The organism is Kitasatospora sp. NPDC057904, assembly GCF_042887925.1.
GTDB lineage: Bacteria > Actinomycetota > Actinomycetes > Streptomycetales > Streptomycetaceae > Kitasatospora.
On sequence record NZ_JBHVOL010000001.1, the window covers coordinates 1 to 110,998 of the forward strand.

Annotated in this window: 107 protein-coding genes and 1 pseudogene (1 of these 108 cut by a window edge); 51 read left to right on the top strand and 57 right to left on the bottom strand. The window is 73.7% G+C overall.

Annotated features, from left to right (window positions below):
- The first annotated feature begins 349 nt into the window (after nucleotides 1-349).
- A complete protein-coding gene (locus tag ACFVSN_RS00005) occupies nucleotides 350-1,177 on the top strand; it encodes an MFS transporter (RefSeq protein ID WP_387603597.1) in 828 nt (275 codons plus the stop codon).
- Here the strand turns inward: ACFVSN_RS00005 and ACFVSN_RS00010 are convergent.
- Nucleotides 1,174-2,424: an RNA-guided endonuclease InsQ/TnpB family protein gene (locus tag ACFVSN_RS00010; protein ID WP_387603600.1), complete on the bottom strand. Its 1,251-nt coding sequence runs from the start codon at nucleotides 2,422-2,424 to the stop codon at nucleotides 1,174-1,176. The genes ACFVSN_RS00005 and ACFVSN_RS00010 overlap by 4 nt on opposite strands.
- Nucleotides 2,425-2,562: 138 nt before the next feature.
- On the opposite strand from ACFVSN_RS00010, the gene ACFVSN_RS00015 reads away from it, so the two are divergent.
- Complete coding sequence (locus tag ACFVSN_RS00015; protein ID WP_387603635.1) at nucleotides 2,563-3,120, top strand: MFS transporter; 558 nt, start codon at nucleotides 2,563-2,565, stop codon at nucleotides 3,118-3,120.
- 7 nt (nucleotides 3,121-3,127) lie between these two features.
- Here ACFVSN_RS00015 and ACFVSN_RS00020 read toward each other — a convergent pair whose 3' ends face one another.
- Nucleotides 3,128-3,991 (bottom strand): NAD-dependent epimerase/dehydratase family protein, encoded by an 864-nt coding sequence (locus ACFVSN_RS00020; RefSeq protein WP_387603603.1) that lies wholly within the window; start codon nucleotides 3,989-3,991, stop codon nucleotides 3,128-3,130.
- Between the two features lie 142 nt (nucleotides 3,992-4,133).
- Here ACFVSN_RS00020 and ACFVSN_RS00025 point away from each other — a divergent pair, with 142 nt between their 5' ends.
- Nucleotides 4,134-5,057 (top strand): 5-dehydro-4-deoxyglucarate dehydratase, encoded by a 924-nt coding sequence (locus ACFVSN_RS00025; protein ID WP_387603606.1) that lies wholly within the window; start codon nucleotides 4,134-4,136, stop codon nucleotides 5,055-5,057.
- The gene (locus ACFVSN_RS00030) at nucleotides 5,054-6,232 is read left to right on the top strand and encodes a hypothetical protein (RefSeq protein WP_387603609.1); all 1,179 of its coding nucleotides are present in this window, start codon (nucleotides 5,054-5,056) and stop codon (nucleotides 6,230-6,232) included. Before ACFVSN_RS00025 ends, ACFVSN_RS00030 begins: the two co-directional genes overlap by 4 nt.
- A 20-nt stretch (nucleotides 6,233-6,252) precedes the next feature.
- Here the strand turns inward: ACFVSN_RS00030 and ACFVSN_RS00035 are convergent, their stop codons facing one another.
- The gene (locus ACFVSN_RS00035; RefSeq protein ID WP_387603612.1) at nucleotides 6,253-7,086 is read right to left on the bottom strand and encodes a hypothetical protein; all 834 of its coding nucleotides are present in this window, start codon (nucleotides 7,084-7,086) and stop codon (nucleotides 6,253-6,255) included.
- Between the two features lie 335 nt (nucleotides 7,087-7,421).
- Here ACFVSN_RS00035 and ACFVSN_RS00040 point away from each other — a divergent pair, with 335 nt between their 5' ends.
- A complete protein-coding gene (locus ACFVSN_RS00040) occupies nucleotides 7,422-7,781 on the top strand; it encodes a hypothetical protein (RefSeq protein WP_387603614.1) in 360 nt (119 codons plus the stop codon).
- A gap of 66 nt (nucleotides 7,782-7,847) precedes the next feature.
- Here the strand turns inward: ACFVSN_RS00040 and ACFVSN_RS00045 are convergent, their stop codons facing one another.
- On the bottom strand, nucleotides 7,848-8,699 hold the full coding sequence (locus ACFVSN_RS00045) for a LysR family transcriptional regulator (RefSeq protein ID WP_387603617.1): 852 nt from the start codon (nucleotides 8,697-8,699) through the stop codon (nucleotides 7,848-7,850).
- Between the two features lie 81 nt (nucleotides 8,700-8,780).
- Here ACFVSN_RS00045 and ACFVSN_RS00050 point away from each other — a divergent pair, with 81 nt between their 5' ends.
- Both ACFVSN_RS00050 and ACFVSN_RS00055 read left to right on the top strand, forming a co-directional pair.
- Nucleotides 8,781-9,263: a cupin domain-containing protein gene (locus ACFVSN_RS00050; RefSeq protein ID WP_387603620.1), complete on the top strand. Its 483-nt coding sequence runs from the start codon at nucleotides 8,781-8,783 to the stop codon at nucleotides 9,261-9,263.
- The gene (locus ACFVSN_RS00055) at nucleotides 9,260-9,643 is read left to right on the top strand and encodes a DoxX family protein (protein ID WP_387603623.1); all 384 of its coding nucleotides are present in this window, start codon (nucleotides 9,260-9,262) and stop codon (nucleotides 9,641-9,643) included. The genes ACFVSN_RS00050 and ACFVSN_RS00055 overlap by 4 nt, the downstream gene beginning before the upstream one ends.
- 167 nt (nucleotides 9,644-9,810) lie before the next feature.
- On the opposite strand, the gene ACFVSN_RS00060 is transcribed toward ACFVSN_RS00055, so the two are convergent.
- Both ACFVSN_RS00060 and ACFVSN_RS00065 read right to left on the bottom strand, forming a co-directional pair.
- Nucleotides 9,811-10,314, bottom strand: coding sequence for an NUDIX domain-containing protein (locus tag ACFVSN_RS00060; protein ID WP_387603626.1), 504 nt, complete (start codon nucleotides 10,312-10,314; stop codon nucleotides 9,811-9,813).
- A 104-nt stretch (nucleotides 10,315-10,418) separates the two neighbouring features.
- Nucleotides 10,419-10,682: a hypothetical protein gene (locus ACFVSN_RS00065; protein WP_380493148.1), complete on the bottom strand. Its 264-nt coding sequence runs from the start codon at nucleotides 10,680-10,682 to the stop codon at nucleotides 10,419-10,421.
- Between the two features lie 119 nt (nucleotides 10,683-10,801).
- On the opposite strand from ACFVSN_RS00065, the gene ACFVSN_RS00070 reads away from it, so the two are divergent.
- The 4 genes from ACFVSN_RS00070 (at nucleotide 10,802) to ACFVSN_RS00085 (ending at nucleotide 12,718) form a co-directional block, all read left to right on the top strand.
- Nucleotides 10,802-11,704: a helix-turn-helix domain-containing protein gene (locus ACFVSN_RS00070; RefSeq protein ID WP_387603629.1), complete on the top strand. Its 903-nt coding sequence runs from the start codon at nucleotides 10,802-10,804 to the stop codon at nucleotides 11,702-11,704.
- A complete protein-coding gene (locus tag ACFVSN_RS00075) occupies nucleotides 11,628-11,825 on the top strand; it encodes a DUF397 domain-containing protein (protein ID WP_387603632.1) in 198 nt (65 codons plus the stop codon). The genes ACFVSN_RS00070 and ACFVSN_RS00075 overlap by 77 nt, the downstream gene beginning before the upstream one ends.
- A 13-nt stretch (nucleotides 11,826-11,838) precedes the next feature.
- Nucleotides 11,839-12,048 (top strand): DUF397 domain-containing protein, encoded by a 210-nt coding sequence (locus tag ACFVSN_RS00080; protein WP_387603638.1) that lies wholly within the window; start codon nucleotides 11,839-11,841, stop codon nucleotides 12,046-12,048.
- Between the two features lie 112 nt (nucleotides 12,049-12,160).
- On the top strand, nucleotides 12,161-12,718 hold the full coding sequence (locus ACFVSN_RS00085) for a hypothetical protein (RefSeq protein WP_387601428.1): 558 nt from the start codon (nucleotides 12,161-12,163) through the stop codon (nucleotides 12,716-12,718).
- Here ACFVSN_RS00085 and ACFVSN_RS00090 read toward each other — a convergent pair.
- Nucleotides 12,702-13,481 carry an IclR family transcriptional regulator gene (locus ACFVSN_RS00090; protein WP_387601431.1) on the bottom strand — a complete coding sequence of 260 codons (780 nt, stop codon included), beginning with the start codon at nucleotides 13,479-13,481 and terminating at the stop codon, nucleotides 12,702-12,704. The genes ACFVSN_RS00085 and ACFVSN_RS00090 overlap by 17 nt on opposite strands.
- A gap of 200 nt (nucleotides 13,482-13,681) precedes the next feature.
- On the opposite strand from ACFVSN_RS00090, the gene ACFVSN_RS00095 reads away from it, so the two are divergent.
- From ACFVSN_RS00095 to ACFVSN_RS00110, 4 genes are all read left to right on the top strand, one after another.
- On the top strand, nucleotides 13,682-14,566 hold the full coding sequence (locus ACFVSN_RS00095; RefSeq protein ID WP_387601434.1) for a polysaccharide lyase: 885 nt from the start codon (nucleotides 13,682-13,684) through the stop codon (nucleotides 14,564-14,566).
- 290 nt (nucleotides 14,567-14,856) lie between these two features.
- Entirely contained in the window at nucleotides 14,857-16,071 is a 1,215-nt protein-coding gene (locus ACFVSN_RS00100) for a serine hydrolase domain-containing protein (protein WP_387601437.1), read from the top strand.
- A gap of 242 nt (nucleotides 16,072-16,313) precedes the next feature.
- The gene (locus ACFVSN_RS00105) at nucleotides 16,314-16,919 is read left to right on the top strand and encodes a DUF1326 domain-containing protein (protein WP_387601440.1); all 606 of its coding nucleotides are present in this window, start codon (nucleotides 16,314-16,316) and stop codon (nucleotides 16,917-16,919) included.
- Entirely contained in the window at nucleotides 16,920-17,693 is a 774-nt protein-coding gene (locus tag ACFVSN_RS00110; protein WP_387601442.1) for a DUF2182 domain-containing protein, read from the top strand.
- Between the two features lie 130 nt (nucleotides 17,694-17,823).
- Here ACFVSN_RS00110 and ACFVSN_RS00115 read toward each other — a convergent pair whose 3' ends face one another.
- Nucleotides 17,824-19,062 carry a styrene monooxygenase/indole monooxygenase family protein gene (locus ACFVSN_RS00115; RefSeq protein WP_387601445.1) on the bottom strand — a complete coding sequence of 413 codons (1,239 nt, stop codon included), beginning with the start codon at nucleotides 19,060-19,062 and terminating at the stop codon, nucleotides 17,824-17,826.
- A 286-nt stretch (nucleotides 19,063-19,348) separates the two neighbouring features.
- On the opposite strand from ACFVSN_RS00115, the gene ACFVSN_RS00120 reads away from it, so the two are divergent.
- Entirely contained in the window at nucleotides 19,349-21,655 is a 2,307-nt protein-coding gene (locus ACFVSN_RS00120; protein ID WP_387601448.1) for a hypothetical protein, read from the top strand.
- A 4-nt stretch (nucleotides 21,656-21,659) separates the two neighbouring features.
- On the opposite strand, the gene ACFVSN_RS00125 is transcribed toward ACFVSN_RS00120, so the two are convergent.
- The 3 genes from ACFVSN_RS00125 to ACFVSN_RS00135 form a co-directional block, all read right to left on the bottom strand.
- Nucleotides 21,660-22,940, bottom strand: coding sequence for an MFS transporter (locus ACFVSN_RS00125; protein WP_387601451.1), 1,281 nt, complete (start codon nucleotides 22,938-22,940; stop codon nucleotides 21,660-21,662).
- A gap of 96 nt (nucleotides 22,941-23,036) precedes the next feature.
- On the bottom strand, nucleotides 23,037-24,200 hold the full coding sequence (locus tag ACFVSN_RS00130) for an MFS transporter (protein ID WP_387601454.1): 1,164 nt from the start codon (nucleotides 24,198-24,200) through the stop codon (nucleotides 23,037-23,039).
- A gap of 32 nt (nucleotides 24,201-24,232) precedes the next feature.
- On the bottom strand, nucleotides 24,233-24,895 hold the full coding sequence (locus tag ACFVSN_RS00135; RefSeq protein WP_380438759.1) for a pyridoxamine 5'-phosphate oxidase family protein: 663 nt from the start codon (nucleotides 24,893-24,895) through the stop codon (nucleotides 24,233-24,235).
- Nucleotides 24,896-25,149: 254 nt separating this feature from the next.
- Between ACFVSN_RS00135 and ACFVSN_RS00140 the strand changes: the two genes are divergently transcribed.
- From ACFVSN_RS00140 to ACFVSN_RS00150, 3 genes are all read left to right on the top strand, one after another.
- Complete coding sequence (locus ACFVSN_RS00140; protein ID WP_387601457.1) at nucleotides 25,150-26,016, top strand: NAD(P)H-binding protein; 867 nt, start codon at nucleotides 25,150-25,152, stop codon at nucleotides 26,014-26,016.
- Between the two features lie 254 nt (nucleotides 26,017-26,270).
- The gene (gene pstS / locus ACFVSN_RS00145) at nucleotides 26,271-27,398 is read left to right on the top strand and encodes a phosphate ABC transporter substrate-binding protein PstS (RefSeq protein ID WP_387601460.1); all 1,128 of its coding nucleotides are present in this window, start codon (nucleotides 26,271-26,273) and stop codon (nucleotides 27,396-27,398) included.
- A gap of 115 nt (nucleotides 27,399-27,513) precedes the next feature.
- Complete coding sequence (locus ACFVSN_RS00150) at nucleotides 27,514-27,789, top strand: PASTA domain-containing protein (RefSeq protein ID WP_380438753.1); 276 nt, start codon at nucleotides 27,514-27,516, stop codon at nucleotides 27,787-27,789.
- 89 nt (nucleotides 27,790-27,878) lie between these two features.
- On the opposite strand, the gene ACFVSN_RS00155 is transcribed toward ACFVSN_RS00150, so the two are convergent.
- Nucleotides 27,879-28,853, bottom strand: coding sequence for an alpha/beta fold hydrolase (locus tag ACFVSN_RS00155; RefSeq protein ID WP_387601464.1), 975 nt, complete (start codon nucleotides 28,851-28,853; stop codon nucleotides 27,879-27,881).
- A 586-nt stretch (nucleotides 28,854-29,439) separates the two neighbouring features.
- On the opposite strand from ACFVSN_RS00155, the gene ACFVSN_RS00160 reads away from it, so the two are divergent.
- Nucleotides 29,440-30,228 carry an SPFH domain-containing protein gene (locus ACFVSN_RS00160; protein ID WP_387601466.1) on the top strand — a complete coding sequence of 263 codons (789 nt, stop codon included), beginning with the start codon at nucleotides 29,440-29,442 and terminating at the stop codon, nucleotides 30,226-30,228.
- Between the two features lie 19 nt (nucleotides 30,229-30,247).
- Here the strand turns inward: ACFVSN_RS00160 and ACFVSN_RS00165 are convergent, their stop codons facing one another.
- Complete coding sequence (locus tag ACFVSN_RS00165; RefSeq protein ID WP_387601469.1) at nucleotides 30,248-30,865, bottom strand: TetR-like C-terminal domain-containing protein; 618 nt, start codon at nucleotides 30,863-30,865, stop codon at nucleotides 30,248-30,250.
- Between the two features lie 164 nt (nucleotides 30,866-31,029).
- On the opposite strand from ACFVSN_RS00165, the gene ACFVSN_RS00170 reads away from it, so the two are divergent.
- On the top strand, nucleotides 31,030-31,938 hold the full coding sequence (locus ACFVSN_RS00170) for a carbohydrate kinase family protein (RefSeq protein WP_387953566.1): 909 nt from the start codon (nucleotides 31,030-31,032) through the stop codon (nucleotides 31,936-31,938).
- Between the two features lie 32 nt (nucleotides 31,939-31,970).
- The gene (locus ACFVSN_RS00175) at nucleotides 31,971-34,073 is read left to right on the top strand and encodes an HAD-IIB family hydrolase (RefSeq protein ID WP_387601474.1); all 2,103 of its coding nucleotides are present in this window, start codon (nucleotides 31,971-31,973) and stop codon (nucleotides 34,071-34,073) included.
- Here ACFVSN_RS00175 and ACFVSN_RS00180 read toward each other — a convergent pair.
- A complete protein-coding gene (locus tag ACFVSN_RS00180) occupies nucleotides 34,066-34,593 on the bottom strand; it encodes a hypothetical protein (protein WP_387601477.1) in 528 nt (175 codons plus the stop codon). The two genes, ACFVSN_RS00175 and ACFVSN_RS00180, sit on opposite strands and share 8 nt — an antisense overlap.
- Nucleotides 34,594-34,701: 108 nt before the next feature.
- Nucleotides 34,702-35,712, bottom strand: coding sequence for a substrate-binding domain-containing protein (locus ACFVSN_RS00185; RefSeq protein WP_387601479.1), 1,011 nt, complete (start codon nucleotides 35,710-35,712; stop codon nucleotides 34,702-34,704).
- A 323-nt stretch (nucleotides 35,713-36,035) separates the two neighbouring features.
- Here ACFVSN_RS00185 and ACFVSN_RS00190 point away from each other — a divergent pair, with 323 nt between their 5' ends.
- From ACFVSN_RS00190 to ACFVSN_RS00220, 7 genes are all read left to right on the top strand, one after another.
- Nucleotides 36,036-38,117 (top strand): glycoside hydrolase family 27 protein, encoded by a 2,082-nt coding sequence (locus ACFVSN_RS00190; RefSeq protein ID WP_387601482.1) that lies wholly within the window; start codon nucleotides 36,036-36,038, stop codon nucleotides 38,115-38,117.
- Nucleotides 38,118-38,369: 252 nt separating this feature from the next.
- Nucleotides 38,370-39,410 (top strand): substrate-binding domain-containing protein, encoded by a 1,041-nt coding sequence (locus ACFVSN_RS00195; protein ID WP_380438735.1) that lies wholly within the window; start codon nucleotides 38,370-38,372, stop codon nucleotides 39,408-39,410.
- A gap of 54 nt (nucleotides 39,411-39,464) precedes the next feature.
- Nucleotides 39,465-41,051 (top strand): sugar ABC transporter ATP-binding protein, encoded by a 1,587-nt coding sequence (locus tag ACFVSN_RS00200; RefSeq protein WP_380438733.1) that lies wholly within the window; start codon nucleotides 39,465-39,467, stop codon nucleotides 41,049-41,051.
- A complete protein-coding gene (locus tag ACFVSN_RS00205; protein ID WP_380438731.1) occupies nucleotides 41,048-42,088 on the top strand; it encodes an ABC transporter permease in 1,041 nt (346 codons plus the stop codon). The genes ACFVSN_RS00200 and ACFVSN_RS00205 overlap by 4 nt, the downstream gene beginning before the upstream one ends.
- 128 nt (nucleotides 42,089-42,216) lie before the next feature.
- The gene (galT, locus tag ACFVSN_RS00210) at nucleotides 42,217-43,293 is read left to right on the top strand and encodes a galactose-1-phosphate uridylyltransferase (protein WP_387601487.1); all 1,077 of its coding nucleotides are present in this window, start codon (nucleotides 42,217-42,219) and stop codon (nucleotides 43,291-43,293) included.
- A gap of 69 nt (nucleotides 43,294-43,362) precedes the next feature.
- The gene (locus ACFVSN_RS00215) at nucleotides 43,363-44,514 is read left to right on the top strand and encodes an FAD-dependent oxidoreductase (RefSeq protein WP_387601490.1); all 1,152 of its coding nucleotides are present in this window, start codon (nucleotides 43,363-43,365) and stop codon (nucleotides 44,512-44,514) included.
- A 42-nt stretch (nucleotides 44,515-44,556) separates the two neighbouring features.
- Nucleotides 44,557-45,177, top strand: coding sequence for an L-threonylcarbamoyladenylate synthase (locus tag ACFVSN_RS00220; protein ID WP_380493214.1), 621 nt, complete (start codon nucleotides 44,557-44,559; stop codon nucleotides 45,175-45,177).
- 88 nt (nucleotides 45,178-45,265) lie between these two features.
- Here ACFVSN_RS00220 and ACFVSN_RS00225 read toward each other — a convergent pair whose 3' ends face one another.
- Complete coding sequence (locus ACFVSN_RS00225) at nucleotides 45,266-46,378, bottom strand: peptidoglycan-binding protein (RefSeq protein ID WP_380509715.1); 1,113 nt, start codon at nucleotides 46,376-46,378, stop codon at nucleotides 45,266-45,268.
- A 382-nt stretch (nucleotides 46,379-46,760) separates the two neighbouring features.
- On the opposite strand from ACFVSN_RS00225, the gene ACFVSN_RS00230 reads away from it, so the two are divergent.
- From ACFVSN_RS00230 to ACFVSN_RS00240, 3 genes are all read left to right on the top strand, one after another.
- A complete protein-coding gene (locus ACFVSN_RS00230; protein ID WP_380509718.1) occupies nucleotides 46,761-48,230 on the top strand; it encodes a serine/threonine-protein kinase in 1,470 nt (489 codons plus the stop codon).
- A gap of 195 nt (nucleotides 48,231-48,425) precedes the next feature.
- Nucleotides 48,426-49,628, top strand: coding sequence for an MAB_1171c family putative transporter (locus tag ACFVSN_RS00235; RefSeq protein ID WP_387601497.1), 1,203 nt, complete (start codon nucleotides 48,426-48,428; stop codon nucleotides 49,626-49,628).
- A 132-nt stretch (nucleotides 49,629-49,760) separates the two neighbouring features.
- Nucleotides 49,761-49,943: a hypothetical protein gene (locus tag ACFVSN_RS00240; RefSeq protein WP_380438718.1), complete on the top strand. Its 183-nt coding sequence runs from the start codon at nucleotides 49,761-49,763 to the stop codon at nucleotides 49,941-49,943.
- An 81-nt stretch (nucleotides 49,944-50,024) separates the two neighbouring features.
- Here the strand turns inward: ACFVSN_RS00240 and ACFVSN_RS00245 are convergent, their stop codons facing one another.
- The 5 genes from ACFVSN_RS00245 to ACFVSN_RS00265 all read right to left on the bottom strand — a co-directional run bounded on the left by ACFVSN_RS00245 (nucleotide 50,025) and on the right by ACFVSN_RS00265 (nucleotide 54,538).
- Nucleotides 50,025-50,702: a hypothetical protein gene (locus tag ACFVSN_RS00245; protein WP_380438716.1), complete on the bottom strand. Its 678-nt coding sequence runs from the start codon at nucleotides 50,700-50,702 to the stop codon at nucleotides 50,025-50,027.
- Between the two features lie 170 nt (nucleotides 50,703-50,872).
- Entirely contained in the window at nucleotides 50,873-51,988 is a 1,116-nt protein-coding gene (locus ACFVSN_RS00250; RefSeq protein ID WP_387593801.1) for an aryl-sulfate sulfotransferase, read from the bottom strand.
- A 32-nt stretch (nucleotides 51,989-52,020) separates the two neighbouring features.
- Nucleotides 52,021-53,016: an ABC transporter substrate-binding protein gene (locus ACFVSN_RS00255; protein WP_387593803.1), complete on the bottom strand. Its 996-nt coding sequence runs from the start codon at nucleotides 53,014-53,016 to the stop codon at nucleotides 52,021-52,023.
- A gap of 23 nt (nucleotides 53,017-53,039) precedes the next feature.
- The gene (locus ACFVSN_RS00260; protein ID WP_387593805.1) at nucleotides 53,040-53,762 is read right to left on the bottom strand and encodes an ABC transporter ATP-binding protein; all 723 of its coding nucleotides are present in this window, start codon (nucleotides 53,760-53,762) and stop codon (nucleotides 53,040-53,042) included.
- Nucleotides 53,759-54,538: an ABC transporter permease gene (locus ACFVSN_RS00265; RefSeq protein WP_387593807.1), complete on the bottom strand. Its 780-nt coding sequence runs from the start codon at nucleotides 54,536-54,538 to the stop codon at nucleotides 53,759-53,761. Before ACFVSN_RS00265 ends, ACFVSN_RS00260 begins: the two co-directional genes overlap by 4 nt.
- Before the next feature lie 187 nt (nucleotides 54,539-54,725).
- On the opposite strand from ACFVSN_RS00265, the gene ACFVSN_RS00270 reads away from it, so the two are divergent.
- Both ACFVSN_RS00270 and ACFVSN_RS00275 read left to right on the top strand, forming a co-directional pair.
- Nucleotides 54,726-55,295, top strand: coding sequence for a helix-turn-helix domain-containing protein (locus tag ACFVSN_RS00270; RefSeq protein ID WP_387593809.1), 570 nt, complete (start codon nucleotides 54,726-54,728; stop codon nucleotides 55,293-55,295).
- A 186-nt stretch (nucleotides 55,296-55,481) separates the two neighbouring features.
- Nucleotides 55,482-55,640 carry a hypothetical protein gene (locus ACFVSN_RS00275; protein WP_387593811.1) on the top strand — a complete coding sequence of 53 codons (159 nt, stop codon included), beginning with the start codon at nucleotides 55,482-55,484 and terminating at the stop codon, nucleotides 55,638-55,640.
- Nucleotides 55,641-55,703: 63 nt separating this feature from the next.
- On the opposite strand, the gene ACFVSN_RS00280 is transcribed toward ACFVSN_RS00275, so the two are convergent.
- Entirely contained in the window at nucleotides 55,704-56,339 is a 636-nt protein-coding gene (locus tag ACFVSN_RS00280; protein ID WP_380438792.1) for a DUF4360 domain-containing protein, read from the bottom strand.
- Between the two features lie 401 nt (nucleotides 56,340-56,740).
- Here ACFVSN_RS00280 and ACFVSN_RS00285 point away from each other — a divergent pair, with 401 nt between their 5' ends.
- The 5 genes from ACFVSN_RS00285 (at nucleotide 56,741) to ACFVSN_RS00305 (ending at nucleotide 61,709) form a co-directional block, all read left to right on the top strand.
- On the top strand, nucleotides 56,741-57,715 hold the full coding sequence (locus tag ACFVSN_RS00285; protein WP_387593812.1) for an alpha/beta fold hydrolase: 975 nt from the start codon (nucleotides 56,741-56,743) through the stop codon (nucleotides 57,713-57,715).
- A 191-nt stretch (nucleotides 57,716-57,906) separates the two neighbouring features.
- Nucleotides 57,907-58,776, top strand: coding sequence for an NAD-dependent epimerase/dehydratase family protein (locus tag ACFVSN_RS00290; protein ID WP_387593814.1), 870 nt, complete (start codon nucleotides 57,907-57,909; stop codon nucleotides 58,774-58,776).
- A gap of 135 nt (nucleotides 58,777-58,911) precedes the next feature.
- Nucleotides 58,912-59,244, top strand: coding sequence for a putative quinol monooxygenase (locus ACFVSN_RS00295; protein ID WP_380493228.1), 333 nt, complete (start codon nucleotides 58,912-58,914; stop codon nucleotides 59,242-59,244).
- A gap of 133 nt (nucleotides 59,245-59,377) precedes the next feature.
- Nucleotides 59,378-60,139, top strand: coding sequence for an IclR family transcriptional regulator (locus tag ACFVSN_RS00300; RefSeq protein ID WP_387593816.1), 762 nt, complete (start codon nucleotides 59,378-59,380; stop codon nucleotides 60,137-60,139).
- A 250-nt stretch (nucleotides 60,140-60,389) separates the two neighbouring features.
- Nucleotides 60,390-61,709: a cation:proton antiporter gene (locus ACFVSN_RS00305; protein ID WP_387593818.1), complete on the top strand. Its 1,320-nt coding sequence runs from the start codon at nucleotides 60,390-60,392 to the stop codon at nucleotides 61,707-61,709.
- 156 nt (nucleotides 61,710-61,865) lie between these two features.
- Here the strand turns inward: ACFVSN_RS00305 and ACFVSN_RS00310 are convergent, their stop codons facing one another.
- Together ACFVSN_RS00310 and ACFVSN_RS00315 are read right to left on the bottom strand one after the other, a co-directional pair.
- Nucleotides 61,866-62,540 (bottom strand): hypothetical protein, encoded by a 675-nt coding sequence (locus tag ACFVSN_RS00310; protein ID WP_387593819.1) that lies wholly within the window; start codon nucleotides 62,538-62,540, stop codon nucleotides 61,866-61,868.
- Between the two features lie 64 nt (nucleotides 62,541-62,604).
- On the bottom strand, nucleotides 62,605-63,291 hold the full coding sequence (locus ACFVSN_RS00315; protein ID WP_387593821.1) for a TetR/AcrR family transcriptional regulator: 687 nt from the start codon (nucleotides 63,289-63,291) through the stop codon (nucleotides 62,605-62,607).
- Between the two features lie 130 nt (nucleotides 63,292-63,421).
- Here ACFVSN_RS00315 and ACFVSN_RS00320 point away from each other — a divergent pair, with 130 nt between their 5' ends.
- Nucleotides 63,422-64,306: an NAD(P)H-binding protein gene (locus ACFVSN_RS00320; RefSeq protein ID WP_387593823.1), complete on the top strand. Its 885-nt coding sequence runs from the start codon at nucleotides 63,422-63,424 to the stop codon at nucleotides 64,304-64,306.
- Nucleotides 64,307-64,330: 24 nt separating this feature from the next.
- Here ACFVSN_RS00320 and ACFVSN_RS00325 read toward each other — a convergent pair whose 3' ends face one another.
- The 3 genes and pseudogenes from ACFVSN_RS00325 to ACFVSN_RS00335 form a co-directional block, all read right to left on the bottom strand.
- Entirely contained in the window at nucleotides 64,331-64,882 is a 552-nt protein-coding gene (locus ACFVSN_RS00325; RefSeq protein WP_387593825.1) for a GNAT family N-acetyltransferase, read from the bottom strand.
- 75 nt (nucleotides 64,883-64,957) lie between these two features.
- A pseudogene (locus ACFVSN_RS00330) lies at nucleotides 64,958-65,077 on the bottom strand (transposase); the annotation flags it as partial.
- A 23-nt stretch (nucleotides 65,078-65,100) separates the two neighbouring features.
- Nucleotides 65,101-65,643, bottom strand: a complete 543-nt coding sequence (locus ACFVSN_RS00335; RefSeq protein ID WP_387593827.1) for a HEAT repeat domain-containing protein — start codon at nucleotides 65,641-65,643, stop codon at nucleotides 65,101-65,103.
- 121 nt (nucleotides 65,644-65,764) lie between these two features.
- Between ACFVSN_RS00335 and ACFVSN_RS00340 the strand changes: the two genes are divergently transcribed.
- Nucleotides 65,765-67,243: an NAD(P)/FAD-dependent oxidoreductase gene (locus ACFVSN_RS00340; protein WP_387593829.1), complete on the top strand. Its 1,479-nt coding sequence runs from the start codon at nucleotides 65,765-65,767 to the stop codon at nucleotides 67,241-67,243.
- Nucleotides 67,244-67,287: 44 nt separating this feature from the next.
- Nucleotides 67,288-68,154 carry an alpha/beta fold hydrolase gene (locus tag ACFVSN_RS00345; protein WP_387593831.1) on the top strand — a complete coding sequence of 289 codons (867 nt, stop codon included), beginning with the start codon at nucleotides 67,288-67,290 and terminating at the stop codon, nucleotides 68,152-68,154.
- 213 nt (nucleotides 68,155-68,367) lie between these two features.
- Here the strand turns inward: ACFVSN_RS00345 and ACFVSN_RS00350 are convergent, their stop codons facing one another.
- Nucleotides 68,368-68,526, bottom strand: a complete 159-nt coding sequence (locus ACFVSN_RS00350; RefSeq protein WP_387593833.1) for a hypothetical protein — start codon at nucleotides 68,524-68,526, stop codon at nucleotides 68,368-68,370.
- A 137-nt stretch (nucleotides 68,527-68,663) separates the two neighbouring features.
- Here ACFVSN_RS00350 and ACFVSN_RS00355 point away from each other — a divergent pair, with 137 nt between their 5' ends.
- The gene (locus ACFVSN_RS00355) at nucleotides 68,664-69,368 is read left to right on the top strand and encodes a TetR/AcrR family transcriptional regulator (RefSeq protein ID WP_387593835.1); all 705 of its coding nucleotides are present in this window, start codon (nucleotides 68,664-68,666) and stop codon (nucleotides 69,366-69,368) included.
- 458 nt (nucleotides 69,369-69,826) lie between these two features.
- Here the strand turns inward: ACFVSN_RS00355 and ACFVSN_RS00360 are convergent, their stop codons facing one another.
- The 4 genes from ACFVSN_RS00360 to ACFVSN_RS00375 all read right to left on the bottom strand — a co-directional run bounded on the left by ACFVSN_RS00360 (nucleotide 69,827) and on the right by ACFVSN_RS00375 (nucleotide 74,664).
- Nucleotides 69,827-71,464, bottom strand: a complete 1,638-nt coding sequence (locus tag ACFVSN_RS00360; RefSeq protein WP_387593837.1) for an amidohydrolase — start codon at nucleotides 71,462-71,464, stop codon at nucleotides 69,827-69,829.
- 82 nt (nucleotides 71,465-71,546) lie between these two features.
- Entirely contained in the window at nucleotides 71,547-72,965 is a 1,419-nt protein-coding gene (locus tag ACFVSN_RS00365; RefSeq protein ID WP_387593838.1) for an APC family permease, read from the bottom strand.
- Nucleotides 72,966-73,491: 526 nt separating this feature from the next.
- The gene (locus tag ACFVSN_RS00370; protein WP_387593840.1) at nucleotides 73,492-73,878 is read right to left on the bottom strand and encodes a nuclear transport factor 2 family protein; all 387 of its coding nucleotides are present in this window, start codon (nucleotides 73,876-73,878) and stop codon (nucleotides 73,492-73,494) included.
- A 93-nt stretch (nucleotides 73,879-73,971) separates the two neighbouring features.
- Nucleotides 73,972-74,664, bottom strand: coding sequence for a GntR family transcriptional regulator (locus tag ACFVSN_RS00375; RefSeq protein ID WP_387593842.1), 693 nt, complete (start codon nucleotides 74,662-74,664; stop codon nucleotides 73,972-73,974).
- A gap of 45 nt (nucleotides 74,665-74,709) precedes the next feature.
- On the opposite strand from ACFVSN_RS00375, the gene ACFVSN_RS00380 reads away from it, so the two are divergent.
- Together ACFVSN_RS00380 and ACFVSN_RS00385 are read left to right on the top strand one after the other, a co-directional pair.
- Nucleotides 74,710-75,132 (top strand): VOC family protein, encoded by a 423-nt coding sequence (locus tag ACFVSN_RS00380; protein WP_387593844.1) that lies wholly within the window; start codon nucleotides 74,710-74,712, stop codon nucleotides 75,130-75,132.
- Nucleotides 75,129-75,926: an SDR family NAD(P)-dependent oxidoreductase gene (locus ACFVSN_RS00385; RefSeq protein WP_387593846.1), complete on the top strand. Its 798-nt coding sequence runs from the start codon at nucleotides 75,129-75,131 to the stop codon at nucleotides 75,924-75,926. Before ACFVSN_RS00380 ends, ACFVSN_RS00385 begins: the two co-directional genes overlap by 4 nt.
- Before the next feature lie 15 nt (nucleotides 75,927-75,941).
- Here the strand turns inward: ACFVSN_RS00385 and ACFVSN_RS00390 are convergent, their stop codons facing one another.
- From ACFVSN_RS00390 to ACFVSN_RS00400, 3 genes are all read right to left on the bottom strand, one after another.
- Nucleotides 75,942-76,460 (bottom strand): ferredoxin, encoded by a 519-nt coding sequence (locus tag ACFVSN_RS00390; protein ID WP_387593847.1) that lies wholly within the window; start codon nucleotides 76,458-76,460, stop codon nucleotides 75,942-75,944.
- Nucleotides 76,457-77,746 (bottom strand): HEAT repeat domain-containing protein, encoded by a 1,290-nt coding sequence (locus ACFVSN_RS00395; protein ID WP_387593849.1) that lies wholly within the window; start codon nucleotides 77,744-77,746, stop codon nucleotides 76,457-76,459. The genes ACFVSN_RS00390 and ACFVSN_RS00395 overlap by 4 nt, the downstream gene beginning before the upstream one ends.
- A 124-nt stretch (nucleotides 77,747-77,870) precedes the next feature.
- Entirely contained in the window at nucleotides 77,871-78,548 is a 678-nt protein-coding gene (locus tag ACFVSN_RS00400) for a TOPRIM nucleotidyl transferase/hydrolase domain-containing protein (RefSeq protein WP_387593851.1), read from the bottom strand.
- A gap of 184 nt (nucleotides 78,549-78,732) precedes the next feature.
- On the opposite strand from ACFVSN_RS00400, the gene ACFVSN_RS00405 reads away from it, so the two are divergent.
- Nucleotides 78,733-79,527, top strand: coding sequence for a GNAT family N-acetyltransferase (locus tag ACFVSN_RS00405; RefSeq protein WP_380493275.1), 795 nt, complete (start codon nucleotides 78,733-78,735; stop codon nucleotides 79,525-79,527).
- A 14-nt stretch (nucleotides 79,528-79,541) separates the two neighbouring features.
- On the opposite strand, the gene ACFVSN_RS00410 is transcribed toward ACFVSN_RS00405, so the two are convergent.
- The 11 genes from ACFVSN_RS00410 to ACFVSN_RS00460 all read right to left on the bottom strand — a co-directional run bounded on the left by ACFVSN_RS00410 (nucleotide 79,542) and on the right by ACFVSN_RS00460 (nucleotide 90,933).
- A complete protein-coding gene (locus ACFVSN_RS00410; protein ID WP_387593853.1) occupies nucleotides 79,542-80,738 on the bottom strand; it encodes an NADase-type glycan-binding domain-containing protein in 1,197 nt (398 codons plus the stop codon).
- 3 nt (nucleotides 80,739-80,741) lie between these two features.
- The gene (locus ACFVSN_RS00415) at nucleotides 80,742-81,314 is read right to left on the bottom strand and encodes a phage tail protein I (protein WP_380438668.1); all 573 of its coding nucleotides are present in this window, start codon (nucleotides 81,312-81,314) and stop codon (nucleotides 80,742-80,744) included.
- 73 nt (nucleotides 81,315-81,387) lie between these two features.
- Entirely contained in the window at nucleotides 81,388-83,349 is a 1,962-nt protein-coding gene (locus ACFVSN_RS00420; RefSeq protein ID WP_380493278.1) for a putative baseplate assembly protein, read from the bottom strand.
- Entirely contained in the window at nucleotides 83,349-83,771 is a 423-nt protein-coding gene (locus ACFVSN_RS00425; protein ID WP_380493280.1) for a GPW/gp25 family protein, read from the bottom strand. The genes ACFVSN_RS00420 and ACFVSN_RS00425 overlap by 1 nt, the downstream gene beginning before the upstream one ends.
- Nucleotides 83,768-84,079, bottom strand: coding sequence for a PAAR domain-containing protein (locus tag ACFVSN_RS00430; protein WP_380438662.1), 312 nt, complete (start codon nucleotides 84,077-84,079; stop codon nucleotides 83,768-83,770). Before ACFVSN_RS00430 ends, ACFVSN_RS00425 begins: the two co-directional genes overlap by 4 nt.
- Before the next feature lie 67 nt (nucleotides 84,080-84,146).
- Nucleotides 84,147-85,925, bottom strand: a complete 1,779-nt coding sequence (locus tag ACFVSN_RS00435) for a VgrG-related protein (protein WP_387593856.1) — start codon at nucleotides 85,923-85,925, stop codon at nucleotides 84,147-84,149.
- Nucleotides 85,922-86,644, bottom strand: a complete 723-nt coding sequence (locus tag ACFVSN_RS00440; protein WP_380438658.1) for a LysM peptidoglycan-binding domain-containing protein — start codon at nucleotides 86,642-86,644, stop codon at nucleotides 85,922-85,924. Before ACFVSN_RS00440 ends, ACFVSN_RS00435 begins: the two co-directional genes overlap by 4 nt.
- 43 nt (nucleotides 86,645-86,687) lie before the next feature.
- Nucleotides 86,688-87,113, bottom strand: a complete 426-nt coding sequence (locus ACFVSN_RS00445) for a phage tail protein (RefSeq protein WP_380438656.1) — start codon at nucleotides 87,111-87,113, stop codon at nucleotides 86,688-86,690.
- Nucleotides 87,114-87,165: 52 nt separating this feature from the next.
- On the bottom strand, nucleotides 87,166-87,717 hold the full coding sequence (locus ACFVSN_RS00450) for a hypothetical protein (protein WP_387593858.1): 552 nt from the start codon (nucleotides 87,715-87,717) through the stop codon (nucleotides 87,166-87,168).
- 2,581 nt (nucleotides 87,718-90,298) lie between these two features.
- Entirely contained in the window at nucleotides 90,299-90,457 is a 159-nt protein-coding gene (locus ACFVSN_RS00455; protein WP_359971796.1) for a DUF6760 family protein, read from the bottom strand.
- Nucleotides 90,454-90,933: a hypothetical protein gene (locus ACFVSN_RS00460; protein ID WP_387593860.1), complete on the bottom strand. Its 480-nt coding sequence runs from the start codon at nucleotides 90,931-90,933 to the stop codon at nucleotides 90,454-90,456. The genes ACFVSN_RS00455 and ACFVSN_RS00460 overlap by 4 nt, the downstream gene beginning before the upstream one ends.
- A 175-nt stretch (nucleotides 90,934-91,108) precedes the next feature.
- On the opposite strand from ACFVSN_RS00460, the gene ACFVSN_RS00465 reads away from it, so the two are divergent.
- Entirely contained in the window at nucleotides 91,109-92,332 is a 1,224-nt protein-coding gene (locus ACFVSN_RS00465) for an RNA-guided endonuclease InsQ/TnpB family protein (RefSeq protein ID WP_387593861.1), read from the top strand.
- A gap of 39 nt (nucleotides 92,333-92,371) precedes the next feature.
- Here ACFVSN_RS00465 and ACFVSN_RS00470 read toward each other — a convergent pair whose 3' ends face one another.
- The 6 genes from ACFVSN_RS00470 to ACFVSN_RS00495 form a co-directional block, all read right to left on the bottom strand.
- On the bottom strand, nucleotides 92,372-92,812 hold the full coding sequence (locus tag ACFVSN_RS00470) for a phage tail protein (protein ID WP_387593863.1): 441 nt from the start codon (nucleotides 92,810-92,812) through the stop codon (nucleotides 92,372-92,374).
- 45 nt (nucleotides 92,813-92,857) lie between these two features.
- Entirely contained in the window at nucleotides 92,858-94,396 is a 1,539-nt protein-coding gene (locus ACFVSN_RS00475) for a phage tail sheath family protein (RefSeq protein WP_387593865.1), read from the bottom strand.
- Nucleotides 94,397-94,539: 143 nt separating this feature from the next.
- The gene (locus ACFVSN_RS00480; protein ID WP_387593867.1) at nucleotides 94,540-96,621 is read right to left on the bottom strand and encodes an ATP-binding protein; all 2,082 of its coding nucleotides are present in this window, start codon (nucleotides 96,619-96,621) and stop codon (nucleotides 94,540-94,542) included.
- Nucleotides 96,618-97,328 carry a DUF4255 domain-containing protein gene (locus ACFVSN_RS00485; protein WP_387593869.1) on the bottom strand — a complete coding sequence of 237 codons (711 nt, stop codon included), beginning with the start codon at nucleotides 97,326-97,328 and terminating at the stop codon, nucleotides 96,618-96,620. The genes ACFVSN_RS00480 and ACFVSN_RS00485 overlap by 4 nt, the downstream gene beginning before the upstream one ends.
- Nucleotides 97,329-97,422: 94 nt before the next feature.
- Nucleotides 97,423-100,686, bottom strand: coding sequence for a hypothetical protein (locus ACFVSN_RS00490; RefSeq protein ID WP_387593871.1), 3,264 nt, complete (start codon nucleotides 100,684-100,686; stop codon nucleotides 97,423-97,425).
- Between the two features lie 181 nt (nucleotides 100,687-100,867).
- Complete coding sequence (locus ACFVSN_RS00495; RefSeq protein WP_387593872.1) at nucleotides 100,868-101,665, bottom strand: response regulator transcription factor; 798 nt, start codon at nucleotides 101,663-101,665, stop codon at nucleotides 100,868-100,870.
- Between the two features lie 235 nt (nucleotides 101,666-101,900).
- Here ACFVSN_RS00495 and ACFVSN_RS00500 point away from each other — a divergent pair, with 235 nt between their 5' ends.
- Both ACFVSN_RS00500 and ACFVSN_RS00505 read left to right on the top strand, forming a co-directional pair.
- A complete protein-coding gene (locus ACFVSN_RS00500) occupies nucleotides 101,901-103,268 on the top strand; it encodes a hydrolytic protein (protein WP_387593874.1) in 1,368 nt (455 codons plus the stop codon).
- Between the two features lie 616 nt (nucleotides 103,269-103,884).
- Entirely contained in the window at nucleotides 103,885-104,520 is a 636-nt protein-coding gene (locus ACFVSN_RS00505) for a hypothetical protein (RefSeq protein ID WP_380438632.1), read from the top strand.
- A gap of 583 nt (nucleotides 104,521-105,103) precedes the next feature.
- Here the strand turns inward: ACFVSN_RS00505 and ACFVSN_RS00510 are convergent.
- From ACFVSN_RS00510 to tgmA, 3 genes are read right to left on the bottom strand one after another with little or no spacing between them, the layout of a single operon-like run.
- Nucleotides 105,104-106,207 carry a methyltransferase domain-containing protein gene (locus ACFVSN_RS00510; protein WP_387593876.1) on the bottom strand — a complete coding sequence of 368 codons (1,104 nt, stop codon included), beginning with the start codon at nucleotides 106,205-106,207 and terminating at the stop codon, nucleotides 105,104-105,106.
- The gene (locus tag ACFVSN_RS00515; protein ID WP_387593878.1) at nucleotides 106,204-107,217 is read right to left on the bottom strand and encodes an MvdC/MvdD family ATP grasp protein; all 1,014 of its coding nucleotides are present in this window, start codon (nucleotides 107,215-107,217) and stop codon (nucleotides 106,204-106,206) included. The genes ACFVSN_RS00510 and ACFVSN_RS00515 overlap by 4 nt, the downstream gene beginning before the upstream one ends.
- Before the next feature lie 2 nt (nucleotides 107,218-107,219).
- A complete protein-coding gene (gene tgmA, locus ACFVSN_RS00520; protein ID WP_387593880.1) occupies nucleotides 107,220-107,495 on the bottom strand; it encodes a putative ATP-grasp-modified RiPP in 276 nt (91 codons plus the stop codon).
- 271 nt (nucleotides 107,496-107,766) lie between these two features.
- On the opposite strand from tgmA, the gene ACFVSN_RS00525 reads away from it, so the two are divergent.
- Nucleotides 107,767-109,083 carry a helix-turn-helix transcriptional regulator gene (locus ACFVSN_RS00525; RefSeq protein WP_387593882.1) on the top strand — a complete coding sequence of 439 codons (1,317 nt, stop codon included), beginning with the start codon at nucleotides 107,767-107,769 and terminating at the stop codon, nucleotides 109,081-109,083.
- Nucleotides 109,084-109,202: 119 nt separating this feature from the next.
- On the opposite strand, the gene ACFVSN_RS00530 is transcribed toward ACFVSN_RS00525, so the two are convergent.
- Nucleotides 109,203-109,559 carry a hypothetical protein gene (locus ACFVSN_RS00530; RefSeq protein ID WP_380493320.1) on the bottom strand — a complete coding sequence of 119 codons (357 nt, stop codon included), beginning with the start codon at nucleotides 109,557-109,559 and terminating at the stop codon, nucleotides 109,203-109,205.
- Between the two features lie 314 nt (nucleotides 109,560-109,873).
- On the opposite strand from ACFVSN_RS00530, the gene ACFVSN_RS00535 reads away from it, so the two are divergent.
- Nucleotides 109,874-110,629: an SDR family oxidoreductase gene (locus ACFVSN_RS00535; RefSeq protein ID WP_387593884.1), complete on the top strand. Its 756-nt coding sequence runs from the start codon at nucleotides 109,874-109,876 to the stop codon at nucleotides 110,627-110,629.
- 52 nt (nucleotides 110,630-110,681) lie between these two features.
- Here ACFVSN_RS00535 and ACFVSN_RS00540 read toward each other — a convergent pair whose 3' ends face one another.
- On the bottom strand, nucleotides 110,682-110,998 hold the final stretch of the coding sequence (locus tag ACFVSN_RS00540) for a hypothetical protein (RefSeq protein ID WP_387593885.1). 331 nt of this gene lie beyond the right edge of the window; only the last 317 of its 648 coding nucleotides appear in the window; its start codon lies off the right edge, out of view; it ends in the stop codon at nucleotides 110,682-110,684.

Sequence of the window (110,998 nt, forward strand, 5' to 3'; positions counted from 1 at the left end):
AAAACGCTCGGCTGGAGAACCCCAGCCGAGCGCCTGCGTGATCTACTGACGACCACGTAAGCCATCAGGTGTTGCGAGGACCCCAAGAATCCGCCCACCGGGCAGGGGCCGTCGTCGTTCCCCGGTGTTCCGAATCCGGTTCATGGTTCAGGCTCTTGAACGCGCCAATCACCAAATACCCACCTACAAGGGAACATTCGACTTCTCACTCATTCGCGGATATGGACGGGAGGTCTTGACCACCACCCCGCCGACCGCTTCACTCCCCGTACCGCACCTCCCTCGCACGGCACCTCCCTCGCACGGCACCCATTACCCGCGCGCCACCCCCGAGACGAGGCGATCCCCCATGAGCCGGCCCAGCCCTACTCCCCGCAGGATCAAGCCCGTCCTCCTGTACTCCTTCGGCGCACTCGGCGGGGTCCTCTTCGGCTACGACCTCGGCGTGATCGCGGGCATCCTCGTCGTGGTCGCCAAGTCCTGGCAGCTGTCCGGCTTCCAACAGGGCGTCCTGACGGCCTCGCTGTCCGCGGGCGCGATGCTCGGCGCGGGCCTGGCCGCGCGGCTCAACGGGCGGATCGGCCGCCGCCGCACCATCATGGCGGCCGGCGGCGTGGTGATCGCCGGCACGCTCGCGTGCGCGCTCGCGCCGGACTTCGGTGCGCTGGTGGGCTTCCGGACGGTGCTCGGCCTCGGGGTCGGCCTCTCCTCGGCCACCGTGCCGACGTACCTGTCCGAGCTCGCGCCGGCGCCGATCCGGGGCGCGATGGGCTCGCTCAACCAGATCTTCATCGTCGGCGGCATCCTGATCGCGTTCCTCGTCGACTACTGGCTCCAGCCGCGTCACCTGTGGCGCTGGATGTTCGCGGGCGCGCTGGTGCCCGCCGTGATCCTCGTCGCCGGGCTCGCGTTCCTGCCGGAGACGCCGCGCTGGCTGGTCAACCTCGGCCGGGAGAACGAGGCCAGGGCCGTCCTCGCGGCCACCCACCCGGCCGGGGAGATCGAGGCCGAACTCGCCGCGATCCGCGCGGTGATCCGGCTCGACGCCGCGCAGACCGCCTACCGCGTACGGGAGTTGTGGGCCCCCTGGGTGCGGCCGATGCTGCTGATGGCCCTGCTGCTCGCGGTCGGGCAGCAGTTCGGCGGCGTCAACGCGTTGACTTCCTCCCTGTCCTAAGGGACGGGGATTCCGGCCGCGCGTGCCGCGCGGGGGCTTCGCCCCGTGCGTGTGCGCCTGGCCGGTGGTTGGCGCTTCACGGACCGGCCAGTGCCGAGGTCTCCACGCCCTGACACCGCATGCCCTGCGGCGTTGAGGATGTTCTTCGCCGCGTTCACGTCGGCGTGGTCCCGGTGCCCGCAGGCGGTGCACTCGAAGGCCGCTTGGCTCTCGCGGCTCTTCGGGTCCACGTGCCTGCAGGCGTTGCAGGTCTGCGACGTGTACGCGGGGTTCACCAGAACGATGACCGTGCCGGTGGTGCGCGCCGCGTTGCGCAGCGCGAGTTCGAGCAGGTGCCACCCCTTGTCCAGGATGGCCCTGTTCAGTCCGGCCTTGGCGCGGACGTTGCGGCCGGGCTGCTCGGCGGTTCCGGTCGCCGAGGCGGTCATGTTGCGCGTGCGGAGGTCTTCCAGCACCACCACCGCGTTGCCGGTGGCCAGGGCAGAAGCGGTCTGGGCGCAGAAGTCCGCGCGGCGGTCGCGGACACGGCCGGTGATGGCGTTGATCTTCGCCAACACCGACCCGCGGCGGTTGCTTCCCCGCTTGCACCGGGAGAGCTGCTGCTGCAATCGCCGCAGCCGCTTCGCCTCGCCCTGGGTGGCGTACGGGCGGTCGTGGAAGTCGCCGTTGCTGCTGGTCGCGGCTACCCTCACGCCTCGGTCCACACCGATGGCGGTATTCGGCATCGCGTGCCGCTCCGGTGTCTGCTTGCCGTCCTCCACCAGGAACGAGACATACCAGTGCCGGCCCTGACGGGCGACGGTCGCCGAACGCACCTCGCCGCCGAGCGGCCGGGACCAGCGGAACCGCACCCATCCGAGCTTCGGGAGTTTCGCCCGCCCCCATTTCCGGCCGATCCGCTCCACCGTGATCAGGTTCCCGGCCGGGAACCGGAACGACGGAGACCAGCGGACCTTCGACCGCCACCGCACCTTGAACGTCCCGTGCTCACGGCACGCCCGGCCCAGATCCCGAAGGGTCTGCTGCAACACGTGCGACGGCGCGTCCTTCAGCCACGGAAACTCACGCTTGGCCTCGGCCAGCTCGGCGGCCTGCGGCACGTAGTTCATCCACGCCCCGCGCCGCCGATACTCGCGGCGCTGCTCCAGGGCAGTATTCCACACCGACCGGCAGATATCGCCGAACATCTCACACAACTCGGCCTGCGCCGAATCGAGTTCAAGCCGGTACCTACGGCCTGACAGCATGGGAACACCCCCACTCGGTTGCTGTCTCCAACATAGGGCACGTCACTGACAACGCAGCGAACTCCGCCGCTTCACGGCTCCGGAGCAAGGATGAGCTAACCCCCCGCTGAAGCAGGGGGTCTGCGCTCAACAGTTCAGATCAACGCGTACTTCCCGACCATGCTCGTCTCGCTCGGGCTCACCACCGACACCGCACTCCTCTCGGCGATCATCCTCGGCATCACCAAACTCGCCTTCACCGCGTGGGTGGTGTTCGTCGTGGACCGCTGGGGCCGCAAGCCGCTGCTGCTGATCGGCAGCGCCGTGATGGTGGTGACGCTGGGCCTGACCGGCTGGGTCGTCACGCACGTCCACGACGAGGCCGCCCTCGGCACGCTGACCGTCGTGCTGCTCGTCCTCTACCTGGCCGGGTACGAGCCGGGCTGGGGCGCGGTGGTGTGGGTCATGATGGCGGAGGTGTTCCCCCTCAAGGCGCGCGGCGCCGGGACGGGCGTCGCGGCGGTGGTGCTGTGGGCGGCGACCGGCGTGGTCACCGCCGGCTACCCGGTCATGTCCGACCGCCACCACCTCGGGGTCGGCGGCTCGATGTACGTCTTCGCCGGCGTCAACGCGGTACTGCTGGTGCTGACCCTCCGTCTCGTGCCGGAGACGAAGGGCCGAACCCTGGAGCAGATCGAACTCGGCCTGCGCGCCTGAACCTTGCTCAATCCCGGGGCACCGGAGGTCCTTGCAGGCGGTCGGCGTCGAGGTCGGGGAAGGTGAAGGGCCCGCCCAAGTAGGCGAAGACGGGGTCGTCGTGGGCGGGCCGCCCGTGCGCGGCGTGGACGGCGTCGGCGTGGACCTCGGCGTCGTCGGCCGGGGCGTAGCCGAGCGCCCGGGCCTCGTCGAGGGAGACCCAGCCGCCGCGCGTGTTCGGCGAGACGCCGTAGACGATGCGGTAGCCGGGCTTCTCGACGGCCAGGCAGGCCTCCAGCAGGCGGGCGCAGTCGTCCGGGGAGAGCCAGGTGGAGAGGGCGCGGGGGTTCGGCGGTTCGGCGAAGCAGGTCATGATGCGGACGCAGATGACGTCGAGGCCGTAGCGGTGGTGGTAGAGCGCGCCGAGGGCCTCCCCGGTCGCCTTCGAGACGCCGTAGTAGGTGTCGGGCAGTGGCGGGGTGTCGGCGGTGAGCGGGTACTCGGCGGGGGTGCGGTAGCCGACGACGTGGTTGGAGGAGGCGAAGACGACGCGGGGCACGCCGGCGCGGCGGGCGGCCTCGAAGACGGTGTAGGTGCCGTGGATGTTGACGTCGAGGATCCGCTCCCAGGGCGCTTCGAGGGAGATCCCCCCGAGGTGGATCACGGCGTCGACGCCTTCGCAGGCGGCGCGCATCGCGTCGGCGTCGGTGACGGAGGCCTGGACGGCCTCCTCGCCCTCGCCGGGGTCGAGCGGCACAAGGTCGAGCAGCCGGAGGGTGCGGCCGGGGCGGGCGAGCCGGGGGCGGATGAGACTGCCGACGGCGCCTGCCGCGCCGGTGACGAGGATGCGGGGCACGGTGACTCCCTTGGACCGGGGACGGGTGCACCCCATGCTCACAAAGCCCGAAGGCAGTTCACAAGGATGACTGTCATTCAGATATGAGAACGCCGATCCCTTGACCTCCGCGCGCGGGCCCTCCTACGCTCCTCGGTGTTCCCACCGCTGGACGCTCTCCACGAAGGGACCCACCCCCGTGCCCGCACGCACCGGCCCGCCCGCGCTCGACGGGCTCCTCTTCTTCCCCGTCACCGCCTTCGCCCCGGACGGCTCCTTCGACCCCGGCGCCCACCGCGCCCACCTCGACGCGCGCCTCGACGACGGCCCCGCCGCCGTGTTCGCCGCCTGCGGCACCGGAGAGTTCCCCGCCCTCGCCCCCGCCGAGTACGAACGCTGCGTCTCCGTCGCCGTCGACGCGGCCGGCGGACGCGTGCCCGTCGTCGCCGGCACCGGCTACGGCACCGCACTCGCCCTCGCCTACGCCCGCGCGGCGCAGGACGCGGGCGCCGACGCCCTGCTCGTCCTGCCCCCGTACGGCCCCGAGGGCGGCCAGGACGGCCTCGTCCGCCACATCACCGCACTCGCCGACGCCACCCCGCTCGACCTGATCCTCTACCAGCGCGACCGGACGGCCTACGAGCCCGGCACCGTCGCCCGCCTCGCCGCGCTGCCCGGCGTGATCGGCTTCAAGGACGGCCTCGGCGACCTCGACCGGATGCTGCGCACCGTCAGCGCCGTCCGCGCCGCCGGACACCCGGACTTCCTGTTCTTCAACGGCATGCCGACCGCCGAGATGACCCAGCTCGCCTACCGCGCCATCGGCGTGCCGCTCTACTCGTCCGCCGTCTTCTGCTTCGCCCCGGACATCGCGCTCGCCTTCCACCGCGCCTTTGCCGAGGACGACCGGGGCACGCTGACGGTGCTGATCGAGCTCTTCCTGCGGCCCTACGTCGAACTGCGCACCCTGCGGCCCGGCTACGCGGTCTCCCTGGTCAAGGCGGCGACGCGGGCCGTGGGCCACCCGGTCGGGGGCGTGCGCGCGCCGCTGACCGAGCCGGCGCCGGAGCACGTGCGGGCGCTGCTGGACCTCGTCGACCGCACGCGGGAGGCGCTGGCGTGACGCCGGCCGTCGGCGCGTACCTCTACCCCTGGGACGTGGACGGCGACCCGGCCTGCGGCGCACGCCTCGCCGGGCTCGGCATCCGGCGGGCCGCCGTCGCCGCCGCCTACCACAGCGTGCGCGCGCTGACGCCCCGCCACCCGCGCCACAAGGTCGTCACCGCCGAGCACGCGGCCGTCTACTACCGGCCCGACCGGGACCGCTGGTCGGGCCCCGGACGGCTGCGCCCGGTCGAGGCGCCGTGGTCGCCGCGCTCGTTCGGCCGGGCCACGGAGTCGCTGGCCGAGGCCGGGGTGGAGGTGTACGCCTGGACGGTCCTCGCACACGGGCAGCGCCTCGGCGTGCGCCACCCCGACGCGGCCGTCCTCAACGCCTACGGCGACCGCTACCCGTGGGCGCTGTGCGTCGCCTCCCCCGCCGTGCGGCTCTACTGCGCCACGCTGGCCGCCGAGACCGCCGCCCAACCGGGCCTGTCCGGAGTGGAGTTGGAGTCCTGCGGCTGGTACGGCTTCGACCACCTGCACGCACACGACAAGGTCGCGGGGGTGTCCCTGGCGCCGGCGGCGCGGCTGCTGTTCTCGCTCTGCTTCTGCCCGCACTGCCGGGACGGCTACGCGGCGGAGGGCGCCGAGCCGTGGGCGCTACGCGCGAAGGTCCGGGACGCGCTCGACCCGGTCTTCGCCGGCACGACGCAGGACGCGGCGCTCGACCCCGAGTCGGCCGCGGCCGTCGCCCGGATGCGGGTGCGCACCGCCGCCGAGCTGCGGCGGTCCGTGCTGGCAGCGGTGGCGACGGAACGCCCGGACCTCCCCGTCCTCCTGCACGCCCAGCCGGACCCGCTCGGCTTCGGCCCGTCCCCGGGCCTGGCCCCAGCGGACGCCCGCGGCGCCGTACCCGTCGCGCTCGCCCCCACCCGCGCGGAGGCCGCCCTGGCCGCCGTCCGCGCGTACGCCGCTGTGGGCCGACGCCTCGCAGCCACCGTGAGCGCTGTCGCCGGCCTCGGCGGCGACGGCGCCGACCTCCCCGCCTGGTGCGCGGACCTGGCCTCGGCCGGCGCGACCGAGCTGCGCTTCTACCACCTCGGCCTGGCCTCCCACCAGGATCTCGCCGCCGTCCGCACGGCCGTCGAGAAGGTGAGCACGGGCCCGACACAACACCCTTTGCAGCGCCCGTGATTCGGCCTCGGCCGCGGTGTTCACGACGTCCGGGGCATGCGGACCTCGTCATACTTCCGGTTCGGCTCCGCCCGCACCGCCTCGACCGGCACGGGCGCACCGATCTCTCCCGGGCACCCTCCCGGCGGGTAGCCGGGAACGTTGCGGACGTTGTAGTAGACGCAGACCAACCGGTACTCACCCGGCGTCCAGGAGCCGCCGCCGTGCACCAGCATCCGCGCACCGCAGGCAGGACACGAGGCCTGCGGGTACACCAGCACCCGGGGCTCGGTGAAGGCGTGCGGAAGGCGCCGGTCGGTGATCGCCCGCCGCGGCAGGGTCAGCCCGTAGTGCTCGCCCACGACCCGGTACACGTCCGCCATCGTCACATCGGCCCCGTCGGCCCTGTGGACGCGGTCGCCGGCATCGACGAATCCTCCTTCCGCGACCAAGCGGCGGGTCAGCGGGTGGTCCCTGTCGTCGGTCGTGTACTCCCACATGTACCAGCCGGGGTCCCCGTCCATGCTGACGCCGATGACCGGCGGGTCCATGGTGCTGTCGACGATGCTCACGAACGCGTGCCGCCTGGCGAGGTCCCTCCCCGGCGCGTACCGGTCGGCGCGGCCGGGAGCCGTCGGCGGCTCGATCGCGAACGCCCAACCGTTACCGGTGTCCCCCACCATCGCGTATTCGGGCAGCTGCCACGGAGCGGGCGAGAGCTCCAGCATCTCGTGGGCGGTGTCCGCGTCCATGACGGCGCCCGGCTCGGCACCCAGGTGGACGGCCAGCTCCTCGTGACCGATGCCGTTGACCATCGTGAGGGCGAAGCCCTCACCGCCGAGTTCGGCGTCTATCCAGTCGATCCCGTCCCTCATGATTGGGAACCTACAGGACGGGTACGACAGGATCTCCGCCTCCGCCTCCGTCGGCCGCCTCCGTCGGCCGCCGAGCAGCTGGACACGGAGGAGGGCCACGTGCGGGCGCTGATCGCCCTGGTTGCCCTGGTCCTCTCCCTCGCGGCACCGCCCGCGGTCGCCCGGAAGTCCGGCCTTCCCCCAGCGAGTTCGCCTGCCGTTCCGGCGGAGGTGTTCACACAGGATCGATGCGGAGTGGGAAGTCGGCCGATCCGACTTCCCACTCCGCCATCGAGAAGGTGAGCACAGGCCTGCTCCCTACCGAACTCCCGGAACGGTGAGGTAGGTTCGGACCCATGCCGGTCTATACCTGTGCAGTGCAGCGCAAGCAGATCTGGCCCGACGACTCCGTCGTGTGGGCCACGAACGATGACCGTGTGAACGTGATCGCATGGCCTGGTGAGCCTTCCGACCTGGGCGAGATGCTCCTGGAGAAGTTCCTCGAAGAGAACCGGACAGGCATCGCACCGGACGGATTCCGCGCGGTCGTCTGGGCCGGCGACCGACGCGGCGAGAAGCTCGACGGAAGCGCCAATGCGCTGGCCGTCGTCGAGGTCACCGGTGGGGCCGCCCGCCCTGTACCCGAGCCTCCCAAAACCACTCCGCGCCGCCGTTGGGGCTGGCTCCGGGGCCATTCCGCGCCTGATGCGGAATAAGTAGCCGTCTTCGGAGCTCCTCCCCCTCCCTTGGGAGGAGCCCCTTCGCATTGCGGGCCGGACCGCTCAGTGGCGGTACGCGGCTGTCGCGATCTCGACGAACGACCGGACCAACGGGTTGGTGTCGCCCTCGTTCCACACCGCCACCACTCGGCTCGGCGCCATGTCGACCAGCGGGACGACGGCCAACTCCGCGGGCATGTCGTGTCCGAGCGGAGCCAGGCCGACCGTGGCGTTCCACAGCACAGCCTGTAGGCACTCCTGGACGGCGCGCACCACCGGGCCCTCGCGCGGCGTGCCGCCGTTCCAGTACGACTGCCACGCGGGGTCGGTGCCCGGCGGGAACTGGAACCAGCGGCGGTCGCTCAGCTCGGCCAGCCGCAGCCGGTCGCGGCGGGCCAGCGGATCGTCGGCGCGCAGCACCACGCCGACCGGATCGGCCCGCAGCGCACGCACCGTCAGGGCGGTCTCGTCGAAGGGCGCCCTGGTCAGCGCGACGTCGACGAGTCCGGCGCGCAGCCCGCAGGTCGGGTCGGTCAGGTCGGTGTCGCGGATGCGGATGTCGACGCCGGGATGGCTCCGGCGGTAGGCGGCGGCCAGCCTGGCCACGCCCGGATCGGTGCCGTCGCCCAGGATGCCGACGGTGATGGTCGCGTGGCCGGCCGCGGCGCTCACCCTCTCCTTAACGCGGTCGGCGTGGTCGAGCAGGGCCCGCGCCTCGTCGAGCAGCACCGCGCCCACCGGCGTGAGCGTGACGCCCGTGGGCGAGCGGGCGAACAGCAGGGCCCCGACCTCGGCCTCCAACCGCTTGATCGCCCGGCTCAGCGGCGGCTGGCTCATGTGCAGTCGGGTGGCGGCCCGGCCGAAGTGGAGTTCCTCGGCGACGGCCACGAAGTAGCGCAGGGTTCGTAGCTCCACGCTGCAACGATACCCACGAGGTATCGGCGCTGCGGGACAGGTCTTGGACGGCCGTGGGGTCCCGGCGGTGCACTGGTGAGCATGACCGAACAAGCGAAGACCAGCGAGCCCGCTGTGCACGTCGTGGGGCCCGGCCAGGGCGAAACGATCGTCCTCGGCACCACGCGCATGCGCGTCCTGGAGGACGGCAGCCACACCGGACACCGCCTCGCGATCGCCGAGTCCGTCCTCGCCCCGCACACCCAGGGGCCGCCCCAGCACCGCCACGGCCGGCACGACGAGGGCTTCTACGTCCTCTCCGGCACCGTGCGGTTCACCGTCGGGACGGACGACTACGAGGCCACCACGGGCACGCTCGTGATCGTCCCGCCCGGCACCCCGCACACCTTCGCCAACCTCACCGACCAACCCGCCGTCATGCTCAGCACGTTCACCCCCGACCTGTACGTGCAGTACTTCCGGGACCTCCGGGAGACGCTCGCCGACGGCCGGCCCCTGACGCCGCAAACCAACCTCGACGCGATGAGCCGCTACGCGACCGAGCCCGCCACCGACCACGCGTGATTCACCGAACGGGAACCATAAACCACATCGCCTACGGGATCGTCGCGGGACTGCTCGCGCTCTTCTACGTCTACTCGGGCACGCTGAAGGCCGTCCGTAGCCGGGACCAACTCCGGCCGATGATGGCCTGGGTCGATCGCATGCCCCTGCCCGCCGTCAGGGCGCTGGGGGCGGTGGAACTGCTCGGCGCGGCCGGTCTGATCCTGCCGCCGCTGACGGGTGTCGCCCCCGCACTGGCCGTTGTTGCCGCCGTCGGCCTCGTCCTCCTCCAGGCCGGCGCGATCGCCGTTCACCTGACGGGCGGGGACCGCCGGATCGCACTCAACGCCGGGCTCACCGTCGCCGCGGCCGTGACCGCCTGGCTGGCCACCCGCCTGTGATCGAGCGCAGCTCGACTCATCATAAGAAGTCGACGGGTCCGACTTTCTGTGCGGCTGGATTGGTTACGCACTTCGGGTTCCCGGGCGCCGCGTCGGCAGGGCCGAAGCGGCGCCGATGGTGGGTCCGTCCTCTGTGCGCAGGAAGTCGGCGTGGCCGACTTCCTGCGTCAGCGGATCGGGACGGGGGTGCCGTGCAGGAGGAGGGGGCGGCCGGCGCCATGTTCCCAGGCGTCCCAGGCGTCGTGGACGCGGCGGGATTGGTCGGGCGGCATCACGGTGTCGAGCAGGTAGCAGGGCACCCAGTGCAGGGCCCGGATGTTGGCCGGCGGGCGGTGCAGGGTCGTGGCTCTGGCTTGGCGCGGGGTCACGATGCCGCCCGCGTAGACGAGGTTGAGCGCCTCGGGGTGGTGGTGCCGGGAGACGTAGTCGACCGTGAGGACCGTTCGGAGCGGCAGGACGAGCCCGGTCTGGGACTCCAGGTGGCGGCGGGCGGCGAGGTGGGGCAGCTCGTCGGCCTCGGCGCTGCCGCCGGGGAGGGCGTAGCCGTCGCGGTGGATCGGGTCGACGAGGAGGACGCAGAGTTCGCCTCCGAGGTCGGAGTTCTCGTGGAGGACGAGGGCCTGCTGGCCCAGGCGGCGGCCGGGCGGCTTGCTGATGAGGTGGTCGTTCAACTCGACTCCTGATGGGCGGACTTGGGAGGCGTGTTCCACGGCAGCGAATCCCCCGGCAGCGAGGGAACTTACGTGGAGGGCAGCGAGGAGGAGATCGCGCGAATTCACGCCGGCTCGTCGTTGAGGAGCCGGCGGCGGGAGTGGGCACCCGAACCGGGCGCGATCTGCCGGGGATTGAGGACGCTGACCTGGTCGGCTCGGGTGGTCCACTCGATGCCGCCACCGATGGGCCGGAGGTACATGACGCCGGCGCACTGCTCCATGAAGACCCCCTCGCGGGGCCGGCCATCGTCGAGGTGACCACGGTCGATCACCACCTCGTGGAGGAGGGGGACTTCGGACAGCACGGATCTCTGGTCTTCGAACATGGGGGTCTCCGCAGTCGCACAGCGCTATCGGCGCATCACCTGGTGTAGCCATGGTGGCGCAATCCGCCCTACGATCGGAAGGGTTTCAAATCTCTAGTTGCCCCGACCTCAAAGGGTGGATGACCTTGGTTCGTCGATCACTTGATCCAACGTCATCTCCACTGGCTGCACTTGCAGTTCAGATCACCAGGTCACGGGAGGCCAAAGGGCTCACCCAGATTGCGCTTGGCAGGCAGGTTGGGTACTCCAACGTCTACATCTCAAATGTCGAGGGGGCCAAACAGGCCCCTTCTTTAAAGTTCGTAGAACGGGTGGATGTCGCCCTGGACGCCGGGGGCGCCCTGACTGGGCTGTGGTGGAGCTGGAAGAACGGCGCCCTGTTGCCCGGATTCTCTGAGTACCTACGTCGGGAACGAGAAGCCATTGCTGCCAGGTTGTTCGACACGGACATGGTGTCGGGCATACTTCAGCACCCGCATTACAGCGCGGCCTACGAAGCCGGCATCGTCCGGCGCGGGGAAGCAACTCGAGAGCAGGCCGACGGGCGACTCGGCCTGCTTGCTCAACGCCAACTCATGCTCGACCGGGTCACGTCGATCCATGCCATCCTGGACGAGGGTGCCCTGTATCGGCCCATCGGCGGCCGGGAGGTCATGGCTCTCCAGCTCGCACACTTGGAGACGCTGAGCGAGCGCCCGAACGTGATCATCCAGATTGCTCCGTACCGCCTCGCCGAGGATCGATCACTGTCCCACCCAGTCACGCTCCTGACCCTCCCGAACCGGGCCCTGGTCGGGTACACCGAGACGCTTCAGCGGGGGTATCTAGAACAGGATGCCGACACGGTGGCCCAATGGGTTGCTAGGTACGATCGACTCCAGGTCAACGCGCTTAGCCAGCCGGACAGTTTGGCCATGATCCGGGCAACACGGAAGGAACTGGACCATGCACGACCCAACGGGCGCCAAGTGGCGCAAGAGCACCTACAGCAACGGCGGCGGCGGCTGCATCGAGGTGGATGACGCACACCCCGGCAGGGTCCGTGACTCCAAGGACCCCCAGGGTCCCGCTCTGGTCTTCCCGGTGGAGGCCTGGCGATCGTTCGTCACCGCCGTCCGGACTGGCGAGTTCGGCGACGTCTGAGAGGAATGCCGTGATCCCCACTCCCGACCTGACCGGCGCCAGTTGGCAGAAGTCCAGCTACAGCAACAACGGGGGCAACTGCGTAGAGGTGGCCCTTGGCTTCCGTGCTGACACGCCTGTCCGTGACTCGAAGGACCCCCACGGTCCTGCCCTGATCTTCCCCTCCGACGCCTGGCGATCCTTCGTCTCCGCCATCCGGGCCGGCGAGTTCGGCGGCATCTGAACCAACCACGCGTTCGGCCGGGCGAAGCCCGGCCGAACGCGCCGTAATTCCCTCGCCACCAACGCCCCTTCACCGCTACCGTCCCCCCAAAGATCACGGAGGGGGTGCGCCGATGCGGCCGCTGCTGCTACTCGACGTCGACGGGCCGCTCAACCCCGCCGCCCGCAAGCCCCACCGCCGGCCGCCCGGCTACGAGACCCACCGAGTCCTCACTCCCCGCTGGGAGGCCTCCGAACGGCGGCGGCTCACCGAGTGGGGGCTGCCCAACAAGGCCCCCAAGCCCCTCCGGCTCTGGCTCAACCCGGACCACGGGCCCCACTTGACCGCCCTCCCCTTCGACCTCGTCTGGGCGACCACCTGGGAAGACGAAGCCAACGCCTTCATCGCCCCCGTCCTCGGGCTGCCCGAACTGCCCGTCATCACCTGGTCCGAACCCCGGCCCACCCCACCCCGCGGCGTCTTCTGGAAGACCCCCGAGATCGTCGCCTGGGCCGAGGGCCGCCCGTTCGCCTGGGTCGACGACCAGATCACCGACGCCGACCGCGACTGGACGGCCGCCCACCACGACGGCCCGGCCCTCCTCCACCGCGTCGACGACCGAACCGGCCTGACGACCGACGACTTCGCCACCCTCCGGCAGTGGGCGAATCAGCTCACAGGTGACGCGTAGCCAGCGCCAGTCGCTCCTGGGCCTCGAACAGCGCGTCGCGGATCATCTGTTCGCGCCCCGGCGTGAGCCGCGCGAGCGGGACGGAGCAGCTGACCGCGTCCCGGGCCGGCGTGCGGTCCGGGACGGCGACGGCGTAGCAGCCCAGGCCGAGCGTGTTCTCCTCCCGGTCCGTCGCGTAGCCGCGCTCACGGATCGCTCGGAGGTCGTCGAGCAGGGCCGCCCGGGTCGTGTGGGTGTGGTCGGTCAACGGCTCCAGGCGCTCGGGCAGCAGCCGCCCGATCTCCTCGTCCGACATCGTCGCCAGCAGCGCCTTGCCGAGGGCCGTCGCGTGGGCGGGCAGCCGGCGGCCGACGCGGGTGAACGGGCGGAGGTAGTGCTGGGAGGCCCGGGTGGCGAGGTAGACGACGTCGGTGCCATCGAGGCGGGCGAGGTGGATGGTCTCGGTGGTGTCGTCGGCGAGGCGGTCGAGGGCCGGGCGCGTGGCGGCGACGACCTCGTCGCCGTCGATGTAGGCGGTGCCGACGAGCAGCGCCCGCACCCCTATGCCGTACCGGGTGCCCGTCAGGTCGGTCTCCACCCAGCCGAGGTCGACCAGCGTGCGCAGCAGCATGTAGAGGCTGCTCTTCGGGTAGCCGAGGGCCTCCTGGACGTCGGCGAGGCTGTGCAGTCCGGGGCGCTCGGCGAAGAACTCCAGCACCTCGATCGTGCGGACGGCGGACTTCACGCCTGCTGCTGCGGCGGCGGCGGAACTCGGCTGCGCCATAGGGGTCCTCCCTGTTCGCGTGCGCGTGGACGGCGAGAGCAATATAGCCGCGCCGTCAGCGCCGAAACCGACGGAGCGTTCACATCCCTGAACCTCGTCCAGACTCTTGACTGGGACACGTCCACGGCCGTGTCATGGTGAGCGGCCCCCGCACGACGCAACACGATCTCCCCCGCCGCCGCCAGAGCCGAAGGACCGTCATGAAGCGCTTGCTCACCGCCCTGTCCGCCTCCCTCGCCCTCCTCGCCACCGCCCCCGTCCAAGCCACCGCCACCACCGTTACCACCGCCGCCATCTCCATAGAAGCGAAGACCACCGACGCAGCCTCCTGGACCGGCGACTTCACCGGCTACGGCAGCAGCACCTGGACCAGCGCCTGGGGCACCCTCACCAAGGGCAAGTGGGGCCAGCAGAACCTCAGCCTCGTCAACGACCCCGCCGCCCCCGGCGACGGCTCCGCGCTGCAGGTGTTCTACGGCGCCGGGTCCTCCGCCAACTCCTGTTCCGACTGCCCCTCCAGCGGCGGCGGCCAGTTCTACACCGACCTCCCCTCGCTCGGTCTCGGCGACCTCGCCAACTCCACCACCCTGGACCTGAAGTACGGCCTCAAGCTGCCCGCCGGCTTCGACTTCGGCAAGGCCGGCAAGCTCCCCGGCCTGTACGGCGGCTCCCCGGGCGAGGCGTCCGGCGGCAACCACGGCAACGCCTGGTCCACCCGCTACATGTGGCGCAATCCCGGCTCCGGCGCCGGCGACGGCGAGGTGTACCTCTACACCCCCACCAACTCCGGCCCCACCGGCTACGGCGTCGACCTCGGCCTCGGCTCCTGGCAGTGGCCCGCCGACGGCGCCTGGCACAGCGTCGAGCAGCTCGTCGACCGCGGCAGCGGCGACGTCACCGTCTGGCTCGACGGCGCCCAGGTCTTCACCCAGCCCGGCGCGGGCGCCCCGGACCTCGCGTCGATCCCGTTCAGCGGCGTGTTCTTCTCCACCTTCTACGGCGGCCACGACACCTCGTGGGGCCCGTCCACGGACCAGTACGCGTACTTCGCGCACTTCAGCCTCGCCACCGGCGTCCAGCACTGACGGCAGCCGGAGCCGGCCCCCGGCCACGAACGCCGGGCTGAGAACGCGCGGTCCGAGGCGCCCCGGCCGCGAGCGCGTGCGGGCCGGGAGGCGCCGCACCACCTCCGGGTCGGGGCTCGCGGCGCGAGGACGCGCTCGTCAGCCGCGAGCAGCCCCCGGGCCGTGGGCGGTCCCGGTGATCCGAACGAGTGGACTCGCCGGGGTGGGCGGCGGGGACGGGCGTCCCGGGCGGGCCGCCGTGGTGAATGGTGCCGTCCGAGCCCGTGACCCCCTGGAAGAGGCGCCCCGACGTGCGACGCACCCACTACCGCAGGCTGTTCGCCACGACGCTGTTCGTGGCCTCCGTACTCGCCCCCGTCGCGGCCGCTCCCGCCGCGACGATCGCCACCGCGACCGTGCCCGCCGCAGCCGTCGAGCGCTGCCACCACGGCGTGTGCCCCGGTTCCACCCTCGGTCCCGAGTTGACCGCTCAGCTGGACGCGAAGATCGAGGAGGTGCGCCGGCAGGCGGGCATCCCCGGGGTCGTCGTCGGGCTGTGGATGCCCGGCAAGGGCGACTACGTCCGTGCGACCGGCGTCGCCGACAAGACCACCGGCGCGCCGATGGCCCTGGACTCGCGGATCCGGATCGGCAGCGAGACCAAGACCTTCACGGTCACCGCGCTGCTGGAGCTCGTGGACGAGGGCAGGGTCGGGCTCGACGACAAGATCTCCGACTACGTCGACGGCGTGCCGTGCGGCGACCGGATCACGCTGCGCCAGCTCGCCGAGATGCGCAGCGGCCTGTTCCCGTACACCTCGGACGCGGGCTTCGCCCACGACCTGGAGAGCGATCCGACCCGTGCCTTCACGCCGCAGGAGGTGCTCGCGTACGGCTTCAAGCACGACAACACGTTCGGGCCGGGCGAGCAGTTCCAGTACTCCAACAGCAATCTCATCCTGCTCGGCCTCGTGGTGGAGAAGGTCACCCGGCGGCCGCTCGCCGACGTGATCCACGAGCGGGTGGTGCGGCCGTCGCACCTGCACCACACGTTCCTCCCCGGCGGGGCCGAGTTCCCGGAGCCGCACCCGCGCGGTTACACGGATCAGACGCCGACCGGCGCGACCGCGGACGCCACCGACTGGAACCCGAGCTGGGCCTGGGCGGCCGGCGCGATGATCTCGGACCTGCCGGACCTGCGCCACTGGGCCGAAGTCCTCGCCACCGGGCGCCTGCTGAGCCGCGAGACGCAGGCGCAGCGGCTCACGACGTTCCCGACCGGGTTCCCCGGGACGAGCTACGGCCTCGGCATCTTCGACACCAACGGCTGGATCGGCCACAACGGCTCGATCCCCGGCTATGAGACGGTGACCATCTACCTGCCGGCCCAGCGGGCCACCCTGGTCATCATGATCAACACCGATTCCAGGACCGGGGGCCAGGAGCCCTCCACCCTCCTCGGCCGCGCGATCACCGCCATCGTGACCCCGGACAACGTGTACGACGGCGCGGCCACCGCGGGCTGAGCGACCAGGGGGCGTGGAGCGGCCGTCGGCCGGTGCACGCCCCCGGCCAGGCGCCCTTCGTGCGGGGTGGCGTCGCAGTCGGTCACGCGCCCTCCGTGCGGGGTGCCGTCGCAACCGGTCACGGCCGCGGGACCGTTCGTCACGGCCGCTCCGGCCTGGCCGTCCGGGCGTTGCCCGGTGATCCTCAGGGGCGGAGAATGAAGCACGGGGTGTGTGCCTCAGCCTCAGGAAGGGAGCTTCCGATGGCCTGGCGTATCGAGGGCACGTATTTCGAGAACTGCAATTGCGACATGGTCTGCCCCTGTTCCACCTCCGGACTCTCGGCTCCGGCGGACTACGACCGCTGCCGGGTGTTCCTGGCCTTCCACGTCGGCTCCGGCCAGGTCGACGACGTCGACGTGAGCGGTCTGACGGTCGCCGTGGTGGCCGACACCCCGCCGCTCATGAGCGAGGGCGGCTGGCGGATGGGCGTGATCATGGACGCAGCCGCCTCGCCCCGGCAGGCCGAAGCGCTCGGGGCGGTCTTCTCCGGTCAGCGCGGCGGCCCGATGGAGGCCCTCGGGCCGCTGGTCGGGGAGATGCTCGGGCTGGAGGTCGCCCGGATCGACTACGCCGACGAGGGCCGGAGCCACCGCGTGCGGATCGGTGACGCGGTCGACATCGAGGTCGAGGACTTCGTCTCTCCGCTCGACGCGACCGGGAAGGGCGTGCGGGTCAGCGGCGTGGGATTCCCCGCGGACACCCTCGCGGCCGGAACCGCGACGAGGTCGCGCGTGAACGCCTTCGGCCTCGAGTTCGGAAACGAAGGGAAGAACGCCTTCTCGGCGCCGTTCTCCTGGGCGGCCTGAATGTCCGTCCAGACCGCTCGACGAGCCGTCGTCCCGGCGAGCCGGGCGGCGCTGCTCGCCGCGGCGGCGCTGGCCTGGGTCCTGACGGTCCGCAGCTCGTCGGGCATGATGCCCGGACCGGGCACGATGGGGCGCGACCTGTGGGGGTTCCTGGTCCTGTGGGGGCTGATGATGGCCGCGATGATGCTCCCCTCCGTCACGCCGGTCGTCTCGTTGTACCTGCGGACGCTGCGCGCCCACGCGACGGGCTGGACGCGCGCGGGCCGTAGCACCGGTCTGGTCGTCGGTTACCTCGCCGTGTGGGAGGCCTTCGGGCTGGCCGCGTTCGGCGCGGCCTGGGCGGGCGGTGAACTCGCCGCCAGGGCGCCGGGCGCCGCGCCCTGGGTCGGCGCCGTCCTGCTGGCGGCGGCCGGCCTGTACCAGGTGACCCCGCTCAAGGACCGCTGCCTGAGCCACTGTCGCTCCCCCATCGGGTTCCTCATGCATTTCGGCGGCTACTCCGGGCGGCTGCGCGACCTGCGCGTCGGCCTCTACCACGGCGGCTACTGCGTCGGCTGCTGCTGGGGCCTGATGGTCGTCCTGATCGCGGTCGGCGTGATGAACCTCGCCTGGATGGCCGGTCTGGCCGCGGCCGTGTTCCTGGAGAAGACCTGGCGCCACGGCAAGGCGTTCAGCCTCGTCCTGGGCGTCGCCCTGATCGGCTACGCCTGCTTCGTGCCCTGGAACCCGGGTCTGGTCCCGGGACTGCACATGTCGTCGGCCATGCCCATGTGAGCGGACCTCCGGCGGAGGAAGGGGCCGGCGGAGGAAGGGACCAGCAGAGGGAAGGGACCGGCGGAGGAAGGGACCGGAGGCGGGCGGGCACCGATGGGGGCCGAGGTGCACCGCCCGCCGTCCGTCCCGGTCAGTCCTGTGCGGAGACGCTCGCCAGGTAGGCCGCCGCCTTGTCCGGGTCGAGGAGCCAGCGCTCCCAGTCCCCGGGATCGTTGAAGCCGTTGGCGAACCGGTCGGCGACGGCGGGGAGCCGGCCGGCCACGGCGATGACGTTCGCGACGTACTCGGGCGCCGGGTCGAGCATCGCGTTGGTCCACTCGGTGACGGCGCGCGCGTCCTGCCAGAAGCGGTCGAAGGCGGCCTGCATGAACCCGCGGTCGAAGGGCCGGTCGCCGTGGGCGAGGATCGCGTCGAGGTAGACGGCGGCGCACTTGGCGGCGTTGTTGGAGCCCTGGCCGGTGATCGGGTCGTTGGTGACGACGACGTCGGCGACGCCCAGCACCGCGCCGCCACCGGGCAGTTCGCCGACCGGACGGCGGACGACCGGGGTGATGCGGCCGACCAGCGTGCTGCCCGCGTCGGTCACCTCGATGCCGTTCAGAGTCCGCTCGTACTCGCCGGGCACGAAGGTCCGCATCAGGTCGACGATCCCCCGCAGGACCTCGTCCGGCTCGGTGACCCCGCCGAAGACGTCCGCCGGTCCGCCCGGGAGCGCCTCCCAGAGCAGGACGTCGCACGGGCCGGCCGCGGTCAGTGCGGGCAGGACGAAGAACTCGCCGGCCTCGGGCACGAGGTTGAAGCCGACGACGGGGATGTCGTGCCCGGGGCGCGGGCCGAGCCCGTCCACGTACGCGGCGGCGAGGGCGCGCCGGGGCCGGTCGAACGGGGAGCGGTCGGCGTCGCGCTCGAAGAGCGAGGCCAGTTCGCCCTTGCCGACGGCGACGAGCACCAGGTCGTAGGCGGGGGCGAGCCGGTCGAGGTCGGCGACCGTGGCCTGCCGCACCTCCACCCGGCCGCCGCGCGCGGCGAAGGTCTCCAGCCAGGTGGACATCTTGAGCCGCTGGTCGACGGACTGCGCGCTGCCGTCCAGGCGGCCCACCCAGTCGATCGCCCGCGCACCGTCCGGGCCGAGGACGGTGACGCCGACGCCCTCGATCTGCGGTGCCTCGCCCGCCCAGAGGTCGAGTCCGAGGACGCGCTCGGTGCGCAGCGCCGCGTCGAACATGCACTGGGAGGACATCACCCGGCCGTCGCGGATCGCGTCCGCCGGGCGGTCGGTCATCACGGTCACGTCGTAGCCGTGGGACTGGAGGCCCAGGGCGAGCTGGAGGCCGGCCTGGCCGGCGCCGACGATGAGGATCGTGCGCATGCTCCCCGCTTTCCTGCCGTGCGGCGTGAGCCGCGCGTCATGACTGGCGTGTGACTTTCCGTGTCTGGATACCAGGCGACCCGCGCCGCGTCCACACCCCCGGCACGCTCCGTGCAACCCGGCTGACGCTCCGCCACGGGCCCGCGCCTCCGAACACCCGTGCACGAACCGGACGTTCACGACTCGTCATCCGCAATGGGAACCGTTTCCAAACAATCCCCCATCGGATGGTCAATCTCTCGTGTAACCGGAGGGTACGACGTCGCAGGTCAGGCAGGGTGATCACATGAGAAGCAAGAACTCCTCCGCCGCAGTGCGCATGCCAAGGAAGACGTCCCGCCGGACGCCCTTCCGCGCCCTGCCGCTGGTCGCGCTGGCCACCGCCGGCGTGGTGATATCCCTCGGCACCGTCGTGCCCGCCTCCGCCGCGACGTCCCGGGTGGACCTCAACGTCCTCGTCGTCACGGACGGCAACCCCTGGGTCGAGGGCATCCGCAAGCAGCTGGTCTCCGAGGGCGTCCCGACGACCGTGGTCGACCTCACCAGCGCCAACCGCGCGACCATCTCGGCGGCCTTCCTCGCCGACACCCTGGCCGACGGCACCCCGCACGGCCACTTCGAGGGCGTCGTCCTGCCCAGCGACTCCCCCGGTCAGCTCTCCGCCGGCGAGCTCTCCGCCCTCACCGGCTACGAGGCCTCGTACCACGTGCGGCAGGTCGACTCGTACGTCTGGCCCGGCGCCAACACCGGTCTGAGCGCCCCCGCGTGGACCGGCTCGATGGACGCCACCACCGCCACCGCGAGCGCCTCCGCCCGCGGCGACGCCTTCCGCTACCTCAACGGCCCCGTGTCGTTCGAGGGCACCGCCGGCGGCAGCGGCTCGTACGGCGCGCTGCCCACCGCGCTGCCCGACAACGCGGCCACCGGCTCGCACTTCGAGCCCTACATCACCGAGACCATCCCGGGCACGTCGACGCAGGGCGTGCTCGCGGGCGTCTACACGAGCGGCGGGCGCCAGCAGCTCGTGCTCACCTTCGCCTACAACTACTACCAGCAGCAGTTCCAGCTGCTCGCCCACGGCATCGTCGACTGGGTGACGCGGGGCGTGCACCTCGGCTACTGGCGCAACTACTTCTCCGCCCACATCGACGACCTCTTCAATGCCAATGCGCGCTGGAGCCAGAGCGGCAAGTGCACGCCGGGCGAGGGCGACTGCGCGGCCGGGGTGCCGAGCACCAACCCGCTCCGGATGACGGCCGCGGACGTCTCCACGGTGGTGAACTGGCAGCAGCAGAACAACTACCAGCTGGACTTCCTGTTCAACGCCGACCCCGGCCTCGAGTACGCGCAGGCGCAGGGCGGCACCGACCCGCTGAGCGTCGCGCTCCTCGCGAACAAGAACAGCTTCATGTGGCTCAACCACACCTACGACCACGACTTCCTGGGCTGCGTCCAGGACTTCTCGGTCATCCCGTGGCGCTGCCAGACCGACGCCTCCGGCGCCATCCAGTACGTCGACCAGGCCACCATCAACGGCCAGATCGCCCAGAACATCCAGTTCGGCCTGGCCAACGGGCTGCCGTTCCGGCCCAACGAGCTGGTGGGCGGCGAGCACTCCGGCACGTTCAGGCTGCCGCAGCAGCCGAGCGACAACCCCAACTTCCTGGCGTCGCTGGCCGCCAACAACGTCCAGTGGCTGGGCGTCGACGCCTCCCGCGAGACGGGCCAGCGCCAGATCTCCTCCGCGCTGGGCGTGCCGCGCCACCCGGTCAACGTGTTCTACAACGTCTCGACGCAGCAGGACGAGGTGAGCGAGTACAACTGGCTCTACACCTCGAAGGCGAACGGCGGCAGCGGCAACTGCGAGGCCAACCCCGCCACCACCACCTGCATCTCGCCGCTGGACCTCAACACGGCGTGGTCGAGCTACGTCCTGCCGCTGCAGACCGAGATCACCCTCGGGTACGTGCTGTCCAACGACCCGCGGCCGTTCTTCATGCACCAGTCCAACCTGACGGACGACCAGCTGGCGCTGCAGACGATGAGCGGCATCCTGTCGGCCTACCGCACGTGGTTCACCACGGACACCCCGGTGGTCAACCAGACGCTCACCGACGCCGGGACCGTCCTCAAGAACCAGAACGCCTGGCAGCAGACCCAGAACGCGGGCTCGGTCACCGGGTACGTCCAGGGCGGCGTCGTCACCGTCAACGGCCCGGCCGGCACCAACGTCCCGGTCACCGTCCCGGCCGGCACCACCGTCACCGGCGGCGGCGCGTTCGGCGCGGCGTACGGCGGCGAGCAGTCCGCCTACACCGCCCTCGGCACGACGGCCACCGGCCTGACCCTGCCCACCGCCGTGTTCGGCACGGTCGCCGACTCCACCCCGACCGGCCTCGGCGCGGAGCTCGCCTCCTACGCCAAGGGCTCGCCGCACGACGTCCGCCGCACCGGCGACGCGATCGTGATCACCGACCCGACCGGCAAGCACGTCCTGCCGAAGCTCGCCGGCAAGCCGGAGGAGCAGCTGCACATCGGCGACCACCACCACAACCCGTACAACGTGCTGCCGCCGAACCTGAAGAAGAAGTAACGCCTCAAGCAGGCTCCCTGCGGCCCGCGTTCGCGCGGGCCGCAGTGGTCGCTCCCGCCGTCCGCAACGCGGGCGAGGCCAGGCCCGCCGCTGCCGCCGCGCCTCCGAGGACGGCGCACAGCGCGAGCGCGCTCCTCGCCCCGGCCGCGTGGGCGAGGCCGCCCAGCACGTTGGTCGCCGGCACCAGCGCCGCGCTCTGCACGAGCGTCAGCGCGGACTGCACGCGCGACAGGTGCGACCCGGGCGCCGCGCCCAGGACCAACGGGCCGACGTGGCAGGCGAACAGGCTCGACCCGGCACCGACCACCACCGCCGCGAGCACGGCCACCGCGGGGACGGGAGCCGCGGCGAGCGCGCCGGTCCCCACGCCGGCGACGGCCAGGCCCAGGCTCGCCCCCACGCCGGTCCGCCGCAGGGGACCACGGCGAGCGGCCACCAGCGCGACCGCGAGTACGCCCGCGCTCTGCCCCGCCCCCACCAGACCTGCGGCCCCGGGGCCCCAGCCGGCCGACCGGGCCAGCAGCGGCCCGAGCAGCGAGACCACCGGCAGCAGTCCGGCCGCGGCGGCCGCCGTCAGCAGCAGCGCCGGGCGCAGCACCGGATCCCTGGCCACCAGCCGGACGCCATCGGCGATGCCCGCGGCCAGGCCCTCCCGCCGCGACGGCCGTTCCTCCTTCGCCATCGGACGCACCCGCACCATGACGGCGAGTACGGCCGCGAACGTGCCCGCGTCCACCAGGGCCGCCCCGCCCAGGCCCGCCGCCGCGACCAGCGCCGCGCCGATCGGGGCGCCGAGCAGCACCGCCACCTGGCTGCCGGCCTGCTGGAGGGCCATCGCCCGGGGCAGTTGCTCGGGGCCGACGAGGCGGCGCGGCATGGAGCCGGTCGCGGGGAGGTAGAACGCGTCGACCGTCCCGGTGACGGCGGCGAAGGCGATCAGCATCCAGACGGGCGCCGCCGACGCCCCGCTCGTCGCGGCGAGCCCGAGTGCGGCGGCGAGCATGACCGCGTCCCCGGCGATCATCACGCGGCGGGCGCCGGCGCGGTCCCCCACGGCCCCGCCGAGCAGGAGGAGGACGGTCCGGGGCAGGGTGATCGCGGTCAGGACGAGGGCCGCCGTCCGGCCGCCGTGGGCGCTCGCCGCCCACCCGAGGGCGAAGGTCAGGGCCGCGTCGCCGGCCAGTGAGGCCCGGGTGCCGGCGATCCAGAGCAGGTAGGGCCGGGGCAGGGCCGGTCGCCGTACGGGCGGGACGGGCGGGACGCGCGTGGTGCCGATGGTTCGCATGACGGGCGACCGTAGGGCCCTCCAGTTGGTCGAGGGCAAGCCGAGAACGAGCCGCCGGGGCCGCCGGGGCCGGCACCGCCACCTCCACCTCCACCGTCACCGGCGGCGGCGGCGGACGACGGCCAGGAGGACGAGCGACGCGGCCTGGATCGCGGCCACGACCGCGACGAGCGCGGGGATCGACGTCTCGTACAGGGCGCCCGTCAGGACGCCTCCGGCCAGGGTGGCCGCGCCCGTCACGGCCGCGAAGACGCCGTACGCGGTGGCGCGGTTGGGGGCCGGGACGAGGTCGGCGATGGTGGCGCGGAGCGTCGCCTCGCTGAGGCCGGTCGCCGCGCCCCAGAGCAGTGCGCCCGTGACCGCCGCCGCCAGGGTGTCCGTGAACGCCAGGGCCGGGACGGCGGCGGCCAGGGCCGGGAGCGCCAGCAGGACGCGCGGGCCGACGCGGTCGTACAGCCACCCGGCAACCAGGGCCGCCGCCGCGTCGGCGAGCATCGCGCCCGCGTACAGCACCGGGATCAGCGAGACGGAGAGCAGGTGGCGCTGGACGAGGTGGTAGGAGAGCAGGCCGAAGGTCGCGAAGCCCGTCATCGTGGTGGCCGTGAAGGCCGCGTAGACCCAGAACACCCGTGGCAGGCGGCGCGATCGGGACCGCTCCCGGCGGGCTTCGGGCACTGCGGCGGGCTCGTACACCGCCGGGTCGGGCACCCGGGTGCGCAGCCACCCGAGCAGCACCAGGACGGCCGAGCCCGGGATCGCGAGGACGCCCAGCGCCGGGCCGTACCCGCCGCCCGCCGCCAGGACCCCGGCGACGGTGAGCGGCCCGACCACCGCGCCGACCTGGTCGAGCGCCTCGTGGACGGCGAAGCCCCGGCCGCGGCCGGTCGCGGCGGTGGCGTGCGAGAGCAGCGTGTCCTTGGCCGGGGAGCGCACCGCCTTGCCGACCCGCTCCGCGACGACGAGCACGCAGGCCGGCCCGAGCGCCCCGACGACGCCGAGCGGCGGCACGGACAGCACGGTGAGCGCGTAGCCCGCGATCGTCAGCGCCCAGAAGCGCCCGGTGCGGTCGGCCAGCGGCCCCGACACCAGCCGCAGGCCCAGCGCCGCCGCCTCCCCGGCGCCCGTCACCGCGCCGACCACCACGGCGGAGGCCCCGAGCGAGGCGAGCAGCGGGCCGGTGACCGACCGGGCGCCCTCGTACACGAAGTCCGCCAGGAGGCTGATGATCCCCCACCAGACGACGAACCGCCACGGTCGCATCGGGGCGCTCCCTCCGGTCCCCCGGTCCCTGGTCACCCGCTGACGATCCGCCGTCCGGTGACGCCGTCCGGCCGGATCCGCACCCACAGCGGCCGGTCGCCGCCGGCCCACGGGGCCGAGCCGGGCAGGCCCGCGAGGTGCCGGAGCTCCTCCTCGTCCGTGACGTGGTGCGCGGTGCCGAGCACGAGGACGGTCCAGCCGCGGCCGAGGTACTCGTCGAGGTGGTCGACCTGGAAGGACGCCTCCACGCCGTCCTCCGGGTCGGTCACGCTGCCGGTGGCCGTCCGGTACGCGAACGAGCCCTTGTCCACGACGTAGTTGACCGGGAACACCACCGGGCCCGGCCGCACCGGCAGGCCGACCCGGCCCACCCCGTGGGTGCCGACCAGCGCCCAGCACTCGGTCTCGCCGAGGTCGAGCAGGCGCGGGCGCGGCCCCGGCGCCCCCTGCCCGGGCGGGGCGTCGGCGCGCCCCTCCACGAGGACCTCCCGGGTGGTTCCGAGCACGGCGGCGATGCGAACGAAGCCGCCCGGGTCGAAGGCGGGGCCGGCCGTCAGCAGGTGGCGCAGGTAGTTCGGCGCCATCGCCGCGCGCTGCGCCAACTCATCTTCGCTGATTCCGAGTTGCTCACGCCTTTCGGCGATTCGGCGGGCCGCTGCGGCGGCGTCGGGCTCGGCGGCGGGGGTGTCGGTCACGGTGGCGGCTCCTCGGCTGGGCTGGTCCGGACGGGCCCCGGCCCCCTCGGCTCCGGCGGGGCCCTCGGCACTGGCGCGGGCCCATCCAATCGCCCGGCCGCCGCCAAGTCGAGCACGGCCGGGCCACCGTGCGTGTCGTCGGCCCGGCCCGCCCCACCCACCGCCCGGTGGACGCGCCTTGATCCGATTCCCGTCGAACTGCGATCATCTGACCTGATGCGGAATCAGGTCCGGGTCGAGCACGGGGAGAAGAGATGTCCATGATCGTAGTGACGGGTGCCACCGGCACGGTCGGCTCGAAGATCGTCACGGGGCTGCGCGAGCGCGGCGAGAGCGTCCGCGCGCTGCTGCGCAATCCCGCCGAGGCTCCGGCGGAGTGGGACGGCGGGGTCGAGAAGGCCGCCGCCGACTTCTCCGACCCGGCCTCGCTGGACGCGGCGCTCGCCGGCGCCGACGTGGTCTACCTGCTGGTCGCCGTCCACCCGGACATGGCCGACCACGAGCGGAACGTGATCGACGCGGCAGTGCGCACCGGCCGGCGCCCGCGCGTCGTCCTGCACGCCGCCGCGGGCATGGAGCAGCGCCCGGCGGGCGTCCGGTTCGTGGCCTCGCACGTCGCGGGCCTGGAGCACCTGCGGGCGAGCGGCCTGCCGTGGACGGTGATCGCGCCGAACGGCTTCTACCAGAACTTCCTGGGCATGGCGCCGAGCGTGCGGGCGGGCCGGCTGGCCGTGCCGGGCGGCGAGGGCGCGGTGTCGTACGTCGATGCGCGGGACGTCGCCGCGGCGGCCGTCGAGGTGCTGGCTACGGAGGGCCACGAGGGCGCCGTCCACACCCTGACGGGCCCGGCGGCGCTCACCCACGACGCCCTCGCCGAGCAGCTGGGCGCGGTGGCCGGCCGCACGGTGCGGTACACCGCCGTCGCCCCCGACGCCGCCCTCGCCGGCATGCTCGACGCCGGCTGGGACCCGTGGCGCGCCGAGGGCATGGTCGAGCTCTACGGCCTGTACGCGGCCGGGCACGCCTCCGCCGTGAGCCCGGACGTCGAGAAGCTGACCGGCCGTCCGGCCCGCTCCTTCGCCGAGTTCGCCGCCGAGCACGCCGGGGCCTTTGCCGACTGACCTCGCGTCGGCTGACCCCACGTCGGCTGACCCCACGTCGGCGGGCCGCCGCCGTCGCCCTCACCCGGACGGCCGACGGCGGCTGCTCCGCCCGTGTGATCACCGCCACTCCGGACCGCCCCGGTTCACCGCCGGTTCAGCGCGGGCGGAAGATCTGTTCACCTCCCCCGTCTAAATTCTTCACCCCGGGGATCACCAGGCCCCCGGAACCCGCGTCCGAGCGCGGGCCGTGAAGAACGAGGGGAAACGAAGAGATGCTCCAGCGGAACCGCCGGTCCAGCAGCCTTGCCCTGAGTGCGGTGGCACTGGTGGGCGCCCTGTCGCTGACGGCGTGCGGCAGCGACGACAACAACCCCGCCCCCGCGGCGAGCGGTTCCTCAGCCGCCGGCGGCGCATCGATCAGCTGCGGCAAGAACGGCTCGCTCCTCGGCGCCGGTTCCACCGCGCAGGGCCCCGCGATCGACGTGTGGAAGAACCTCTACGCCGCGTCCTGCTCGGGCACCACCGTCAACTACAGCGGCGGCGGCTCCGGCGCGGGCGTCCAGCAGTTCAACCAGGGCAAGGTCCAGTTCGCGGGCTCCGACTTCGCGCTCAAGCCCGCCGACGTCGACGCCTCGAAGGCCGTCTGCACCGGCGGCAAGGCGATCGACCTGCCGATGGTGGCCGGCCTCGTCTCCCTGGTCTACAACGTCGACGGCGTCGACAACCTGATCCTGGACGGCCCCACCGCCGCCAAGATCTTCGACTCGCAGATCACCAAGTGGAACGACCAGGCGATCGCCGCCCTCAACCCGGGCGCCAAGCTGCCGGACGCCGACATCCAGTCCTTCCACCGCTCGGACGACTCCGGCACCACCTTCAACCTCACCTCCTACTTCGCCAAGACCTCCGGCGGCGCGTGGAGCGCCGCGCCGGACAAGGCGTGGAAGGGCAAGAACGGCCAGTCCGCCAACGGCAGCGCCGGCGTCGCGGCCCAGATCAAGCAGGTCAAGAACTCGATCGGCTACGCCGAGCTGTCCTACGCCCAGACCAACAACCTGAAGAGCGCCCAGATCAGCACCGGCGCCGCCAAGCCCGCCGCGGCGACGGCCGCCAACGCCGCGCTCACCCTCGCCTCCTCCACCGTCGTGGGCACCGACGGCGACCTCGCCCTGTCCCTCGACTACGCCACCAAGGCCGACAACGCCTACCCGATCGTCCTCGTCACCTACGAGATCGTCTGCGACAAGGGCAACAAGGCGGACACCCTCGACACCCTCAAGGGCTTCCTGACCTACACCGTCGGCGACGCCGCCCAGAAGGCCATCGGGGACAAGGGCTACGTCCCGCTGCCCGCCGCCATCGGCGACAAGGTCAAGGCCGCCGTCACCAGCCTCGGCTGACCCGCACCCGGCACACGTCCGACCGGCACCCGCCGGCCCCGCACCGAGGGGCCGGCGGGTGCCGCCGTCTTCCCTCCGGGAGGCATCGGCGGCAGGCTGGTCCCGGGAGGGTGACATGACGTGGATCGGACCCAGCACGGCCCCCGAAGTGACGGTGCCCGACGTGGTCGGGCTGCTCGTGCCCCAGGCGCGCAAGGTCGCGGGGGAGGCGGGCCTCGCCATCGCCAGCGGCGATCCGGACGGCCCGCCCGTCAGCGCGCTGACCTGGCCCGGTGTCTGGGTCGTCACCGGCCAGCACCCCGCCCCCGGTGCGAGGATGCGCCGCCACGGCTCGATGGTGGTCGAGTTCGCGGAAGTGCACGACGAGAACGGCCCGCGGCGCCCGCGCTAGTGCCGCGGCACTAGCGGCAGACCGTGCGAATCCCCTCCTCCCAGGAAGGGTGCCACCGGGAGGAAGGGCAGTCCTGGGTGCGCGGACGCTCAGGCGTGTCCGCGCGTGGCGCCCGGCGGGACCGGCACGGTGACGGCCCAGCCCGCGGCCAGCGAGTCGACGAACTCGCCCAGCAGCTGGCCGACGTGCTGCGCCACGGCCCAGTGGGTCACCAACTGCTCGCGCGGGGCGTCGAGTTCGCGGTGTACGGCGGTCGGCGCGGCCTCGCAGTACTCGCGCTGGAGGCGCAGCCGGTCGCGCAGGTCCCCGGAGCGCTTGCCGGTGATGACGATCGTGGGCACGTCGGCGCGGGGCAGCCGGCCCTCGTGCCGCAGGAAGCGGGCGCGGGCGCCGCGCCACTCGCGCCGGACGGCCGCGCAGGTGCGGGCGTCGGCGTCGAGGCGCAGGACGACGCCGTCCAGGGACGCGCCCGCGGGGCCGGTGTCGACCCGGCCCAGCGGTTCCCCCGGGTGGGAGGGGTCGACGAGCCCGAGGGCGAGCACGTGGCCGGGCAGGCGGCGGGCGGCGGTGGCGGCGAGGTAACCGCCGAGGGAGTGGCCGACGAGTACGACGGGCCGCTCGCCGGCGACGTGGCGGACGAGGTCGGCGAGGTCGGCGGCGGCCGCGTCGATGTCGAAGTGCCGGCCGCCGGTGTAGCTGCTGCGGCCGTAGCCGGCACGGTGGTACGTCACGACCGGTCCGGTGACGGCGAGTTCGCGCAGCAGCCACTCGGCGTGGCCGGCCCCGTCGCCGAGCGCGCCGTCGAAGACGACGAGCGGTGCGAACGGGTCGGCCGGGGCGTCGTCCGGCGGCCGGTGCACGCGGTACGCGAGCACGTTGCCCGCCGTGGTGGTCATCGTCCGCTCGTCGCCGTGGGCCGCCGGCACGGCGCGGCGCCGCCGCACGGCCTCGACGGCCCCGCCCACCACGACGCCGGCGAGGACGGCGGCGGCCAGGGCGGCGGAGCGGCCCAGCACGGGGGGCGAGGAGGCGGCAGGCCGGAAGCGGTGCGGCAGACGGGCCATGGCGGAGGTCCCTTTCCCGGTGCTGGCGGAGCGGAGGTGATACCGGCCCGGGGGCGCCCCGACCCCGCCGACGGGGGTACGACAGGACGGGGCGCACCCGGGGTCCGGTGGCGGCGACCGGTGCGCAACGAGGCGCGGGTGGCTCGGTCGCGTCCGGCGCCGGGCACCAGCATTCGCTAACCGCTGCCGCACTGTCAACTGGTATGGATCAACTATGTCCTGACGTTCATCCTGGCTGAATCCGCCAGGGCGGCGAAGTCGTCGCCGCAGGGGCGCACGGAGCTGTCGCTCGCGCCCGGCGTCGGCTTCCGGCACCACTCGCCCGCGCCCGCCGGGAGCCCCGGCCACCACTCGCCCGCACCCGGCCGGGTCCTCACCCGCCCCCGCCGGACTCAACGCCCGGGCAGGGCCCGGCCGTTCCCCGGTGCCGACGGCATCCGGAGCGTAACGATTCGTCAAGGCCCGTTCCGCTCCCTGTCGGACGTCACACCCCGGGCGCATACTGTGCTCCGCGGCTCGCACCCGTGCGACAGGGCCACTCCGGTCCCGGCGCGGGCTGCGCCGCGGCGGGGGAGGTCGCAGTACCGTGGCGATTGTCGTACTCATCCTGGTCCTGGCCCTGTTCTGGTTCGTCACCGGCGTCCGCGTGGTCCAGCAGTACGAGCGCGGGGTCGTCTTCCGGCTCGGCCGCGTGCGCAGCCGGGCCCGCCAGCCCGGGCTCACGCTCCTCATCCCGGTCGTCGACCGCATGCGCAAGGTCAACGTCCAGGTCGTCACCATGCCGGTGCCCGCGCAGGAGGGCATCACCAAGGACAACGTCTCCGTCAGCGTCGACGCCGTCCTGTACTTCCGGGTCATCGAGCCGATCAAGGCCACCGTCGACGTCCAGAACTACAGCTTCGCGATGCTCCAGGTCGCCCAGACCTCGCTGCGCTCGATCATCGGCAAGAGCGAGCTCGACGACCTTCTCTCCGGCCGCGAGCAGCTCCACCGCGGACTGGAGATCATGCTGGAGAGCCCGGCCACCGGGTGGGGCGTGCACATCGACCGGGTGGAGATCAAGGACGTCACCCTCCCCGAGACCATGAAGCGCTCGATGGCCCGCCAGGCCGAGGCCGACCGCGAGCGCCGCGCCCGCATCATCACCGCCGACGGCGAGTTCCAGGCCGCCTCCAAGCTCGCCGAGGCCGCGACGACGATGGCCGAGACCCCGGCGGCGATGCAGCTGCGCCTGCTCCAGACGGTGGTCGAGGTGGCCGCCGAGAAGAACTCCACGCTCGTCCTGCCGTTCCCGGTCGAGCTGCTGCGCTTCTTCGAGGCCGCCGCCGCCAAGGCCTACGCGGCCGTGCCCGACTCCCCCGCGGACGGCGCCTGAGGACCGGCGTCCGCCGCTCTCACGGGCGGACCATCGGCAGCAGGACCTCGTCCACAATGGCCTCCGGGTCCAGCCGGACGGGCGCGCCGCCGCACATCTTGAACCGGTAGAGCATCAGCGCCGGCACGACGTCGATGACCAGCGGCGTCACCGCCGCCGCACGGACCTCGCCGCGGGCGGCGCCCCGGGAGAGGACCTCGGCGATCAGCCGGGTGGTGGGTTCGACCACGCGCACCAGCACGATCTCCAGGAAGGCGTGCGCCCGCTCGTGGTCGAGCTCGCTCATGACGGCGCGCACGGCCGCGCCCGACTCGCTGAACATCGCCGCCCGCAGCCGGGTGACCACCTCGACGAGGTCCCCGCGCAGGCTGCCGGTGTCCGGGGCCGGCCCGGCCGGGGGCAGGCTGGCGCGCAGGGCGTCCATGACCAGCTCCTCCTTGGACGACCAGCGGCGGTAGAGCGCCGCCTTCCCGGTCTGCGCCGCCGCCGCGACGCCCTCCATGGTGAGCCGCGCGTAGCCGTCCGTGACGAGCTGCCGGAGCGTGGCCCCGAAGATCGCGCTCTCCAGCACCTCGCCGCGCCGGCGCAGCGGCACGGCGTCGGCCGCTCCGCGCGTGGCCTCGGGTTCGGCGGTCATGCCGGCACCACCTCTCCGCTGTCCCGGATCCACCTCCGAGTTTAGTGAACGAATGCGTTCTCTCCTACTGGGTGCTTTGACGCGTTCGCGCCTCGCGGTGCGCTGCGGACCCCTATGCTCGCCGGATGGAGTCGAACGGGACCTTACAGCCGTGCGAAGTACTGGTGGCCGGCGCGTACTTCGCGGACCTGGTGTTCCACGGGCTGCCCCGGCCGGTCGAGCCCGGCGGCGAGGTGTTCGCCGACGGCTTCGCGTGGGTGCCCGGGGGCGCGTACACGCCCGCGATGGCACTGCGGCGGCTCGGGCGCGACGTCGTCTGGAGCGCCGACTTCGGCACGGACGCCTTCAGCGCCCAGGTGCTGGCCAGTGCCCGCCGGGAAGGGCTGGACGCCTCCGCGTTCCGCCACCACCCCGTCCCCGTCCGGAGCGTGACCGTCGCGATGGCCTACCCCGGCGACCGCGCGATGGTCAGCTTCCAGGACCCGGTCGCCCCCGCGCCCCTCGTCCCGCTGCTACGCCGGTACCGTCCGCGCGTCCTGATGGTGCCCCAACTTCGCTGGGACGACGACATGGTGGCGGCCGCCGAGGCCGCCCGGCGGCTCGGCACGCAGGTGGTCATGGACTGCCACGACTCCCCCGCGACGCTCGACGACCCGGCGGTCCGCCGCATCCTCTCGCTGGTCGACGTCCTCACCCCGAACGCCGCCGAGGCGCTGCGGCTGACCGGCGCCGCCGGGCCGGAGGACGCGATCGCCGAACTCGCCGCCCTCGTGCCGACCCTGGTGGTCAAGCGCGGCGCGGACGGCGCCACCGCCGTGCGCGGCGGCGAGCGCCACGACGTCCCGGCCGTCCCGGTGCGGCCGGTCGACACCACGGGCGCCGGGGACTGCTTCAACGCGGGCCTCGTCCACGGCCTCCTGGACGGCCTGGGCCTGCCGGACTGCCTCGCGGCGGCGGTGGTCTGCGGAGCGGCGGCGACCACCGGCCCCGGCTCGGACGCGGCCCTGCGCGCCGACGAGCTCGCCGCCCGGCTGCCGTCCCGCACACCTGAGGTGAACACTTCACACCGCTGAGTGATCGTGCTAGCGTCCGGCGGATGTCACGGATGTCACCCGTCACAAGGGTTCTGGTCACCGATCTGGACGGCACCTTACTCGGCGGCACCCGGGAGGAACGCCGCCGCCTGCGCGACGCCCTGGCCCGCCACCCCGAGGTGACCCTCGTCTTCGCCACCGGCCGGGGCCTGTCCTCCGTCCGCGACGTGCTGCGCGACCCGCTCGTCCCGCGCCCGCGCTGGATCATCGCCGACGTCGGTGCCACCGTCGCCGACGGGGCGGACTTCTCCCCCGTCGACCCGCTCCTGGAGCAGCTGCGCGCCGGCTGGCCGGGACCGGCCCGCATCCGCGCCGCGCTGCGCCGCTTCCCCGCCCTCACCTACCAGTTCGGCGTCGTCCAGGAGGGCCGCTGCTCCTACCACGTGGCCCCGGAGCGGCTCACCCGCGAGGTCACCGACGCCGTCCGGGCGCTCGGCTGCGGCTGGGAGTACTCGGCGGGCCGCTACTTCGACGTCCTGCCCGCGGGGGCGTCCAAGGGCAACGCCCTGCGGGCCCTGGCCGGGAAGCTGGGCTGGACGCCGCAGCAGATCCTCGTCGCCGGCGACTCGCTCAACGACCTGTCGCTGTTCAGGACCGGCGCACACGGCGTGGTCGTCGGCGGCGCCGAGACGGCCCTGCTCGACGCCGTCGCGGGGGACCCGCTGGTCCGCCGCCCCCGGCAGACCGGCGCCGCCGGGATCCACGCGGTGCTCCAGGACCTCGGCTGGGTCGGCCCCGATCCGGACCGGCCCCACCGCCGGCACTCCGTGGTGGTCGCCTACCACCGGCCGCCGATGCACTGGACCGGCACCAGGTGGCAGCCGCCCAGCAGCCCCAACGGCATACTCCCGACCCTGACCAGCGCGTTCGCCGACGGCCTGCCGGGCGTGTGGGTCACCGCGCTGGCCAGCGGCGACCGCGAGGCCCCCCGCCCGCACCCCACCGGGCTGCCGCTCTCCCTCGTGCCGCTCAGCGCGGAGCAGTGGACCGGCTACTTCCACCGGGCGTGCAAGGAGACGCTGTGGCCGGTGCTGATGTCCGAGCCCGCGCGGTCCGTCCCCGACCGGCACGCCTGGGCGGCCTACCGGGCGGTGAACGCGCGCTTCGCCGAGCACATCACCGCCGAGGCCGCGCCCGGCGCCACCGTCTGGCTGCACGACTACAACCTGTGGCTCGTCCCGGGCCTGCTGCGCGGCACCCGGCCCGACCTCAGGACCGGGCTCTTCCACCACACCCCGTTCCCGGCTCCCGAGGTCTTCGCGGCCCTGCCCGTCGCGGCCGAGCTGCGCGCCTCCCTCGCCTGCCTCGACTGGGCCGGCTTCCACACCGACGCCTTCGCCGAGCGCTTCCGGCGGACGCTGGGGCAGCGCGCCCCGCGCACCGAGGTGCATCCGCTGGGCGTCGACCGGGCCGCCGTCGAACGGCTCGCCCGGCTGCGCAGGCCGAGGCCGCGCCCGGCCGCCGGGCGGGTGGTGCTCTCGGTCGAGCGCCTCGACTACGCCAAGGCGCCGGTCCAGAAGGTCGACGCCCTGGACCGCCTGCTGGAGCGCCGGCCGGAGCTTCGCGGGCGGCTCGTCTTCCGGCTCGTCTGCCCGCCGCCCGAGCCCGGCATCACCGCCTACGACTCCACCCGCCGGCAGCTGGAGCAGCGGATCGCCGAGGTCAACGACCGCTGGCAGCAGGGCCGTTGGCGGCCGGTCGACTACCTGCCGGGCAGCCTGTCCGCCGCCGCGGTCGTCGACGAGTACCTGACGGCCGACGTGCTGTGGGTGACGTCGTTCCAGGACGGGATGAACCTGACGGCCAAGGAGTTCGTCGCCGCCCAGGCCGCGCTGCCCGCCCGCACCCCGGGCGTGCTGGTGCTCTCCCGGCACGCGGGGGCCGCCGCCGAGCTCGGCGACGCGGCCCTCCTCACCGACCCGCACTCGCCGGAGGACCTGAGCACCGTCCTGGCCCGGGCCCTCACCCTCTCCGCCGCCGAACGCCGGGCCCGGATGAACCGGCTCTCCGAACTCCTCGGCCGCGAACGGCCCGCGGACTGGGCGGCACGGATCGTGCGGGCGATCCGGGACTCCGCACCGGAGGCCCTCCCGGCCCGTACGGGTGTCAGTTGACCCAGTCGAGCCAGAACATGAAGCACCGCTGGAAGGCGCCCGGCGCCCCGGCGCCGAAGGTGACCACCATCGCCTGCCCGACGGCGACGTCCGTCGGGTCGACGCCCGGTGACCACGCGATCTTCGCGTCGATGCCCGGGATCGAGCGGAACGGGGAGTACGCGCCCAGGCCGCTGCTCGCCCGCCCGATGACCGCGCCGTCGCGGCGCAGCTCGGCCCGGCACAGCCCGGTCGGCCGCAGCTCGTAGCCGCGGGCCCCGACGAGGGCGGTGCGGGTGCGGGCCTTGCGGCGCGGGTCCCAGCCGCGGCTGCCCCGCACCGTGGGCACGTGGTGGCCGTTGACGGACAGGGCGCCGTGCTCGCGGTCCGGCACCGCCGTGACGGTGGGTATGCCCGCGCCGGTGAGCCGGACGATGACGGAGGGCCAGCGGTCGTGGCTGATCCGGAGGGGCCCGAACGGGCTGTCGGCCACGCGCTGTTGCGACAGGTGGACCTTGCGGCGCTGAGCGGGGGCGGACATGCGCGATCGACTCCTGGATCTGCCGTGGGGGTGTTTCCGGGCCCGGACAGGGCGGGGTGCAGCCTACACAGCGCCGTTCGGCGGCCCCGTCGGCGGGCCGGGTCGTGCTCAGGTGCAGGCCGCGCCGGACGCCTGCCGGTTCGCGGGGTCGACCATGGCCGTCGGGACGATCGTCTCGTGCGGGAGCTCCTTGTGTTCGCGCAGCCGGTCGGCCATCTGCTGGACGGCGAGCGCGCCGACCTCGGCGCCCTTGATGAGGAGTGCGGCCCGCATCGCCGCCGGCCGGCCGGCCTGCCAGTCCTTGCAGGCGAGGTAGGCGCCGATGCCGATGCCGACGACGTTCTCCGGCCCGAAGCCCGCCTCGGCCAGGGCCTTGATGCCGCCTTCGACGTCCTCGTCGTTGCAGCCCCACACCACCCAGTGCCGGACGCCGGGGCTGGTGGACAGCGTGTAGGCGGTCCGCTTGCGGGCGTCGTCGACGGTGTTGGCGGCCCACACCTTGGCGTTCTTCAGGACGGCGCCGGCGTGGGCGGAGAACGCCTGCGCCGCCGCGTTCACCCGGTCGCGGCAGACCGGGATGTCGTCGTTCGCGACGGACAGCGTCCAGGTGTCGGCGGGCTTCCAGCCCGTCCTCCCGTACTCGATGGCCGCGCGTTCGCCGACCGCCGCGCCCATGGCGGCGCCGTTGAAGCCGACGCGCGGGACGAGTCCGTTGGAGAAGCAGGCACCGGGGTCGGGGTAGTCGGCGCAGAGCTGGTCGTCGGTGGAGAGCAGCGGGACGTCGGCGCGGCGGGCGAGGGCGACGAGGTCGGGGCCGACGGTCGGGTCGGGCACGACGGCGATGAGGCCGCCCGTCTTCCTGCCGAGGGCCGCCCCGGCCTCCTTGAGGGCGCGGTCGCGGTCGTTGCCGAGGTCGACGACGGTCAGCTCGACGCCGAGCTGCGCCGCCCTGGCCCTGGCGCCGGCCGCCTCGTCGACGAAGTAGCCCTGGTCGCCCTGCTTCTGCAGGAAGGTGATGGTCAGCGGGCCGTGCGCCGCCGGGTCGGGCGGGTCCGCCGAACAGCCCGTCAGCGCGAGGGCGAAGGCGGCGACGCCGGACGTGCACAGGCGCAGGCGCATGGATGCTCCAAGGTGGGGGGCTTGGTTGATTTGAACGTTCAAACACTCACAAACGAACGCGATCGAACGCGGCGGTCACAGGAAACGCCACGTTCACCCGCCCGTCAAGGCCTCGCGTCCGACGAACTTCGGGCCGATACCGGCTCGTTATCGTGCGGAACCTGCCTCTTGAGCCGGGCCGGGTGGAGCCACTAGCCTGCGCCTGCCCCTGTTGGGATCTGAGCCCCATCGGTCGCCTTCCGACACGAATCAACAAATTCCAACAGGCGCTCGCTCTGGCGACCCCACCCACCCCCACCCTTGGAGCACCCATGCGCCCACGCATGCGCAGATCCCGACGACTCGCCGGCGCGCTGCTGTCGCTCGCCCTCGCGACCCCGGGCCTCGGCGCCCTCGCGCTGACCACGGCGACCCCCGCCGCCGCCCTCGACAACGGCACCGCCCTCACCCCGCCGATGGGCTGGAACTCCTGGAACTCGCTCGGCACCAACGTGACCGAGCAGCAGGTCAAGCAGACCATCGACTTCATGTCCGGCAACGGCCTGGTGACGGCCGGCTACAACACCGTCACCATCGACGACGGCTGGTCGCTCTGGCACCGCGACGGCCAGAGCACCGACATCGTGCGGACGTCCTACGGCTCGATGCAGCTCTACGACGCCGCCGGGAACCCGGTCGCCGGCACCGACGGCACCGGCAACGACCCGACCTCCGGCCACCTCGCCCCGCGCCCGGACACCTTCCCCTCCCAGGTCGTCAACGGGCAGACCGTCAACGGCATCCAGTACCTCGCCTGGTACGCCCACAGCAAGGGCATGAAGTTCGGCCTGTACGGCACGGACACCTACCTGACCTGCCAGATGCACCCCGGCAGCCTCGGCCACGAGGCCACCGACGCGAGCGACTTCGTCTCCTGGGGCGTCGACTACGTCAAGTACGACGACTGCCCCTACGGCCCCCAGATCGTCGGCCCGGACGGCCACAACTACTACACCCAGGGCGAGGGCAAGGAACTCACCCAGTCCATGTACGCCCGGGTGCAGACGTTCCAGCGCGCCCTCGACGCCGCCTCCGCCGCGCAGGGCAGGCCGAGGGTGGCGCTCAGCGTCTCCGCCCAGCCGGTGCACACCGGCGTGCCGTACCTGCTGGGCGCCAACGACCCGGCCCGCACCGACCCGGTGATCCGGGCGGCCGGCACCCCGGCGTACCAGTCCCCGGGGTACGCGCCGACCGGCGTGTGGTGCGGGCAGGTCGCCAACCTGTGCCGGATCGGCGGCGACCGCGGCAGCGACCTGAGCGGCGTGCTCTACGGGCAGCAGCTGGGCACCGCGCTGCAGTACCCGGGCAACGTCCGCCCGGGCAGCTGGAACGACATGGACATGATGTTCACCGGCTGGCAGGACGTCTACGGCTCGTGGGGCGTCACCGACACCTGCGCGTGCCACAAGCCGTTCACCGACGACGAGTCGCGCACCGAGCTGTCGGTCCTGTCGATGATGGCCTCGCCCCTCATCTCCGGCGCCGACCTGCGCACCTACGCCGACGCCCAGCACACCGACGGCAGTACGAGCTGGTCCACCGGCATCCCCGCCTCCGGCCTGGCGCTCATGAAGAACGCCGACGTCATCCGGATCGACCAGGACGCGCTCGCCAGGCCGGCGACGCTGGTCGGCGCCCCGCCCGCGAACGGCACCGCCCCGGTGGTCCTCAAGCGGCAGCTGGCGGGCGGCGACACCGCCGTCCTGCTGGTCAACCAGGACCCGAACAACTGGCAGACGATCGGCAGCACGCTCGGCTCGCTCGGCCTCACCGGCGGCTACACGTCCAAGGAGCTGTGGACCGGCGCCACCGGCACCGTCGCCTCCGGCGGCACCGTCGGCGGCACCTGGGTCGCCCCGCACGGCGTCGCGATGTTCCGCCTCACCCCGCAGGCCGCGTTCACGCCCGCGGCGGTGATCGGCGACGGCGCCTACCACGCGATCGGCGCGGGCGGCACCGGCGGCCAGGCGCTGGAGGTCCAGGGCACCTGCAGCGCCGCGGACGGCGCGGCCGTCGACGTCAACACGTGGTGGAGCACGCACACCTCGGAGCAGTGGAACTTCGCCGCCAATCCGGACGGCACGGTGCGCATCACCGACAACTGCTACACCGGCACCCAGGTGCACGGCATCCTCACCGCCCCCGGCTCGTCCGGCGCGGCCGCGTACGTCACCAACGGCTACGACCCGAACAACGCCCGCCAGAAGTGGCGGGTGCTCCAGAACACCGCGACCGGCGCACTGACCGTCACCAACGTGGCCACCGGCCTCGCGCTCGCCGCCGCCGGCCCGGCGGCCGCCTCCGCCGTCGTCACCGTCCAGCCCGACCCGGCCGCGGCCGGACAGGCCTGGACGACCCTCTCCTGATCCACCGTCCGCTCCGACCCGGTCCCCACCCGCCCGCCGGGTGGGTGGGGACCGGGTAGACCGCGGCGATAACGGGAACGTCTCGAATTGACGCGAGCGCATCGAAGACCCTTGACGAAAGTCCGGGCGGGGAGTTTCCTGTCCGAGCACGTTTGATCAAGTTTGCTTCTGATCGATTGTGTTTGATTCAAGCCGCGACTCAAACGCCGTGCCCACATCCCCCACCCTTCTCTCCTGACCGGGAGCCACCGCATGTTCATTCGCCGCAGCCGTGTCCTGTCCGCCGCCGTCCTGGGCTGTGTGACCCTCGTGGGCGCCGTCGGGTGCTCGACCGGCCAGGAGTCGTCCTCCGGCTCCGTCGCCAAGGTCGACGGCAAGGTCTCGCTGACCTACCTGCAGAAGCAGGGCGACCAGGAGTACTTCGTCGGCGAGGCGGCCGGCGCCAAGGCCAAGGCCGCCGAGCTCGGCGTCGACCTCAAGGTCGTGAACCTCGGCAACGACGCGAACAAGACGGTCAGCGAGGTCCAGTCGGCCATCGCCGGCAAGAGCAACGGGCTGATCGTCGTCGTGCCCGACCCGGCCGTCGGCCCGCAGGTCGTGCAGACCACCAAGGACGCCGGCGTCGCCCTGCTCACCTCCGACGACCAGATCTGCGCCACCGGCCCGGCGCCCGCCTCCTGCGGCAAGGGCGACCTCGTCGCCCGGGTCGGCTTCTCCGGCGAGCAGATGGGCGGCGAGGTCGGCAAGCGGGCCGCCGCCGAGTTCAAGAAGGCCGGCTGGAACCCCGCCGACACCCGCATCATCTCCGCCTGGAAGCAGGACGTCACCGTCTGCGGCGACCGGATCAAGGGTGCCAAGGCCGCCTTCGCCGCCGCCGGCGGGGCCGACGTCAAGAACATCGACGTCGCCACCGACAACACCCCCACCGGCGCCCAGGACAAGACCGCCGCCACCCTCACCGCCAACCCCGGCGTCAAGCACTGGGTGGTCTGGGGCTGCAACGACGAGAACGTCCAGGGCTCCGTCACCGCCCTGCAGAACGCCGGCGTCAGCCCCGACGACATCGACGGCGTCGGCCTCGGCGCCTACCTCGCCTGCAAGGACTGGACCAGCGGCAAGCCCTCCGGCATGAAGGCCGCCCTGTTCATCAACGGCAAGGACGTCGGCGCGCTGGCCGTCCAGACCATGGTCGACAAGCTCAAGAACGGCAAGGACTTCCCCGCCGAGGCCTTCGCCCCCACCACCATGGTCGACGCCTCGACCTGGCAGAGCACCGGCATGACCTGCAGCTGAGCACCACCCCTTCCGGTACCCCAAGCGACCCCCAGCACCTCCAGCGAGGCACGCATGACCTCACCCGAGTCCCCACCCGGCTCCGGGCCCTCCCCCCGGCCCGCCCAGGGCCTGGTCGCCGAGAACATCGGCAAGACCTTCGGCAGCGTCCGGGCGCTGCACGGCGTCAGCGTCGACTTCCCGCCCGGCAAGGTCACCGCCCTGATGGGCGAGAACGGCGCCGGCAAGTCGACCCTGCTGCGCATCCTGAGCGGCGACCACCGCCCCACCGAGGGGCAGGTCCTGCTCGACGGCGCCCCGCTCGACCTCTCCTCCCCCACCGACGCGCGCCGCGCGGGCATCCGGATCATCCCGCAGGAGCCGGAGATCATCCCGCACGTGTCGGTCGCCGAGAACGTCTACGCGGGCAGCCTCCCGCGCCGGGCCGGGCGCCGGCTCGACCGGGCCGAGCTGCGCCGGCGGATCACCGCGGACCTGGCCGACCTCGGCTTCGAGCAGGTCCTCGACCCGGACCTCCTCGGCTCCGAACTCACCGCCGCCCAGCGCCAGTTGGTCGAGATCATGCGCGCGCTCACCGGCGCCGTGCCGCCCCGGGCGATCGCCTTCGACGAGCCCACCTCCTCGCTCTCCGAGCACGAGGTGGAGGCCCTGTTCGCCCTGATCGGCCGGCTGCGCGACCGCGGCATCGCGGTGATCTACGTGTCGCACCGCATGAAGGAGATCTTCCGGCTCGCCGACCGGATCGCCGTCCTGCGCGACGGCACCCTGACCGGCGTCCTGCCCGCCGACGGGACCGACGAGCGCGAGCTCGTCCGGCTCATGGTCGGCCGCGACCTGGCCGGCCTGTTCGTCCGCCAGGACGTCGCCACCGACCGCGTCGTGCTCGACGTGCGCGGCGTCAGCACCGACGACGTCCACGACGTCAGCCTCCGGGTGCGGGCCGGGGAGGTCGTCGCCCTCGCCGGGCTCATCGGCGCCGGGCGCTCCGAGCTCGCCCTCGCCCTCGCCGGGGACGTGCCGATCCGCTCCGGCGAGGTCCTCCTCGGCGGCACCGTGCTGCGCCTTCGCTCCCCCAAGGACGCGATCCGCGCGGGCCTCGGGCTCGCCCCCGAGGAGCGCAAGGCCCAGGCGCTCTTCCTGCACCGGACGATCCGCGACAACACCTCGCTGGTCAGCCTCGACCGGCTGCGGCGGCGGCGGTTCGTGCGGCGCGGCGCCGAGCGGCAGCTCGCGCAGGAGTACGCGGACCGGCTGCGGGTCCGCGCGCCCTCGATCGAGAGCGAGGTCCGCACGCTCTCCGGCGGCAACCAGCAGAAGGTCGTGCTCGCCCGCTGGCTGGCCCGCCGCCCCGAGCTGCTGATCCTGGACGAGCCGACCCGCGGGGTCGACATCGGCGCCAAGGCGGAGATCTACCAGATCATCGCCGACCTGGCCCGCGACGGCGTCGCCGTCCTGGTGATCTCCTCCGAACTGCCCGAGGTCCTCGGCCTGGCCGACCGGATCCTGGTCATGCAGAACGGCCGGATCACCGGCGAACTCGGCCGCGCCGAGGCCTCCGAGGAGGCGATCCTCGCCCTGGCCATGTCGGAGGACCTCGCGCCCGCCGACACCACCGACCCCACGACCGGAGCCGCCCGATGACCACCCCCTCCACCACCGCCGACCAGCGGCCGCAGGCCCCCACCGGGCCCGCCCGGCCGACCGGCGCGCGGGCCGTGCTGGGCGCCGTCGGTGGCCAGAACCTCATCCTGCTGCTGGCCCTGGCGGCCGTGCTCGCGCTGTTCGGCTTTCTCAACCTCAACTACCTGGGCTGGCAGAACATCCAGGTCATCGCCGAGGCGGTGACCATCGCCGGGCTGCTCGCCGTGGTCCAGACCGTGGTGATCATCTGCGGCGGCCTGGACATCTCGGTCGGCTCGCAGGCCGGCCTCGCCTCCGTGGTCAGCGCGATGGTGTTCACGTCCACCGGCTCCAGCGCCGCGCTCGGCATCGGCGCGGCCGTGCTGGCGGGCGCCGGCGTCGGGCTGCTCAACGGCGTCGTGATCATCTACGGCCGGGTCAACCCGACCATCGCCACCCTGGCCGGGCTCGCCGCGTACAAGGGCGTCGCCCAGCTGATCTCGGACGGCCGCGCCCAGGGCTACGTCCTCGGCGACCCGCTGTTCGTCTTCCTCAGCCGGGGCAAGATCGCCGGGCTGCCGACCATGGTGTGGATCCTCATCCTGGTCGCCGCCGCCGTGCACGTCCTGCTCACCTACACCGACATCGGCCGCAACATCTACGCCCTCGGCGGCAACCCCACCGCCGCGCGGCTGGCCGGCATCGACCTCAACAAGTACCTGCTGTCGGTGTACGCGCTCACCGGCATGGTCGCGGCCGTCGCCGGCGTCCTGCTGACCGCCCGCACCGGCTCGGGGCAGCCCACCTCCGGCAGCGAGGGCCTGGAGCTCCAGGCCATCACCGCGGCCGCGCTCGGCGGCTGCGCGCTCAAGGGCGGCAAGGGCGGGATCGCCGGGACGCTCCTCGCCGTCGCGCTGCTCGGCGCGCTGCAGAACGGGCTCACCGTCCAGGGCATCAACTCCTTCTGGCAGAACGTCGCCCAGGGGCTCCTGCTCGTCGTCGCCGTGGTGATCCAGCAGCGGCGCGGGCGCGAGCGGGCCGTCGGCCTGCCCGCCTGACCGTCCTCCAGCCAATCCCCCAGGAGGCCGCCTCCGTCCCCCACCGGAGGCGGCCTCCGCCACGCGCGGCACCGGTCGTGGCCGCGCACCGCCGCCGCGGAAGGCCCAGCCATGGAGAAGACCCAGCCGTGAAGAAGACCACCGCCAAGCTCGCGGACGGCCGCGAGATCCTCTACTACGACACCGACGAGTCCGCCGTGCGCGACACCGTCGACCGGCGCCGACTGGAGCCCGCCGCCGTCCGCTCCGCGATCCGCCGCGACCCCGCCACCGGGGACAGCGTCACCATCGCCGCCCACCGCCAGGGCCGCACCCACCTCCCGCCCGCCGACGAGTGCCCGCTCTGCCCCTCCACCGACGCGCGGCTCAGCGAGATCCCGGCCCCGGACTACGAGGTCGCGGTGTTCGAGAACCGCTTCCCGTCCCTGCACCCCGACGCGGACGCGCCCCGGACCGAACGCCCGCTGCGCACGGCCGGACCGGGCACCGGGCGCTGCGAGGTGGTGTGCTTCACGGCCGACCACGACGCGTCCTTCGCCGACCTCTCCGAGGCCCGCGCACGTCTGGTCCTGGACGCGTGGACGGACCGCACGGCCGCGCTCTCCGCCCTGCCCGGCGTGGAACAGGTGTACTGCTTCGAGAACCGCGGCGCCGAGATCGGCGTCACCCTCGCCCACCCCCACGGACAGATCTACGCCTTCCCGTTCACCACCCCGCGCACCACCCGCATCGCCGCGCGGGCCTGGGCCCACCGCACGGCGACGGGCCGCAACCTCTTCGACGACCTCCTCGCCGCCGAACGCGCCGACGGCGAAAGGGTCGTACTCGCCGGAGAACACTGGACGGCCTTCGTCCCCTTCGCCGCCCGCTGGCCCTACGAGGTCCACCTCTACCCACACCGCCGCGTCCCCGACCTCACCGCCCTCGACGAGGCCGAACGCGCCGAGTTCCCCCGCCTCTACCTCGACCTGCTGCGCCGCTTCGACCGCCTCTTCGGCACCGGCCGCACCCCGTACATCTCCGCCTGGCACCAGGCACCCCGTGAACAGCGGGACGAACTCGCCCTCCACCTGGAGCTGTTCACCATCCGGCGCACCGCCGACAAGCTCAAGTACCTGGCCGGCGTCGAATCCGGCATGGACGCCTTCGTCAACGACGTCAGCCCCGAACACGCGGCCCAGCGGCTGCGGGAGGCGGCGCTGTGACGGATGTCATCGGCACTTCGTGATCGAACGCCCTGCCGCCGCCACCAACCGGCAGTGATGCTGGTGGACATGACGGAACGTGAGGAGCGGGACATGAAGGTGATCGTGGCCGGGGCCGGCATCGGCGGGCTGTGCCTGGCGCAGGGGCTGGTCCGCGCCGGGATCGACGTGCGGGTGTACGAGCGCGAGCCCGCGGCGGACAGCCGCTACCAGGGCTTCCGGATCGCTCTGAACGAACACGGGCTCGGCGCGCTGCGCGACTGCCTGCCGCCCCGGCTGTACCGGCTGCTCGACGCCGTGACCGGGCCGCTCGCCGGCCGGCCGAGGGTGGTCGACCAGCACCTCACCGAGCTCCGGCGGCTCGACCCGACCGACGGCGGCGCGGCGGCCGACCGGCGCGTCCTGCGGGAGGTCCTCCTCGCCGGGCTCGGCGAGCGCGTCGAGTTCGGCAGGGCCGTGACCGGCTACGCCGAGCTGCCGGACGGCACCGTCGAGGTCCACCTCTCCGACGGCGGCAGCGCGGTGGCCGACCTCCTCGTCGGCGCCGACGGCGTCGGCTCGGCCGTGCGCCGCCGACTGCTCCCCGACGCCCGGGTGGTCGACATCCCGGGCAACTCGCTCCTCGGGCGCACCCCGCTCACCGAGCGCTTCGCCACCCTCGTCCCGGACTTCGGCACTCTCGTACAGGGCCCCGGGCTGACGATGCTGCTCGGCCGGATGGAGTTCCGCCGCCCGCCGAGGCTCGCGGCGGCCGAGCTCGCCCCCGAGGTCGAACTCCCCGACACCGACAGCTACCTGCGCTGGGTGGTCACCCTCCCCGAGCAGCTCACCGGCGACGACGACTGGGCGACCGTCCGCGACCGGCTGCTCCCCCTCCTCGACGGCTGGCACCCCGACCTCGTCGAGCTCGTCCGCCGGTCCGACGTCGTCAACAGCTCGCCGCTGACGCTCCGGTACACCGAGCCGCTCCCGCACTGGGGCACCGGCCCGGTCACCCTCCTCGGCGACGCGATCCACGCCATGCCCCCGAGCGCGGGCAAGGGCGCGAACACCGCCCTGCGCGACGCCGCGCTCCTCTGCCGCACCCTCACGGACGCCCACCGGGGCGGGACCGGCCTGCGCGAGGCCGTCGAGGTGTACGAGCACGAGATGCTCGCGTACGGCTTCGCCGCCGTCGCCGAGAGCCTCGAACAGCTCCCGAACTTCACCCCGTCCCGCTGAGACCTGCGGCGATCAGCGGCCGGCATCCCTTAGGGTCGCCGAATGGCCAAGTACTTCGACGTCCACCCAGAGTCCCCCCAGCCGCGCACCATCAGCACCGTGGCCGACAGCCTCCGGTCCGGAGCCCTCATCGCGTACCCGACCGACTCCTGCTTCGCCCTGGGCTGCCGGCTGGACAACCGCGACGGCCTCGAACGGATCCGGACGATCCGGCGCCTCGACGAGCGGCACCACTTCACCCTGATGTGCGAGGACTTCGCGCAGCTGGGGCAGTTCGTGCAGCTCGACAACAACGTCTTCCGCGCCGTCAAGGCCGCGACGCCGGGCGGCTACACCTTCATCCTCCCGGCCACCAAGGAGGTGCCCCGGCGCCTCCTGCACCCGAAGAAGAAGACGGTGGGCGTCCGGATCCCCGACCACGCCGTCACCCGGGCGCTGCTCGCCGAACTCGGCGAGCCGCTGGTCTCCAGCACGCTGCTCCTGCCCGGCGAGGACGAGCCGATGACGCAGGGGTGGGAGATCAAGGAGCGCCTCGACCACGTGCTGGACGCCGTGGTCGACTCGGGCGACTGCGGCACGGAGCCGACGACGGTCGTCGACTTCTCGGGCGGCGAGCCGGAGATCGTCCGCCGGGGGGCCGGGGACCCGAGCCGCTTCGAGTGACGGTGCGCAGCACCGGGGCGTCGGGCCGCGGCTGACGCGGTGCGGGCGGCGGCCGGAGCCGCCGCCCGCGCCGTGCGCGCCCCGGCCGTCAGGCCGTGACGTGGTACCAGAAGCCGCCGGTGCGCAGGCCGACGTAGTGGACGTCCGTGCCCGTCTCCTTGGCCTCGTACATCATGTCCGCGCCGGTGGCGGGGTCGGTGCCCGCGTACAGCACGACGTGCGTGGTGGTGTGCGCGTCCGTGCCGAAGTACTCCAGGTCGCCCGGCCGGCGCTGGGACTCGGTGACCGGCGTGAGGTGGCGGTCCAGCGTCTGCTGGTTCGTGTCGCCGCCGTTGGCCAGGTCGAAGCCCGCGCCGAACCAGTAGGCCGCGCGGACCAGGCCCGAACAGTCCACGCCGGCGGTCGTGTCGGCCGGGCAGGGCTGGATCGAGCCGGTGTAGCCGTCGCACGTGCCCAGCGACGGGCCGGGGCCCTCGCCGCGCAGCGAGTGGCCGCCGCCCCACACGTACGGGACGCCGAGGAAGGCCTTGGCCGCGGCGAGGACCTTGGCCGGGTCGACGGGGGTGCCGGGCGGCGGCGGGGTGCCGGTGGAGCCGGCGTTGCCGCTGTAGAGGGCGGCCTTCGTGCCCTGGCCGACGACGCCGTCGATGGCCAGGCCGTGGAAGGCCTGGAAGTCGCGCACCGCCGTGTCGGTGGCCGGCCCGAACTGCCCGTCCACGGTGAGCCGGGCGCCGAGCGCGTTCAGCATCGTCTGCAGCGTGCTGACGCACGGTCCGCTCGCGCCGGTCCGCAGGTCGCCGCACTGGGTGCGCAGGTCGACGGTGCCGGAGGCCGCCGCGGCCGCGGCGTCGAGCGCCGCCTTGGTGGCGGGGCCGACGATGCCGTCGGCCACCAGCGCGTGCGCCGTCTGGAAGACGCGGACGGCGGTCAGGGTGGCCGCCCCGAACCGGCCGTCCACGGCGATCGTGGCGCCGGTGCGGTCGAGCTCCAGCTGGAGCTGGGTGACGCAGCCGTCGGACTCGCCCTGCCGGATGTCCGCCGGACAGGCGGAGGAGGTCAGGGCTATCGGGCTCGGCGCGGTGGCCGCTGGCGCGGCGGAGGCGGCCGCGGCGGAGGCAGTCAGTGCGCCGAGACCGGTCAGTGCGGCGGCCAGGGCGAGGCCCAGCGATAACCGGCGGCGGGCGGGGAGGAGGGTACGCACGGGTGGCTGCTCCTGGTGTGTGAGGATCTCGTGGATCTCCGGCGCGAGTCTCCGATGATTCGTCAGCCGGGAGCCGGCGGCGGGGATCGACCCGCTGCCGCCGGTCCCGTCAGTCTGCCGGGCGACCGCGTCGGCGCAAGGCCCGGTCGTGTCCGTCCCACCCGTCCCACACCGGTGACCGGGACTTTGGTACTCCGGCCGGCCGCCGATTGGAGACACCGCGGCCGTCCGGACCATCCGGACCCCGGGTGCCCCGGCCCGCGCGCGGCTGGGATGATCGTGGCCCGGGCCGGTCCGACGGCCCGTCGCCGCAGCGCGGATCCGGCACCATCGCCGGTCCTGGACCCCTGCGGCGGACCGCGTGCACGGGAACGGGGAGACGGTGTCGGAGAGCGGGAACGGCGTCGGCGGTGGCGACCAGGCGACGCGGGAGGGGCGGCTGGTCGGCGGGCGCTACCGGCTCGTGCGGCGCCTCGGCGCGGGCGGGTTCGGCAGCGTGTGGCAGGCCCACGACGAGGTGCTGGGCGTGGACGTCGCCGTCAAGGAGGTCCAGTTGCCGCCCGCCGCCTCGGCCGCGGAGCACGACGAGCGCCTGGTGCGCGCCCAGCGGGAGGCCCAGCACGCGGCGCGGCTGCGCGACCACCCGAACGTCGTCGGGGTCCACGACGTCGTGGTGGACGGCGGTCTCCCCTGGACGGTCATGCAACTGATCGTCGGCCGCTCCCTGGAGGACCGGATCGTCCAGGACGGACCGCTCCCGGCGCCCGAGGCGGCCCGGGTCGCGCAGGCCGTCCTCGCCGCGCTGGGCGCCGCGCACGAGGCGGGCATCGTCCACCGCGACGTGAAGCCCGCGAACATCATGCTGGCCGACGGCGGCGGCGTCCTGCTGGCCGACTTCGGGATCGCCGTGCAGCAGGACCAGACCGCGCTCACCGCCTCGGGCATGTTCATCGGCTCGGTCGACTACCTCGCGCCCGAACGCGCCCACGGCAGCCCCGCCGCTGCGGCCGGCGACCTGTTCTCCCTCGGCGCGACGCTCTACCAGGCCGTCGAGGGGCGGATGCCGTTCCGCCGCGACACCCCGGCGGCCACGCTCGCGGCGCTCCTGTTCGAGACGGCACCGCCGATGGCACTGGCCGGTCCGCTGGCACCGCTGATCAACGGCCTGCTCACGAAGGCCCCGGACGACCGCCTCACCGGCCCGCAGGCCGCCGCCATGGTCACGGCGTTCCTGCAGCAGCAGCCCGCCCCGCCCACGGCGCCGCCGACCGCTCCCTTCACCGCGACCGCCACGACGTTCGTGCCGCCCCCGCCGCCCGTACCGCCCCGCGCTCCGGCCCCGGCACGGCGCTGGAGCCCGGCGTACCTGCTCGCACCCCTCGGCGGCCTGGCCCTGTACGTCGGCGCGGTGCCCCTGACCGGCGCCACCCTCAACGGCACGTTCGCCAACGGCCACGACCTGGCGGCCGACGTTTCGCTCGGCAAGGCGCTCGGGTTCCTGTCCTTCCCCGGAGTCCCCGACACCCGCTACGGCATCCTCCTCGCGTGGCCCTGGCTGCTGCTCGGTGTCCTCGCCCTCGTCTGCACCGCCCTCCGGCCGCACCGCCGGCACCCGGTCGTCCGGACCCTCGGCTACCTGAGCCTCTCGGCGTTCCTCGTACGCCTCCTCACCACCGACCTGACGCTGCGGCCCACCGACTTCGCCCCCGTGTCGCCCACGCTGGTGCCGCACATCACGATCTCCTTCGGCCCCGGCTGGTGGCTGCTCCACGCGGCGGTGCTGCTCAACCTCGCCTACTTCGTGTGGCAGGACGTCCGCACCGCGCGCCGGACCACCCCCGCGGCCGTCTGACGCCTGCTCCTCCCCACCCGTCAAGTGGCCTGGAAGCCCCGGAAGTCCGCCACTACCATGGGCGTCCGGACAGTCCCGTCGGGTGGGGAGATCGGGGAGGGAGACGATGTCCACGGCGGCAAGCGGCACGGGCTTCGACGCCGTCTTCGGTCTCGCACCACCCCACCACCCCGACGATCCCGACCGGACGGCACCGTGAGCAGCACCGTCGACTACCTGGTCTGCGCGCTGGCCCTGCTGGCGACGGCCGCACGGCTGGTCCTGACCCGCGGCCTGTGCCGCCGCCCCGGCGAGCGCCGGCTGCTGGTGTTCATCCTCGGCATCGGCACGGCCGTCGCCGTGCTCGCCCCGGCCACCCGGGCCGCCGTGCCGTGGGAGTCCGTCGCGCGGTGCGTGCCGCTGCTCGGCTACGAGCTCAAGCTCGGCGCGGAGTGCGCGATCGCCCTGCTCGTGTACGCGGTGCGGCCGGCGGCGTCGGGCCCTGCCGCCGTGCGGCGCCAGGCGGTGGGTTCGGCGTTCGTCATGGCGGTGAGCGCGGTCGCGTACGTGGTGGGCGGGGTGCGGCCGGAGGGCCCCGAGCTGGTGGCCGGCCCGGTCGGGCGCCTGCCGCTCACGCTGTTCAACGCCCTCTTCACCGTGCACGGCTGCTGGTGCGTCGCGGTGTTCGGCCTGGCGGTCCTGCGGTCCGCCGGGGTCGTCGCCCCCGGGCTGCCGCGGACCGGGCTGCGGCTGATCGTCGCCGGGACGGCGTGCGGGTTCGCCTGGTCGGCGCTGAGCGCCGTGCCGCTGTGGGAGACGCTGACGACCGGCCGCCAGGAGATCGAGGAGGACGCCTTCTCGGCCCCGTTCGCCCTCGGCACGCTGCTCTTCGGCATCGGCGGCATGACGCTCGCGGTGTGGGCGGCCTTCCTGACCCGCTCGGCGCGGCAGGTGCGGGCCTGGCGGGACTACCGGCGGCTCGAACCGCTGTGGTCGGCGCTGCACTCGGCGGTGCCGGAGATCTCGCTCACCGCGGAGGTCGGGGTGCTCGGCCTCGGCGGGCCGCTGCGGAACCCGGAGTTCGCGCTCTACCGGCGCGTCATCGAGATCCGCGACGGTCAGCTGACGCTGCGGGCGCACGCCGATCCGCGGGTGCCCGGGTGGGCCGAGGCGGCGAGCGGCGGGGACGCGGCCGTCGTGGAGGCGGCCGTCCTGGCCGCCGCGCTGGAGTCGTCGGCGGCCGGGCACCGTCCGTCCGCGGACGGGACGGGCTACGCGCCGCGCGAGGTCGCGGCCGACCTCGCCGCCGAGACGGCCTGGCTGGTGACGGTGTCGCGGGCGTTCGCGCGTTCGGCGGTGGTGGCGCAGGTGCGCACGGGGCTCCCCGAGGGCGAAGCGACGAGTCATCAACTGTCGTAAATTTAGCAGCTCTTGGCATCCATCTCAGTTGACACCCTCCTGGTGCGCCGACATCCTGAACCCCGAACCCGGGAAGGCCCCTCGCCCACCTCGGCTGATCGTCAGCATCCCATCGGCCCACAGGAGTTCGCCGTGCTCGACATCATCTTCATCGTGCTGTGGGTCACCAACCGCAACCGCGCCAGAACCGCCGTCGATCCGTACGAGCGCGAGAAGTACGCCAAGCGCGCCAAGATCTTCGGTTGGCTGGAAATCGCGAACCTCGGCTTCGGGATCCTGCTCGCGATATTGATCATCACCAGCAGCCCGCGGTAGGGCTCGCGCGAACGACCGTCGGCCCGGTGTCCTCACAGGGGAGGACACCGGGCCGACGGCTTACGGCTTACGGCTGGGCCGTCAGGCCTTCACCAGCACCCAGGCGCCGATGCCGTGGCAACCGGAGGCCTGGAAGGCCGCCGCCCGGAAGCCGGCCGGGACCGGCGACCCCGGGCAGGTCCACAGACCGGCGCGCGCGGTGTTGTGCCGCCAGGCACCGATGCCACCGCAGCCGGACTGCAGGTGGTCGGTGATGACGTACCCCTGGACGACGGGCGAACCGGAACACGTCCAGATCCCGTCGCGCGCCACGTTGTGCCGCCACGCGCCGATCCCGCCGCAACCGCTCTGCTGGTGGTCGGTGATGACGTACCCCTGGACCACCGGGGAGCCGGAACACGTCCAGATCCCGTCGTGGACGAGGCCGTGCCGCCAGGAACCGATCCCGTTGCAGCCGCGCTGGTCGTGCGCGATGATCACGTAGCCGGGGACGACCGGGGACCCGGAACACGTCCAGATCCCGTCCGAGACCGGCTGCTGGTACCACGAGCCCGCGAAGTTGCAGCCCTTGCTGTCGTAGCCCGTGATGACCCAGCCGGCCGGCACCGGCGCACCGGAACACGACCAACGGCCGTTGCCCCAGCCCCACGCGGGCTTGGCCTCGGCACTGGTCGCGCCGCTCATCGTGCTGCCCACGATGACCGCCGCGACGAGTGCGAACGCCGACAGCACGCGCGTCCATAACCGACGATTCTTCATATCCATACCACTCCGTCCGAGTTGTCCCCCGATGGCCGTCCGCACCGATCGTGCGGAACGGAGGCTCACCCTACGGGCAGGGACCGACAGGCGACAGACGGGAACGCGTCAGCCGGGTGCCGGGGCCCGCGGCGGCAACCGCCCGCGGGCCCCTGAGCTTTGGGGACCGCTCAGAGCCAGGGAATCTCCTCCGGCGCGTACCGGTAGGCTCGGAACACCGCGTTCTGGGCCCCGCGGGAGGACTCCAGGCCGACGCCCGCCCCGAAGGAGCCGAACTCGGGCACGACGAACTCCCACACCACGTCGCCCTCGGGGGTGACTTCGAAGAGCCGGCCGAAGGAGCCCTCCGCAATGAAGGTGTTGCCGTTGGCGAGGCGCTGGGCACTGGACATGTACGGGCTGTAGAAGTTCTGCGGCGGGTTGTCCTCGTACGTCCAGACCGTCCGGCCGGTGACGGGCTCGATTTCGAGCACCCGGGAGTACGGCACCGAGGTGGTGTCGCGGTAGGTGCCGTTGTCGAACACCAGGACGTTGCCGTCGGCGAGTTCGTGCGGGTAGTGCTGCTGGGCGAGCACGTCGGGGCCGATCCGCCAGCGCACGGACCCGTCCGCGCGGTCCACGGCGACGGCGGTGGAGGCGCTGCGGAAGCCCACCAGGACGCCGCCGTCGCGCAGTTCGTTGACGGTGTTGGCCATCGGCCAGTGCTCGCGGGCGAAGTGCGGGTCCAGCGGCGTGGCCTCCGGGTCGAGGTGGTCGATCGCCGCCCATCGCCACACCACCTCGCCGTCCCAGGTGAGTTCGTAGACGACGTCGCCGAAGACGACGCCGCCGGGGGCCTCCGAGCCGGGGATGCCGCCGCGGATGCGCCTCGCGTCGGCCGGGGTGAGCCGCTCGACCGCGAGGATCAGCAGGTTGCCGTTGCGCAGCACGGAGGCGTCGTGGTGGTGGAACGGGTGGCGGACCTCGCGCAGCACCGTGCCGTCGGGGGCGATCTCCTGGAGGATGCCGCCGTGGTAGACGTCCCAGATCGGGAAGAGGCCGGGACCGGAGGTGTCCTTGGCCTGGTGGAAGAGCGTGCCGCCGGGGAGCAGCCGGGCGTGCCGCCCCGGCGGGTGCGGGAGGCGCCAGGTGTGGGCGGTGCGGCCCTCGATGTCGACGAGGTGGACGTCGCCGGGGCCGGCGATCGGGGTGTAGAGGGTGTAGCCGCCGAAGCTGCGGGCGGGATCGTGGGCGCGCAGGCCGACGCCGCGGCGGCGGAGGGTGTTCTGGTCGACGGGGGTGGTCATGGCGGGGCCTCCGTGGTGGTGGGTGAGGGGGGTCAGTGTGCGGTGACCGCGGCCGGGTCGGCCGTGGCGAGCGGTGCGGTGTGCAGCCGGCGCAGCAGGGTGTCGCGGTCGGCGGGTGCGGGCAGGCCCTGGGCGGTGGCGGCCCAGACGGCCTCGTCCCGGAGGTGCTGGAGGAGTTCGGCGGAGAGCGTCGGCCGGTACTCGTAGGCGGGCTGGAAGGCGTCGACGTAGGCGGCGTCGAGCGTGCCGCCGGCCTGGGCGAGCACGGCGCGGCGGGCGCCCGGCGGGTCGGCGGTGAGGTCGGACTGCGCGCGGAGCAGGGCGCGCAGGACGGCGGTGGTGGCCTGGTCGGTGGCGCCGGGGCCGGCGACGAGCAGGGTGTGGGCGGTGTAGTCGGTGAAGCGCAGCTCGGCGTAGCGGTCACCGAGGGCGGTGCGAGCGGCGTCGTAGGAGCTGGGGAAGGTGACCCCGGCGTCGATGTCGCCGTGGGCGAGCGCGGCGGGGATCTGGTTGGGGGCGAGGTTGACCGTCCGGACGTCCGCGGCGGTGTGACCGGCGGGGGCGAGCATCCGGGCGAGCGCGTACTCCGCGTTGGTGCCCTGGGGCACGCCGATCCGGTGGCCGGGCAGCTGGTCGAGGCGGGTGATGCCGCGGTCGGTGCGGGTGAGCAGCCGCCAGTCGGAGAAGCGGGAGAGGTCGGCGACGATCCGCAGGTCGCGGCCGGTGAGCGCGGCGGTCACGGCGGGCAGGTCGCCGACGACGCCGAGCTGCGCCTGGCCGCCGAGGACGGCGTTGAGCGCGTCCCGCCCGGTGGGGAACGACTGCAGGCGCGCCTGGACGTCCTCGCCGGCCCACAGCCGTCGCTCCTGCGCGACGTACACCTGGGCGCCGCCGAGGTAGTCGCTGCCAGCGATGGTGACCGCCGGCGCGCCGTTCGACGCGGTGGGAGCGGAGGAGCAGGCGGTGGCCGTGAGGGCGAGGAGGAGGCCGAGCAGGAGTCCCGCGAGGGCGCGGGGTCTGGGCAGCATGGGAGGGTTCCTTCCGTACGGTTTCAGGCGTGGCCGAGGTGACCGGCGATCAGGTCGTGCAGGTCCGGGTCGTCCTGGGGCACGGTGTGGTCGGCGACGACCCGGCCGGGCCGGCCGCCGAGGACCACGACGCGTTCGGCGACGGCCAGCGCCTCGCCGATGTCGTGGGTGACGAAGAGCATGGTCGTGCCGGTGCGCCGCCACAGCCGGGTGAGGAGCTCCTGCATCCGCGCCCGGGTGAGCGCGTCCAGCGCGCCGAACGGCTCGTCCAGCAGCAGGACTTCGGGCTCGGCGGCGAGCGCCCGTGCGAGTGCGACCCGCTGCTGCATGCCTCCGGACAGCTGCGCCGGGTACGTGGCGGCGCTGTCGGCGAGGCCCACCTCGTCGAGGGCAATGAGCGCCCGGCGCCGGCGTTCGGCGCGCGGGAGTCCGAGGCGCTTGAGCGCGAACTCGACGTTCCCGCGTGCGGTGAGCCACGGGAAGAGCGCGTAGTGCTGGAACACGACACCGCGGTCCGGCCCGGGCCCGGTGACGGGTTCGCCGCCGACGACCACCCGCCCGGCCGTCGGGCGGACGAAGCCCGCGACCGCGCCGAGGACGGTCGACTTCCCGCAGCCGCTCGGGCCGAGCAGCGCGGTGAACGAGCCCGCGGGCAGCCGCAGATCGGTGGCGTCGAGCACCGGCGCGGCGCGGCGGCGCGAGCCGTACGCGACGGTCAGGCCGTCCAGGTGCACGTCCCTGCTCATGACGCGTCCCAGTGGACGAGGCGGCGCCCGAGCACGGCGAGGGCGAGGTCGACCGCGACGCCGAGCAGGCCGAGCACCAGCAGCCCGGCGAACATCCGGTCGGTGCGCAGGAACTGGCCGTCCACCTGCAGCCGGTAGGCCAACCCGCTCTGGGCACCGCCGAGTTCGGCGGCCACCAGGGCCAGCAGCGCCACCGACGCGCCGTAGCGCAGGGCGGCGAGCAGGGCGGGCGCGGCGGCGGGCAGCAGCACGGCGGCGAACCGGCGGTGCAGCGGCGCGCCCAGGGAGCGCGCGGCCCGCAGGTGCGTGGCGGGCACCCGGGACACCCCGTCGTGGACGTAGAGCCAGACGGCGAGCAGCACGGCGTAGGCGATCAGCAGCCGTTTGGCCGTCTCGCCGACGCCGAACCAGGCGGTGGCGAGCGGGACGAGCGCGACGGCGGGGATCGGGCGCAGGAAGGAGACGACCGGGGTGACGGCGGCGGACAGGCGCGGCAGGTAGCCGGTGGCGAAACCGAGCGCGGCGCCGAGGGAGGCGCCGAGCGCGAAGCCCTGTCCGGCCCGGCCGAGGCTGGCGGCGAGGTCGGTGCCCAGGGTGCCGGTGCGGGCGCTCTCGACGAGGGCGCGCCAGGTGGCGGCGGGCGTGGGCAGCAGGCCGGGCGCGACGGCCCCGGAGGCGGCGAGCGCGGACCATCCGGCGAGGACGACGGCGGCCGTCACGAGCGCCGGGGCGAGGGCGGTCAGGGATCTCCGGGGCGGGGATTCGGTGGGGTGCAACGCGCTCGTCTCCTCACCGGCCGCCGGGTGTGCGCCGGGGCCGGGACACGGTCCGATATAAGTGACATCAATAATTGACGACGCTTATAAACGGCATGTTGCAGCCGTGCGAAACCTTCCGGGGAGCGCCCGGGAACCCTTCGGGCGGCCTCGGCCCGCCCGGCACCGATGAGGTACGTTCACGAGCGTGTCCCGCCCCGAACCCTCGCCCGAGGCCCTCGCCGTCGGCCGCCTCGTCCGCAGCCGCCGCAAGGAGCTCGGCGTCCCCATGGCCGAACTCGCCGCCCGCTCCGGCCTCTCCCAGCCCTTCCTGAGCCAGCTCGAACGCGGACTCACCACCCCGAGCCTGACGTCGATCTACCGGATCGCGGACGCCCTGGACGTGCCGCCCGGCACCTTCCTGCGCCCGCCGGCCCGCAGCGGCGCGGTGAGCCATGAGGACGACCCCCAGGTGATCCGGGTGACCGAGTCCGCCGGCCAGATCGCCCGCGTCCTCATCCCGGGTGGCCGCAGCTCCCTGATGGAGGCTTACGAGCACCGCTTCGAGCCCGGCCAGGGCGAACGAGGCTGGTTCGAGCACCCCGGCGAGGACTTCCTCTACGTCCTGGAGGGCGAGGTGGTCCTGGAGATCGAGGGCGAGCCCCCCGTCGTCCTCCGGGCCGGCCAGAGCGCCCACTACCGCGGCGACGTCCCCCACCGCTGCCGCCTCTCCGGCGCCGCCGGGGCACGGACGCTCCTGGTGATCGCGACGCCGTAGCACGTGGGTCCAGAGGGGCCGCCGGCTCCGGCGGTGCCGGCGTGGAGACGACCCCTCGCCCACAGGGGCGAACTGTCCCTGACAAGTACTGTGCCGGGGCCCGGAGACCCGCTAGGAAGGACTGCGGACAGCCCGGGTGGGACGGCTCATCCTTTCCCGGTCTTCACATCTGACGGGAGAGAACCCATGACCAGGCCCAGGAAGCTCATGGTGGGCACGACGGCCTTCGCGCTCGCGACCGGCGGCGCCTTCGCCGTCTTCTCGGCCGACACGCTGTTCGTCCGCACCGCCACTCCCCCGGGCGTCGACGACGACCGTCCGTTCTCCGTGACGATCACCTGCTGATCACCGCCGCACGCGGGGTGGTCGGAGCGTGGCGGCGCTCCGACCACGCCGCGCCTCAGCGGATCAGGGGCACGTCTTCCAGGCGAGGTGGTACACGGTGTTGATGCTCCCGTCGGTCGAGTCCATCGTCATGAAGCTCGTCGTGGTGGTCGGGTCCGAGGAGCCCGCAGCGACCCGGAGTTCGGTGTTGATGTTGAAGTTGCGCTCCTCCCCGCAGGGGGCCCAGACCAGGGCGGCGACGTCGACGGTGTCGGTCGCCTGCCAGTTGTCGTCGCGCGGGCCGTTGAAGCGGTGGGTCCCGTAGGCGGTCTGCGGGTCGCCCTGGAAGTAGTAGCCGGCCCGCTGGACGCCGGTCGCCCCGTTCTCCAGGTGGGCGTAGCCGCGGTAGTCGGTGGAGGCGATCGCGTAGGTGAAGCCCTGCGGGACGTGCACGCGGAGGTCGAGCTGACAGTTCTTCCGGAAGTCGGTGGGCTTCGATCCGACGCCGACCTGGGCGAGGTACTGGCTGTAGGTGACGGTGAAGGCGGTGTTGTCCGGGGAGACGGCGACGGCGGCCGTCCCGGCCGGGCAGCCGGAGCCGTTGACCGTCGCGACGTCGATGACGATCCGGTCGGGCGGTGTCGGGAGCGAGTCGCCACCGGAGGCGGGTGCGCCGAAGAGCGAGGCGACGACACCGGTCGCGGCCAGCACGCGGAGCAGCATGGGGTTCCCCTTTCGATCGTCCACGGGTCCGGGGCGGGCGGGCACGGCCGGCCCGGGCCTGCCCCACCCCGGCTTTGACGCGAACATGTCACCACGGGGTGGCCGTCCGCGTACAGGGGGTGAACACGACGGAGTGGCGACGCGCGGCAGCAGCCGGCAAGTGGATCACGCCAAGGGAGGCCATTGATTCGAGCCAAGTCGACGGACGGGACGGGCCCCTCGTGGCGGACCCCGGCGAGTCCTGACCAGCGGCGGCGCCGACCGGGCAGCCGGAGGGCCGAACACGGATCCCCCAACTGCGCTCCCGGGACGTCGACTTGCTGTCCTACGATGCGCCCCAAGCGAAGACGATCACCTGACCGCTCACTCCGGGGGAAGTCATGCCGTTCACAAGCAGATTGACGAGGCATCAGCGCCGCTGGCCGGTCGCCGCAGCCGCCGCCGCGCTCGCCGCGACCACGATGTTCACCGCCGCCGGTGGCGCCGCCGAGGCCGCCGCCACCCCGCCCGGCGGCCTGCCGGGCTTCAAGGACGGCTACGCCGTCAGCGACGGCCTGCGGATCCACTACGCGATCGCCGGGCACGGCCCCGCGCTCGTGCTGCTGCACGGGTGGCCGGAAACCCTCCGGGCCTGGGACCGGGTCGCGCCCGCGCTCACCCAGGACCACACCGTGATCGCCGTCGACCTGCGCGGACTCGGCCGCTCGCAGCCCGCCCGCGGCGACGAGTACGGCACGTACACCGCCCTCACCCTGGCCTCCGACGTGCGTGCCGTCGTCGAGCAGCTGGGCTTCGGCGACGCCAGGATCGCGGTGGCCGGCCACGACGTGGGCGGCGGGGTGGCGCTCGCCTACGCGGCCCGGTACCGGGACCGGGTGGACCACCTCGCGATCCTGGAGGCGCCGCCGACCACCTGGTACCTGCAGCTCGTCGCCTCGAAGCCGAACCTGCTCTGGTGGGACTCCTTCGTCAACGGCCAGGCGAACGGCGTCGCCGAGCAGCTGGTCGCGGGCCGGGAGAAGGTCTTCTACGGCTCCGTCTACAACCGCGACGGCCGCGCGCCGAGCGCGGGCAACCAGCGCGAGTACGTCGCCGCATACGGCCGCCCGGGCAGCACGCACGCGGGCTTCGAGTTCTTCCGCCAGCAGGACCAGGGCGAGCGCGACGTGCAGGCGCTGCTGGACGACAACCCGCTGACGATGCCGGTGCTGGGTGTCGGCGGTCAGAACAGCATGCGCGAGTCGGTCGGGGGCGATCTCGGGCACGTGGCCTCGCACGTGACCACCGCCGTCGTGCCGAACGCCAATCACTGGGTGCTGGAGGAGGAACCGCAGTTCATCGTCGACCAGTTGCGGCAGCTGCTGGCGCGCTGAGCCACTGACGCGCTGAGCACGGCACCGAGTGTGACGCCCCGTCGGCCCGCCGATTGGCCCACTTCCCTGCCGCCGGATTGGCCTGGGGATCCGGTCCATTCACCTCTTAGCTTGATCGTATGAGAGAGCGGTGATCGAGGGCCTGCACGGAACGGCCCCCGGCGCCGAACGGGAGGGAAAGGGTGGACCCCATGCACGTCTTCCTCGCCGGTGCGACCGGTGCCGTCGGACGGCAGCTCGTGCCGCTCCTGCACCGGGCGGGGCACCGCGTCACGGCCGCCTCCCGGTCCGAGGGCGGCGTCGCGTGGCTGCGCGAGCACGGGGCCGACGCGGTCCGGCTGGACGTCCTCGACCGCGGGGCCACGGCGGAGGCCGTCGCCGCGGCGGCGCCGGACGCGATCGTCCACCAGCTCACGGCCCTCGCGGACGGCAGCCTGGCCGAGAACGCCCGGATCCGCCGCGAGGGCACCCGCAGCCTGGTGGACGCCGCCCGCCGGGCCGGGGTGCCGCGGATCGTCGCCCAGTCGATCTGCTGGGCGTACGGCCCGGGCGAGGAGCCGGCCGACGAGACGGAGGCCCTGGACACCGGCGCGCCCGAACCGCGCGCCACGACCGTCGACGGCGTGCTCGCACTGGAGCTCGCGGCGGCCGAGCTGCCGGAGGCCGTCGTCCTGCGGTACGGCATGCTGCACGGGCCCGGCACCTGGTACGAGCCGGGCGGCCTGATCGAGCAGCGGCTACGGCGGGGCGAGCTCGCCGCGGACGGCGCCGTCACGTCGTTCCTGCACGTCACGGACGCGGCGCGGGCGGCGGTCGCAGCGCTGTACTGGCCGAGCGGCGCGGTCAACGTCGTGGACGACGAGCCGGCCCCGGCGCGAAAGTGGGTCCCCGTCCTCGCCCGCGCGCTCGGCGTGGCCGCACCCGAGCCGAGCACCGACCGGCCCCGCTGGGCACGCGGCGCGGACGGCGGGCTCGCGCGGACCGCGTACGGCTGGCGGCCGGTGGAGGGGTCGTGGCGGACGTCCTTCGAGCGGCTGGGCGGCCCGCAGGCGGGCTCCTAGCGGACCCGCGTGCCGACCTCGCGCGTTTTCCGGCAGGGCCGGAATCGCGGCGGCACGCGTTTCACGCGGCGCCGGGCGGTCGGTCACGGTGTGGAGGCACCCACCCACCGAGCGCCCGGATCAGAGAGGCCTCCCATGATCTTCATCACCGTGAAGTTCCCCGTCCGCCCCGAGTACAGCGAGCAGTGGCTCGACATCGTCCACGACTTCACCGAGGCCACCCGCGCCGAGCCGGGCAACCTGTTCTACGAGTGGTCCCGCAGCGTGGCGGACCCCGACGAGTACGTCCTCGTCGAGGGCTTCCGCGACGGCGAGGCGGGCCGGGCCCACGTCGAGTCCGCGCACTTCCGGGAGGCCATGGAGAAGCTGTCCCACGCGATCGCCGCCCGGCCGAAGATCATCAGCGTCGACCTCCCCGACCGCGACGGCTGGGACCTCATGGGCGAACTCGCGCCCAGCGAGGCCTGAGGCCTCCGGCCGGGACGCCCGAACCAGGGGGCCGGGAGGCCGGGGGGCTTGGACCAGGGGCCGGTGATCGCGCCGATCGGATCACCGGCACACTGGAGTGACCACGGAGGACGAGCAGGAGGAGCAGCACCCCATGGCCGGTCAGACCGGGCCGCGCGCCGCGGACCGCACCCTGGAGGTGCTGGAACTCGTCGCCGGGGCGCCCACGCCCGTCTCCGCCAAGGCCCTCGCCCGCAGCCTCGGCTGCGCCCTCTCGACGGCCTACACGCTCCTCGCGCCGCTCACCGAGCGCGGCTACCTCGTGCGCACCGACGGCGGCTACACCCTCGGCTACCGGGTCTCCGCGCTCCACCGCGCGTTCCAGCGGCAGATGGGCCTGACCGACGGCGGCGACGGGATCGACGGCGTCCTCGCCCGGATGCGTCACGCCACCCGCGCGTCCGCCAACTACGTGGCCTACCAGGGCGACGGCCTGGTCATCGCGGACGTGCGCACCTTCGCGGCCGACGGCGACGAGCAGGCCGACCTCGCCGTCGGCGTCGACCCCCGCTCGCACGCCTACGCGCACGGCAAGATCGCGCTGGCCGCCGCCGGGGCCGCCGCACGCCGCCGCTACGTCGAACAGCCCGGCCTGCGCCGGTTCACCCCCAACACCATCGCCTCCGCCGAGCGCCTCGACGAGGAGCTCCGGCGGATCCGCCGCACCGGCGTCGCCCTGGACGTCGAGGAGGCCCGCACCGGCCTGGCCTGCCTGGCCGCGCCCGTCCTCGGCACGGACGGCGCCGTGATCGGGAGCGTCTCCCTCGCCGTCCGCCACGCGGACCTGCGCACCCGCCGCCACCAGCTGATCGCCGCCGTCAAGCAGGCCGCCCGCGAGGCCTCGCCGGCGCGGTGAGGCCGAGCCCGGCTCACCGCGCGCTCGGCTCACCCGAGCCCGGCTCACCGCGCGCTCGACTCCCCCGGGCTCGACTCCGGAGAGCCGCTGCCCGGGCGCGCGGCCTCGGCCACCGGGCACGCGCGGGCCCCGGAGCGCCGCCGACACGTACGAGTTGCGACGCCGACGAACCGACCCTTCCGCATAATGCAGAAGCCGCGCTCCCCTCGCGGCTCTTGACGCCTGGTCCCGTCCCAGGAAGGCGCTCGACTTGGAAGGTTCCACCCCATCCGCGACGGTACTGGCCGACATCGCGGCCGTCCTGCTGATCGGCCTCCTCCTCACCCCGCTGCGCACCCGGCTGCGCCAGCCCGTCGTCGTCGGCGAGATCGCGGTCGGCGTCATCCTCGGGCCCAGTGTGCTCGGGCTCCTCCCCGGCCACCTGACCGACGCGCTCTTCCCGCCGGACGTGCGCCCGCACCTGGCGGTCGTCGCCCAACTCGGCATCGTCCTCTTCATGTTCGCCGCCGGCTGGGAACTCGACCTGCGGCTGCTGAGCGGCCGGGTCAGGGCGGTGCTCGCCGTCACCGCCGCGTCCGTCCTGATCCCGTTCGCGCTGGCCCTCGTCCTGGCGGCCGTCGTCGCCACCCGCTTCCCGTGGCTGCTCGGCGCCACCGCCTCACCGTGGCTGTTCGCCGCGTTCCTCGGAATCGCCCTCTCCGCGAGCGCCCTGTCGGTCATGGCCCGCATCGTGGGCGAGAACCGGCTCCAGGCCTCCGGCACGGGCGCCATGGCCACCGCGTGCGGGGCGCTCACCGAGATCACGGCGTGGTGCGCCGTCGTCTGCCTGGCCGCCGCGGCCCGCGGTCCCGGGTCCGCCGGGTCGTCCGGGTCCGGTCACGCGCTCCTGAGGCTCGGCCAAGTCGCCTGCTACGCCGTCGCAATGGCGTTCGTCGTCCGCCCGCTGCTGCGCCGGATGCTCCGCCTGCCCGTCGGCGCCGGCGGCCACCCGTTCCTCGCGCTGCTGATCGTCGGCAGCGGGCTCCTGCTCTCCGCCTGGGTCACGTCCCGCCTCGGCGTCCACGCCGTCATCGGCGCCTTCGCATTCGGTCTCGCCATGCCGCGCGACGCCGCCGAGGAGCTGCGGCACACGATCGAGCTCCCGATGCGGCACGCGGGCGCGCTCCTCGTACCGGTCTTCTTCGCGCTCACCGGCCTGTCCGTCGACCTCACCGGCCTCGGCCCGCGCGGCCTGCTCGCCGTCGCCGTCTTCCTCGCCGTCTCGTGGGGCGGCAAGTACGCCGGCGCGCGGCTCGGCGCCCGGCTCACCGGCGTTCCGCGCGGCGAGGCGACGACGCTGGCCGTCCTCGTGAACACCAAGGGGCTCAGCGAGGTCCTCATCCTGACGCTCGGCCGCGACCTCGGCATCATCGGCGACCGGCTCTTCACCGTCCTCCTGCTGACCGCCCTCGCGGCGACGCTCCCCGTCAACCCGCTGGTCCGCCGCCTGACCCGCCTCCCGGGCGGGGCCGCAGGCGTGCCCCGCCGGCCATTGGTGGCCACGACCGCCGAGGAGGCCCAGGGCGCGTAGGGCGGGAGTAGGAAGTCGAGCAGGCCGACTTCCTACGCACCCGCCCATCAACCCCCACCAACTCCCAGGCACAGCCCAACGCACGCCCCACCAACCACCCACGAAACCCAGAACCCGCAAGGCACAAGCAGAAAGTCGAGCGGGCCGACTTCCTGCTCAGCGGCCGCGGGCGAGCCAATCGGTCCAGGTTCGACGGGAGTTGGCGAGCTCGGGGTGCTCAAGCAGGTGGAGGACGTAGCCCGCATGGGTCCGGGCCCACGGGTCGGCGGACCCGGAGGCATGGGCGAGGCGCTCGCGCAGGTCGGGGGAATCGACGGCGCGGGCGATCCGGACGTACTCGCGGTCCTTGCAGCGGTACCGGCGCCGGACGGCGAGTTCGACTAAGTCGGCGAGTTTGGCACGGCCCGGGCCGTCCAGCTCGGCACGGGCCAGCTCCCGGATGACGGACTCCTTCGTGCCCCAGGCCTTCGCGTGGCACGTCCACGCCTGGGGGTGGCGCAGCTCCCACTCCAGGAAGAGCAGGGCGTACGGCAGCCCCGGCCACGTCGCGTACGCGTCGGGCGTGACGCCCTGCCACAGGGCCTCCGGCAGCGAACGGCTTCGGGCCTCCCGCCACCGCGTGAGTGCTTCCCGAACGGCCGGCTCCCGGTACGGCTCCGGCGCACCCGAGCGGTTCGCTTGCGACAGCGCCCCGTTGAACTCCGTGATCGCGGACCCGACCGCCTGCCGGGCCGCGGCGAGGCGGACGAGCGCGGCCACCCGCACGGCCGGGTCCTCGGCGATCAGGCCGTGGGCCCAGCCGAGTCGTTCGTGCCACGCCTCATCGGTCATGCGGACGATCATCGCTGACGGCGGAGCAGCGGGCGGAGGCGGGGTCCGATCATCGGAGAAGGCGTCAGCGCCGCAGCCACTCGTCGAGGAGTGCGGCCTCGGCGCCGCTGAGGTTGGGCAGTTCGGGCAGGAGGGTGCGGAAGGCGGCGACGACGGCCGCCGGGTCGCGGTCGGGGACGGCGGGTTCGTCGGCGAGGATCGCGCGGGCGGCCGCCTCGAAGGCGGCGTCGGCCAGGTGCGGGTCGCGTTGCTCCGGGGGCAGGGTCAGCAGCGTGTGGACGGTGCCGACGCCGGCCGCGCGGATGAGGTTGACGGCGCGTTCCTCGCTGACCCGCAGCCGCCCGGCGGCGGCCACCCGGTGCACGCGTTCGGCGAGAATCCGCACGCCCCGCGCCTGGGCCGGGGTCTCGCGGGCGCGGGCCGGGTCGATCAGCAGGCCGAAGACGTAGGGGTTGGCGAGTCCGAAGCCGACCTGGGTGTCCCAGCCGGCGCGGAGGTCCGCCACCGGGTCGTCCGACCGGGCGGCGGTCTCCTTGCCGGCCACGTGCTCCGCGAAGACGTACTCGGCGGCGGCGTCGAGCAGAGCCTCCTTGTCCTCGAAGAGCCGGTAGAGCGCGGGCGGCTGCAGCCCGGCCTCCTGGGCGACGCGGCGGGTGGTCACCGCGGCGGGCCCGTGCTCGCCCAGGAGGCCGGCCGCGGCCTTCACGATGCGCTCGCGGGTGAGGTCTCGCCGCTCGGTGTTCGGTGCCATGGCAGCGATGGTACCGCTGATACCAGTTCTCTTCGGCTTCCCTTCGGCTTGAAGCGAGCCCTTGCATTCACTGGAAGTATCAGTGTTAACGTTATTTTCGTTCCACTGGAAACAAGGGAGGGAGTCAGCCGTGCTGATCGTCACAGGAGCCACCGGCCGCCTCGGCGCACTGATCGTCGACCGCCTGCTGGAGCGGGTGCCGGCCGACCGGATCGGCGTCAGCGTGCGCGACGCGAGCCGGGCGGCAGGGCTCGCGGAGCGCGGAGTCCGGGTGCGCGAGGGGGACTTCACCGAGCCCGACGGCCTGACGCACGCCTTCGAGGGCGCGGAGCGCGTCCTCGTCGTCTCGGCGGCCATCCGCGGCGGCGGCGCACTCGCCGCCAACACGGCCGCCGTCGACGCGGCCCGGGCGGCGGGCGCCCGACGCGTCCTGTACACGAGTCACCAGGCCGCGTCCCCCACGTCGCTGTTCCCGCCGCAGCCGGTGCACGCGGCCACCGAGGAGCACCTGAAGCGGCAAGGGGTCCCGTACACCGCTCTGCGGAACGGCTTCTACGCCTCCACCCTGAGCCTCTACCTCCGCACGGCGCTGGAGAGCGGCACGCTCGCCCTGCCGCAGGACGGCCCGGTCTCCTGGACGGCACACGAGGACCTGGCGGAGGCTGCCGCCGTCGCACTGACGGAGGACGGCGTACTCGACGGCATCACGCCGCCGCTGACGGCCCGCCGGACGCTGGACTTCGCCGGCGTCGCAGCGATCCTGAGCCGCATCACCGGCCGGACGATCACCCGGGTCGTCCTGGACGACGACGCGTGGGTCTCGGCGGCCGTCGCCGGCAGGATGCCACGGCCGGCCGCAGAGTTCGCGCTGGCGATGTTCGCGGCAGCGCGCAACGGCGAATTCGACGTCACCGGCCCCGCACTGGAGAACGTCATCGGGCGCCGTGCGAAGAGCGTCGAGGAGGTCCTGGAGGAAGCCGTGTCTGACAATTCCTGCCGGGCGCGACGCCAATAGTCAGACATACCCTGCCCCACCTGCTCAGAGCTCCCAGGACCGCGGCCGCTCCAGCGCCTCCCACTCCGGGCGGAGCAGGGAGAGCATCGCGATGTCGTGCCGCCGCCCCCGGTGGAGGCAGGCGGCGCGCCGGACGCCCTCGTGGGTGAAGCCGGCGTGGGCGAGGACGGCGAGCGCCGAGGCGTTGCCGGTATGGGGGAACGCTTCGATGCGGTGCAGCGGGAGTTCGCCGAACGCGAGGTCGGTCAGAGCGTCCAGGGCGGCGCGCCCGTAGCCGCGGCCGCGGTGGTCCGGATCGACGAGGAGACGGACGGTGGCCGTGCCGTCGGACATGTTCTGCTCGGCCAGGGCTGCCGCGCCGACCGGCGTGCCGTCCGGGAGCAGGATGAGGAAGCCGTCGTGGTCGGCGTCGTCGATGTCGCGTTCGATCTGCTCGCGTACCGCCGAGAGCGGGCGCGGCCAGTGGCCCAGTTCGTGCGCGGCCACCGGCTCGGACCGCCATGTGTGCAGGAGCTCGGTATCGTCCACGTCGAGCGGGGCAAGGGCGACCGCCGGGGAGGCGTTCTCGGTGATCATGGGCGGATGCTAGGCCATGACTCGCAATTGATCACGTTTGGGCTGGTCATCGCTCCTCGGCTCGTAGCCATAGGACAGCACCCGGTTCACCGCCTGGCGGTGATCACGCCAGGGACGCCCGGCCCCGTCCCGCTGCGGCAGCAGCAGCTCTATCCGGGCCCACGCAGCATCCGTCATCTCTCCCCGACTCGCCACAAGATCAATTATGAGACACGGGCCTAACGGGCCCTTGCCCGGCGCGTCCGCTCGAAAACGGGGCCGCCCGGCACGTACCAGCCGGCCTTCTTCCGCACCGCCGGGCTCGGGTCCCGTTCGTGCGACGCCCGCAGCGCCTCGGCGGCGCGGGCGTCGTCGTGGACGAACTTGCCGACGAGCTCGGCCGCCATGGCCCGCGCCCGCGGATCCGGGTCGGACGCCAAGTGCCGCAGCCCGGGCTCCAGAACGCGGTCCGCGCCCGGGGCGCAGACGTCCCCCTTGCAGCGGTCGCACGCGAGCGCGTGGAACGCGGCGATCCTGACCGAGGCGTCCGGATCGTCGGCCATGGCGATCAGCTGCCCCATCGACTCGATGTCGACCATGTGGTCCAGGAGGCGGCAACACCCCTCCCGTACCGCCGCGTTGGCGTGCGAGAGCCCCGCCCGTATCGCGTCACGCGCCCCGGCGCCGCGCCGCAGCAGCTCCCGGTAGGCGGGCACGGCGCGCTGCGGATCGCCCAGGCAGGTGACCAGGGCGTCGTTGTCGGTCCGGACGAATCCCAGCATGGCACCACCTTCCGCCCGCACCGCCCGTACGGACAAAGGGTTTTCGCCCGTCGCCCCCGTGCGGTGGGGCTGGTGCGGGTAGGGCGACGGGGGATGACCGACAGCCGAGGAGGAGACACACGTGCAGGAACAGGTGCTCGACGTGATCGTGGTGGGCGCGGGCGTCCTCGGGCGCTCGCTCGCACTGGCGCTGGCCGAGGCCGAACCCGCCCTGCGGGTGGGCCTGTCCGGGCCCGGCGGGCCCGGCTGGCCCGGTGCGTCGCAGGCGGCGGGGGCGTCGCAGGCGGCGGCGTCACCGGCGGCGGGGGCGATGCTCGGCGTGCTCGGCGAGGTGACGGCGGGCGCGCTCCGCACCGCCCACGGGCGCCTGCGGGTCGACCTCGCTGTCGAGGCCGGGCGGCGCTGGCCCGCCTGGCGCCGACGGGTGCGGGCGCTCGCGGGGAGCGCCGCGCCGACGGACGGCTTCGGTCGGGGCACGTTCGTCCTGCTCAACGCCGTCGGCTCGACGCTCGACCAGCAGTCCCTCGGCGCGATCGGCCGCGCCGGCGCCGAACACGGGCTGCCGGTGGAGGAAGTCGACCCGCTGGAGGTGCCCGGCGTCTCCGCACTCGACAACGACCGTCCGCTGCGCGCCCTGCACCTGCCGGACGAGGCCTTCCTCGACGCCCACCGCTGGCTGGAGACCCTGGACGCCGCCCTCGCCGCGCTGCCGAACGTCGTGCCCCTGCCCGCGGGACGGCCGCTCCCCCACCGGGACGGCTACCTCCTGAACACCCCTGAACTCCGGGCCACCGCACGCATCATGGTCCTGGCCACCGGAGCCTGGACGACGCAACTGGTCGAGGAGCTGGACCCGGACCTCACGCTGCTGCCCGTCGTCTGCACGGAGGGCACGGCCGTCACCCTCACCGCCCCCGCCGCCCTCCCCACCGTCCTGCGCACCCCGAACCGGGCCTACGCGTGCGGCCTGCACGCCGTCCCCCAGGCCGACGGCACCTGGTACGTCGGCGCGTCCGCCAACCCGGCCCTCGCCCCCGGCACCCACCCGACCCCGGGCGCCCTGCGGTTCCTCCTCGACGCAGCCCTCGGCCAGCTCCACCACGGCCTGGCCACCGCCCGGTTGCTCCACGTCCACCACGGCAACCGCCCCATCGGCCTCGACGGACACCCCTTGATCGGCCCGACCGGCCGCCCCGGCCTCTGGCTGCTCACCGGAACCCACCGCGACGGCCTGCACGGCTCCCCGCTGATCGCCCGGGAGCTCGCCGCCGAGATCCTCGGCGCCGCGCCGAGCGCGTGGCTCGCACCCTGGCGACCCGACCGCACCCCGATCGCCGACTGGACGGCCGACGAGGCCGTCGCCGAAGCCGCCGCCCACCACCACGCCCTGACCGCCGAGTCCCGCATGCGCCCACCCCTGAGCGGCAGTTGGCCCCGGGCCCTTGCCGACGCGTACCACCAGCAGATCGCCGACGCCTACCGCCGCCTGCCCGACGGCTTCGTCCTGCCACCCGACCTCGCCCCGCTCGCCTACGAGCACGGGCCGGCGCTGGCCAAGCTCCTCGCGAGGACGATCGGGAGCCGACGCATCACTCCCTAAAATTCCCTATCGAGACCTTTAATAGGTATGTTTAAGTACACACCATGACTCACCCAGACATCTACAAGTCCGCCGAGGGCGCTCGCGTCCTCGCGCGGCAGTACACCGCCCTGCTCGACCGATGGCCTGTCCCCGCCCGGTACTTGGACATCCCCACGCGCCAGGGCCGGACCTTCGTCGTGGCGAGCGGGCCGCCCGACGCGCCGCCCCTCGTGCTGCTGCACGGCTCCGGGGCGAACTCCGCCATGTGGGCCGAGGACGTCGCGTGCTGGGCCCCGCACTTCCGGATCCTGGCGGTCGACGTCATCGGCGAACCCGGCCTGAGCGCCTCCGCCCGACCTCCACTGGCCTCGGACGCCCACGCCCTGTGGCTCGACGACGTCCTCGACCGCTTGGGCGTCGACCGCGCCGCCTTCGTCGGCACGTCCCTCGGCGGGTGGCTCGCCCTCGACTACGCCGTCCGGCGCCCGGAGCGGGTCGAGCGGCTCGTCCTGCGCTGCCCCAGCGGCATCGGCCGCCAGAAGACGGCCGTACTCGCGGCCTCGCTGCTGCTCCTGCCACTCGGCCGGTGGGGGCGGCGCACGATGCTGAAACTGGCACTCGGCCCGCTACCGCCCACCACCGCGAGGGAGCACGCCTTCGGCGAGGCCGTCCTCCTGATCCACCGCCACTTCCGCCCCCGGCGCGAACGGATCCCCGTCATCGACGACGCCGCGCTGGCGGCCCTCCCGATGCCCGTCCACGCCACGCTCGGCGCCCGGGACCGCCTCCTCGACTCCCAGCACACCGCCCGCCGACTCCAGCGCTTGGCCCCACACGCCACCGTGTGCTTGCTCCCCGGGCAGGGCCACCTGCTGAGGGGGCTGGCGGAGCCAACCCTGGAGGCGCTGCTGGCGGAGGCGGCCAGGTAGCCAGGCCGAGGCCGGCAGGGTGGAAGTCCTGCCGAAGGTCGGCCGGGGCCTGGCCGCGCAGCGGTGCGGGAGCGTAGACAACGGCTGGATGCCGGCGACGGACTGCGCCCTCAATTGTCGGGACGATCGTCAGCCGAGAGGCGGTGTTGAAGAACGCCCGCGGATTGGCGGCATCGGGAGCCCCGGCGACAAGGTGGGCACAGGTCCCGTTGATCATGGAGTTGCGACGCTCTGTGACCGCTGGGGAACGGAGACGTCGTCGGCGCGGGCGTCGGCGCGGATGTCTCCGGTGGTGGTGGCGAAGACCGCCGTGATGGCCGACGGGAGCTCCTGCCGGGTGTGAGCGAGGGAGATCTCGCCGGCATCGATCACGGCGAGCGGGGTGTCGAACTGCCGATGGCGGCCCTGGGGAGCGGTAGTCGGGAGCGCACCGGCGCGTGCGGTCCGGCCCTGCCGGAGATCCGCGTCTCCCCGCTCCTACGACAACCATGCCGACATAGGATCCGGGCATGAGCGAACGCGTGGTGCCCGAGCCCCAGCGCCGACGGCGTCGGCCCACCAAACAGGGCGTGGTGCTCTCCCAGGAGCTCATCGTCGACACGGCGCTGCGGCTGATCGGGCAGCACGGCGCCGACGCGCTCACCGCCCGCCGGCTCGGCGCCGCTCTCGGCGCCGACCCGAGCGCCGTCTACCGGTACTTCCACAGCACCGACGACCTGCTGCTGGCCATCACCGACGAGCTCATCGGCCGCGCCCAGGCCGGCTGGCAGCCCACCGGCGACTGGCGGGCCGACCTGCGCGCCATCGGCCTGCGCATCCACTCCTCCTACCAGACCCACCCGCAGGCCGCCCTGCTCGCCGCCCACCGCACCACCGGCCGCACCCACGAGATCGCCGCCGTCGAGACCATACTCGGCGTCCTGCGCACCGCGGGCTTCCCCGACCCCGAGGCCGTCCGCCTCTACCACGCCTTCGTCGACCAGAGCCTGGGCTTCGCCGCCCTCGACGCCGCCGCCCTCGCCCTGCCCGCGGTGTCCCAGGCGGCGGACCTGCAGGTCTGGCAGGCCTCCTACGCCCGCGTCGACGCCACCACCCACCCGCACATCGCCGCCACCGCCGACCTCCTCGCCGACGACATGCGCCACAGCGGCTACCCGTACGCGCTCGACCTCCTCCTCGACGCCGCAGAGGCCCGCCTCACGGCGATCCGCTAAACACGGCCGCGCCGCTCCACCCTCGGGCCGGCGGCGCACCGGACCCGCGGCGGGCCACGGACAGGTCGGCGGCGATCGCGGCGGCGGTCTCGGCGTCGGCGCCGCCCGCTTCGGCGCAGAATCGATGCCCGACCTGCCGGCCGGAGCCCGGACTGATCGCACCGCCCTGGAGCCGGAGCGCCGCAGGCCACTTCCGTTCCCGCCCGAGCCGGCCCGGTCGATCACCATGGGCATCGCCCAGTGGGCACTCACGCGTGCCGGCGCCGGCGCCGGGCAGCCCAATCCGTGGCTGCGCACGCCGGATCGCTTCGGCCCGAGCATCGCCGGCTGGCACTTGGGCCCGGCCGGAGCCCGCACCCACCGCAGGCCGCCGTCGCCGAGCGCCCCCCGCCCGGCGACGGCGGCCTGCGCCGCGTTCGGCCGGCCTCGTTCAGCCGGCCCCGTTCGGCCGGCCCCGTTCAGCCCGCCGCGTGGACGAGTTCGCCGCCCACGTAGGTCCGCAGCACCCGGGCGTCGGCGATCTCCCCGGCGGGGCCGGTCAGGATGTCGCGGTCGAGGACGACCAGGTCGGCGAGGTGTCCGACGGCCAGGGTGCCGGCGTCGTCGTGCCCGTTCACGTGGGCGGCTCCGGCCGTGTAGGCGGCGAGGGCGGAGGCCGGGTCGAGGCGCTGCTCGGGCAGGAAGATCCGGCCGTCGGTGGCCTCCGGCGTGATCCGGTTGACCGCCACGTGCAGGCCGGCCAGCGGATCCGGGCTGCTCACCGGCCAGTCGCTGCCCGCCGCCAGCGTGGCGCCCGCGCGCTGGAGCGCGCCGAACGGGTACTGCCAGGCGGCGCGTTCGGCGCCGAGGAAGGGGATGGTCAGCTCGTCCATCTGCGGTTCGTGGGCGGCCCACAGCGGCTGGACGTTGGCGATCGCGCCGAGCCGGGCGAAGCGGGGGATGTCGTCCGGGTGGACCACCTGGAGGTGGGCGAGGTGGTGGCGGGTGCCGCGCCATCCGTTGGCGGTGCGGGCGGCCTCGACGGCGTCCAGGGCCTCGCGGACAGCGCGGTCGCCGAGGGCGTGGAAGTGCACCTGGAAGCCGAGCTCGTCGAGTTCGGTGACGTACCCGCGCAGTGCGGCCGGATCGACGAAGCTGAGGCCCGAGTTGGCGGTGGCGCAGCCGCAGCCGTCCAGGTAGGGGCTGGTCATCGCGGCGGTGAAGTTCTCCGCGATGCCGTCCTGCATGATCTTCACCGAGCCGGCCCGGAACCGGCCGTGGGTCAACTCGCTCCTTCGCGCCACCAGTTCGGGGATCTGTTCGGCGCCCCGGTCGCGGTCCCACCAGAGCGCACCGGTCACCCGGGCGGTCAGGGCGCCGGAGCGGGCGGCGGCCAGGTAGGCGTCGGAGGGGTCCGGCTGGCCGTTGAACTCGCCGAGCAGGGCGTCCTGCCAGCCGGTGATGCCGAGCGAGTGCAGCAGGCGCTGTGCCCGCAGCAGGCCGTCCACCCGCTCGGCGGTGGTGGCGGCCGGCACCAGCCGGGCGACCAGGGCGGTGGCGCCCTCCTGGAGCGTGCCGCTGGGCGTGCCGTCGCCCTCGCGCTCGATCCGGCCGTCGGCCGGGTCGGGGGTGTCCCGGGTGAGGCCGGCCAGTTCGAGGGCCCGGGTGTTGACCCAGGCGCCGTGGTGGTCGCGGTTGGTGAGGAAGACCGGGCGGTCCGGGACGACGGAGTCGAGCAGCTGCCTGGTCGGCCGTCCACCGTCGAAGCTCTCCAGCGACCAGCCGCTGCCGGTGATCCACGCCGGTCCGGGGTTGGCCTCGGCGTAGGCACGGATCCGCTCCAGGCACTCGGCCGCACCGACCGTGCCGGTGAGGTCGCAGGCGGCCAACTCGACGCCGCCGTACACGGCGTGGACATGGGCATCCTGGAAGCCCGGCAGCAGCAGCTTGCCGGTGAGGTCGACGACCTCGGTCTTCGGCCCGATCAATCCGCGGACCTCGTCGTGCCCGACGGCGGTGATCCGCTCGCCGGTCACGGCCAGGCCGGTCGCCCGGGTGCGGGCGGCGTCGCCGGTGTGGACGGGGCCGCGGGTGAAGACCAGATCGGCCTGGGTCATGGGTGGTGCTCCGTTCTCGGGTTGCGTGTTGCGTGTTGCGCGTTGTGCGCTGTGTGCTGTGTGTCGGTCGTGCGGGAATCGCTCAGGGCGTGGGGTGTTGGAAGTACGGCGAGCGGCGCCGCCAGCGGGCCCAAGCCGCCGACGGGAGTCCGGTGACGACCATCAGCACCACGACGGTCAGCTCGAACCAGCCGTTGTCGGCGGAGAGTTCGAAGTGGTCGGCGGAGTCGTAGAAAGTCCAGGCCAGGTAGCCGCCGACGGCGAGCAGCGCCGCCGCGCCGAGCAGCGGACCGACCACGGCGCGCAGCCCCTGCAGCGGGTCGGTGCGCAACAGTTGGCGGAAGCGGACGGCGGCCGCGACGGCGGTGAGCGCGTAGTAGAGCGCGACGATGACGCCGATCGCGTTGACGGCGGCCGAGATCAGGTCGTTGACGGTCGGGATGGCGATCGAGGCGAGGGCCAGCAGGACGGCGACGCCGGTGATCAGCAGGGTACCGACGGCGGGGGTGGCGTGCTTGCGGTGCAGCCGGGTCCAGACCGGGCCGAGCACGCCGTCGCGGCCCATCGCGTACATCCCGCGCGCGGTCGGGATCACCGAGGACTGCAGCGAGGCCACGGCGGAGAACGTCAGCGCGATCAACGGCAGTGCGGCCAGCGGTTGGTGGGCGAGCCGGGTGCCGAAGTAGGTCAGTCCGTGCGCGCCGTTGTCGGCCAACTCGCCGAGCGGGAGGACCCGTTGGAAGGCGGTGCCGGCCAGCAGGAAGAGCAGCATCATCACCACCAGGGCCAGGAAGCCGCCTCGGGAGGCGTCGCGCGGATCGCGCACCTCCTCGCCCACGCTGAACACCGACTCGAAGCCCCAGTAGCAGAACACCGCCAACACCATGCCCTGTGCCACCGCGCCGAAGGAGGGGATGTCGAACGGGTTGTACCACTGGACCGAGAACGGCTGGTCACCCGCGAACAGCCCGTACCCGCAGAAGCCGAGCAGCACCAGGTACTCGAAGACCAGTAGCGCCTTCTGCAGCCGGGCGGCGAGGTCGAGCCCGCGCACCGCGACGAGTGCGGCGCCGATCAGGACGACGAGGCCGAGCAGGGTGCACTGGACGGTGGAGTCGGCGTCCAGGCGCAGGCCGGCGATGCTGCGCAGGTGCGCTTCGTCCAGGAGTTGGATGACCGCCGAGCCGGTGACGGTGGTGGTGTAGGCCATGAAGACCACCGTGCCGACGGTGTTCACCCAGCCGGTGAGGAAGCCCAGCCAGGGACTGAGGGTCCGGCCCACCCAGCGGTAGCTGCTGCCGGCGTCCGGTTCGACCGCGTTCAGCCGCCCGTAGCCACCGGCGATGGCGAGCACGGGCAGGAAGGCCAGCAGCATGATCGCGGGCAGGTGCAGGCCGACGACCCCGGCCATCAGGCCCAGGCCGATGCCGATGCTGCTGGTGGCGGCCGTACTGGACGCGGCGATCACCGCTCCGTCCAGCAGGCCGATGGATTTGTGCATGGCGCCGCGGCTCGCACCCGTTCTCGGACCGCTGCCCGTGTCCTTCACCGTCGGTACCAACGGATCACCGCCTTGCTCGTGGGGGTGGGGGTGAGGAAGTGCGAGTCATGAAACCGGGGGCGCCCTTACACGTCAATGCTGTTGTCATAAGCGCCCAGCGGCCTGCCGGAGGTTCTCCGGCCCGAAGGGCGGGTCGGCGGGTGGCGGGTCTTTCCGGATGGACGGCACCAGCCCGGACTCGTTCCCGCAGGCGTGGGCGACGTAGAGCTCGCCGGAGAAGTCTCCCGGCTGCTTCTACAACCGGCCCATCGCGCTCAGCATGAGACCCACGCTTCGGGCGGCACCCACATCCGCGACGTTCGACATCGCGAGATCATCGCGCTGTCCCACCCCGACGTCTCCAGCCAAGCCCCTCTGCCGACGAGACGGCGGCGAGGATCTCGCGGGTGGCAACGGTGTCGGGGTGGTGCGGGCCCAGAACGCGTTCCTGGTCGACGAGAAGCTCTTCCCACAGGGTGCCAGGGGGTCAGTTCTCCAGGGCGCGGGCGATGGGGAGGGTGTCGGAGGTCTGGCGGAGGTGGGTGATGCGGCCGGCGGCGAGGGTGAAGAAGTGGGCGAAGCGGGAGGTGAACTGATTGCCCTTCGTCGTGGTGCCGACGTAGCGGCCGAGAACGATGACCTGGTCGCCGTCCTCGTAGAAGGCGTCGCCGATGCACCGGAACTCGCTGAAGTCGGCGAGGAAGGGGAAGAAGTCGCCGACGATGCGGTCGAGTCCTTCGTGGACGCCGCCGTTGGGGAAGCCCTCCGTCACGTCCCAGCGGGCGTCCGCGGCGACGACGGAGCGGATGACGTCCAGGTCGCCCCGGGCGTCGTAGAAGCGGCGGACGACGTCGATCTGCGGGGAGTGGGACACCGTGGTTCCTCTCGACGGGCCTGCGACTGCCATGCGGGGTACGCGACGGACGTTACCGGCCCGGAGGCCGGCTGGCGGGCGGTTCACGGCACTTCACCCCTGCTCGGCGGCCTCCGGGAGCAGCGCCAGCAGGCTGCGCCGCGCCACGTCCACATGCTCCGCGGCGAGCCGGTCGAGCACGTCCTCCGCGCCGCCCGCCCGGAGCAGCCCGGCGAGTTCGCGGTGCTCGTCGACGACCAGTGCGCGGTACTGGCCGCGGGCGAGGGTCACCCGTTGCAGCTGGAACAGGAACACCTGCGAGCGCACGGCCTGCCAGGCCTCGGTGAGGCGGCGGTTGCCGGCGGCCTCGTAGATCCGGTCGTGGAAGGCCATGTCGAGGGCCAGCAGGCGCGGCACGCCGGCTCCGGCGGCGAGTTCGGCGGCCATCTCGTCGACGAGCCGGTCGAGGGTGTCGAGCTGCTGCGGCGTCGCGCGCCGCATCGCGGTGACGGCGGCCAGGCGGTCGAGGGCGGCGCGGACGCGGTAGACCTCCTCCACGTCGACGGCGGTCGCCTCGACGACGGTGGTCGGGCGGTGCCAGCCCGTGCGGATCAGCCCCTCGCGCTGGAGCTGCGCGAGGCCTTCGCGGACGGCGCCGCGGCTCACGCCCAGCGACTCGGCGAGTTCGACCTCCCGCAGCGGGGCGCCGGGCGGGAAGCGCCCGTCGAAGATCGCGTCGCGCACCGAGTCCGCGCACTCGTCGGCGAGGCCGCGCCGGGCCGCCTTCCGCAGGGGTTCATTCGTCATGTTCGAATGTTGACATCCGGACATGCTGCGGATCAAGGTGGGGTCATGACCCGTCCTGCGTTTCATCTCGCCATCCCGGTCGACGACCTGGCCCGGGCCCGCGCGTTCTACGGCGGTGTGCTCGGCCTCCCGGAGGGCCGCTCGACCGGCCACTGGGTCGACTGGGACTTCCACGGCCACCAGCTGGTGACGCACCTCGTGTCCGGCCCCCGCCCGGACGCCCCCGGACACGGCACCGTGGACGGCCACGCCGTTCCCATGCCGCACTTCGGGCTGGTGCTGGGCACCGACGCGTTCCACGCGCTCGCCGGGCGGCTGACGGAGGCCGGCACCGCGTTCGTCATCGAGCCGACGCTGCGCTTCGCCGGGCAGCCGGCCGAGCAGTGGACGATGTTCCTGCACGACCCGGCCGGGAACGCGCTGGAGTTCAAGGCGTTCCGCGACGAGTCCCGGATGTTCGCCCGATGAGCCCGGCAGGCCAGACAGGCCAGGCGAGCCCGGCGCGGGGCGTGCTGGTCACCGGCGCCTCCCGGGGCATCGGCCGGGCCGTGGCCCACGCCTTCGCCGCCCGGGGCGACCGCGTCGCCGTCCACTACGGTTCGGACGCCGCCCGGGCCGAGGCGACGCTGGCCGCCCTGCCCGGCGAGGGGCACGTCGTCGTCGGCGGCGACCTCGCCGACCCGGACGCGGCCGAGCGGATCGCCGCGACCGCGGAGCGCGCGCTCGGCGGGGTGGACGTCCTGGTCAACAACGCCGCCGTCGCCACCTCGGCGGCCAACGCCCACCCGGTGGCGGAGGTCTCGTACGAGGACTGGCAGCGGGTCTGGCGCCGGATGGTCGACGTCAACCTGCTGGGCGCGGCGAACCTCGGCTACTGCGTCGCCCGCCGCATGATCGCCCGGGGCGCGCCCGGCCGGATCGTCCAGATCGGCTCGCGCGGCGCCTTCCGCGGCGAGCCGGACCACCCCGCGTACGGCGCGAGCAAGGCCGCCCTGCACGCCCTCGGCCAGTCCCTCGCGGTCGCCCTGGCCCCGCACGGCATCGCGGTCACGTCGGTCGCCCCCGGCTTCACCGCCACCGACCGCGTGGCCGACCGCCTGACCGGGCCGTCCGGCCGGGCCCTGCGCGAGCAGAGCCCGTTCGGCCGGGTCGGCACCCCGGAGGAGGTCGCCGCCGCCGTCCTCTACCTCGCCTCCCCGGAGGCGACGTGGGCCTCCGGCACGGTCCTCGACCTCAACGGGGCTTCGCACCTCCGTCTTTGAGCGGTCCGACGGCCGCTACAGCTCCGGCAGCGCTTCGCCGGGCGCGGGGGACCTGCCCTCCTCCAGCCAGTGGAGGTAGATCCGCAGGTCCCCCGCCAGGCCGCCGTCGATGTACGAGCGGTAGTCCCGGACGGCGTCCGCGATGCCCTGCTCGGCCCAGTCGGCCTCGTTCCAGTCCTGCTCGGACAGGTACTCCGTGATCCGGTCGCGGTCACGCCACCACTCGCGGACCGCGTCCGGCGTCCAGTGCGCGTCCCCGTCGCAGCCGTACCCGAGCAACGGATCGCACTCCGCCGCCTCGACCAGCCGGGCCGCCTCCGCCGCCGTCCGGGGCTGCCGGTAGACGTACTCGGCGAGGTACGTGCCCCCGTAGAGGACGTGGTCGGGCGCGGAGAGGCGTCCCGTCCAGCAGTTGTCGGTCTCGGCGCCGTAGAAGGGCCCGGGGACGTTGAGCCAGAGCCGGTCCTCCCAGCGGCCCCGGAACGCCTCGCGGTCCTCGCCGAGGGCCGCCGTGGGATCGAAGTACAGGGTCACGGCGCGAGCATAGGGCCACCCTCCCGACGTGCTCGCGGGGAGGTCGGCCCGGCGGACCTCGCGGCCATCCGCCGCAGTGCCGAGGCGACCTGCCGTCGGATCAGGTCGTCGGGGTCGTGCTCGACCCGTCGCAGGTCGGGCTCCGTCAGCCACCGCCGCCTGATCCCGATGGCGACCGCGGCGTGGCGCGGGACGGGATCGGGGTCGGCGAGGGCCGCGCGGGCCACGGCCGGGGCGCTGGGCGCGTCGAGGCGGGAGAGGTGGCTGATCGCCGCGGCCCGCACGGACGGCGCGGTGTCGTCTCGCAGCGGCAGGACGTCCTCCTCGGTCAGCACCTGGGACTCCTCCAGGGCCTTGAGGGCCGCCTTTCTCACGTCCGGGTCCTCGTCGCGCAGGAGTCGGCGGGCCCGGGCGTGCCAGGACGTCCCCCGTCCGACCAGGGCGCGGACGGCGGTTTCGCGGACCTCGGCGGCCGGATCGGTCAGGGCCCGCTGGAGTACCGGGAGTTCCTCGTCCGGGAGCGCGACGTTCAGGGCTCTGATCGCGGTCGCCCGGACCCCGGGTTCCGGGTCCGCGGTGGCCGTCGCGCGCAGGACGGCTCTGGTCGCGGGGGCGAGGTGCGGGCGTCGCCGGAGGGTCCTGGCGGCGGCCGCGCGCAGGTCGGGGTCCGGGGAATCGGCGAGGGTGTCCGCGAGCGTCGGCTCGGTGCCGGGGAGGGACAGTTCGAAGCCGTGGGTGTCCAGTCCGTCCGCGGTCTCGTCGAGCCAGCGCTCGTACCAGGCGAGGAAGTCGGTGTCGGGGCTGAAGAAGGACTCGCGCCGGGGGTCGAGGTCGATGTTGAGGATCCGGCCGCGGGCCGGGCCGGTGACCACGAGCACGGTCAGGTAGCCGCACCCCTGGCTGGTGATGGCCATGGTGCCGGCGAACGGCGGCCTCGGGCTCCCCAGCCGCTCCCACCAGCCCCGGCCGACCCGGAGGGTCGTGGGGCGCAGCGGGAACGGCCGGGCCAGGTCGCCGGACTTGCTCAACCCGCCCTGGTTCCAGGCCCGGAGCGGCAGCAGCCCGTAGTGCGGCCCGGCGCCGTCGTGGCCCACCTCGGTCAGGAACCGCCGGTACGCCGCAGGGAGCCGGACGCCGTGCTGCGCTTCGAAGGCGGAGACCCGGTCCTCGGTCAGCGGCGGGCCGAGGCGGAAGCCGTGGCGCTCTTCGCCGAAGGACTTCGCGCGGCCCGGCAGGCGGGGAACCCTCGCCAGTTCGGCGGTGATTCTGCGGAGACGTTCATCCACGTCGCGTTGCTTCTCAGGGGAAGGCACACACCCGTCGGGTGGTGCGGGGCCACCGATCATGCCAGGCGCCGGGGCCGCCGCGCCAGGCCCTACGGTCCGGCGGCGGCGCGAACACCGCCGGCGCTCAGCACGTTTCGCGCGCCGGGAGGGCGGCGAACAGCCCGGCGAGCGGGGCGGGCACGCGCTCCGGCGCGAGGGCCTCGACGAGGACGCGGCCGTAGTGGATCTTGCGCCCCTTCTTCGTGCCGAAGAACCGCCGCAGCTGCTGCTGCGCGGTGCGGCTCCGCTGCGCGGGCTGGCGCAGGAACACGTCCAGGGTGCGCGAGTCGCCCTGCTCCCGCACGACTTCGCGCACCGCGTCCACACCCAGCGCGCGGATCAGCTCGTCCTCCAGGTCCGCCGCGCACACGAAGACGTCGTGCGGATCGGCACCGGCCCGCGCCCAGCCGCGGTCGTAGTAGCCGCGCTCCTGCTCGTCGCACAACCCCGTCAGCCGGAGCCCCAGCCCGGCCGGCCCGAGCAGCGCGGCGAACCGCCCCACGCTCATCGCCCCGCCCATCGCCAGGACGCAGACCCCCTCCCCCGCGAGGTCCCGCCCCCGGCCGGCGGCCAGCGCGTCGACGGCGGCGACATCACTCGGTCCTTCGAGCAGCACGGCCGCCCGGACGGACAACCGCCCGGCCAGCTCCCGGGCCTGTTCCGCACCCGGCCCACCGGCCGCCCACGCGACGACCGCGTCGCGGAACGCCGTCATGCCCGCCGCCACGTCCCCCGCCGAACTCCCATGACCCGCTGCGCTCATGGCCGCATCCAAGCAGAAGAAGCAGGGGACGACCGCGGATTTTCCGGCGCCGGACGCGGCGTCGTGCCGGAGCGAGAGCCCTCCGATCAGCGACGAGGCCGCGGTGCGGGCGGAGCGGAGCAGATGGGCGCCGACCGGCGGAAATGCGTTGGCGCGCCCGTCGGCGCCGTGCTGGAGTGGGCGGATGGATCATGGAGAACTGCTCGCCCTGTTCGACCGCCGGCTGCGACGTGAGGCGAAGCCCGACAGCGCCGGTGCCCGGATCGAACGGGACGGCGGCGTCCTCCGGCAGGTCGGCGCACCGCACGACTGGAACGGCGTGCTCTGGTCGGACCTCGACGAGGCCGGCGCGGACGCGGCGATCGCCGCACAGGTGCGCTACTTCACCGCGCGGGGGCTCGAGTTCGAGTGGAAGGCGTACGCACACGACCGGCCCGACGACCTCGGGCGGCGGTTGCGGGCCGCCGGGTTCACGCCGGAGCCGGAGGAGGCGGTCATGGTCGCCGCCATCGCGGACCTGCCCACCGATGCCGCGCTGCCCGACGGCGTGCACCTGCGCCAGGTGACCGACGCCGCCGGGGTGGACCTCGTCGCCGAGGTCCACGAGCAGGCGTTCGGCACCAGCAGCGCCCGGCTGCGGCAGCGGCTGCTCGACCGGCTCGACCGGAACCCCGGGACGGTCGGCACGGTGGTCGCGATGGCCGGCGAAGTGCCGGTGTGCTCGGCGCGGATGGAGCTGTACCCGGGCACCGAGTTCGCGGGCCTCTGGGGCGGCGGCACGGTCGCCGCCTGGCGGGGCCGGGGCATCTACCGGGCCCTGGTCGCCCACCGCGCCCGGATCGCCGCCGACCTCGGCTACCGCTACCTCCAGGTCGACGCGAGCGACCAGAGCCGGCCCATCCTCCAGCGCCTCGGGTTCGCGGTTCTCAGCACCACGACCCCGTACGTCCACCAGGCCGGGCACGACGGCGGGGCATAGGCGGGCGAACGGGCTCAGGCGCGCTTGAAGAACTCCACCTCCGCCAGGGCGATGGGACGGCCGGGGGCGGTTCCGGCGGCCTCCTGGACGGTGAGCCTCACCTGGGTGACGTCGCTGATCCCGGTCGCCACGGTCTGCGGTCCCGGCTGGTCGTTGAGCGTGACCTGCCGGCGGTGCACGGTGCCGTCCGACGAGGTGACGTCCATGGCCAGGACGAGGGGGCGGGCCTGCTCCTGGAAGTGCTGCGGGTCCGCGGTGCCGCCGGTGTGGACGATCAGGTCGACGAGCCGGTACGGGGTGCGGAAGTCGAAGGTGATGGAGTCCCCGACCGCGGGTGCTCCCCAGTAGGTGTTGGTGAGGCCGTCGTCGGCGGCCGTCGCCGGGTGGCCCTCGACGGCGGCGCTCGCCGTGGTGCGGGAGGGGGCGATCGCGGCGGTGCTGCCGAGCTTGTCCCGCACGTCCTCGAAGGCCCGCCGGCCCGCCGGGTACAGCAGGATCGCCGCGATCACGAGCGCGGCCAGGGCGAGCAGCGCGATGGTGCGGCGCAGCGCGTTGCCCGAGCCGCCGATCCGCGTCCGGCGGCGGAACGGCCAGCGGGTGCGCCACCAGGGCAGCTTCGGTGCGGCCGCGGTCGGGGTCAGCGGTGCGGCGCAGCGGCGGCAGAAGCGGCGGTCGGGCAGGTTGGGCGTGCCGCAGCGGGGGCAGGGCGGGCCGTCGGGGGGCTCGTCGGCTGCGGAGGGGCGGACGACGGGGCGGGCCGGGAGGGGTTTGGCGGGCTCGACGGCGACCGGGTCGGCTTGCGGAGCAGGGGCAGGGGCCGGGGCCGGGGCCGGGACAGCGGGAGCGGGGTCCGACGTCGATGCGCGCTTCGGTTCGACGGTCGGCGACGGTTCGGGGGCGGGGACGGGTTCGGGGACCGGCAGCGGCGCCTCCGCCTGCGGGGCGGGCGGCTGCTCCCTCCTCGCGCGCGTCACCCGTCGCGACACCGCCCGCCAGGTGGATTCGGTGTGGGCCGTCTCGGGCTCAGCGGGCGCAGGCCCGGGTGAAGGCTCGGACTCGGCCTTCGCGGGCCCGGGCCCAGGCGCGGGCCTCGCCGTCGAAGGCGCGGGCTTCGCCGCGGCGCTGCGCGACCAGCCCAGGTACGCACCGCAGTTGCCGCAGAAGTCGTCGCCCTCTCCGTTGGCCGTCCCGCACTCGGGGCACACCGGCATCCGTCAGCCCTCCGCTCGTCCGGGCAGCCCCGGCGGACCGGGCAGGATCTCCACCCGGCAGTTCAGGTGGACCGGGCAGCCGGCCCTGACGACGGCCAGCACCTGCTCCGCGTCCGGTTCCGGTCCGTTCAGGGGCCAGACCCGGACGAGCACCTCACCGCCCCCGCCGGGCGGCAGGGCGGCGCCGGGAGCGGTCGACCAGGAGACGCCGCCGCCGTCCGTGATCTCGGCGCCGGCGCCCAGCACCAGCCGCAGCCGCTCGACGAGCCCGCGCCGGGTGCCGCGCCAGCGGTGGAGCTCCATCGCGCGCCCGACCACCGCGCGGCGCACCTCGTCCGGCCAGGCCGGGTCGACGTCCACCGCGACCCAGGTCGCCAGCCAGTCGAGGAAGTCGGCCGGCGCGAGGCGGGGCCGGAAGTAGGCGGGCAGGTTGTCCAGCGTCGCGAAGACGGGGGCGAGGACGGTGTCCAGGCCGGCCGTGAAGCGCTGGGCGAGGTCGTCGTCGGCGAAGAGGGCGGGCAGCAGTTCGCCGATGGGGTGCGGGCTCGGCAGACCCGGGACGGCGGCACGCGTCATGCGTCCGCCTCGCTCCGCTCGGCAGGGGCCTCGACCCGTGCGCACCTTCTGATGACGAGCTCGCTGCGCTCACTCATGACGCACCGCCGTCGGAGGCCACCGCCGTGACCACCACCTGGTGCTGGTGGGAGAAGACCAGCGCGTCCGCCGGCACCTCGACCCGCTCGGCGGGCGCGCCCCGGCGGCCGGTGATGGGGTCGGCGGGGAAGAGCCGCAGCTCCTCCACGCCCGTGACGGCGGCCACCCGCTGGAGCACGGCGAACACCTCCCCGTACTGCACCGCCCGCCCGAACGGCCAGCCCGTGCCGTCGGCGCCGCCGCGCAGCGGGTTGAGGTACCGGTACAGCGTGGCGAGCACCGCGTCCCGGACGCGGTCGGGATCCGCGGAGCGGGTCGTGAGCCGGGCCACCACCGTGACGCCCTGGTAGGTCGGTGGCTGCACGGCGACCCGGGTGCCGATCAGCCGCCGTTCGTCGAGGGCCGACGCGACGGCGGCCAGGACCTGTTCGTCGGGGATCAGTTGCTCGAAGCGCAGCCGGTCGCCGTCGTCGGCGACCGCGTCGGGCACCACCAGCACGCGGACCGCACCCGCCTCGCCACCGCCGGGCACGCAGGTGATCCGGGCGGCGGACGGCGCGGCCTGGCGGGCGATCAGCTCGTAGTCCCCGGCGGTGACGGCGCGTTCCTGGAGCCGCAGCTGGTGCGGGGCGCGCAGTTTGGCGTTCTCGACGGTCTCGCCGTCCACGCCGCCCCTGGCCGCCTCGCGGTTGTCCACCCGGGCGATGTACGGGACGGAGCTGCGCAGCACGGTGATCGTGCCGCGGGCGACGTTGCCGGCCGTCCCGCCGCCGGTGCGGTAGTGCGGGACCCGGAGGTGGGCGCCCTTGGGCGGCACCGCGCCGAAGGAGCGGAGGGTGCCGTCGGGTTCCCGGACGGCGGGCGGGAAGAGGAACTCGCCGGTGGTCGCGTCGAGCACCACGTGCCGGTCGGCCGGTGCGGAGTCGCCGAAGTGCTCGACGACCGTCCAGCGCTGCCAGCCGTCGCCGGCCGAGGCCTCGACGACGGGCGGTTCGCCGTCGAGCAGGACCGGCGGCCGGGCGAGCCGGAAGTGCTGGCCGGCGACGCCTTCGGAGGTGCCGAGCGACGCGCCGGTGACGGTCTGGGCGTGGACGGCGGTCGCGGTGCCGCCGACGGTGAACACCTCGGCCCGGCGGACGGTCGGCGACTCCGAGTAGAACGGCTGGCCGGGCCGGGGCTCGGTGACGCGGCAGCGCAGCCACGCGGCCCGGCGCCCGGCGACGACCGACGCGGTGTGTCCGGCGGGCACGAACACCACCACCTCGCCGGGCCGGTTGAGGCCGCCGGTGGTGTCGGTGCCGGTCTCGCAGGCGCTCCAGCGCGCGCCGTCCCACACCTCCCAGGCCAGCGGCGGCTGGCGCGGGTCGACGCCGACGCCCTCCACCCGGCTGTCGAGCCGGACGACCAGGATGCAGCGGGGCACGACGGCGGGCAGCGCGAAGAGCATCGCGTCGCCGACCTCGGGGCGCGGCTGGAAGCACGGCACGTCCGTCCCGTCGGCCAGCCGGTCCGTGGCGTCGGACTGTTCCCCGGAGGCGGAGAGGGTGACCAGGCGCTCCAGCGCGCTGGGGACGATCGGGAGGTCCTCGGCGGTGGAGAAGACCACGGCCTCGTCGGTCTCGGTGCGCAGCGTGGAGACCTCGGTGCCGGCCCGCAGGAGCACCGTCTCGGGCTGCGCGGCGGAGAGCCAGAAGTCGACGTCGGCGCGGGCGGCCGCGGGCGGGAAGAGCCGGATGCCGAGCAGGTCGAGGAAGGCGGAGTAGTTCTTCTCGGGCACCCGGTTGAGCCGGTAGAGCAGGTGGTCGACGAGGTAGGCGAAGGTCTCGATGAGGGTGACGCCGGGGTCGGAGACGTTGTGGTCGGTCCACTCGGGGGCGCGCTGCTGGACGTACCGCTTGGCCTCGTCGACGAGTTGCTGGAAGCGGCGGTCGTCCAGGTTCGGGGAGGGCAGGGCCATCAGCGCACGCTCCCGTCGACGGACGTGGGTGACTCCGGGATGGTGTAGAAGGGGAAGACGAGGTTGCGGCGGTCGTTGGTGGCGCGCACGGTGTAGTGGACGTCGATGTAGAGCGTGCCCTCGTCGACGCTGTCGAAGGCGATCGCGACGTCGTCGACCTCGATCCGCGGTTCCCAGCGTTCGAGGGCGATGCGCACCTCGCGGGCGATCCGTCCGGCGGTGGTGCTGTCGCCGGGGGCGAACACGTACTCGTGGATGCCGCAGCCGAATTCCGGGCGCATCGGCCGCTCGCCGGGGGCGGTGCCGAGGATCAGCCGGATCGCCTCGGCGAGCTCCCGGTCGCGGTCGACCATGCCGATGCCGCCGGTGGCGTTCACGCGCAGCGGGAAGGCCCAGCCCCGGCCGATGAAGTTGCCGGTCATGCGACGCCTCCGATCAGGACGTTGAACGCGCCGGCGATGACGGCGGCGCCGCAGGTCGTCTTGTCGCCCATGCGGGCCGCGGGCAGGCCGCCGATGAGGACCACTCCCCTGGTCACCGTGCCGAGTTGGGGCTCGACGACGTTGGCGGGGCCCATCTCCACGTGCGGGACGCAGGCGTGCAGGCTGCCGACCACGGCGGCGGGCCGGCCGCCGATCAGCACGGTCTCCACGGCGATGGCGCCCGGCGGCGGGGTGGCGAGGACGCCGCCGTGATCGGTGGGGTCGCCGGTCCGGGCTGCGGGGGGCATGTGCGGTCTCCAATCCGAGGGTGCCCGACGGGATCCGGCGGGCCTGTTTACTGACCATGACGTTCCGTCAGTTGATGCGCACGAACGCCCCCTTGAGGACCGCTTCGGCCCCGCCGTCCACCGTGACGGCCGTCGTCCCGCGGACGGTCACCGATCCGCCGCGCACGTTCACCTCTCCGGTGCCCGCGTCGAGGGTGATGCCGGAGGAGGAGAGGCGGACCGTGCTTCCCCCCGCGCCGCCCACGCCGTGGACGGTGAGCACGATCTCGCCGTTCTGCTGGTCCAGCTTGACCTCCAGCTTCCCGTCCCCGCTCGCCAGTCGGACCCCGGACGTGCCGCCCGGCACGTCCAGCAGCTCCAGGCGGTGGCCCGAACGGGACACGACGGAGCGGCGGTTGACCGTCCCGGCGGCGGCGTCGACGAGCGGCACGTCGTGCGGCGAGGGCCGGTCCACGCCGTTGTAGAGTCCGCCGAGCACGTAGGGGCTGTCCAGGTCGCCCTGTTCGAAGCCGACCAGCACCTCGTCGTTGACCTCGGGGCTCACCACGCCGCCGCCCCCGTGGCCGCCCCACTGCACGGTGCGCACCCAGTCGGACACGTAACTGTCGTCCAGCCAGGGGAACTTCAGCTTCACCCAGCCGCGCCGCCCGTCGCCCGGCTCGCGGACGTCGGTGACCACCGCGACGGCCAGGCCCGGCATCCGCGGCCCGCGCGGCGGCGCGTTGCCGCCGGTGGCCAGCCCGGCCAGGGAGCGGTCGGGCGACGCGCTGACGACGACGGTGGTCCGGTAGCCGCGGAACGGTTCGACGAGGTGGCGCACCCCGGTGGCGGTGTAGCGGCCGGAGAAGGCGGCGCCGACGTTCCCCAGGGCGACCGCGGTGCCCGCCCGCAGCCGCGGATTGCCCTCGACGACCGCCTCCAGCTCGCCGAAGCCGGCGGCCACCGAGGCGGCCAGCGAGCGCGCCGCGGCCGTCGTCTCCGCCTGGGTGCGGTACGGGGTGTCGGCGACGGTCAGCCGGGCCGGGCCCGCGAAGGCGGACGCGGCCACCGAGGGGCTCAGGCCCGGCTGCACCGTCAGGGAGGTCACCGACGGCTCGGCGGCGACCAGCGCGCTCTTGGTCGTCACGTTCCAGCCGCGCGCCTCGACGGTGTCCGCGCCCGCGCCGCCCGTCAGCACGCCGCGCAGCTCCAGCAGGTTGCGGCCGTACTCCAGGACCAGCGGGCTCTGCGGCGCCGGCGTGGAGGGCGCCGGCGCGCCGGACGCGGGCTCGGGCTTGACGAACTCCAGCCGCCCGTCGTCATCGGCCCGCACCTGCGCGCCGCTCTCCAGCGCCAGGAACTGGAGGAACTCCCAGTCCGGGACGTTCGCCTGGGAGAGCTGCTGGTGGACGACCGGGAAGGAGTCCACCCGCCCGCAGGTCAGGCCCGCGCCCGCGGCGACCTCGCGGACGATGTCGGCGGTCGTCATGTTCCGGAACGCCTTCACCCGGCGCCCGCGCATCAGCCGGTGCGTGACCGCCGACGCCCGCACCACGGTGTACGAGCCGGTGGTGTCCACCTCCAGCTCCAGCGCCGTCACCTCGCCGGTGAACAGCCGCACCTGGGTGTGCCCCTGCACGGTGACCACCGACACCCGCACCTTCGTGCCGATGGTGATCCCGGTCGCGGTGAGGAACATGTGGTCGGCGTCCCGGAAGGTCAGGACGGCGGTGTCGGGCAGGCCGACGCTCTCCTCGATGTCGCAGGACACCAGCTGCGCCGCCCACGCCGGCGGCAGCGGCCCCGGCGCCTCGACGACGGGATCCGCGGCGAACGGGCGGCCGCCCCGGGCCTCGGGGGTCGTCACGCGCGCCCTCCCCGGGTGAGTTCGTCGATCCCCGGCACGATCAGCTCCGCGCCGGGGACGAGGACCAGCGGATCGTCGATGTCGTTGGCCTCCGCGATCGTGCGCCAGGCCGTCGCGTCCCCGTAGGCGCGCCAGGCGAGCAGCGGCAGCGTGTCGCCCGCGATCACCCGGTGGGTGCTGCGCGCCTCCGGCGAGCCCGAGGTCGGGTTCTGGCCGGCCGGGTCGACGCTGGCCTCGTCGATCGTGAGCGAGCAGACCGCGCGCAGCGGATTGCCGTCGACATCGAAGAGCGTGTAGGTGACGGAGAGGCCGGTCAGCACCCCGTTGAACGAGGTCGTCTTCAACGTGCCCCAGTCCAGCCGGATCCACGGGCTGGCCGGCGTCTTGCGCGCCAGGCTCGTCGGGGTGGGCACGCACGCCGTCATCAGCTGCTCCACCGCCCGTTCCACCGAGTTGTCGTGCGTCGCCGTCGAGTCGAGGAACACGTCGAGGGAGAGCGACCGCGGCCCGCTGCCGACGAACTCCGGCAGCGCCGACTGGCCCGCCATCCGGGACGGCGTGCGCCGCCACTCCGTCGTCTTGCGCAGCACCAGGGTCGCCGGGTTGAACTGCAGCGGAAGCCGCGCGATCGCCCCTCCGGGCTGGGCGCCGACCGCGGACGGGGGCTCCATGATGGTCAGTTGGGCCCGGGTGACGCTCGCGGGGACCGCGGGGGACATCCTTGCTGCTCCTCTGGTGGACGGGACGGGTTCGGGCCGCGTGTCAGGACGGGCGCAGGCCCGCGTGGGCGATCTCCAGGGTCTCCATCGCGGCCTGCGAGTTGGAAGGGTCGAAGGACGGGCCCTCCCACCGCACCGGGACGATCCCGAGCACCTGCCAGCCCACGATCCGGCTCAGGTCCGGCCGCAGCGCCACGATCTCGCCGTCCTTCGGCTCGACCCTCCGGACGATCTCCCCCAGCCAGCGCGCGATCTTCGCGGTGTCCGCGGTGACCGCGCGGGTCAGCGTGATGTTCGACCAGGTGATCCGGCCCGGCAGCTGCCACGCGAACCCGTTGTTGCCGCCCTCCGCGTACTGCTCGATCTCCACCTGCGCGCCGAGCCCCGAGCAGGTGGCGAAGTCGCCCAGGTCGTTGCCGCCGATGGTCAGGCTGAAGAACACGCTGCTCGCGAAGATGTTGTCGGTCATCGGTCCGTTCCCTGTTTGCTTCCGGCGATCTGCTTCCTGCTGCCGTACCCGCTCAGCGGCGCATGTCGTACGGCCTCCCGGCGCGCTCCCTGCCCCTGCGCAGCTCGGTGCGCAGCAGGCGGCCCACCGGTTCGACGAGGCGCCGGGCCAGGTCGTCGAGGTCGGCGGTGCCCGAGGTGGTCGTCTCGGGTGGGGCCGCTTGGGACGACGGGGGTGAAGGCGCCTGGGCGGTGGTCGGCTTCCGCGCCGGCACGGCGGTCAGCGGCACCCCGGACAGACCCGCCTGCCCGGCCACCCGTTGGAGCGCTTGCGCCGAGACGGGCGACGGGGGCGCGGCCGACAGGGTGCGCTGCACGACGGGCGGAGGCGGCGCTGCGGGCGGCTGCGCCGGGGACGGCTGCGGGATCCGGGCGATCGAGGGCAACCGCTGGAGCGCCGGGGCCGCGACGGGCGCGGGCCGGACCAGCGGGAGGCGCCGGCCGGTCACCGCGGCGGACGACGGACCGAGGTCGGTGCGGGTCGGTCGCGGTGCGGGGGCGGGTTCGCGGGTGTTCGTGGCGGTGCTCGGCGGGAGCGCCGCAGGTGTGCCTGCGACCGGAGCCACAACGGGAAGCGTCGAACTCCCCGGTGGCGCCAGCCGATCGTCACCGTGCTCCGGCGAGCGCGCGGAGCCCGATCGTTGCACAGCCGTCGAGCCGCCGGGCACGTCCGAACTCCGTTGCGGCAGCGGGCGAACAGTGGCGCTCGACCTCGACGAACCCCGGGAGCGCAGACGTTGAACCGCCGCCACGACCCCGCGCCCACCTGACGGCCGGCCCGGATCGGCCGCGCCATCCGCCGCCCTCCGGCCGCCCGGCATCGCCGTTTCGCCGGGAGCCCCGGCCGAGGCCGAACGCTCCCAGGGCAAAGGGCGACCGACCGGCACGCGTTCCTCTCTGTCCTCCCCCGACGAACCCCGCGACCGCGAGCGCTGCACGGCCTCCGCGTCACCTCGCCTCACCGAACTCGCCTGCGAGGAGGGTCGATTGGTCCCGCCGTCCGCGAAATCCGCCGCCCGGCCCTCGGCCCGCGCCTTGAGCGCATGGGGCCAGGTCGCCGGAACCACCGGCGGGGCGGGCGTTGCCGCGGTAGCGGCGGGAGTGCTGCCGCCAGCCGTCGCCGACGACCCGGCGAGGGCGGTGGTCATGCGGTGAATGCTGAGCAACCCTCGCCTGGGGCTGGCGAGTTCGGCGTACCGCTGCACAGCACGACCGCCGCCGACCGGACGCACCGGAACCACGACGGGAGCCGCATCACCGGGCCGGGGCGCAGAACCCTGCCTCGGCAGCGCGGTCGCCCCGTCCGCCGGCCGGCCGTCGCGGCCTTCCCCTCGTTCGCCAACGCTCCCACCAGGGAGTCCTGTTGCCCCCTGCGCGCCCTCGACGGCGCGCTGAACGGGCATCCCTTCGCCGTTCGCCGACGTGCCCGGTTCCCGTGCCGTCCCCGCACCGGAACCCATGACCCGCCGAACCGGCCGTCGCTCGCCGAGCAGCGGAGCGGTGCCGCCGGGCGGTGTGCCCTGCACGTCCGCTGTCCCGCTCTCCCGCCCGGCAGCCCGTCGCCCAACGGCCCCAGCCGCCGTCGGCGGCAAGGCGTCGAGGGGCGCACCCAGGCCCCCACGCGTACGGACGGAGGTGCCGTCGCGCCACGTCCGTCCTGTCGGCGCCTCGGCCGGCACACGCTGCACGGGCGTGTCACTGGTGGAGTCACGCGGAGTCGGAGACGGCGCCGGGCCGCCCCGATCGGGTGCCTCGGACGGCACACGCTGCACGGGCACCTCACCGACGGACCCACGCCGAGACGAAGACGGCGCCGGGCCGCCCCGATCGGGTGCCTCGGACGGCACACGCTGCACGGGCACCTCACCGACGGACCCACGCCGAGACGGAGACGGCGCCGGATCACCCCGATCCGGCGCCTCGGCGGGCACACGCTGCACAGGCGCGTCACTGGCAGACCCACGCTGCGCACCAGAAGACGCCCGACCGCCCCGGGCAGGCGCATCAGCGGGCCGGGACCGCCCGGCCGGCGCCTCGGACGACGCACGCTGCACGGGCGCAGCACCGACGGACCCACGCTGAGTGCGGGACGGCCCCGGGTTGCCCCGATCAGACGCCTCGGCGGGTGCGCCCGCCACAGGGCCTGCCGTATCGGCGGGGACCACGGGCATGGCCGGCACACCCGATGCAGCCTGCGGAGCGGCAGGGGCCAAAGGTGCGGCACTCGCGGGCAGCGCCGCCATGGGCTCGCCGAGAACCGGGCGGGTAGCCCCACCCTCGCCCGGCGCGACGGCGGCACGCTGGACCGGCCGTTCGGCCTGCCCTTCCGGCGCCGGCGCGGGGCGAGGAGTAGCCTCGCCGTCCACAGCCGCCACGGGTCGCGATCCGCCCACACCCTGGCTTGACGGCTCGACAACGGTTTCCGGCGTCCTGTCCGAATCGCGCACGACCGCAACGGGCCGCACCGACAGGCCACGGGGACGCCGCGCCACCGTCAGCGCTTCACCGACGGGACGCAGCCGCACCGCACCGCCGACATCGTTCCCACGCTCGGGTGCAGCCACCGCACCCGGCACAGGCGTGCCCGCCGTCGGCGCAACCGACTCCGGTGCACCCGGCACCGGCCCGGACGTCGACACGCCATCACCGTCAGCGCCCACCGAGCCGGCCGGCCGCTGCGGCGAACGCGCGCGCTGCACCGCCCGCACGCGAAGCCTCCGCACCGCGACAGCACGCTGAACCGGCCGGACCTCCCCCGGCTGCCCCGGCTCCGCCGCCCCACCCTCGCCCCACACGTCCGGCAGCACGAGCGCGTCCCCGCCCTCGACCGTCGAGGGGGAGCCCGGTACCGCCACCGCTCGCAGGATCCCCACCGGAGCGCCCGGCAGGACGGCGTGCCCGAGCGGCCCGCACAGCGAGGGATCCTGCCAAGCGGCCAGCCTGGAACGGAAGTTCAGCCCGTCACTGACGCCACGCGCCGCGCCGTCCAGGGTCGGGACCAACGGCGCCACCTCGCGCCACCCCCCGTCCCCCGACGCCGGACGCCGCCGCTCGACACCACCACCAGCGGGGACGACGACCTCCGCGCCCCCTTCGGCACCTTCGCCCCGCCGCCGGCCGAGCCAGTCCCGCAGCCCCATCCGCCGCTCACCCACCCTCGCTGATCCGGGTGTTGAGCCGCGCGATCTCGCGCACCCACTGCCGGCGCTCGTGATGGGTCAGGTCGAGGATGTCCTCGCGCTGCCAGTGGAAGTGGTAGGCGATGTACGCGATCTCCTCGTGCAGCCGAGCAGGCGCGTACGTCACGATTCCCCCAGGCGCCCACCGGCGAGGTCGACTTCGAAGGCGCCGTCGCAGTGCGGGCAGGTCACGGCGGCGCGGGTGTGGCCCTCGCTGTTGACGCGCTGGTAGAGGTCCTGGAGGAACGCCACGTCGGTGGCGTACATCCGCTCGACGACGCCGGCGTGCACGTCGGTGATGTCGCCCAGCCGCGTGATGACGTGGCTGAGCAGCACGACGCTCAGGTAGGCCGGGTTCTCCTTGACCCGCAGGTCGATCTGCGGCATCAGTTCGTCGCGGGCGGTGGCCCGGCGCATGGCGCCGTACCGGTGGACGGTGCCCTCGTCGTCGACGTACCCGAGCGGCAGCTCGAACTCGAACTCGGTGTGCGGCGCCCGCGCCCGCGGACCGGCGGGTCCCGGGGCCTGCTGCTGCGGCTCGCTGTTCTGCTGGGCGGCGGGCGCCCGTTCCAGCAGTTCGTCCAGACCGATCTTCCGCCTCACCAAATCTCTCCCTGGATGCTCCCGGTGCCAGCCGGGAGAGCTGGGGGGCCCTCCGCCCGGAGAAATGGGGAAGGTTCATGATTCAGAGCCGCGCAGCGGCGGGTTTCTCTGCGCATCTGTTCTGGCCTGCGCTCTCTTTCATTCATTGTCAGTGGGTGCTGTTAGGTTGCGGATCATGACGACAGCGGCGATGATCGAAGGTCCCGGATACGCCCGGTACACCTACCGGCTTCGCGTGTCGTCCTCCGCGTCCGCCCTGCTGGAAGCGGAGTGGGGCCGGTGCCGTTGGGTCTGGAACGAATGCGTCCACACGTCTCGCAAGATCCACCTACACAACCGGGCCGACTCCGAGAGCAGGCGCACCTGCGGGCCGGCGGACCTGGACAAGCTCCTGACCGAGGCGCGCGTCGCGATGGCGTGGCTGCGTGACGGGGCGTCGGTACCGCAGCAGCAGGTCATCCGGGATTTCGGCAAGTCGAGAGCCAAGGCGATGAAGGACATCAAGGCGATGCTGCCGATGCGTCAGCGCGCCGGGTTGCCGAAGCCGAAACGCAAGCGCGAGGCGCTCGCGTCGCTCAACTACACTCGACGCGGATTCCGGATCAAGGACGGCCGGCTGCACCTGGCCGGCGGCATCGTGCTGACCGTGGTCTGGTCCCGCGAGCTGCCTTCCGACCCATCCAGTGTGCGGATCCACCGTGACGCTGTCGGGCATTGGTGGGCTTCCTTCGTCGTCCTCACCCAGCCCGAGCCGCTGCCCGCCATCGGCCGCGCCATCGGAATCGACTGGGGCGTCAAGGAGATCGCAACCACGACCAGCGATGCCCACGACCTTCCCCATCCTCAGTACGGGGAAAGCGCCGCGCGGAAACTCGCGCACTACCAGCGGCAGATGGCCCGGAGACGGCAGCCGAAGGGGAAGGCACAGACGAAAGGCTACCGAAAGGCCCAACGACAGGCCGCCAAGGTCCACAAGAAGATCGCGAACCAGCGGCAGGACACGGCCCGAAAGTGGGCCAAGTCGGTTGTACACGACCATGACGCGATCGCGGTGGAGGACTTCCGGCCGAAGTTCCTTGCCAAGACCACTATGGCCAACAAGGCGGCCGACGCCGTGATCGGCGCCACGAAGGCGGCGTTGGTCGAGATGGCGCGGAAGCACGGACGGACCGTTCATCCGGTCAACCCTGCGCACACCACGATGGACTGCGCGCACTGCGGTGTGAGAGCCAAACACCGCCTCCCCCTCTCTGAGAGGATCTACTCGTGCACCGCGTGCGGAGTCGTGTCGCCTCGCGACAAGAACTCCGCCCGCGTGATGCTCGTCCGGGCTGGTCTGAACCCGGCTGGTGTTGATCGCGGAAGACCTGAACGTCCGCAGGACGATCGGGCAGCGTGAGCCAGGAATCCCCCCTCCCTCCGTGGGAGGGGGAGCATGTCAATCGACCGAGATCTCCTCGAACACGATGGTCACGGTCTCCGTCGCCGGGCTCGATTCACCCGCGCTGAGCGTGGGGCCCTCCCAGCGGCTGGCCCAGGCGTTGTTGAGGTGGATGCGGCGCAGGGTGGCGCCGGTGGTGTCCTTGACCTCGATGGTGAGGTTCTGGCGCGCGGTGTTGATCGCCCCGTTGTTGAGGGTCTCCTTGATCCACTCGGAGAACGTGCTGCTCTTGTCGAGGCCGCGGGTGATCGTCACCTCGCCGGGCAGCCGCGCACCGGGCTGCTTGCGGACGATGAGTTTGCCCTCCTGGGTCACCTGCTTGTACTCGACGACGTCCTGCTCGACCGTGAGGTTGCTGACCTCCTTGACCGACTCGACGTTGTAGCCGCCGAGTTGGACGCCGAATATGTGTGTGGAGAGCGGATCGCCTTCAGCCATGGCGTGCTGTCACCTTCCCATTCCCGTAGGTGCCGACGGTGCCGGTCACTCGTTGACGAGGCTCGTGCTGTCGGAGAACTGGGCGAGCCGGAACACCACGAACTCCGCGGGCTTCACCGGCGAGACCCCGATCTCGCAGATCACCTGTCCGAGGTCGATCGACTCCGGCGGGTTGTTGTCGCGGTCGCACTTGACGTAGAAGGCCTCGGCCGCGGTCTGGCCGAACAGCGCGCCGCGCCGCCACTCCTCGGTGAGGAACGCGGTGATGTTCCGGCGGATGCTGGACCACAGCCGGTCGTCGTTGGGCTCGAACACCACCCACTGGGTGCCGATCAGGATCGACTCCTCCAGGTAGTTGAAGAGCCGGCGCACGTTCAGGTAGCGCCACGCGGGGTCGGAGGAGAGCGTCCGCGCGCCCCAGATCCGGATGCCGCGCCCGGGGAACGCCCGCACGCAGTTGACGCCGATCGGGTTGAGCAGGTCCTGCTCGCCCTTGCTGAGGCGGATCTCCAGGTCGACCGCGCCCCGGATGACCTCGTTGGCCGGCGCCTTGTGCACGCCGCGCTCGGCGTCGCTGCGCGCCCACACCCCGGCGGCGTGCCCGCTCGGCGGGACCAGCACGTTGCGGCCGGTGGCCGGGTCGAAGACCTTGATCCACGGGTAGTAGAGCGCGGCGTAGCGGGAGTCGAAGCCGGCTTCGTCGTTGCGCCAGGCGCGCATCTGCTGGGCGTTGAGGCCGGGCGGCGGGTCGAGGACGGCGATCCGGTCGCCCATCTGCTCGCAGTGCGACATCACCGCGAGCTGCACCGTCCGCAGGCCCTCGTCGTCGAGGTCGCCGCGCTGGTGGGCGCTCATCAGGTCGGGCACGGCGACCATCGTGATCTCGTCGATCGCCTCCAGGCCCGAGAAGCCGGTCCTGGCCGCAGCGTCGCCGACGTACTCGGCCGGGTCGAGCCGGGCCGGCGGGGCCGCGACCGGTGCGGGCGCCGGAGCGGCGGCCAGGGCGTGGGTCCGGCGCTCGGGGCGGCTCGGCGCCGTGCCGGGCTGCTCGGCGACCGCGACCAGCTTCGACTCCCGCAGCTGGGTGACGACGTAGCCCTTGGTGTTCCGACGGGTCGAGACGTCGTACGTCTCGACGACCTCGGCGCCCTTGCGGACGAGCACGCGGAACCGGTCCTCGGGGACGTTCTCGCCCTCCGCGTCGGCGATCTCGACCGACACGTCGGCGCCCGCGCCGGGCAGGGCCGAGAAGAGGAGGCCGGAGACGGCGACGGGCGGCGGCGCCACCGGTCCGGGCACGACACCGGGGGCCCGCCGCGCCGGGTCGCCGACCCGGACGACGTAGGCCGAGCCGCCGCCGTTGGCGAAGTAGCCGTACACGGCGTGCGCGAGGTAGGTGCCCTCGGTGAAGCCGCCGAACCGCTGGACGTACTGGTCCCAGGTGGTCACCAGCGTGGGCTCGTGGAACGGACCGGCCTCGGCGAAGCCCACGAACGCGGCGACGGCCGTGCCGACGCCCTCGATCGGGCGGGCACCGGACTGGACCTCCTCCACGTACACGCCCGGTGTGAGGTACGACGGCATTCGCGCTCCTTCGGGTGGCCGGTCGGTCGCCCCCGAGTCTGCTGCCGCGCGGCGCCCGGGGACATGTCCCACGGTCCCCGACCGGGGGCAGGGAGGACTGTCCCCGGCGGGCACTCCCAACCGTCGCCTCCGGCACAGCGGGCTCAGCCGTGCCCGGCGTCCCCGAGGACTCCGAGCCACGGCCCGAACTCGCTCTCCAGCACCAGCCGGCCCAGCTTGCGGTACTCGCCGACCACCGCCGCGACCAGTTGCGCCATGCCCAGCGGGGCACCCGTCCCGGCGGCCAGGTAGGCCGCGGAGACCGCGCAGGCCCGGATGGAGCCGCCGGTGAGCTCGAAGCTCCGGGCGCAGAAGTCCAGGTCGAGGTCGTCGCCGCGCGGCAGCCACGGCCCGAGGCAGCGGTCCCACAGCAGGCGCCGCTGCGCCTCGTCCGGCAGCGGGAACTCCGCGATGACGTCCAGCCGCCGGGTGAACGCGTCGTCGAGGTTGGCGCGCAGGTTGGACGTCAGGACGGCGATGCCCTCGAAGGACTCCATGCGCTGGAGCAGGTAGGCCGTCTCCAGGTTGGCGTGGCGGTCGTGGGCGTCCTCGACCTTGGAGCGCTTGCCGAACAGCGCGTCCGCCTCGTCGAACAGCAGGACGCCGTTCACCTGGGCGGCCTCGGTGAAGACGCGTTCCAGGTTCTTCTCGGTCTCGCCGATGTACTTGTCCACGACGGTGGAGAGCTCCACGACGTACAGCTCCATGCCGAGCTCGGCGGCGACCACCTCCGCCGACATCGTCTTGCCGGTGCCCGACTCCCCCGCGAACAGGGCGATCACGCCGTTCCCCCGGCCGCCGCCGGGCCGCATCCGCCACTGCCCGAGCACCTGGTCGCGGTGGCGGGCCCGCAGCACGAGCTCGCGCAGCCGGGCCTCGGTGGGCGGCGGCAGCACCAGGTCGGACCAGCCGACCCCGGGCTCGATCCGCCGGGCGAGGCGGGCCAGACCGGCCGCGTTCTGGGCCCGGACGGCGGCCCGCACGTCGTCGGCGCACACCGGCCGCCGCTCGGCGGCCGCCGTCCTGGCCGCCACGGTGGCGGCCCGCCGCAACTTCTCGCGGTCGAGCCGGTAGGCGGCCACCGCCTCCGCCAACTCCTCGCTCAGCGGCTTCGGTTCGTCCTCCTCCGGCACACCTCCCAGTGCGCGGGCCCACTGCTCGGCCAGCCCGTGCGCCTCCGGCGGGGGGACGGTGACGACCACCGGGCTCTCGTCGGCCCAGGCCGGGTCCCACACCTGCGGGCCGTGCACGATCAGCGGGACGCCGGCGAGCGCGGCGCACAGCTCGCGCAACAGGGCGGCCCGCTCGGGCCGTTCGGGTTCGAGCCGGTCCAGCGGTCCGAGCACCACGCCGCTCCCGCCGAGGCGCGCCTCGCGGGCGAGCACGCGCACGACGGCGCCCGGCGGACGGGCGGCCAGCGCGGCGGCGTCCACGACGAGGGGCGGACGTCCGTCGGCTGCCAGGGCGGCCACCGCCAGGGGGCCGGCGTGGCCGCTCCGGTCCAGGAGGTGCACCAGCCCGCCGTCCGCCGCGAGCGCGCGCAGACGGTCGACGGGCTCCGCGGTGCCGGAAGCGGGCGCTGCGGCGCCAGGGGCGGCCCGACGGGCCAGCCCGGCGAGTACGTCGTCCGGCTCGTCGTCGCCGAGCAGGTGGGCCGCCACGCGGTCCGGTACGCGCAGCGCGCGGGAGAGCAGCGGGCGCTCCGGCTCGGTGATCTCCAGGAGGTCCGCGGCGATCAGCGGGGCCCGCGCGGAGAACCGGAGGCGGCCGGCGCCGGCGGCGGGCAGTCCGCACAGGTCGAGGGCCAGGCCGATGGTCGCCCGGCGCTGGGTCAGGTCGTCGTTGAGGTAGCCGTAGAGCTGCTCGAAGCGGGTGTCGAGGTCGGGGGCGAGGGCCACCAGGAGGAGGTCCAGGTCCACCGGGAGCAGTCCGAAGGCCGCGCAGAGCCGGGCGAGCCGTGAGCCGGGCGGCGGCGGGTCCGTGTTCTCATCGCTGCGGCCCCTTGCGGCGGGGGCCGCCAGGATCCGCTCGACCGCCTCCGGGCCGAGGTACTGGCCGCGGTAGGGGTCGTCCGGGTCGGGGTCGGCGGCGCGGCGCTCGTGGACGGCGGTGCGGACGCGCTGCTCGACCCGGTGCAGCCGTTCCCACAGGTGGTCGGCCGGGGCACCGGCGCGCGACCGGCTCACCGCGTCCCGCCGCGCGGTCGGCGGCCCGGTGGCAGTCCGCGCTCCCGGGGCGCGGCGAAGCCGTCCGGGCCCGGGTCCGCGCCGCCGCGGTAGCGCAGTCGGCGGCCCGGGTGCTCGGCGGGCGCCGGGTGCTCCCGGGTGGTGTCCTCGGCGCGCACGACGAGCCCCTCGGTGACGGGCGGCCCGGCGGGGCTGAGCGCACCGGGCAGCGGGGCGAGCACCCTCAGGTCGATCGAGGGCCGCATCTCCCCGCCGAGCGCGGACCACACGTCGGACACCGACGGCAGGCCCGAGTCGCGCCCGGCGATGTCGAGGCCGACGGTCAGCCCGAGCCGGGCGAGCGTGCCGGTCAGGACCCGGGCGGGCAGCGCGTCCACGGCCGTGAGACACTGCAACACCTCGGCCAGCAGCCGGTGTTCGTCCTGCGGCCGGTTGGTCCAGACGGTGACCAGGTAGGCCAGTTCGAACCAGCGGGGCGCGGCCCGGTGGCCGACCACCACGCCGTCCTCGTCGTACTCGGCGACGGCGCCGGCCTGCCGGCGGGCCGTGTCCTCGCGCATCCCGTAGAGGAACACGTCGACCGTCGGCGCGACCCGCCGGGCCGCCATGTCCCGCGTGGGCGCGTCGAACACCACCTCGACGCCGCGCTCCGGCAGACCGGCCTCGGCGAGCAGCAGGCGCAACGCCTCGTCGACCTCGTGGATCACCGCCGCACCGCCTCCCCCGACCGACCGTTCCGGTCACCCGTCACGTCCTCGCCACCCCTCCCGGCCTCGCCGCCGACCACGCCGGCCACGCCGATCACCGCCGCTCCACCTCCCCCGGCGGGCCGATACTGCCCTCCACGACGAGGAACGGGCAGGTCACCGGCGAGAACCCGGGACCGTCGGCGGTGATGGTCCGCGGACCCGTCTCGTCCTTGGCAAGGATCAGCAGCTGCCCGGCGAACGTCCCGTCCGCCCGCGGGTAGGTGGGCGCCGCCGCGGCGGTGATGCCGGGCTGCCAGGTGAACCGCACCGGCGCGCCGGGCGGGAAGTCCACGCCGCGGACGGACGTGACGAAGCCGGGCTTGCCGATCGGTGGCACCGCGACGATGCGGGGCTGCAGGATGCGCAGCGGGGTGCTCGCCCGGTGCGGTCCCGGTTCGGCGTCGGTGCCGGTGGTGGTGAGTTCGGCGGTGATGGTGGTGTCGAGCGCCGCTACCGGGGACAGCACCACGCGGACCACCTGGCTGCGGCCGGGCCGCAGGTCGGCGAGCGCACACGTCCCGGCCCGGCAGCCCGGGGGCAGGGCCTCGGTGGGCACGCCCGGGGGCAGCCCGAGGGACAGGCGCAGCCCGGTGGCGAGGGCCTGGCCGGCGTTGCGCACGGTGTAGGTGACGGTGACGTGGCCGCCGACGTAGCCGGGGTTGGGCTGGGCCGCGATGGCCACGCCGGGGCCGGCCGCGGGCTGGGGGCCCGGCTGCCCGTGCGGGTCGGTCGAGCCGGGCGGTGGCGCGGGGGCCGGCGACGTGGGCGTCGGGCTCGGCGTTGCCGTGGGCGAAGGCGTCGGCGTGGGCGTGGGCGAAGGAGTCGCCGTGGGCGAAGGCGTCGGCGACGGGCTCGGCGCGTCCTGCACCGGCAGGATCGTCTCGGCGAAGTCGTCCTCCGGGTTCGGGTCGACGACCGTCCCGGTGACGCTCCAGCCGAACGGCTGCGGCCCGCTGCGGGTGCCGATCAGCGTGGCCGTCACCCGGACCTCCGCGCCCGGCGCCAGGGTGCCGAGGTCGCAGCGCAGCGCGCCGGCGTCGCACGTCCCGACCGGGGTCTTCAGCCCGCCGAGCCGGGCGCCGGTCGGCACCGAGACCGTGAGGACGGTGCCGGGCGAGGGCGCGGGGCCCTTGTTGGTGACGGTGACGGGCACGTCCGTGGCGGTGCCGACGGGGACGTCGGGGGTCCGGGCGGGCGCCTTCAGCGCGAGGTCGACGGACTGCTGGACGGACGGCTCCTTCTGGCGTCCCGGCAGCCGGCGGTCGAGCGGGGTGAGCGTGCCGGCGGCGAAGTCGTAGACGCCGAGCCCCTCGGGCGAGTTAGGCGGCAGGGCCCGGCGCGAGGTGAGCACCAGCTGCGCGCCGTTCGCCGTCCAGGCGACGTCGCGGGGCTGGTACGGGCCGGTGGCGGAGGTGTCGGGCAGCGTGCGGGTGCAGGCGCCCTTGTCGTCGCGGAGCCCGGCGGGCAGGACGACCGTGCAGTCGGCGCCGGTGGGCGAGGTGACCAGCACGCCGTCCTGCCGGTTGTTCCCGCCGTCGCCCGCCTTGCGGTTGAAGGCGATGCGGCGGCCGTCGGGCGAGAACACGGGGCTGTCGTCGATGACGTTGCAGGTGCCCGGGCAGATCGCCTTGCTGAGGTCGGCCTGGCGGGTGAGGTCGTCGGCGGGCACGGTCCAGACGTGCAGGTTGCCCGCGTTGCCGTTGACCACGGCCGTCCTGGAGAAGGCGATCAGCTTGCCGTCGGGGGACCAGAAGGGCTCGCCGTCCGAGGCCCCCTGCTGTCCGGCCGGCGGCTCGACGGTGCCCACGACGGCGCCCGTGGACACGTCCGCGATCAGAATCCGGCCCGGCCGCGCGGGCGTCTGGCCACCGCCCGGGGCGCTGCGGCTGAACACGATCAGCTTGCCGTCCGGCGAGAGCGACGGGTCGGTGTCGCGGTCGTCGGGGCGGCGCCCGGCCAGGTTCATCGGGTGCGGATTCGAGCCGTCGGCGTCGGCGAGCCAGATCCGTTCGATCCGGCCGGCCGGGGAGTCCTCGTAGCGGGTCACCACGATCTGGCGGCCGTCGGGCGTGTAGGCCTGCCGCTCGAACCAGGGGTCGTACCCGGGGCGGGGGTGGAAGAGCGGGTCGGCCGCCGGGTCGGTGCTGGTGTTGGTGTCGGCGGCCGGGTCCTCCCTCAGCACGCTGATGCCGAGGTCGCGCGGGTCGGCGCCGTCGGGGAGGACGTCCTGGACGTCGGCGACGTCGGAGGCGGACGCGCTGGTCTGCTCCACCACCGGGCCGCCCTGGGCCTGGGTGCCGAGCCAGGTCGGCGTGGCGATCAACCGGTCGGTGCTGTAGAGCAGTTGGGGCGCGGTGCAGTCGCAGGTCGGCGCGCGGTAGAGGTTCACGACCGGCGGCTGCGGCGGATCCGCCGGGGGTTTGGGGGTGGCCACGTCGGGGCTGAGGAAGAGGACGCCGGTGCCGTCCGCCAGCCAGGAGGCGGAGCCGGTCTTCCAGGTCGAGCCGGTACCGGGGAAGAAGGCCTTCTCCCCGCCGGTGGGCGAGGTGAGGATGAGCGTCCGGCCCTTCTCGCCCTGGTCCCAGGTGTAGACGATCTGGTTGCGGTGCTCGTTGTCGTCGAGCGGGTTCCAGGTCGGGTCGACGGCGTTCCCGCTGGTCACGGTGGTGATCCTGGTCGGGGGCCCGCCGGCGAACGGCCGCAGGTAGATCTGGGTGTGCGCCGGGTCGCCGGTGCACGCGTACGCGACCCACTTGCCGTCCGGCGAGACCGTCGGGTGCGTCTCGTCAGCCGCGCCGTCGGTCAGCCGCCGCAGGCCGCCGCCGTCCCGGTTCACCACCCACAGGACGTGCTGGGACGTGCTGCCCGTCCCGGTGGGCTCCAGCGCCTCGAAGACGACGGCCTTGCCGTCCGGCGCGAGCGCGGGGTGGGCGGTGTCCATGCCGGTGGTCAGCCGGTGCACCGCGCCGGCCGCGTCGCGCAGGTACACCTGCGGCAACGGGCCGTCGCGCAGGCTCGTGAAGACCAGCTCGCCGCCGCGGGCCGAGGGGTCCTGGTCGAAGTGGACCGGGCCCGGACCGAACAGCGGCGTGCTGTCCGCCGTGCCGGTCACCCGGCCGAGGCCGCGGTGGTTCGTGCCGGCGAAGACGATCCGTCCACCGGGCGCGTCGGCCGTCACGGCCGGGGCGGCCCGGCCGCCCGACCCGCCGGGGGCGGAACCCAGGGTCAGCACGGCCGCCGCCAGCGCGAGCAGGACGGCGACGGCGGCCCGGGCCGGCCGCCGGTTGGAGCGGGGAGTGCCGGTGGCGCCGGTCACGCTCGACCTCACAGGTTGCAGGGGCGGTCTCCCCGGCAGTCTCACCGGCCCGCGCGCCCGGGAACAGGGCCCGGGCACCCGATCCGGGGGTAGCGGCCGCTGTCCCCGGAGGGCAGGACGCGGCGGTCCCGGGGCCCGCCCGCCGACGGGGGTTCGAAGGCGGGCCCCGGTGCACCGCCCCTCAGATGAGCCCGCGCCGCATCGCGAACCCGACCGCGTGCGCCCGGTTGCGCAGGCCCAGCCGCGTGATGATCTCGTGCAGCACGTTCTTGACGGTGCGTTCGGAGTAGGAGGTCTTGGCGGCGATCTCGCTCGTGTCGAAGCCCTCCGCCACCAGCCGCAGCATCTCCACCTCCCGGGCCGTCAGTGTCGACAGGGTCAGCCCGCGCCCGTCGAGCATCGTGCGCTGGAGCACCCCGATCCGGTCGAGCAGTTCGCCGAGCAGGTCCCCGGGCATCACGCCCTCACCGTTGGCGAGGGCGGTGATGAGGTGCACCAGCCGGTCCTGGTCCGCCTCCGAGCGCCGCAGCACCGCGGCGACCCCGTACTCGACGATCGTCTGCAGCCCGCCCGCCTCGAAATGGCCCACCACCAGGCCTATTCGGCCCGAGGTGGCGAGCCGCAGCCGGCGCAGCCGCTCGGCCACCACGTCGGTCAGGGCGTCCACCACCAGCAGGGAGACGTCCGCCTTCCCCGCGTCCGCCTCGCTCAGCAGCTCCACTTCCGGTCGCTGGCGCAGTTGCTGGACCACACCGGTCTGCAGGATGAGGTCCTCCGCGTACACGGCCACGCGCACCTGGCCCGGCCTGCCCGGCACCTGGCCCGCCGCGCCGGACGGTCGGCCCGCCGCGCCGCGCACCGGCTGGACGGGGACGCGCCCCGCGTCGGAGGGACGGGCGCTGCCGGACCGTGGCGCCACCGGGGCCCGCCGGGTGGTGACGGCCTCCTCGCGGGACGTATCGGTCGACGTCGACGTCATCGAACACTCCATTCTGCAGTGGACCTGCGATGTGACGGCCGTCCGCCGCGGGGCGGGACCGGCCGTTGGCCTGAGGGGGGCACCCGGCTCGCGCGCTGCTGCGCGGCGGCACCGGACGGGGGTGCGTCGTTCGCCCATGACGAGGGCGGCCTGTCCGCGCGGGGCAAGGGGTGCGGCCCGCGGCTTGCCCGCACGGCCCTCTCCGCGGACGGGCCGGCGGTCCTACCGTCACGCTATGACCACATCCGCCGAACTCGGCCTGCCCACACTGACGGTGGCGCCCGGTGGCGTGGCCACCACGACGCTGACCGTGCGCAACGGTCTCGACATCGTCGAGGCGTACTCGCTGGAGGTCGTCGGCGACTGCGCCGCCTGGACGACGGTCGAGCCGGCCCGCGTCTCCCTCTACCCCGGGACGTCCACGACGGTGACGGTGCGCCTCGCCCCGCCCCGGTCGCCCGCCGCGCGCGCCGGTGAATTCCCGCTCGGGATCCGGGTGTTGCCGACGGAGCGCCCCGAGCTGGTGACGGTCCCGGAGACCACCGTCACGGTGACCCCGTTCCAGGAGCTCCAGGCCGCGATCGCCCCGCGCCGCCGCCGCGGCTGGCTGCGCGGGCGCTACCGGACGTCGGTGCGCAACCTCGGGAACGCCCCCGGCAGCGTGGTGTTCACGCCCGGGCAGGCCGGTGAGGACCTGCGGTTCAAGGTCACCCCGGAGAAGCTGCGCCTCGAACCCGGCGAGTCCGGGGAGGTGCGGCTGCGGGCACGCGCCCGCAAGCTGATCTGGTTCGGCAAGCAGGCGTCCTGGCCGTTCGAGGTCACGGTGGGCCCGGAGGAGGTCAAGCCGCCCGGGAAGGAGTCGGCCGACACCCCCGCCGAGGTTCCGACGGCGGCTCAGCGCCCCGTCCTCGGCGGCGAGTTCCTCCAGCTCCCGATCTTCCCCAAGTGGCTGCTCGCCCTCCTGGCGGCACTGATCGCGCTGCTGCTGGCGTGGTTCGCCCTCGTCCGCCCGGCGGTGCGCAGCTCCGCGAAGCAGGCCGCCGAACAGGCCGTCGCGCAGCAGAGCGCCACCCCCGGCCCGGCCACCGGCGCGGAGCCGGGAGCCCCGGCCCCCGGCGGCACCCCCAACCAGGGGAAGCCCGGCGCCGGCCAGCCGAGTGCGGGGCAGCCGGGAGCCGGGCAGCCGACCAGCGGCAGCCGCGGCGGCCCCGGCCCGGGCCTGGCGGTGCCGGGCACCGGGCAGCAGAGCTCCGCCACGATCGACGTGCAGACCGCGAACGCCACTTCGTCGTCCGGCAGTTACCAGGTGCCGCACGGCAAGGTGTTCGACATCACCGACGTCGTGGCCAGCAACTTCCAGGGGGACCAGGGGCAGTTGACCATCACGGCCGGCAAGCAGACGATCATCACCATCGCGCTGGAGACCTTCCGCAACCAGGACTACCACTGGGTGACTCCCATCCAGGTCCCCGAGGACCAGGCCGTGACGGTGAACGTGACCTGTGAGGCGCCCGGCACCCCGGCCTCCGGCAAGCAGGCGCCGACGTGCCACGAACTCCTCAACGTCAGCGGAACGTTGAGCGACATCAGGCAGGGAAACTGAATCGGCGTGCACCTTTCCGGTCCGGTTCCCCCGGGGAACCGGACCGGAAAGGTGCACCCGGCGCCCCACCCGTGTCAACGGGCCCCTTCCGCCGGAACGGGCCCGCCCACCTCCGCGATCTCCCCCTGCCCCATCCCCTCCCGCGCCCCGTGACCATGTCAACACTCGGTGGACACCCTTGCTCGTTCGGGCACCTACTGCCAACTCCGGCCGACCGGCCCCCGCACACCCACCTGCCCTCCCGGGGAACCCTGTAGGGCCCCGGCGGGCAGCGAGCCCGTCCCGCGCGGACGGCCGGCTGTGCCCCGACGCGCTCCTGACGTTCCGTCGATCCGGAGTTAGCGTTGCGTTGATCCCACACCAAAGACGGCACCAGGGCCGCACGTCCACCAAATCACCACAAGACCGGACCGCTACACGAAGGAAACCCCACTCGACGCACGCGACCCCCTGGCTCGCCGGCCCGCGGAGCCGACAGCCGATCGCGATCGGATCCCGGCGCCCGGCTCCTCACACCCTCCGGTCGTGCGCACGGTTGCGCACGGTTGTGCCCGTTCGGGCAGCCTGTGCCATGATCGTCTGCCGTCATGCCGTCAGGTCGACCTCGGGGGGACACATGAGCCGGATCAACTGCCCGCAATGCGGGACGCTCGACCAGGTGCGGAGCGTTCCCAGCGTCTACGAGTCGCAGACCAGCACGTACTCCGGGACCAGCACCGGCTACTCCTCCGGCGTCGCGTACGCGCGCGGGGTCGGGGTGGTCCCGAGCTTCGGCAGCTCGACCGTCCACAGCTCCGGCTCCACCAGCAGTCTGCTGGCGTCCCACATCGCGCCGCCGCCCCCGCCGCGGCTCGTCCGGCCGAGCGGCGGGTGCGCACTGGCGATCGTCGTGGCCGTCGCGGCGGCCTGGGCGCTCGCCATGCTGCCGTTGTTGACGTCCGGCGACAAGGGCGCCGGGCAGAACTCGGCGATCGCGTTCACCGTCCTGGGCGGCCCGTTCGTCCTCGCGGCGGTGTTGCTGATCATCCAGCGCTCGAGGACCCGCCGGCGCTCGCAGAAGGCCTTCGAGGCACATTCCGTGGTGTACCCGTCCTTCGCGACCGCCTGGAGCGCCGCCTACCTGTGCCTGCGCTGCCACGTCGCGTACGTGCCGGAGGGCGCCCTCGGAATCGGCGCCTCACCGGCCGTCCCGGTCCACCGCTTCCCGGACCTGGTCGCCAGTACGGCGGCCCGGCTGCGCGGCGAGATGTGACGAGCACCTCCCGTCAGGGGACCGGCCGGTGGCCGTGCCGTGCGGGACGCCCCTTTCCAGCCCTGTGTTCTCGGCGCCCATGGGCCGCGTCCCGGTGACCTGATCGGACATCTCGATCCCGCGCCGGCCCGGGGCGACCGACCGCGCGCCTCCCGGCGGAAGAGCTCCGAGCCACGGGCACCGCGCGATTTCTCCGTGGTGACGATCAGGAAGGTCCGGTACTCGCGGGCCATCGCCTCGCACGCGGGACTGCCGCCGAACAGCGACTCCAGGAGTCCGTCCAGGTCGTACCCCAGCACACGGTCCTCGGCCGCCGCGTCGATCCCGTCCCCGTGGAACTCCGCGACGATGCCGATGGCGATGATCCGCACCAGCGCGACGTACCGCTCCCAGCTGGTGAACTCGGGAACCACACAACGGACGTACTCCCAAGCACAGGCCAGGACCTCGGCCCGGGTCCCGGCCGGGAGATCCGGTCCCCTGAGATCGGAGTCGAACTCACTCGGATAGAACCAGGCATCCGAGCTCGCGGGCCTCGTGACCATCGGGCGCTTCAGGGCTTCAGGGGACCTTGTCCGATCGGCTACCCGTTCCGGGCACCGAGCACCCAGCCCGGGCCGCCGGGCCCGTCGAGCCAGACCCGCTGATCGTCCCCGGCGATGGTGAGGCCGTAGCGACCCCGGTCCGGGCGGTCGTGGTCCTCGTACGTGCGGTGGGCGGCTTCGAGCTCGGACCACAGCCGACGCGGCCCGCTCTCGCGCACGCTGCCGTCGGCCCGGAGCTCGGCGATCGATCCGCAGGGCGCCCAGACGCAGGCGCCGACCGGCCGACCGGCATCCGACAGTTCGTAGGTCCAGCCCAGCCGGCCGAGGGCGACGCCGACCAGGAAGCGGAAGTTCTCGTCCACCACCGCATCGGCCCCGACCTCGCTCGCCCGGCCATCACCACCAGGCAGCCTCGGGCGACGGATGATCCCGCTGTCCCCCGCCGCGCGGAGCGGCATGAAGTACGCGCCGGTGGCGAGGAACCGCCCACGGGCCTGCCCGGGGCCCGTCCTCTCGGCACGCACGACACCCGCCCCGAGCGGAGCCACGATCACACCGCCGTCGGCGAGCCCCGACAACCAGGCAGCCGGGATGCGGCCGATCCCACAGGTCGCGATGATCCCGCCGAACGCACCATCGGCGGCCGCAGCACCGTCAGCGGTGACGACTGTCGGCCGGTAGCGCGTCATGCCGAGCCGGCGCCGGGCCTCGGCCGTCACGTCCGGATCGACGTCGACGGTCACGACCCGATCGGAGCCGTAACGGTGGGCGAGCAGGGCGGCGTTGTAACCGGTCCCGGCGCCGATCTCCTTCACCCGGCCGTCGCCGAACTCGCCGAGGGCCTCCAGCATCGCGGCCATGAGGGACGGCTGCGTGGACGACGACGCGGCATTGCCGCCGATCAGGTGCGTGACGAGCGGCCGGTCCTCGTATACGGCCGCCAGCCACCCGGGGTCGTCCCGGCAGACGCGCTCCTGCCGGCCGTCCGGCCCCTGCCGGTAGAAGTACGGCACGAAGACGTGCCGGGGCACATCCCGGAACGCGCGCTCCCACGCGGGGTCGTTCAGGGAGCCGCCCGCGACGAGCGCGTCGACGAGGGCGCCATGGAGGGTGTCGGCGCCCGGCTCGGTGGTGGAGGTCACGCGGTGCCCTTCTGCAACAGATCCGCCAGCGCGGTGGTGACGGCGGCACGGGTGCAGTCGATCCACGCCCACTGTCCGCCTGGGTTGACGTCGACCAGCCAGTGCGTCCCGGCCCGGTCGACGATCAGGTCGACGGCGGCGAAGACGAGTCCGAGCCGCCACAGCATGTCCAGGATGCCCGTCCGGGTCGCGGCCGGCAGGCCGATCGGCGCGTACGTCAGCCGTTTCGAGTCGGTGCGCCAGTCCAGCCGCCCCGGCCCGTCGGGAGCGTCGATCCGCACCGGGAAGACCCTCCCGGCCACGCACGTGACGCGGACCTCGTACGCCTTGTCGGTGATCTCCCGCTGGAACAGGTGCGCGGTCAGGGAGACCCGCGGTTCGTCCCACCGGTCGGGCGGGACTCGGGTGGTGTAGATCTGCCCGCGCTTGCCGTCCTCGGTGTGGACGATGCCGCCGAGGACCTTCGTGACGATCCGTCCACCGCAGCGCTCGGCGAAGTCCCGGACCGCTTCCGGGTCGTTGGTGACCAGGGTCGCGGGCACGTGCAGCCCGGCCTCGGCCGCCGCCGTGAGCTGCGCGGGCTTGGTGCAGTCCGCGTTCCGTTCGGGCCGGTTGACCCACAGGACGTGCGGCAGCGAACCGAGGACGCCGGCCAGGCCACGCTTGGCCTGCCCGGCGGCGAACCGCCGTTCAGGGCCGGACATGGTGGCCGGGAACCGGAAGGCGGTGGGCTTGCGCCACCACACGCAGGCCAGCTCGGAGAGGTCGACCCCGCCCGTCGCCCCCGCCAGTGTGCCGCCCCACGCCCCGTCGGGCCGGAGCTCCGCCGACACGGTCGTGCGCTGCGGGAAGTCAGCCAGGTCGGTCCGCCAGAACGGAACGCCCCGGGCGTTGAGTTCGCGCAGGACGTGGTCGGCGGTGGGGTCCAGGTCGTGGGTGATGACGAGCACGCGCGGCGAGGTGCCCCGCGTGCTCCCGGTGCACGTGCCGGTACCGGTGCGGATGGCCATCGTCAGTCGTCGTTCTGGTCGAAGTCGACGCTGATGACGGTCTGCCCGTCGCTCTCGGTCTGGCAGCCGGACGTTTCCGCGGTCGGCAGATCCAGGGCCGGACGACCGTCGATCAGCGACAGCTGCGTGCGGGGGTCGAGTCCGACCGGAGGCAACGGCACGACGGTCACGGGGTTGGTGACGGCGTCGAGCCCGAACGGGCGGGTGGCGAGCGGGCCGGGCGGCTCGGTGTCGACGTCGAGGTTCAGCGTGGGCAGGCGGTCGGTCAGGACGGACATGATCGGCTCCTTCTCGGGCTCGGAACGCGCCCAGGCGATGGCTGTCGCGAGCAACGTCGGAAAGGGTCTTCGATGACCTGACGTCCATGCCCGATGACCGGCGCGCGTCGCTTCGACGACCAGCTCCGTCCGCTTCGCAGGGGAACGTGTCGGCGCGTGTCGAGTACATCGCCAACCCGGTATCCCGCAAAAGACGTTGCCCGTAGTCCCGGGGTTGTCCCGGCCTCGCGCGCTGTAGGCTTCCCGTCACCGTCGATGATGGAATTGGCCCGTGGACGACCCGATCCGACACCCCCTCGCCTACGCCCGTGAACTGCGCGGGTGGTCACAGAGCGACCTCGTCGTCTCCCTCGACCGGGCCGCCCGCAGGCACGGACTCCGCTCCGGCACGGACAAGACGGCCGTCAGCCGGTGGGAGAACCGGCGCAAGCGGCCGAACCCGGATACGCAACTCCTGCTCGCGGAAGCCTTCGACGTCCCGATCGCCGACATCGAGCTGTACGGCTGGCCCGACTGGCTGCCCGGAAGCGAAGTCCCGCTGCCACTGGGGGCGGCGTACGCCGTCCAAGCACTTCGAGACGCACAGAGAGCCGCCATGGACCGCCGCAGCTTCATGACCTTCAGCGCCGCCGCACTGGCCGGCCTCGCCGCACAGTGGGCGTCGATCGAGCCGGATCGCCTGCCTTCCGCCCTCGCCGGCAGCACAGCCGTGGACCCCGGGCTCGTGGACTGGCTGGAGGAGACCAGCACGAAGCTGACGACCCTGCCCACCGAGCAGCGCCAGCACACGATCAAGCTGATGGACGCCCACCTCGTCACCGTCACCGACCTGATCGACGGCGGCCGCCACACGGAGCCCGTCGCCAAGCGACTGCACCTGCTGGCCGCTTCACTGGCCACCACCTGCGGCTGGTACCGCTTCGACCAGGGCAGGCACTTCGCGGCGGGGAAGCTCTGGGCGGGCGCCCTGCAAGCCGCGAATGCCGCGGGCGACCGCGACTTCGGCGCCGGTGTGCTCTCCGACTTCGCCTACCAGTCGAACTGGACCGGCCGGCCGGACGTCTCGGTCGACCAGCTCGGCCACGCCCTCTCCGGGACGAGGCACCCCACCGCCCGGTCGCTGCTCTTCCTCCGGCGGGCCAGGGCCCACGCGGCGCTCGGCGAACGCTCCGCGTGCTACCGCGACCTGTCCGCCGCCGAGGTGGCCCTGTCGACCCGGGTCGACGATCCCGCACCGGCCTGGTGCGCTTGGATGGGCCCCGCCGATCTCGCCGTCGACTCCGGCCAATGCCTCCTGGACCTCGGCCGGGCCGACGAAGCGTGCCTCCGGATGGCCGAGGGCATGTCCCTCCTGCCCAAGTCGCGGGACAAGACGCGCGGCATCTTCCTGACCTACCAGGCCAAGGGATTCCTGCGGTCCAACGACGTCGACCAGGCACTCGCCGTCACCACCGAATCCCTCGACCTGGCCACCCGGATCGGCGCCGAGCGGTGCGTCGCCCTGGTCCGCGAGCTCGCACCCGCGTTCAGGCCGTACCGCCGGGTCGACGGCGTCGCCGAGTTCGTCGACCGGGTCCGGGCCGCCTAGAGGACGGCGCCGCACCGGCCAGTACGAGCGGAACCCGCCGGCCGCTCGCCGACCACGGAGAGCCCGCCCCACCGGGGAGCGGGCCCTTCGCGTTCACGGCGTTCCCGTCATCCGACGGCTCAGTAGACCAGCGGTCCCGACATGATCAGGCCGGTGCTCAGGTCCTCGACCGCCACGTAGAGCTCGTGCACGCCGTCGTTGTGGTAGAGCGGCCACGTGTTCACTCCGCCGCCCCAGCCGGTGTGCGTGGCGCCGTCGGTCTGGATGTTCACCTGCCACAGGTCGACCTTGCACCCGTTGGCCGGCCCGTCGACGTGGCCGTAGGCGTACATGTCCGAATAGGGCAGGACGTACGCGTGGCAGGGGCCCTGGTAGGCGTCGCTGCCCAGGCCGGAGGCCGAGGCCTCGCCGGCCGGCAGGGCGACGAGGCCGGCGGCGAAGATCCCTGCCGCGGCGAGCTTGATCGTACGTGTCATCCTCACGGTTGCTCCTTCGAAGGAGATGAAAGGTCGGGCGCGGAGCCGGGCCGGATCGGGCCGATGAACGATGCCCGGCCGCCCGTCCTCGACCCTCGTGCACTCCCGGCGCAGACGGCAATTTTCCCGTACAACTCCGTACGGCCCCTTGATCGGACTCACCCTTGCCGCCGACCCGCACCGCCCTGCGAGGGGGCTCCCGGGCCGCGGCCCGGGAGCCCCCCTTCGTCATCGGCGACCGGGCCCGCCCCTGACACGAGCGCAATATGATGATCCATCAGTTGTACTCCACGGGTGGATCAAGGAGAACAGTCATGTCCGAAACAAGAGTTCGCGATCTCACGGGCAAGGTCGCGATCGTGGTGGGCGGCAGCCGGAACCAGGGCGCGGCCTGCGCCGAGGTGCTGGCGGCGCGCGGCGCGACCGTCGTGATCAGCTACGCCAACGACGCGCAGGCCGCCGAGCAGACCGTCGCAGCTCTGCGCAAGCACGACGTCACCGCGGAGGCGGTGCGCTCCGACGCCGCCGTGTCCGCGGACGTCACCGCGCTGTTCGCCGGGGTGGTGGAGCGGCACGGGCGGCTCGACATCGTGGTGCACCTGCCCGGCATGGTCCTCAAGAAGCCGCTGGCCGAGATCACCGACGAGGAGTTCGACCGGGTGATCGACCTGAACACCCGCAGCGCGTTCTACAGCCTGCGGGCGGCGGCGCGCACGCTCGCGGACAACGGCCGGTACGTGGTCCTCTCCACCACGCTGACCTCGGTGATGACCGGACCGTACGGGCTCTACTCGGGCAGCAAGGCCGCCGTCGAGCGCATGGTCCTGGCGGCGGCCAAGGAGTTGGGCGCGCGCGGCATCACGGTCAACGCGGTGGCCCCCGGTCCGGTGGACACGTCCTTCTATCGGGCCGCCGAGACCCCGGAGTCGATGGCGGCCGCCGCCGACCACAGCCCGCGCGGCCGGCTCGGCCGGCCCGACGACATAGCCCCGGTGGTGGGCTGGCTGGTCGGCGACGAGGCGGGCTGGGTGTCCGGCCAGACGGTGCGCGCCAACGGCGCGATGTTCTGAGCCTCAGCGGCCTGGGAGTCCGGCTCCTCGTCCCCCTGTGGGCGCAGGTCCCTCAGTACCAACGGGTCTGCCCGGCGATGCCCTGCCCCGTCCGGGCGGCATGGCGCAGCACGCGCAGCGGGCCGTCGAGGAGGGTGTCGGCGTCGTGGGCGGGATCGTCTCCCAGGCCGTCCAGCCAGGCGTGGATCCGTTCGATGACGTCCCGGCGCCGGGGGCCGGTCAGGGCCAGGGCTTCCTCGGCGCGGGGCAGGCAGGCCCGCACCTGGGCGGAGTCGAGCAGGAAGTCGCCGAACCAGCCGGGGAGTCGGAGCGTCGCCTCGGCGCCGAGTGCGTAGGCGAGGGCCCAGAAGGGGTTGGCCTTCCGGGCCG

Bases quoted from the DNA above. Each gene is read 5' to 3' on its own strand.
- ACFVSN_RS00415 (WP_380438668.1), bottom strand. From the start codon at position 81,314: ATGACGCGTGCCGCCGTCCCGGGTCTGCCGAGCCCGCACCCCATCGGC.
- ACFVSN_RS00250 (WP_387593801.1), bottom strand. From the start codon at position 51,988: ATGACCACCCCCGTCGACCAGAACACCCTCCGCCGCCGCGGCGTCGGC.
- ACFVSN_RS00290 (WP_387593814.1), top strand. From the start codon at position 57,907: ATGCACGTCTTCCTCGCCGGTGCGACCGGTGCCGTCGGACGGCAGCTC.
- ACFVSN_RS00105 (WP_387601440.1), top strand. From the start codon at position 16,314: ATGGCCTGGCGTATCGAGGGCACGTATTTCGAGAACTGCAATTGCGAC.
- ACFVSN_RS00385 (WP_387593846.1), top strand. From the start codon at position 75,129: ATGAGCCCGGCAGGCCAGACAGGCCAGGCGAGCCCGGCGCGGGGCGTG.
- ACFVSN_RS00065 (WP_380493148.1), bottom strand. From the start codon at position 10,682: ATGTTCGAAGACCAGAGATCCGTGCTGTCCGAAGTCCCCCTCCTCCAC.
- ACFVSN_RS00110 (WP_387601442.1), top strand. From the start codon at position 16,920: ATGTCCGTCCAGACCGCTCGACGAGCCGTCGTCCCGGCGAGCCGGGCG.
- pstS (WP_387601460.1), top strand. From the start codon at position 26,271: ATGCTCCAGCGGAACCGCCGGTCCAGCAGCCTTGCCCTGAGTGCGGTG.
- ACFVSN_RS00310 (WP_387593819.1), bottom strand. From the start codon at position 62,540: ATGACCGATGAGGCGTGGCACGAACGACTCGGCTGGGCCCACGGCCTG.
- ACFVSN_RS00220 (WP_380493214.1), top strand. From the start codon at position 44,557: ATGGCCAAGTACTTCGACGTCCACCCAGAGTCCCCCCAGCCGCGCACC.
- ACFVSN_RS00125 (WP_387601451.1), bottom strand. From the start codon at position 22,940: ATGCGAACCATCGGCACCACGCGCGTCCCGCCCGTCCCGCCCGTACGG.
- ACFVSN_RS00085 (WP_387601428.1), top strand. From the start codon at position 12,161: ATGCGGCCGCTGCTGCTACTCGACGTCGACGGGCCGCTCAACCCCGCC.
- ACFVSN_RS00300 (WP_387593816.1), top strand. From the start codon at position 59,378: ATGGCCGGTCAGACCGGGCCGCGCGCCGCGGACCGCACCCTGGAGGTG.
- ACFVSN_RS00150 (WP_380438753.1), top strand. From the start codon at position 27,514: ATGACGTGGATCGGACCCAGCACGGCCCCCGAAGTGACGGTGCCCGAC.
- ACFVSN_RS00010 (WP_387603600.1), bottom strand. From the start codon at position 2,424: ATGCTGTCAGGCCGTAGGTACCGGCTTGAACTCGATTCGGCGCAGGCC.
- ACFVSN_RS00530 (WP_380493320.1), bottom strand. From the start codon at position 109,559: ATGACACGTACGATCAAGCTCGCCGCGGCAGGGATCTTCGCCGCCGGC.
- ACFVSN_RS00260 (WP_387593805.1), bottom strand. From the start codon at position 53,762: ATGAGCAGGGACGTGCACCTGGACGGCCTGACCGTCGCGTACGGCTCG.
- ACFVSN_RS00375 (WP_387593842.1), bottom strand. From the start codon at position 74,664: ATGACGAATGAACCCCTGCGGAAGGCGGCCCGGCGCGGCCTCGCCGAC.
- ACFVSN_RS00200 (WP_380438733.1), top strand. From the start codon at position 39,465: ATGACCTCACCCGAGTCCCCACCCGGCTCCGGGCCCTCCCCCCGGCCC.
- ACFVSN_RS00360 (WP_387593837.1), bottom strand. From the start codon at position 71,464: ATGACCCAGGCCGATCTGGTCTTCACCCGCGGCCCCGTCCACACCGGC.
- ACFVSN_RS00090 (WP_387601431.1), bottom strand. From the start codon at position 13,481: ATGGCGCAGCCGAGTTCCGCCGCCGCCGCAGCAGCAGGCGTGAAGTCC.
- ACFVSN_RS00315 (WP_387593821.1), bottom strand. From the start codon at position 63,291: ATGGCACCGAACACCGAGCGGCGAGACCTCACCCGCGAGCGCATCGTG.
- ACFVSN_RS00325 (WP_387593825.1), bottom strand. From the start codon at position 64,882: ATGATCACCGAGAACGCCTCCCCGGCGGTCGCCCTTGCCCCGCTCGAC.
- ACFVSN_RS00400 (WP_387593851.1), bottom strand. From the start codon at position 78,548: ATGAGCGCAGCGGGTCATGGGAGTTCGGCGGGGGACGTGGCGGCGGGC.
- ACFVSN_RS00295 (WP_380493228.1), top strand. From the start codon at position 58,912: ATGATCTTCATCACCGTGAAGTTCCCCGTCCGCCCCGAGTACAGCGAG.
- ACFVSN_RS00095 (WP_387601434.1), top strand. From the start codon at position 13,682: ATGAAGCGCTTGCTCACCGCCCTGTCCGCCTCCCTCGCCCTCCTCGCC.
- ACFVSN_RS00405 (WP_380493275.1), top strand. From the start codon at position 78,733: ATGGATCATGGAGAACTGCTCGCCCTGTTCGACCGCCGGCTGCGACGT.
- ACFVSN_RS00075 (WP_387603632.1), top strand. From the start codon at position 11,628: ATGCACGACCCAACGGGCGCCAAGTGGCGCAAGAGCACCTACAGCAAC.
- ACFVSN_RS00500 (WP_387593874.1), top strand. From the start codon at position 101,901: ATGACCACATCCGCCGAACTCGGCCTGCCCACACTGACGGTGGCGCCC.
- ACFVSN_RS00005 (WP_387603597.1), top strand. From the start codon at position 350: ATGAGCCGGCCCAGCCCTACTCCCCGCAGGATCAAGCCCGTCCTCCTG.
- ACFVSN_RS00275 (WP_387593811.1), top strand. From the start codon at position 55,482: ATGACCAGGCCCAGGAAGCTCATGGTGGGCACGACGGCCTTCGCGCTC.
- ACFVSN_RS00070 (WP_387603629.1), top strand. From the start codon at position 10,802: ATGACCTTGGTTCGTCGATCACTTGATCCAACGTCATCTCCACTGGCT.
- ACFVSN_RS00355 (WP_387593835.1), top strand. From the start codon at position 68,664: ATGAGCGAACGCGTGGTGCCCGAGCCCCAGCGCCGACGGCGTCGGCCC.
- ACFVSN_RS00245 (WP_380438716.1), bottom strand. From the start codon at position 50,702: ATGAAGAATCGTCGGTTATGGACGCGCGTGCTGTCGGCGTTCGCACTC.
- ACFVSN_RS00365 (WP_387593838.1), bottom strand. From the start codon at position 72,965: ATGCACAAATCCATCGGCCTGCTGGACGGAGCGGTGATCGCCGCGTCC.
- ACFVSN_RS00440 (WP_380438658.1), bottom strand. From the start codon at position 86,644: ATGTCCCCCGCGGTCCCCGCGAGCGTCACCCGGGCCCAACTGACCATC.
- ACFVSN_RS00445 (WP_380438656.1), bottom strand. From the start codon at position 87,113: ATGACCGACAACATCTTCGCGAGCAGCGTGTTCTTCAGCCTGACCATC.
- ACFVSN_RS00115 (WP_387601445.1), bottom strand. From the start codon at position 19,062: ATGCGCACGATCCTCATCGTCGGCGCCGGCCAGGCCGGCCTCCAGCTC.
- ACFVSN_RS00155 (WP_387601464.1), bottom strand. From the start codon at position 28,853: ATGGCCCGTCTGCCGCACCGCTTCCGGCCTGCCGCCTCCTCGCCCCCC.
- ACFVSN_RS00380 (WP_387593844.1), top strand. From the start codon at position 74,710: ATGACCCGTCCTGCGTTTCATCTCGCCATCCCGGTCGACGACCTGGCC.
- ACFVSN_RS00410 (WP_387593853.1), bottom strand. From the start codon at position 80,738: ATGCCGGTGTGCCCCGAGTGCGGGACGGCCAACGGAGAGGGCGACGAC.
- ACFVSN_RS00050 (WP_387603620.1), top strand. From the start codon at position 8,781: ATGACCGAACAAGCGAAGACCAGCGAGCCCGCTGTGCACGTCGTGGGG.
- ACFVSN_RS00020 (WP_387603603.1), bottom strand. From the start codon at position 3,991: ATGGGGTGCACCCGTCCCCGGTCCAAGGGAGTCACCGTGCCCCGCATC.
- ACFVSN_RS00465 (WP_387593861.1), top strand. From the start codon at position 91,109: ATGACGACAGCGGCGATGATCGAAGGTCCCGGATACGCCCGGTACACC.
- ACFVSN_RS00035 (WP_387603612.1), bottom strand. From the start codon at position 7,086: ATGAGGGACGGGATCGACTGGATAGACGCCGAACTCGGCGGTGAGGGC.
- ACFVSN_RS00420 (WP_380493278.1), bottom strand. From the start codon at position 83,349: ATGGCCCTGCCCTCCCCGAACCTGGACGACCGCCGCTTCCAGCAACTC.
- ACFVSN_RS00470 (WP_387593863.1), bottom strand. From the start codon at position 92,812: ATGGCTGAAGGCGATCCGCTCTCCACACACATATTCGGCGTCCAACTC.
- ACFVSN_RS00165 (WP_387601469.1), bottom strand. From the start codon at position 30,865: ATGACCGCCGAACCCGAGGCCACGCGCGGAGCGGCCGACGCCGTGCCG.
- ACFVSN_RS00140 (WP_387601457.1), top strand. From the start codon at position 25,150: ATGTCCATGATCGTAGTGACGGGTGCCACCGGCACGGTCGGCTCGAAG.
- ACFVSN_RS00120 (WP_387601448.1), top strand. From the start codon at position 19,349: ATGAGAAGCAAGAACTCCTCCGCCGCAGTGCGCATGCCAAGGAAGACG.
- ACFVSN_RS00195 (WP_380438735.1), top strand. From the start codon at position 38,370: ATGTTCATTCGCCGCAGCCGTGTCCTGTCCGCCGCCGTCCTGGGCTGT.
- ACFVSN_RS00535 (WP_387593884.1), top strand. From the start codon at position 109,874: ATGTCCGAAACAAGAGTTCGCGATCTCACGGGCAAGGTCGCGATCGTG.
- ACFVSN_RS00475 (WP_387593865.1), bottom strand. From the start codon at position 94,396: ATGCCGTCGTACCTCACACCGGGCGTGTACGTGGAGGAGGTCCAGTCC.
- ACFVSN_RS00425 (WP_380493280.1), bottom strand. From the start codon at position 83,771: ATGACCGGCAACTTCATCGGCCGGGGCTGGGCCTTCCCGCTGCGCGTG.
- ACFVSN_RS00175 (WP_387601474.1), top strand. From the start codon at position 31,971: ATGTCACCCGTCACAAGGGTTCTGGTCACCGATCTGGACGGCACCTTA.
- ACFVSN_RS00255 (WP_387593803.1), bottom strand. From the start codon at position 53,016: ATGCTGCCCAGACCCCGCGCCCTCGCGGGACTCCTGCTCGGCCTCCTC.
- ACFVSN_RS00515 (WP_387593878.1), bottom strand. From the start codon at position 107,217: ATGGCCATCCGCACCGGTACCGGCACGTGCACCGGGAGCACGCGGGGC.
- ACFVSN_RS00180 (WP_387601477.1), bottom strand. From the start codon at position 34,593: ATGTCCGCCCCCGCTCAGCGCCGCAAGGTCCACCTGTCGCAACAGCGC.
- ACFVSN_RS00185 (WP_387601479.1), bottom strand. From the start codon at position 35,712: ATGCGCCTGCGCCTGTGCACGTCCGGCGTCGCCGCCTTCGCCCTCGCG.
- ACFVSN_RS00335 (WP_387593827.1), bottom strand. From the start codon at position 65,643: ATGCTGGGATTCGTCCGGACCGACAACGACGCCCTGGTCACCTGCCTG.
- ACFVSN_RS00215 (WP_387601490.1), top strand. From the start codon at position 43,363: ATGACGGAACGTGAGGAGCGGGACATGAAGGTGATCGTGGCCGGGGCC.
- ACFVSN_RS00495 (WP_387593872.1), bottom strand. From the start codon at position 101,665: ATGACGTCGACGTCGACCGATACGTCCCGCGAGGAGGCCGTCACCACC.
- ACFVSN_RS00040 (WP_387603614.1), top strand. From the start codon at position 7,422: ATGCCGGTCTATACCTGTGCAGTGCAGCGCAAGCAGATCTGGCCCGAC.
- ACFVSN_RS00205 (WP_380438731.1), top strand. From the start codon at position 41,048: ATGACCACCCCCTCCACCACCGCCGACCAGCGGCCGCAGGCCCCCACC.
- ACFVSN_RS00345 (WP_387593831.1), top strand. From the start codon at position 67,288: ATGACTCACCCAGACATCTACAAGTCCGCCGAGGGCGCTCGCGTCCTC.
- tgmA (WP_387593880.1), bottom strand. From the start codon at position 107,495: ATGTCCGTCCTGACCGACCGCCTGCCCACGCTGAACCTCGACGTCGAC.
- ACFVSN_RS00190 (WP_387601482.1), top strand. From the start codon at position 36,036: ATGCGCAGATCCCGACGACTCGCCGGCGCGCTGCTGTCGCTCGCCCTC.
- ACFVSN_RS00430 (WP_380438662.1), bottom strand. From the start codon at position 84,079: ATGCCCCCCGCAGCCCGGACCGGCGACCCCACCGATCACGGCGGCGTC.
- ACFVSN_RS00505 (WP_380438632.1), top strand. From the start codon at position 103,885: ATGAGCCGGATCAACTGCCCGCAATGCGGGACGCTCGACCAGGTGCGG.
- ACFVSN_RS00130 (WP_387601454.1), bottom strand. From the start codon at position 24,200: ATGCGACCGTGGCGGTTCGTCGTCTGGTGGGGGATCATCAGCCTCCTG.